At 33.5% G+C, this 112003-nt stretch carries 140 protein-coding genes and 2 rRNA genes (1 of these 142 cut by a window edge); 73 read left to right on the forward strand and 69 right to left on the reverse strand.

Annotated elements, in window-relative coordinates; genetic code table 11:
- Positions 1–93: the beginning of a hypothetical protein gene (locus tag K5790_RS03605; protein ID WP_297592462.1), read on the reverse strand. It extends 468 nt beyond the left edge of the window; only the first 93 of its 561 coding nucleotides appear in the window; it begins with the start codon at positions 91–93; its stop codon lies off the left edge, out of view.
- A gap of 301 nt (positions 94–394) precedes the next feature.
- On the opposite strand from K5790_RS03605, the gene K5790_RS03610 reads away from it, so the two are divergent.
- Both K5790_RS03610 and K5790_RS03615 read left to right on the forward strand, forming a co-directional pair.
- The gene (locus K5790_RS03610) at positions 395–997 is read left to right on the forward strand and encodes a transcriptional regulator (RefSeq protein ID WP_297592464.1); all 603 of its coding nucleotides are present in this window, start codon (positions 395–397) and stop codon (positions 995–997) included.
- A gap of 126 nt (positions 998–1123) precedes the next feature.
- A complete protein-coding gene (locus tag K5790_RS03615) occupies positions 1124–1972 on the forward strand; it encodes a TrmB family transcriptional regulator (RefSeq protein WP_297592466.1) in 849 nt (282 codons plus the stop codon).
- A 97-nt stretch (positions 1973–2069) separates the two neighbouring features.
- On the opposite strand, the gene K5790_RS03620 is transcribed toward K5790_RS03615, so the two are convergent.
- Positions 2070–2471 carry a DUF2203 domain-containing protein gene (locus K5790_RS03620; protein ID WP_297592468.1) on the reverse strand — a complete coding sequence of 134 codons (402 nt, stop codon included), beginning with the start codon at positions 2469–2471 and terminating at the stop codon, positions 2070–2072.
- 71 nt (positions 2472–2542) lie between these two features.
- Here K5790_RS03620 and K5790_RS03625 point away from each other — a divergent pair, with 71 nt between their 5' ends.
- Complete coding sequence (locus tag K5790_RS03625; RefSeq protein ID WP_297592470.1) at positions 2543–2821, forward strand: hypothetical protein; 279 nt, start codon at positions 2543–2545, stop codon at positions 2819–2821.
- Positions 2818–3216 (forward strand): pyridoxamine 5'-phosphate oxidase family protein, encoded by a 399-nt coding sequence (locus K5790_RS03630; RefSeq protein ID WP_297592472.1) that lies wholly within the window; start codon positions 2818–2820, stop codon positions 3214–3216. The genes K5790_RS03625 and K5790_RS03630 overlap by 4 nt, the downstream gene beginning before the upstream one ends.
- On the opposite strand, the gene K5790_RS03635 is transcribed toward K5790_RS03630, so the two are convergent.
- Entirely contained in the window at positions 3213–3578 is a 366-nt protein-coding gene (locus tag K5790_RS03635) for a response regulator (protein ID WP_297592474.1), read from the reverse strand. The two genes, K5790_RS03630 and K5790_RS03635, sit on opposite strands and share 4 nt — an antisense overlap.
- A 377-nt stretch (positions 3579–3955) precedes the next feature.
- Here K5790_RS03635 and K5790_RS03640 point away from each other — a divergent pair, with 377 nt between their 5' ends.
- Positions 3956–4255 (forward strand): peptidylprolyl isomerase, encoded by a 300-nt coding sequence (locus K5790_RS03640; protein WP_367182834.1) that lies wholly within the window; start codon positions 3956–3958, stop codon positions 4253–4255.
- A gap of 2 nt (positions 4256–4257) precedes the next feature.
- Here the strand turns inward: K5790_RS03640 and K5790_RS03645 are convergent, their stop codons facing one another.
- A complete protein-coding gene (locus K5790_RS03645; RefSeq protein WP_297592478.1) occupies positions 4258–4410 on the reverse strand; it encodes a hypothetical protein in 153 nt (50 codons plus the stop codon).
- A 109-nt stretch (positions 4411–4519) separates the two neighbouring features.
- Between K5790_RS03645 and K5790_RS03650 the strand changes: the two genes are divergently transcribed.
- Positions 4520–4789: a hypothetical protein gene (locus K5790_RS03650; RefSeq protein WP_297592480.1), complete on the forward strand. Its 270-nt coding sequence runs from the start codon at positions 4520–4522 to the stop codon at positions 4787–4789.
- Here K5790_RS03650 and K5790_RS03655 read toward each other — a convergent pair.
- A complete protein-coding gene (locus K5790_RS03655; protein WP_297592482.1) occupies positions 4782–6290 on the reverse strand; it encodes a DEAD/DEAH box helicase in 1509 nt (502 codons plus the stop codon). The two genes, K5790_RS03650 and K5790_RS03655, sit on opposite strands and share 8 nt — an antisense overlap.
- A 170-nt stretch (positions 6291–6460) precedes the next feature.
- Between K5790_RS03655 and K5790_RS03660 the strand changes: the two genes are divergently transcribed.
- The gene (locus K5790_RS03660) at positions 6461–6691 is read left to right on the forward strand and encodes a hypothetical protein (protein ID WP_297592484.1); all 231 of its coding nucleotides are present in this window, start codon (positions 6461–6463) and stop codon (positions 6689–6691) included.
- Positions 6692–6716: 25 nt separating this feature from the next.
- Here K5790_RS03660 and K5790_RS03665 read toward each other — a convergent pair whose 3' ends face one another.
- Entirely contained in the window at positions 6717–6905 is a 189-nt protein-coding gene (locus K5790_RS03665) for a hypothetical protein (protein WP_297592486.1), read from the reverse strand.
- A 172-nt stretch (positions 6906–7077) separates the two neighbouring features.
- Here K5790_RS03665 and K5790_RS03670 point away from each other — a divergent pair, with 172 nt between their 5' ends.
- The 6 genes from K5790_RS03670 to K5790_RS03695 all read left to right on the forward strand — a co-directional run bounded on the left by K5790_RS03670 (position 7078) and on the right by K5790_RS03695 (position 14348).
- Positions 7078–7563 carry a cytidine/deoxycytidylate deaminase family protein gene (locus K5790_RS03670; RefSeq protein ID WP_367182855.1) on the forward strand — a complete coding sequence of 162 codons (486 nt, stop codon included), beginning with the start codon at positions 7078–7080 and terminating at the stop codon, positions 7561–7563.
- A 4-nt stretch (positions 7564–7567) separates the two neighbouring features.
- Positions 7568–10123, forward strand: a complete 2556-nt coding sequence (locus K5790_RS03675) for a DNA-directed DNA polymerase I (RefSeq protein ID WP_297592490.1) — start codon at positions 7568–7570, stop codon at positions 10121–10123.
- A 9-nt stretch (positions 10124–10132) separates the two neighbouring features.
- The gene (locus tag K5790_RS03680) at positions 10133–10414 is read left to right on the forward strand and encodes a SemiSWEET family transporter (RefSeq protein WP_297592491.1); all 282 of its coding nucleotides are present in this window, start codon (positions 10133–10135) and stop codon (positions 10412–10414) included.
- 38 nt (positions 10415–10452) lie between these two features.
- Entirely contained in the window at positions 10453–11106 is a 654-nt protein-coding gene (gene tpiA / locus K5790_RS03685; protein ID WP_297592493.1) for a triose-phosphate isomerase, read from the forward strand.
- A 33-nt stretch (positions 11107–11139) separates the two neighbouring features.
- Entirely contained in the window at positions 11140–13899 is a 2760-nt protein-coding gene (ppdK, locus tag K5790_RS03690) for a pyruvate, phosphate dikinase (protein ID WP_297592495.1), read from the forward strand.
- 230 nt (positions 13900–14129) lie between these two features.
- A complete protein-coding gene (locus K5790_RS03695; protein WP_297592497.1) occupies positions 14130–14348 on the forward strand; it encodes a hypothetical protein in 219 nt (72 codons plus the stop codon).
- A gap of 8 nt (positions 14349–14356) precedes the next feature.
- Here K5790_RS03695 and K5790_RS03700 read toward each other — a convergent pair whose 3' ends face one another.
- A complete protein-coding gene (locus K5790_RS03700) occupies positions 14357–14755 on the reverse strand; it encodes a hypothetical protein (protein ID WP_297592499.1) in 399 nt (132 codons plus the stop codon).
- A gap of 127 nt (positions 14756–14882) precedes the next feature.
- Here K5790_RS03700 and K5790_RS03705 point away from each other — a divergent pair, with 127 nt between their 5' ends.
- Positions 14883–15875 (forward strand): aldo/keto reductase, encoded by a 993-nt coding sequence (locus K5790_RS03705; RefSeq protein WP_297592501.1) that lies wholly within the window; start codon positions 14883–14885, stop codon positions 15873–15875.
- A 123-nt stretch (positions 15876–15998) separates the two neighbouring features.
- Here K5790_RS03705 and K5790_RS03710 read toward each other — a convergent pair whose 3' ends face one another.
- Entirely contained in the window at positions 15999–16247 is a 249-nt protein-coding gene (locus K5790_RS03710) for an Lrp/AsnC ligand binding domain-containing protein (RefSeq protein ID WP_297592503.1), read from the reverse strand.
- Positions 16248–16521: 274 nt separating this feature from the next.
- On the opposite strand from K5790_RS03710, the gene K5790_RS03715 reads away from it, so the two are divergent.
- On the forward strand, positions 16522–16644 hold the full coding sequence (locus K5790_RS03715; protein ID WP_297592505.1) for a hypothetical protein: 123 nt from the start codon (positions 16522–16524) through the stop codon (positions 16642–16644).
- 145 nt (positions 16645–16789) lie between these two features.
- Complete coding sequence (locus K5790_RS03720) at positions 16790–17347, forward strand: CBS domain-containing protein (RefSeq protein WP_297592507.1); 558 nt, start codon at positions 16790–16792, stop codon at positions 17345–17347.
- Positions 17348–17351: 4 nt separating this feature from the next.
- Here the strand turns inward: K5790_RS03720 and mce are convergent, their stop codons facing one another.
- The 3 genes from mce to K5790_RS03735 all read right to left on the reverse strand — a co-directional run bounded on the left by mce (position 17352) and on the right by K5790_RS03735 (position 18924).
- Entirely contained in the window at positions 17352–17747 is a 396-nt protein-coding gene (gene mce, locus K5790_RS03725; protein ID WP_297592509.1) for a methylmalonyl-CoA epimerase, read from the reverse strand.
- A 399-nt stretch (positions 17748–18146) separates the two neighbouring features.
- A complete protein-coding gene (locus tag K5790_RS03730; RefSeq protein WP_297592511.1) occupies positions 18147–18677 on the reverse strand; it encodes an Lrp/AsnC ligand binding domain-containing protein in 531 nt (176 codons plus the stop codon).
- A gap of 7 nt (positions 18678–18684) precedes the next feature.
- Positions 18685–18924 (reverse strand): Lrp/AsnC ligand binding domain-containing protein, encoded by a 240-nt coding sequence (locus K5790_RS03735; RefSeq protein ID WP_297592513.1) that lies wholly within the window; start codon positions 18922–18924, stop codon positions 18685–18687.
- Positions 18925–19085: 161 nt separating this feature from the next.
- On the opposite strand from K5790_RS03735, the gene K5790_RS03740 reads away from it, so the two are divergent.
- A complete protein-coding gene (locus K5790_RS03740) occupies positions 19086–19736 on the forward strand; it encodes a hypothetical protein (RefSeq protein WP_297592515.1) in 651 nt (216 codons plus the stop codon).
- Here the strand turns inward: K5790_RS03740 and K5790_RS03745 are convergent, their stop codons facing one another.
- From K5790_RS03745 to K5790_RS03765, 5 genes are read right to left on the reverse strand one after another with little or no spacing between them, the layout of a single operon-like run.
- On the reverse strand, positions 19737–21338 hold the full coding sequence (locus tag K5790_RS03745) for a methylmalonyl-CoA mutase (protein ID WP_297592517.1): 1602 nt from the start codon (positions 21336–21338) through the stop codon (positions 19737–19739).
- Between the two features lie 4 nt (positions 21339–21342).
- Entirely contained in the window at positions 21343–22263 is a 921-nt protein-coding gene (meaB, locus tag K5790_RS03750) for a methylmalonyl Co-A mutase-associated GTPase MeaB (protein WP_297592519.1), read from the reverse strand.
- A gap of 41 nt (positions 22264–22304) precedes the next feature.
- Positions 22305–22712, reverse strand: a complete 408-nt coding sequence (locus tag K5790_RS03755; RefSeq protein ID WP_297592521.1) for a hypothetical protein — start codon at positions 22710–22712, stop codon at positions 22305–22307.
- A complete protein-coding gene (locus tag K5790_RS03760; protein ID WP_297592523.1) occupies positions 22705–25206 on the reverse strand; it encodes a M1 family metallopeptidase in 2502 nt (833 codons plus the stop codon). The genes K5790_RS03755 and K5790_RS03760 overlap by 8 nt, the downstream gene beginning before the upstream one ends.
- Before the next feature lie 48 nt (positions 25207–25254).
- The gene (locus tag K5790_RS03765) at positions 25255–25383 is read right to left on the reverse strand and encodes a hypothetical protein (RefSeq protein WP_297592525.1); all 129 of its coding nucleotides are present in this window, start codon (positions 25381–25383) and stop codon (positions 25255–25257) included.
- A 182-nt stretch (positions 25384–25565) separates the two neighbouring features.
- Between K5790_RS03765 and K5790_RS03770 the strand changes: the two genes are divergently transcribed.
- Together K5790_RS03770 and K5790_RS03775 are read left to right on the forward strand one after the other, a co-directional pair.
- Positions 25566–26153, forward strand: coding sequence for a hypothetical protein (locus K5790_RS03770; protein ID WP_297592527.1), 588 nt, complete (start codon positions 25566–25568; stop codon positions 26151–26153).
- Between the two features lie 70 nt (positions 26154–26223).
- The gene (locus K5790_RS03775) at positions 26224–26646 is read left to right on the forward strand and encodes a cobalamin B12-binding domain-containing protein (protein WP_297592529.1); all 423 of its coding nucleotides are present in this window, start codon (positions 26224–26226) and stop codon (positions 26644–26646) included.
- 9 nt (positions 26647–26655) lie between these two features.
- On the opposite strand, the gene ilvC is transcribed toward K5790_RS03775, so the two are convergent.
- From ilvC to K5790_RS03805, 6 genes are all read right to left on the reverse strand, one after another.
- Entirely contained in the window at positions 26656–27669 is a 1014-nt protein-coding gene (gene ilvC, locus K5790_RS03780; RefSeq protein WP_297592982.1) for a ketol-acid reductoisomerase, read from the reverse strand.
- Between the two features lie 374 nt (positions 27670–28043).
- Positions 28044–28574: a nicotinamide-nucleotide adenylyltransferase gene (locus K5790_RS03785; RefSeq protein WP_297592531.1), complete on the reverse strand. Its 531-nt coding sequence runs from the start codon at positions 28572–28574 to the stop codon at positions 28044–28046.
- Between the two features lie 34 nt (positions 28575–28608).
- On the reverse strand, positions 28609–29529 hold the full coding sequence (locus tag K5790_RS03790) for an EF-Tu/IF-2/RF-3 family GTPase (RefSeq protein ID WP_297592533.1): 921 nt from the start codon (positions 29527–29529) through the stop codon (positions 28609–28611).
- A 221-nt stretch (positions 29530–29750) separates the two neighbouring features.
- Positions 29751–30503: a DUF726 domain-containing protein gene (locus tag K5790_RS03795; RefSeq protein ID WP_297592535.1), complete on the reverse strand. Its 753-nt coding sequence runs from the start codon at positions 30501–30503 to the stop codon at positions 29751–29753.
- Positions 30504–30506: 3 nt separating this feature from the next.
- Positions 30507–32162, reverse strand: a complete 1656-nt coding sequence (gene metG / locus K5790_RS03800; RefSeq protein WP_297592537.1) for a methionine--tRNA ligase — start codon at positions 32160–32162, stop codon at positions 30507–30509.
- Positions 32163–32199: 37 nt separating this feature from the next.
- A complete protein-coding gene (locus K5790_RS03805; protein ID WP_297592539.1) occupies positions 32200–33441 on the reverse strand; it encodes an adenosylhomocysteinase in 1242 nt (413 codons plus the stop codon).
- Between the two features lie 74 nt (positions 33442–33515).
- On the opposite strand from K5790_RS03805, the gene K5790_RS03810 reads away from it, so the two are divergent.
- The 5 genes from K5790_RS03810 to K5790_RS03830 all read left to right on the forward strand — a co-directional run bounded on the left by K5790_RS03810 (position 33516) and on the right by K5790_RS03830 (position 37133).
- Positions 33516–33818, forward strand: coding sequence for a Rieske 2Fe-2S domain-containing protein (locus K5790_RS03810; RefSeq protein ID WP_297592541.1), 303 nt, complete (start codon positions 33516–33518; stop codon positions 33816–33818).
- Positions 33819–33960: 142 nt separating this feature from the next.
- Positions 33961–34347 carry a hypothetical protein gene (locus K5790_RS03815; RefSeq protein WP_297592543.1) on the forward strand — a complete coding sequence of 129 codons (387 nt, stop codon included), beginning with the start codon at positions 33961–33963 and terminating at the stop codon, positions 34345–34347.
- 199 nt (positions 34348–34546) lie between these two features.
- Entirely contained in the window at positions 34547–35341 is a 795-nt protein-coding gene (locus K5790_RS03820) for an NAD+ synthase (RefSeq protein ID WP_297592545.1), read from the forward strand.
- A complete protein-coding gene (gene cysS / locus K5790_RS03825) occupies positions 35341–36729 on the forward strand; it encodes a cysteine--tRNA ligase (RefSeq protein WP_297592547.1) in 1389 nt (462 codons plus the stop codon). The genes K5790_RS03820 and cysS overlap by 1 nt, the downstream gene beginning before the upstream one ends.
- 116 nt (positions 36730–36845) lie before the next feature.
- Positions 36846–37133: a hypothetical protein gene (locus K5790_RS03830; RefSeq protein ID WP_297592549.1), complete on the forward strand. Its 288-nt coding sequence runs from the start codon at positions 36846–36848 to the stop codon at positions 37131–37133.
- A 6-nt stretch (positions 37134–37139) separates the two neighbouring features.
- Here K5790_RS03830 and K5790_RS03835 read toward each other — a convergent pair whose 3' ends face one another.
- The 3 genes from K5790_RS03835 to K5790_RS03845 form a co-directional block, all read right to left on the reverse strand.
- Entirely contained in the window at positions 37140–37964 is an 825-nt protein-coding gene (locus K5790_RS03835; RefSeq protein WP_297592551.1) for a mechanosensitive ion channel family protein, read from the reverse strand.
- On the reverse strand, positions 37964–38719 hold the full coding sequence (locus K5790_RS03840) for a DUF432 domain-containing protein (RefSeq protein ID WP_297592553.1): 756 nt from the start codon (positions 38717–38719) through the stop codon (positions 37964–37966). Before K5790_RS03840 ends, K5790_RS03835 begins: the two co-directional genes overlap by 1 nt.
- A gap of 88 nt (positions 38720–38807) precedes the next feature.
- Positions 38808–39710: a peptidase gene (locus tag K5790_RS03845; RefSeq protein WP_297592554.1), complete on the reverse strand. Its 903-nt coding sequence runs from the start codon at positions 39708–39710 to the stop codon at positions 38808–38810.
- Between the two features lie 140 nt (positions 39711–39850).
- Between K5790_RS03845 and K5790_RS03850 the strand changes: the two genes are divergently transcribed.
- Positions 39851–40363 carry a YbgA family protein gene (locus K5790_RS03850; protein WP_297592556.1) on the forward strand — a complete coding sequence of 171 codons (513 nt, stop codon included), beginning with the start codon at positions 39851–39853 and terminating at the stop codon, positions 40361–40363.
- Between the two features lie 27 nt (positions 40364–40390).
- Here the strand turns inward: K5790_RS03850 and K5790_RS03855 are convergent, their stop codons facing one another.
- On the reverse strand, positions 40391–41548 hold the full coding sequence (locus tag K5790_RS03855) for an Nre family DNA repair protein (protein ID WP_297592558.1): 1158 nt from the start codon (positions 41546–41548) through the stop codon (positions 40391–40393).
- 101 nt (positions 41549–41649) lie between these two features.
- Between K5790_RS03855 and K5790_RS03860 the strand changes: the two genes are divergently transcribed.
- Positions 41650–42576 (forward strand): cobalamin-binding protein, encoded by a 927-nt coding sequence (locus K5790_RS03860; RefSeq protein WP_297592560.1) that lies wholly within the window; start codon positions 41650–41652, stop codon positions 42574–42576.
- Positions 42577–42749: 173 nt separating this feature from the next.
- Here K5790_RS03860 and K5790_RS03865 read toward each other — a convergent pair whose 3' ends face one another.
- Positions 42750–44129, reverse strand: a complete 1380-nt coding sequence (locus tag K5790_RS03865; protein WP_297592562.1) for an NAD(P)H-binding protein — start codon at positions 44127–44129, stop codon at positions 42750–42752.
- 167 nt (positions 44130–44296) lie between these two features.
- On the opposite strand from K5790_RS03865, the gene K5790_RS03870 reads away from it, so the two are divergent.
- From K5790_RS03870 to K5790_RS03880, 3 genes are all read left to right on the forward strand, one after another.
- Positions 44297–45139: a cobalamin B12-binding domain-containing protein gene (locus K5790_RS03870; protein WP_297592564.1), complete on the forward strand. Its 843-nt coding sequence runs from the start codon at positions 44297–44299 to the stop codon at positions 45137–45139.
- Between the two features lie 217 nt (positions 45140–45356).
- Positions 45357–46274 carry a transcription factor TFIIB gene (locus K5790_RS03875; protein WP_297592566.1) on the forward strand — a complete coding sequence of 306 codons (918 nt, stop codon included), beginning with the start codon at positions 45357–45359 and terminating at the stop codon, positions 46272–46274.
- The gene (locus K5790_RS03880; protein ID WP_297592568.1) at positions 46258–46443 is read left to right on the forward strand and encodes a hypothetical protein; all 186 of its coding nucleotides are present in this window, start codon (positions 46258–46260) and stop codon (positions 46441–46443) included. Before K5790_RS03875 ends, K5790_RS03880 begins: the two co-directional genes overlap by 17 nt.
- Here the strand turns inward: K5790_RS03880 and K5790_RS03885 are convergent, their stop codons facing one another.
- Genes K5790_RS03885 through K5790_RS03895 form a run of 3 tightly spaced genes read right to left on the reverse strand, consistent with a single transcriptional unit; the run spans position 46444 to position 48467 of the window.
- Entirely contained in the window at positions 46444–47655 is a 1212-nt protein-coding gene (locus K5790_RS03885) for a redox-regulated ATPase YchF (RefSeq protein ID WP_297592570.1), read from the reverse strand. It abuts the gene before it with no gap.
- Between the two features lie 34 nt (positions 47656–47689).
- The gene (locus K5790_RS03890) at positions 47690–48055 is read right to left on the reverse strand and encodes a hypothetical protein (protein ID WP_297592572.1); all 366 of its coding nucleotides are present in this window, start codon (positions 48053–48055) and stop codon (positions 47690–47692) included.
- Between the two features lies 1 nt (position 48056).
- Complete coding sequence (locus K5790_RS03895) at positions 48057–48467, reverse strand: CoA-binding protein (RefSeq protein WP_297592574.1); 411 nt, start codon at positions 48465–48467, stop codon at positions 48057–48059.
- Positions 48468–48548: 81 nt separating this feature from the next.
- Here K5790_RS03895 and K5790_RS03900 point away from each other — a divergent pair, with 81 nt between their 5' ends.
- Entirely contained in the window at positions 48549–49067 is a 519-nt protein-coding gene (locus K5790_RS03900; RefSeq protein ID WP_297592575.1) for a hypothetical protein, read from the forward strand.
- 36 nt (positions 49068–49103) lie between these two features.
- Entirely contained in the window at positions 49104–50111 is a 1008-nt protein-coding gene (locus K5790_RS03905) for a biotin--[acetyl-CoA-carboxylase] ligase (RefSeq protein ID WP_297592576.1), read from the forward strand.
- On the opposite strand, the gene K5790_RS03910 is transcribed toward K5790_RS03905, so the two are convergent.
- Entirely contained in the window at positions 50112–50471 is a 360-nt protein-coding gene (locus K5790_RS03910; RefSeq protein ID WP_297592577.1) for a hypothetical protein, read from the reverse strand.
- Positions 50472–50610: 139 nt separating this feature from the next.
- Between K5790_RS03910 and K5790_RS03915 the strand changes: the two genes are divergently transcribed.
- From K5790_RS03915 to K5790_RS03925, 3 genes are all read left to right on the forward strand, one after another.
- Complete coding sequence (locus K5790_RS03915; protein ID WP_297592578.1) at positions 50611–52029, forward strand: M57 family metalloprotease; 1419 nt, start codon at positions 50611–50613, stop codon at positions 52027–52029.
- 115 nt (positions 52030–52144) lie between these two features.
- Positions 52145–53056: a TFIIB-type zinc ribbon-containing protein gene (locus K5790_RS03920; RefSeq protein ID WP_297592984.1), complete on the forward strand. Its 912-nt coding sequence runs from the start codon at positions 52145–52147 to the stop codon at positions 53054–53056.
- A gap of 2 nt (positions 53057–53058) precedes the next feature.
- Entirely contained in the window at positions 53059–53346 is a 288-nt protein-coding gene (locus tag K5790_RS03925; protein WP_297592580.1) for a hypothetical protein, read from the forward strand.
- Positions 53347–53350: 4 nt separating this feature from the next.
- On the opposite strand, the gene K5790_RS03930 is transcribed toward K5790_RS03925, so the two are convergent.
- Together K5790_RS03930 and K5790_RS03935 are read right to left on the reverse strand one after the other, a co-directional pair.
- Entirely contained in the window at positions 53351–53761 is a 411-nt protein-coding gene (locus K5790_RS03930; RefSeq protein WP_297592582.1) for a phosphoribosyltransferase, read from the reverse strand.
- Between the two features lie 38 nt (positions 53762–53799).
- Positions 53800–54192 (reverse strand): DUF6659 family protein, encoded by a 393-nt coding sequence (locus K5790_RS03935; protein WP_297592584.1) that lies wholly within the window; start codon positions 54190–54192, stop codon positions 53800–53802.
- A gap of 173 nt (positions 54193–54365) precedes the next feature.
- Between K5790_RS03935 and K5790_RS03940 the strand changes: the two genes are divergently transcribed.
- Both K5790_RS03940 and phaC read left to right on the forward strand, forming a co-directional pair.
- A complete protein-coding gene (locus tag K5790_RS03940) occupies positions 54366–54866 on the forward strand; it encodes a poly(R)-hydroxyalkanoic acid synthase subunit PhaE (RefSeq protein ID WP_367182856.1) in 501 nt (166 codons plus the stop codon).
- Entirely contained in the window at positions 54856–55920 is a 1065-nt protein-coding gene (gene phaC / locus K5790_RS03945; protein WP_297592586.1) for a class III poly(R)-hydroxyalkanoic acid synthase subunit PhaC, read from the forward strand. The genes K5790_RS03940 and phaC overlap by 11 nt, the downstream gene beginning before the upstream one ends.
- A 25-nt stretch (positions 55921–55945) precedes the next feature.
- Here the strand turns inward: phaC and K5790_RS03950 are convergent, their stop codons facing one another.
- Genes K5790_RS03950 through K5790_RS03960 form a run of 3 tightly spaced genes read right to left on the reverse strand, consistent with a single transcriptional unit; the run spans position 55946 to position 57624 of the window.
- A complete protein-coding gene (locus tag K5790_RS03950) occupies positions 55946–56374 on the reverse strand; it encodes a hypothetical protein (protein ID WP_297592587.1) in 429 nt (142 codons plus the stop codon).
- Positions 56371–56796: an AbrB/MazE/SpoVT family DNA-binding domain-containing protein gene (locus tag K5790_RS03955; protein ID WP_297592589.1), complete on the reverse strand. Its 426-nt coding sequence runs from the start codon at positions 56794–56796 to the stop codon at positions 56371–56373. Before K5790_RS03955 ends, K5790_RS03950 begins: the two co-directional genes overlap by 4 nt.
- Before the next feature lie 36 nt (positions 56797–56832).
- Positions 56833–57624 (reverse strand): alpha/beta hydrolase, encoded by a 792-nt coding sequence (locus K5790_RS03960; RefSeq protein WP_297592591.1) that lies wholly within the window; start codon positions 57622–57624, stop codon positions 56833–56835.
- Between the two features lie 128 nt (positions 57625–57752).
- Between K5790_RS03960 and K5790_RS03965 the strand changes: the two genes are divergently transcribed.
- The gene (locus tag K5790_RS03965) at positions 57753–58184 is read left to right on the forward strand and encodes a universal stress protein (RefSeq protein ID WP_297592593.1); all 432 of its coding nucleotides are present in this window, start codon (positions 57753–57755) and stop codon (positions 58182–58184) included.
- 2 nt (positions 58185–58186) lie between these two features.
- Here K5790_RS03965 and msrA read toward each other — a convergent pair whose 3' ends face one another.
- The 5 genes from msrA to K5790_RS03990 all read right to left on the reverse strand — a co-directional run bounded on the left by msrA (position 58187) and on the right by K5790_RS03990 (position 61263).
- Complete coding sequence (gene msrA, locus K5790_RS03970) at positions 58187–58642, reverse strand: peptide-methionine (S)-S-oxide reductase MsrA (RefSeq protein ID WP_297592594.1); 456 nt, start codon at positions 58640–58642, stop codon at positions 58187–58189.
- Between the two features lie 40 nt (positions 58643–58682).
- Positions 58683–59711 (reverse strand): hypothetical protein, encoded by a 1029-nt coding sequence (locus K5790_RS03975; protein ID WP_297592596.1) that lies wholly within the window; start codon positions 59709–59711, stop codon positions 58683–58685.
- Positions 59712–59759: 48 nt separating this feature from the next.
- A complete protein-coding gene (locus K5790_RS03980) occupies positions 59760–60143 on the reverse strand; it encodes a DUF6659 family protein (RefSeq protein ID WP_297592598.1) in 384 nt (127 codons plus the stop codon).
- Positions 60144–60242: 99 nt separating this feature from the next.
- The gene (locus K5790_RS03985; RefSeq protein WP_297592600.1) at positions 60243–61091 is read right to left on the reverse strand and encodes a class I SAM-dependent methyltransferase; all 849 of its coding nucleotides are present in this window, start codon (positions 61089–61091) and stop codon (positions 60243–60245) included.
- A gap of 40 nt (positions 61092–61131) precedes the next feature.
- Entirely contained in the window at positions 61132–61263 is a 132-nt protein-coding gene (locus K5790_RS03990) for a hypothetical protein (protein WP_297592602.1), read from the reverse strand.
- Positions 61264–61359: 96 nt separating this feature from the next.
- Here K5790_RS03990 and K5790_RS03995 point away from each other — a divergent pair, with 96 nt between their 5' ends.
- Together K5790_RS03995 and K5790_RS04000 are read left to right on the forward strand one after the other, a co-directional pair.
- Positions 61360–61845 (forward strand): RDD family protein, encoded by a 486-nt coding sequence (locus K5790_RS03995; RefSeq protein ID WP_297592603.1) that lies wholly within the window; start codon positions 61360–61362, stop codon positions 61843–61845.
- Between the two features lie 265 nt (positions 61846–62110).
- Positions 62111–63238: a hypothetical protein gene (locus K5790_RS04000; protein ID WP_297592605.1), complete on the forward strand. Its 1128-nt coding sequence runs from the start codon at positions 62111–62113 to the stop codon at positions 63236–63238.
- 12 nt (positions 63239–63250) lie between these two features.
- Here K5790_RS04000 and K5790_RS04005 read toward each other — a convergent pair whose 3' ends face one another.
- Positions 63251–64375 (reverse strand): ATP-binding protein, encoded by a 1125-nt coding sequence (locus K5790_RS04005; protein ID WP_297592607.1) that lies wholly within the window; start codon positions 64373–64375, stop codon positions 63251–63253.
- A gap of 171 nt (positions 64376–64546) precedes the next feature.
- Between K5790_RS04005 and K5790_RS04010 the strand changes: the two genes are divergently transcribed.
- Positions 64547–65224 carry a hypothetical protein gene (locus K5790_RS04010; RefSeq protein WP_297592609.1) on the forward strand — a complete coding sequence of 226 codons (678 nt, stop codon included), beginning with the start codon at positions 64547–64549 and terminating at the stop codon, positions 65222–65224.
- A gap of 187 nt (positions 65225–65411) precedes the next feature.
- Here K5790_RS04010 and K5790_RS04015 read toward each other — a convergent pair.
- Together K5790_RS04015 and K5790_RS04020 are read right to left on the reverse strand one after the other, a co-directional pair.
- A 23S ribosomal RNA gene (locus tag K5790_RS04015) occupies positions 65412–68401 on the reverse strand.
- 147 nt (positions 68402–68548) lie between these two features.
- Positions 68549–70019, reverse strand: a 16S ribosomal RNA gene (locus tag K5790_RS04020).
- Together the 16S and 23S rRNA genes form the textbook arrangement of a ribosomal RNA operon.
- 375 nt (positions 70020–70394) lie before the next feature.
- Here K5790_RS04020 and K5790_RS04025 point away from each other — a divergent pair.
- Positions 70395–71690 (forward strand): aminotransferase class III-fold pyridoxal phosphate-dependent enzyme, encoded by a 1296-nt coding sequence (locus tag K5790_RS04025; protein WP_297592611.1) that lies wholly within the window; start codon positions 70395–70397, stop codon positions 71688–71690.
- On the opposite strand, the gene K5790_RS04030 is transcribed toward K5790_RS04025, so the two are convergent.
- On the reverse strand, positions 71687–72040 hold the full coding sequence (locus tag K5790_RS04030; protein ID WP_297592613.1) for a hypothetical protein: 354 nt from the start codon (positions 72038–72040) through the stop codon (positions 71687–71689). The genes K5790_RS04025 and K5790_RS04030 overlap by 4 nt on opposite strands.
- A gap of 182 nt (positions 72041–72222) precedes the next feature.
- On the opposite strand from K5790_RS04030, the gene K5790_RS04035 reads away from it, so the two are divergent.
- Positions 72223–73080, forward strand: a complete 858-nt coding sequence (locus K5790_RS04035; protein ID WP_297592614.1) for a hypothetical protein — start codon at positions 72223–72225, stop codon at positions 73078–73080.
- Between the two features lie 153 nt (positions 73081–73233).
- Positions 73234–74139, forward strand: a complete 906-nt coding sequence (locus tag K5790_RS04040) for a TFIIB-type zinc ribbon-containing protein (protein ID WP_297592616.1) — start codon at positions 73234–73236, stop codon at positions 74137–74139.
- 122 nt (positions 74140–74261) lie between these two features.
- Here K5790_RS04040 and K5790_RS04045 read toward each other — a convergent pair whose 3' ends face one another.
- Positions 74262–74387, reverse strand: a complete 126-nt coding sequence (locus K5790_RS04045) for a hypothetical protein (RefSeq protein ID WP_297592619.1) — start codon at positions 74385–74387, stop codon at positions 74262–74264.
- Between the two features lie 106 nt (positions 74388–74493).
- Here K5790_RS04045 and K5790_RS04050 point away from each other — a divergent pair, with 106 nt between their 5' ends.
- Positions 74494–75000, forward strand: a complete 507-nt coding sequence (locus K5790_RS04050; protein WP_297592621.1) for a hypothetical protein — start codon at positions 74494–74496, stop codon at positions 74998–75000.
- A gap of 251 nt (positions 75001–75251) precedes the next feature.
- On the opposite strand, the gene K5790_RS04055 is transcribed toward K5790_RS04050, so the two are convergent.
- Positions 75252–75581: a helix-turn-helix domain-containing protein gene (locus K5790_RS04055; RefSeq protein WP_297592623.1), complete on the reverse strand. Its 330-nt coding sequence runs from the start codon at positions 75579–75581 to the stop codon at positions 75252–75254.
- Positions 75582–75715: 134 nt separating this feature from the next.
- On the opposite strand from K5790_RS04055, the gene K5790_RS10770 reads away from it, so the two are divergent.
- Together K5790_RS10770 and K5790_RS04060 are read left to right on the forward strand one after the other, a co-directional pair.
- Positions 75716–75769: a hypothetical protein gene (locus K5790_RS10770; RefSeq protein WP_367182857.1), complete on the forward strand. Its 54-nt coding sequence runs from the start codon at positions 75716–75718 to the stop codon at positions 75767–75769.
- A gap of 93 nt (positions 75770–75862) precedes the next feature.
- Positions 75863–76714 carry a proline dehydrogenase family protein gene (locus K5790_RS04060; protein WP_297592625.1) on the forward strand — a complete coding sequence of 284 codons (852 nt, stop codon included), beginning with the start codon at positions 75863–75865 and terminating at the stop codon, positions 76712–76714.
- Here K5790_RS04060 and K5790_RS04065 read toward each other — a convergent pair.
- Entirely contained in the window at positions 76696–78267 is a 1572-nt protein-coding gene (locus K5790_RS04065) for an aldehyde dehydrogenase family protein (RefSeq protein ID WP_297592627.1), read from the reverse strand. The two genes, K5790_RS04060 and K5790_RS04065, sit on opposite strands and share 19 nt — an antisense overlap.
- A complete protein-coding gene (locus tag K5790_RS04070; protein WP_297592629.1) occupies positions 78260–79111 on the reverse strand; it encodes an arginase family protein in 852 nt (283 codons plus the stop codon). Before K5790_RS04070 ends, K5790_RS04065 begins: the two co-directional genes overlap by 8 nt.
- Positions 79112–79533: 422 nt before the next feature.
- Here K5790_RS04070 and K5790_RS04075 point away from each other — a divergent pair, with 422 nt between their 5' ends.
- Complete coding sequence (locus K5790_RS04075) at positions 79534–80355, forward strand: tetratricopeptide repeat protein (protein ID WP_297592631.1); 822 nt, start codon at positions 79534–79536, stop codon at positions 80353–80355.
- On the opposite strand, the gene K5790_RS04080 is transcribed toward K5790_RS04075, so the two are convergent.
- On the reverse strand, positions 80350–81057 hold the full coding sequence (locus K5790_RS04080; RefSeq protein WP_297592633.1) for a hypothetical protein: 708 nt from the start codon (positions 81055–81057) through the stop codon (positions 80350–80352). The two genes, K5790_RS04075 and K5790_RS04080, sit on opposite strands and share 6 nt — an antisense overlap.
- A gap of 81 nt (positions 81058–81138) precedes the next feature.
- On the opposite strand from K5790_RS04080, the gene K5790_RS04085 reads away from it, so the two are divergent.
- The 4 genes from K5790_RS04085 to K5790_RS04100 are packed head-to-tail and all read left to right on the forward strand — an operon-like array spanning position 81139 to position 83058.
- Complete coding sequence (locus tag K5790_RS04085) at positions 81139–81504, forward strand: SHOCT domain-containing protein (RefSeq protein WP_297592635.1); 366 nt, start codon at positions 81139–81141, stop codon at positions 81502–81504.
- Position 81505: 1 nt separating this feature from the next.
- A complete protein-coding gene (locus K5790_RS04090; protein ID WP_297592637.1) occupies positions 81506–81961 on the forward strand; it encodes a cupin domain-containing protein in 456 nt (151 codons plus the stop codon).
- Positions 81962–81966: 5 nt separating this feature from the next.
- Positions 81967–82329: a cupin domain-containing protein gene (locus K5790_RS04095; protein ID WP_297592639.1), complete on the forward strand. Its 363-nt coding sequence runs from the start codon at positions 81967–81969 to the stop codon at positions 82327–82329.
- Positions 82330–82389: 60 nt separating this feature from the next.
- A complete protein-coding gene (locus tag K5790_RS04100; RefSeq protein ID WP_297592641.1) occupies positions 82390–83058 on the forward strand; it encodes a DnaJ domain-containing protein in 669 nt (222 codons plus the stop codon).
- 2 nt (positions 83059–83060) lie between these two features.
- Here K5790_RS04100 and K5790_RS04105 read toward each other — a convergent pair whose 3' ends face one another.
- From K5790_RS04105 to K5790_RS04115, 3 genes are read right to left on the reverse strand one after another with little or no spacing between them, the layout of a single operon-like run.
- Complete coding sequence (locus K5790_RS04105; RefSeq protein ID WP_297592643.1) at positions 83061–83468, reverse strand: HIT family protein; 408 nt, start codon at positions 83466–83468, stop codon at positions 83061–83063.
- 38 nt (positions 83469–83506) lie between these two features.
- The gene (locus tag K5790_RS04110) at positions 83507–83785 is read right to left on the reverse strand and encodes a hypothetical protein (protein WP_297592645.1); all 279 of its coding nucleotides are present in this window, start codon (positions 83783–83785) and stop codon (positions 83507–83509) included.
- 1 nt (position 83786) lies between these two features.
- Positions 83787–83954 (reverse strand): hypothetical protein, encoded by a 168-nt coding sequence (locus K5790_RS04115; protein WP_297592647.1) that lies wholly within the window; start codon positions 83952–83954, stop codon positions 83787–83789.
- Between the two features lie 53 nt (positions 83955–84007).
- On the opposite strand from K5790_RS04115, the gene K5790_RS04120 reads away from it, so the two are divergent.
- Entirely contained in the window at positions 84008–85150 is a 1143-nt protein-coding gene (locus K5790_RS04120) for a 3-hydroxyacyl-CoA dehydrogenase (protein ID WP_297592649.1), read from the forward strand.
- Here the strand turns inward: K5790_RS04120 and K5790_RS04125 are convergent.
- Positions 85130–85645, reverse strand: a complete 516-nt coding sequence (locus K5790_RS04125) for a TIGR00725 family protein (protein WP_297592651.1) — start codon at positions 85643–85645, stop codon at positions 85130–85132. The two genes, K5790_RS04120 and K5790_RS04125, sit on opposite strands and share 21 nt — an antisense overlap.
- Positions 85646–85757: 112 nt before the next feature.
- On the opposite strand from K5790_RS04125, the gene K5790_RS04130 reads away from it, so the two are divergent.
- From K5790_RS04130 to K5790_RS04145, 4 genes are all read left to right on the forward strand, one after another.
- Entirely contained in the window at positions 85758–85880 is a 123-nt protein-coding gene (locus tag K5790_RS04130) for a hypothetical protein (protein WP_297592653.1), read from the forward strand.
- A 129-nt stretch (positions 85881–86009) separates the two neighbouring features.
- On the forward strand, positions 86010–86282 hold the full coding sequence (locus K5790_RS04135) for a hypothetical protein (protein WP_297592655.1): 273 nt from the start codon (positions 86010–86012) through the stop codon (positions 86280–86282).
- A 52-nt stretch (positions 86283–86334) separates the two neighbouring features.
- The gene (locus K5790_RS04140) at positions 86335–86745 is read left to right on the forward strand and encodes a hypothetical protein (RefSeq protein WP_297592657.1); all 411 of its coding nucleotides are present in this window, start codon (positions 86335–86337) and stop codon (positions 86743–86745) included.
- 2 nt (positions 86746–86747) lie between these two features.
- Complete coding sequence (locus K5790_RS04145; RefSeq protein WP_297592659.1) at positions 86748–86945, forward strand: C2H2-type zinc finger protein; 198 nt, start codon at positions 86748–86750, stop codon at positions 86943–86945.
- Here the strand turns inward: K5790_RS04145 and K5790_RS04150 are convergent, their stop codons facing one another.
- From K5790_RS04150 to tuf, 3 genes are read right to left on the reverse strand one after another with little or no spacing between them, the layout of a single operon-like run.
- Positions 86946–87149 carry an RNA polymerase Rbp10 gene (locus K5790_RS04150; protein ID WP_367182839.1) on the reverse strand — a complete coding sequence of 68 codons (204 nt, stop codon included), beginning with the start codon at positions 87147–87149 and terminating at the stop codon, positions 86946–86948.
- A gap of 29 nt (positions 87150–87178) precedes the next feature.
- Positions 87179–87487, reverse strand: a complete 309-nt coding sequence (gene rpsJ / locus K5790_RS04155) for a 30S ribosomal protein S10 (protein WP_012215416.1) — start codon at positions 87485–87487, stop codon at positions 87179–87181.
- Between the two features lie 10 nt (positions 87488–87497).
- Positions 87498–88796: a translation elongation factor EF-1 subunit alpha gene (gene tuf, locus K5790_RS04160; protein WP_297592666.1), complete on the reverse strand. Its 1299-nt coding sequence runs from the start codon at positions 88794–88796 to the stop codon at positions 87498–87500.
- A gap of 130 nt (positions 88797–88926) precedes the next feature.
- Between tuf and fbp the strand changes: the two genes are divergently transcribed.
- The 5 genes from fbp to endA all read left to right on the forward strand — a co-directional run bounded on the left by fbp (position 88927) and on the right by endA (position 93673).
- Positions 88927–90060: a fructose-1,6-bisphosphate aldolase/phosphatase gene (fbp, locus tag K5790_RS04165; RefSeq protein WP_367182858.1), complete on the forward strand. Its 1134-nt coding sequence runs from the start codon at positions 88927–88929 to the stop codon at positions 90058–90060.
- A 64-nt stretch (positions 90061–90124) separates the two neighbouring features.
- The gene (locus tag K5790_RS04170; protein ID WP_297592670.1) at positions 90125–90535 is read left to right on the forward strand and encodes a hypothetical protein; all 411 of its coding nucleotides are present in this window, start codon (positions 90125–90127) and stop codon (positions 90533–90535) included.
- Positions 90536–90573: 38 nt separating this feature from the next.
- On the forward strand, positions 90574–92340 hold the full coding sequence (locus tag K5790_RS04175; protein ID WP_297592672.1) for an ATP-dependent DNA ligase: 1767 nt from the start codon (positions 90574–90576) through the stop codon (positions 92338–92340).
- Between the two features lie 66 nt (positions 92341–92406).
- The gene (locus K5790_RS04180; protein WP_297592674.1) at positions 92407–93060 is read left to right on the forward strand and encodes a DUF47 domain-containing protein; all 654 of its coding nucleotides are present in this window, start codon (positions 92407–92409) and stop codon (positions 93058–93060) included.
- A 76-nt stretch (positions 93061–93136) separates the two neighbouring features.
- Entirely contained in the window at positions 93137–93673 is a 537-nt protein-coding gene (endA, locus tag K5790_RS04185; protein ID WP_297592676.1) for a tRNA-intron lyase, read from the forward strand.
- Here endA and K5790_RS04190 read toward each other — a convergent pair.
- On the reverse strand, positions 93670–94047 hold the full coding sequence (locus K5790_RS04190) for a hypothetical protein (protein WP_297592678.1): 378 nt from the start codon (positions 94045–94047) through the stop codon (positions 93670–93672). The two genes, endA and K5790_RS04190, sit on opposite strands and share 4 nt — an antisense overlap.
- Before the next feature lie 2 nt (positions 94048–94049).
- Positions 94050–94286: a hypothetical protein gene (locus K5790_RS04195; protein ID WP_297592680.1), complete on the reverse strand. Its 237-nt coding sequence runs from the start codon at positions 94284–94286 to the stop codon at positions 94050–94052.
- A 99-nt stretch (positions 94287–94385) separates the two neighbouring features.
- Here K5790_RS04195 and K5790_RS04200 point away from each other — a divergent pair, with 99 nt between their 5' ends.
- Both K5790_RS04200 and K5790_RS04205 read left to right on the forward strand, forming a co-directional pair.
- Positions 94386–96155 (forward strand): SDR family NAD(P)-dependent oxidoreductase, encoded by a 1770-nt coding sequence (locus K5790_RS04200; protein ID WP_297592682.1) that lies wholly within the window; start codon positions 94386–94388, stop codon positions 96153–96155.
- 3 nt (positions 96156–96158) lie between these two features.
- On the forward strand, positions 96159–96611 hold the full coding sequence (locus K5790_RS04205) for a hypothetical protein (RefSeq protein WP_297592684.1): 453 nt from the start codon (positions 96159–96161) through the stop codon (positions 96609–96611).
- Positions 96612–96716: 105 nt separating this feature from the next.
- Here the strand turns inward: K5790_RS04205 and K5790_RS04210 are convergent, their stop codons facing one another.
- The 4 genes from K5790_RS04210 to K5790_RS04225 are packed head-to-tail and all read right to left on the reverse strand — an operon-like array spanning position 96717 to position 99089.
- Positions 96717–97490 (reverse strand): sulfite exporter TauE/SafE family protein, encoded by a 774-nt coding sequence (locus K5790_RS04210; RefSeq protein WP_297592686.1) that lies wholly within the window; start codon positions 97488–97490, stop codon positions 96717–96719.
- Positions 97491–97531: 41 nt separating this feature from the next.
- The gene (locus tag K5790_RS04215; protein ID WP_297592687.1) at positions 97532–98167 is read right to left on the reverse strand and encodes a hypothetical protein; all 636 of its coding nucleotides are present in this window, start codon (positions 98165–98167) and stop codon (positions 97532–97534) included.
- A 41-nt stretch (positions 98168–98208) separates the two neighbouring features.
- Positions 98209–98700 (reverse strand): DUF192 domain-containing protein, encoded by a 492-nt coding sequence (locus K5790_RS04220; RefSeq protein ID WP_297592688.1) that lies wholly within the window; start codon positions 98698–98700, stop codon positions 98209–98211.
- 38 nt (positions 98701–98738) lie between these two features.
- Positions 98739–99089 carry a hypothetical protein gene (locus tag K5790_RS04225; RefSeq protein WP_297592689.1) on the reverse strand — a complete coding sequence of 117 codons (351 nt, stop codon included), beginning with the start codon at positions 99087–99089 and terminating at the stop codon, positions 98739–98741.
- A 135-nt stretch (positions 99090–99224) separates the two neighbouring features.
- On the opposite strand from K5790_RS04225, the gene K5790_RS04230 reads away from it, so the two are divergent.
- Positions 99225–99689, forward strand: a complete 465-nt coding sequence (locus K5790_RS04230; RefSeq protein WP_297592690.1) for an iron dependent repressor, metal binding and dimerization domain protein — start codon at positions 99225–99227, stop codon at positions 99687–99689.
- On the opposite strand, the gene K5790_RS04235 is transcribed toward K5790_RS04230, so the two are convergent.
- From K5790_RS04235 to K5790_RS04245, 3 genes are all read right to left on the reverse strand, one after another.
- Complete coding sequence (locus K5790_RS04235) at positions 99676–101496, reverse strand: PINc/VapC family ATPase (protein ID WP_297592691.1); 1821 nt, start codon at positions 101494–101496, stop codon at positions 99676–99678. The genes K5790_RS04230 and K5790_RS04235 overlap by 14 nt on opposite strands.
- A gap of 104 nt (positions 101497–101600) precedes the next feature.
- Positions 101601–101960, reverse strand: coding sequence for a response regulator (locus K5790_RS04240; protein ID WP_297592692.1), 360 nt, complete (start codon positions 101958–101960; stop codon positions 101601–101603).
- A gap of 33 nt (positions 101961–101993) precedes the next feature.
- On the reverse strand, positions 101994–102356 hold the full coding sequence (locus tag K5790_RS04245; RefSeq protein ID WP_297592693.1) for a hypothetical protein: 363 nt from the start codon (positions 102354–102356) through the stop codon (positions 101994–101996).
- Between the two features lie 60 nt (positions 102357–102416).
- On the opposite strand from K5790_RS04245, the gene K5790_RS04250 reads away from it, so the two are divergent.
- The 4 genes from K5790_RS04250 (at position 102417) to K5790_RS04265 (ending at position 107097) form a co-directional block, all read left to right on the forward strand.
- Positions 102417–104300, forward strand: a complete 1884-nt coding sequence (locus tag K5790_RS04250) for a HAMP domain-containing sensor histidine kinase (RefSeq protein ID WP_297592694.1) — start codon at positions 102417–102419, stop codon at positions 104298–104300.
- Positions 104301–104546: 246 nt separating this feature from the next.
- Positions 104547–105962 (forward strand): TldD/PmbA family protein, encoded by a 1416-nt coding sequence (locus K5790_RS04255; protein WP_297592695.1) that lies wholly within the window; start codon positions 104547–104549, stop codon positions 105960–105962.
- Between the two features lie 3 nt (positions 105963–105965).
- On the forward strand, positions 105966–106559 hold the full coding sequence (locus tag K5790_RS04260) for a uracil-DNA glycosylase (protein ID WP_297592696.1): 594 nt from the start codon (positions 105966–105968) through the stop codon (positions 106557–106559).
- Positions 106543–107097, forward strand: a complete 555-nt coding sequence (locus K5790_RS04265) for a DNA-3-methyladenine glycosylase (RefSeq protein WP_297592697.1) — start codon at positions 106543–106545, stop codon at positions 107095–107097. The genes K5790_RS04260 and K5790_RS04265 overlap by 17 nt, the downstream gene beginning before the upstream one ends.
- Here the strand turns inward: K5790_RS04265 and K5790_RS04270 are convergent.
- Positions 107094–107726 (reverse strand): VTT domain-containing protein, encoded by a 633-nt coding sequence (locus K5790_RS04270; RefSeq protein ID WP_297592698.1) that lies wholly within the window; start codon positions 107724–107726, stop codon positions 107094–107096. The genes K5790_RS04265 and K5790_RS04270 overlap by 4 nt on opposite strands.
- A 91-nt stretch (positions 107727–107817) precedes the next feature.
- Between K5790_RS04270 and K5790_RS04275 the strand changes: the two genes are divergently transcribed.
- Together K5790_RS04275 and K5790_RS04280 are read left to right on the forward strand one after the other, a co-directional pair.
- Entirely contained in the window at positions 107818–108192 is a 375-nt protein-coding gene (locus K5790_RS04275) for a DUF6659 family protein (protein WP_297592699.1), read from the forward strand.
- Positions 108193–108328: 136 nt separating this feature from the next.
- Entirely contained in the window at positions 108329–108622 is a 294-nt protein-coding gene (locus K5790_RS04280; RefSeq protein WP_297592700.1) for a hypothetical protein, read from the forward strand.
- A 2-nt stretch (positions 108623–108624) separates the two neighbouring features.
- Here the strand turns inward: K5790_RS04280 and K5790_RS04285 are convergent, their stop codons facing one another.
- On the reverse strand, positions 108625–109551 hold the full coding sequence (locus tag K5790_RS04285; protein ID WP_297592701.1) for an ABC transporter ATP-binding protein: 927 nt from the start codon (positions 109549–109551) through the stop codon (positions 108625–108627).
- A gap of 82 nt (positions 109552–109633) precedes the next feature.
- Between K5790_RS04285 and K5790_RS04290 the strand changes: the two genes are divergently transcribed.
- From K5790_RS04290 to K5790_RS04300, 3 genes are read left to right on the forward strand one after another with little or no spacing between them, the layout of a single operon-like run.
- Positions 109634–110146 (forward strand): transcription elongation factor NusA, encoded by a 513-nt coding sequence (locus K5790_RS04290; protein WP_297592702.1) that lies wholly within the window; start codon positions 109634–109636, stop codon positions 110144–110146.
- A gap of 10 nt (positions 110147–110156) precedes the next feature.
- A complete protein-coding gene (gene aspS, locus K5790_RS04295) occupies positions 110157–111443 on the forward strand; it encodes an aspartate--tRNA(Asn) ligase (RefSeq protein ID WP_297592703.1) in 1287 nt (428 codons plus the stop codon).
- A gap of 38 nt (positions 111444–111481) precedes the next feature.
- Entirely contained in the window at positions 111482–111727 is a 246-nt protein-coding gene (locus tag K5790_RS04300; protein ID WP_297592705.1) for a hypothetical protein, read from the forward strand.
- On the opposite strand, the gene K5790_RS04305 is transcribed toward K5790_RS04300, so the two are convergent.
- Complete coding sequence (locus K5790_RS04305) at positions 111728–111859, reverse strand: hypothetical protein (protein ID WP_297592707.1); 132 nt, start codon at positions 111857–111859, stop codon at positions 111728–111730.
- Between the last annotated feature and the right edge of the window lie 144 nt (positions 111860–112003).

A 112003-nucleotide genomic window follows, 5' to 3' on the forward strand; every position in this document is an offset into this window, starting at 1 on the left:
ACATTTTTCATGCAATTTATTGCTTAACTCAGAATCAATTCTAATTGACACATTATCTGTTTTTTTTAGGATTCTATTTTCCTGTAATGTCAATTTGCAAGACCCCAATATTCATTGATTTGATTCATGTTACTGTACAAAATAGCGGATTTTTGTATAAAATAGAGTAGTATGTTAGATTACAACACGTACAACTTTGTACAGTTAAACACTTTGTAGTAATATAGATAGTAATAGAAATTTATGCCTAAAAATTAAAAAATATGCCCAAAAATACAGCATTATCTAAATTTGGATTTTTAATGTTTAAGAAAAAATCTTATTATAAAAAGAAATGTCAATATGAAAAATTAATCCATCCTTCTTATTTATCAATAATTTATCATACTTTCTATTGGAAAACAGTATAGATAATTTACTAGTATCTTCTCTTCGAAAACAAATTGAACAAAATCTAGGAACTGAAAAATTAGAAAAAATTCAGAAAAGATTGATTGAAAGACATGGAATGAACATGGTTCAGGCGGTAAAAGATTTTTACAAGATGGATAGTGTACTCAGAGAATTTTTTGGTGCAAATGCTGATGAGATTGAATTAAAATCACTAAAAAAAGTAATTAAATTAAAGAATACTAAAGATTGGATTTCAATTCAAGATAAAGAACTATCAAAAATATTTCTCAATACATTAGGAGATGAAGATAAAAAGAAGATAATAGGCACAGTATTAAAAAAACCACTAACGATAGCAAGTATTTTAAATGAATCAAATATTCCTCAAACTTCAGGATATAGAAAAATTAATTCAATGATAAAAGAAGGGATTTTAGTCAATAACGGTTATGATTTATCAAATGATGGCAAAAAAATTAAAAAATACGAAACAGTTTTTGAAAATATCAAGATGGACATAAATGATTCAGGCATGGTTGTAAAAATTCAATTTAAAAATTATTTATTATCAAATAGTACAATTTTTCAAATCATACAAATCTAAAGTATGATGATACTATCATGATAGTATCATATAGGCACAATACAAACATGATTTGTATTCATTTGTAATGATCTGTGTACAATTACACGATCAGTCTTTTAAAGAAAAAAACTACTATTTCCATTAATGGAAACAGCATCAAACACACTACAATTAGGCATGTATCCAGTTGATAGAAGCGATTATGAGGAAATTAAAGAATATCTCACAACTTTTGGACTCACTCCAAATCAGATCAAGGTATTTTTCTATTTAGGTAAGATCGGAGCAAAAACAGCCTCAGACATTGCAAAAGCAGTTTCCGTTCCAAGAAGTGAAACATATCATCTTCTAACTGCACTTCAAAACAAAGGAATAGTAGAAGCATCATTTGAGCATCCAATCAAATTCTCAGCATTGCCAATCAAAAAAGCGGTGAATGTTCTAATCACTACAGAAACTGAGCGTCTAAATAAACTAAAAAAATCGGGCCCACAATTAGAAAAAATTTGGCAAAAAATTCCAGGTGCAGAAACACCTATTGAAGATGATGAGGAAGAAAAATTCAAAGTACTTCAAGGAGGAAACCAAGTAAATAGTAAAATTTTTGACATGATACTAAATACAAAAACAGAATGCAGAATTTTAGGATCTGAAAAAGATTTCTTAAAATTCTATCATGCAAACTTTCTTGATGCATTAGATGAACGCCAAATTGATTTTAAATTATTAACACCAATTACCAAAAAATCAAAATATATTTTTGATGGTATTGATAAAACTAAAATTAAGAAATTATGCTCATCAGTAAAAGAAAATCTATGCTTTTTGATAAAAGACGATGACGAGGTATTATTTTTTATCAAAAATGAAGGAAATAACAAAGAGATGAGAGCAATATGGACAAACTCTGAAACAATAATTTACTCCAAATCATTATTGTTTAACAACATATGGAGTAAAACAGATTCTAGCGAGGTTGACTTTGATGAGTAGATGCAGTTGTGGTTATGCTACAAAATGTCAAGATGAATTTGCACATCACTTAGCAAATAGCTGGAAAGATTATAGAACAGATCATAGTGTGAATCAATTAAACTAAAGACTCATCACTAACTTCAATAGGTTTTCGGCCCATAAAACCTGAATCCTTTTCATGCCAAAATTTAATTTCAGTCTCACCATATTTCCAGCAGAGCCATACTTCCTCATCAAATCTCTTGGAAGGAAAATCCAGAAGGCCTTGGTCAATACTTTTTACAACAACTCCAGTATTTTCTAAAATTTCAACGGATTCATAAAATTTTGTTATTGCAGAATTTAGTTTCTGTTTTAAATTAACATATTCTTCAAATGAATTTGTAGAAGAAACAGTGATCTGTAATTGTTGTTCAATTTTTGCTATTTCGTTTTTTTTCCCTAATGCAGATTCAAATTTTTTAATAACATCTGGAAGAGCAGCATTTGCTTCATTGGTTGTAAAATAAGAGAACATGGGTTATATCAAAGGGTCTTGATTAAAAATCTTAGGCACAGATTTATTAAGAAATTCAAATTCAAAATATCATGAGTGATGATCAATTAGAGATGCTAATCGTTCAAACTATTAATGCTGCAGTATCAACCATTCCATCATATCTTGAAGAAATTAAAGAGAATAAAGAGACACTTAAAGTTGAAAATCCAAAAGAGTTTGTTTATGGAATTGTTATGGGGATGGCACTTGGGATGAGTGGAGCTATTATTAGTGCACAAAAAGAGATGCCAACTGCCGAGGATCAAATGAGAGTCAGAGATATTGTTTACAAGCACATTCCAGAAATACGAGAACGAATATTCAATTGAAAGAATTCACTAAAAAAGAAATCAGTTTTCTAGAATCTTTAGAAGAGGCAAGAATTGCGACAGCGCATGACAATATCCCACATGTAAAACCTGTCTCATATTTACAACATGAAAATTCAATCATTGTTGCAACAGATTACAACACTAGAACATTTGAGAACATAAAATTAAACCCTAGAACCGCCATCGTGGTGGATATTTACAAATCAGGAGAACATAAAGCAGTAAGTGTTCAAGGAATTACAGAAATTGTAGAAAATGGAACAGAGTTTAAAAAATTCTACACTATGTTTTATGAGAAATTTGAATGGGTCAGAAAAGAACCGTGGGGTGAAAATGAGGCACCATTTTTAAAGATAATTCCAAAGAATATCAAAAGTTGGGGATTAATTTAGAAAATAATCTCTTTTTCTACTTGAGCTAAAAGTGCTTGTACGGATATGGGTTTTTTGAGAATGGATCGAATTCCTAATTTTAATATCTCTTGTTCTTGAGTAGTAGTCATTTCTAAAGCACTAACAATTACAACTTTTGATAGTTCTGAAGGTCGTCTGTGTTTCAGATCTAAAAGAAAATCAACGCCACTGTATTTTGGCATGCACATATCTAACAAGATTAAATCATAATCTTTGTTAACAACTAATTCTAATCCTGCTCGTCCATCAGAGATGCTTTGGAATTCGTGATTTTTATTGGATAAAATATCTGCAAACACCATACTTATTTCTTGTATATCTTCTACGTGAAGAATTCGCATACAATTAAAAAAGACAAAGAATTGATAAAATCAAGTTTGCCCATTTGAACAAACTAGAATATTTATCATTTTGATAAAACCGACTTATTTGATTCATTATAATGAATTCTGCATTAAAAAATCAGTATATTTCCATATGAAAATGAAAATTTCTCGCAAAAACTAAAAATATTCCTTTAGTAAATATTGGCAAAATGGCCGAGGGGCAAGGTTGTAAAACATGTAATGGGGAACATGACGGAAATTTTTACAGATTTTGTAAATGTTCATGTCATGATAAAATTGCAAGGCAAATTGTAGGTTAATTTTTTTAACATTTTTTATTTTTTCAAAAGTCAAATGTTTCTTTGTACGAGTACAAAAAAACTAATAAAGATATGAAGAATTCAAAGATACAAATGAGCAATAAGATAAAATGTTCTCATATTCTTGTGGAAAAACAAAGTGAAGCACTTGCAATTTTGGAGAGAATTAAAAATGGAGAGAAATTTGGCAACCTTGCAAAGGAGTTATCAACAGACACAGGTAGTGGTAAAAAAGATGGAAATTTAGGGTATTTTACAAAAGGGATGATGGTAAAACCATTTGAAGAAGCTGCTTTCAAACTCCAGATAGGACAAATATCAGAGCCTGTCAAAAGTGAATTTGGATATCACATAATCAAAAGATTCGCCTAAAATCATTTTATCGATTTAGATTTTTTGACAAATTCAATATCTTCAGTAATTTTACTACTGATTTTTTTAAAATCAGTACTAATTTCTTTGTGAAGTTTTTTTTCTTTTTCCATCAAGTCTTTCATTTCCTTGGATTTGCTAATTTCAGTAGACATTCAAACATACTTTTCTCATAATATTTTAGAGGTTGCTTATCAATTTCCACATCTAAAAAAACCAAATAAAATACACAACATTTTATTCAGATTGACATAGGATGCATTTATGGTGCTCTCAGATGAGATAATAAATGAGATCCTGATTTATTTAGAAAAATCAATCAAGAATTTAGCTAAAGAGTCACTTGAGAATTTAGAAATTCAAGGAGGAAATGAGGAACTAGAGGAGTTTCTTCAAAGTCAATTTGATATAAGACTGGAGAATTTGCTTGTTTCAAAAAATAGCAGCATCCATCATTTAGAATCAGGAATGAAAAACAAAGTAATTCAGCAAAAAAAGAAAATCATCGATAGAATTTTAAAAAACACTAGATAAAAGCATCAAGCCCTCTTTTCTGTGAATAAGGTTCTTGATTTTTCTCCAAAAATTTTGACATTTTATCACCCATGGATTTTGCACTAGTCATCTTTCTTTTGCCAATCCAATAATATGTCTCATCTATGGTATTTTTTGCAATTAAAACCACAAGTTTTCCAGTATCTTTTCTTCCGGTTCTTCCGCGTCTTTGAATAAAACGAATCGAGCTTGGGACATTGTCATAAAAAATAACTTGATTAACTTCGGCAATATCCAACCCTTCTTCACCTACACGAGTTGCAATCAATACTTGAAATTGATTATCACGGAATTTTTGGACAGTTTCTATTTGCTTTTTTTGTTTTAGTCCTGCTTCTCCTGCTTTACCAATAAGTATCCCAGCAGAAATTCCAAGTTCAGTTAATTTATTGAATATCATATCAACAGAATCCCTATAACTTGTAAAGATCAATGCTTTTCCAGGAACAGATGCCAAGATTTCTTTTAGTTTGAGAATTTTTGAGTGTTCAATTCCTCTAGATTGTGCTTCTTTGGCAAGATGAATTGCGCGAGTAAAATTTGAATCAACCTCAAATAATTCTTTTACACCAGCCCCTTTTTTTTCACGTGCCCTCTCACAAAATTTTAGAAAGGGTGTAATTCCATGTGCTTCTAATATGTTCAAAGCATAATGAATTCGAATTGCAGTAAATAGAGGTTTTGCAGAACGTCTATTTTGATTTAAAACAAATTGTCTAATTCGCAGTAATGCCGATAGCGATTGCTGCTCAGCAAGACGGATTCCATTTTTTCGAAGTGTGTCATATCTATCATCTAATGCTAATTTTAATAATTTTTGAATTGCCTTAAGTTCAGATGGTAATTCTACCTTAATCCACTCAGTATTAGTTTCCTGTGTATATGGTTTTACATCAGGACTATCTTCTGTTCTTTCGGCAACACTTGATATTCTAAGTCTAGTTAAAATTTCAGTGGCTTTATCTTTTTCACTAGGCAAAGTAGCAGTCATTCCAATGAGTCTAGCTGAAGAATTTTCAAATCTCTCAGCAATTCCAGAATATGCATAATCACCTATAGTTCTGTGCACTTCATCAAAAATTACTAGACTAAATTGATCAGCAGAAACAATTTTTCTGTCCAAATCATTTTTTGTTATTTCAGGGGTTGCACAAATCACACTATTACCCCATAACTTTGATCGTTTTTGAATTGCATCTTCACCAGTAATTAATGCAATGTCATCAATTGTCAGATTATTTTTTAAAAATTCATAATGCTGATTAACTAGAACGCGTGTTGGTGCAACAAATAAAATCCCCCCAGTTCCTTTTGAGAGATATTCAGCAATTACCTGTAAAGCTATAGCAGTTTTTCCAAGACCAGTAGGCAATACAACAATACAGTTTTCTTGAATGGCTTGATTTGCAAGATTTACCTGATAATCTCGTTTTTCTATCGAGTTTTTTTGGATGTATTTTTTTTCAATGAATGGGATCAATTATGATTAAAAAGAAGAAATTATTGATTTTATGCTTTCGTATAGCAAAATACTATCCATTACTCAACTACACATGTCAAAAGTAGAAATTTATGCATATTTTTTCCAGATTTGGGAAATTCTAGTCATGGTTATATGTCAAAAATCCAATTTTATATTAAAATATGATAGTGGAACAAAAAAAGCCACTGCAAAAACGTGAAATTCAAGAGGTAGGAAAAGAAGAAAGAATGGCAGTGGAACTTGAATTACTAGTAAAAAAAGAGCAATTCAAAAAAAGCATTCATGCCAAAAAGGATTTGTTAAAGGAAGAAAAACAAATAGTGAATTTAGAACTAGCAATAAAAAAAGAAGAATTCAAAATTAAAAGCAAAAATAGAAAAATAAGAGTAGAATTATAAAAAAAGGAATTTTAGAGAATTAGGTTTAACCCAATTTCTTCTTAGCTTTGTTTATCATAGCAGTCTCTTCACGAAGATGACTTTTCAAAAGGCGTTCATGATCTTTTTTGTGAACGCTGTATGCCTTGTTTAGGGCTTGTTTTGATTTAGCCTTTTTTACAGCATTTTGAAATTTTTTGTGAATGACGTTAACTTGAGCTGAATAACTTGCCATCAGATCTATAATATTTGTTAAGTAAAAGAACATTATGTAGTATAATCTACAAAATGATTTTATCCTGAATTGATCGCAAAAAATGATCTTTTAACGTGATCCATATATTGAACAGACAAACAAGATTCGTGTGAGCAGTTCTTTTGAGAGACCCAATTGGGATGAATATTTTATGCTTCAGGCAGAATTGGCTAAACTTCGGTCAAATTGTCTTACAAGACAGGTAGGTGCTGTTATTGTTAGAAAAAACAGGCAATTAGCAACAGGCTATAACGGAACTCCGCCTGGAATAAAAAATTGTTTTGAAGGCGGGTGTAAACGATGTCAGTTACGAATGGAGGGGAAAATTGAATCCGGAGCATCACTGGACAGATGTCTTTGCAATCATGCAGAAGCTAATGCAATAATGCATTGTGCAATATTAGGAATTGAGGCTGGAATTGAAGGTGCAATGTTATACACAACTTTTGTTCCGTGTCTTGAATGTACAAAAATGGCAATTACAATAGGAATTAAAAAATTCATTTGTCTTGATTCGTATCCTGAAACTGATTTTGATTTACTCAAAGAGGCAGGAGTTGAAGTAGTTCAATTAGATAAAGAAAGAATTGCAAGATGGGCAAAAGAGCTAATAGGGAAATACGAAAAACCCGTGTAAGAAAATGCAAATTAACATAAAAACAGATAATATTGATTCGATGCCACCATCAATGTTAGTATCTGCAGCATATGATAATAATTCAAAATCAGCAGTTTTAAAATTCTATGAACCAAAATCAGAGAAATTAATTATTTGGAAAGATGAAACAGGACACAAACCTTATTGTTATTCAAGATTAGCACCAGATGAATTAGAATTTCTCCAGGAAAGAGACGATGTTCTTGAAATTAAAACGGTTCAGAGATATGATCTCATGAAGGATAAAGAGATCGATATGTCAAAGATCACAGTAGCTGATCCTTTAGCTATTGGTGGAACTACAGGAGACAAAAGTATCAGAAATGTAATTGAGACATGGGAATCAGATATCAAATATTATGAAAATTATCTATATGATAGACTACTAATCGTTGGAAAGTATTACGAGGTAATTGATGGGAAAATAAAACCACACGATATGGACATATCTGATGAGGTCAAACTTGCTCTGAAGAGTCTACTGTGGGATAAAGTAGATAGCGAAAACATGGTAGACGCTGAAGGATTCAAAAAATTCATTTCTGAATGGGCAGATTTACTCAATCAACCCATTCCAAAAATTAGAAGGTTAAGTGTAGACATTGAAGTAGAAGCAGAGATTGGAAGAATACCGGATCCAAAAATTGCAGAAAAAAAAGTTACTGCAATTGGATTAAAGGGCTCAAATGGATTTGATCAAATTTTTGTTCTAAAAATAGAAGACACAGATCTAGGAGTAAATGAATTAGAGAAAAACATCCAAGTTACATTTTATGATAAAGATAAAGAAAAAGAGATGATCCAGGATGCATTTGATATCATCAAAGATTTTCCATTTGTCTTAACATATAACGGAGATGAATTTGATTTGCCATATCTATACAATAGAGCAGAGAGATTAGGAATTCCCAATTCAAACAACCCACTTTACATGATGCGAGATTCTGCAACACTTAAACAAGGCGTACATTTAGATTTGTATAGGACATTATCTAACAGATCATTTCAAATCTATGCTTTTAGTCAAAAGTATACTGATTTTTCACTAAATAGTGTCTCAAAGGCATTACTTGGAAAAGAAAAGATAGATTACGGATTAGAATTTGATCAATTTTCACTTTATCAAACTGCAAATTATTGTTACAATGATGCACTTCTAACATATGAGCTTACAAGTTTTAACAATGATTTGTTGATGGATCTTCTGGTAATCATTGCACGGATAGGAAGAATGCCAATTGACGATATTGCAAGGATGGGGGTGTCTCAATGGATTAGAAGTTTGTTATATTATGAACATAGACACAGAAATTGTTTAATTCCAAAAAGAGAAGAGCTCGAAAGAAGATCAGAGGGTGTTATGTCTGATGCAGTCATCAAAGATAAAAAATACAGAGGCGGTTTAGTTGTAGAACCGAAAGTAGGGATTCATTTTGATGTAGTAGTTATGGATTTTGCAAGTCTATACCCAAGCATTATCAAAGTTAGAAATTTGTCATATGAGACTGTTAGATGTCCACATGAAGAATGCAAGAAGAACACGATTCCTCAAACAAATCATTGGGCATGCTCTAAGAGAAACGGATTAACATCAATGATAATTGGATCACTAAGAGATTTGAGAGTGAATTACTACAAGAGTCTTTCAAAAAAAGAGACTTTAACTGATGAACAAAGGCAACAATATACAGTAGTCAGTCAAGCCCTCAAAGTAATTCTTAATGCAAGTTACGGTGTAATGGGGGCAGAAATATTTCCACTTTATTTTCTGCCAGTAGCTGAAGCAACTACAGCTATTGGAAGATACACAATTCTAGAGACTATAAAAAAATGTGAAGCAACAGGTATTGAAGTTTTGTATGGAGATACAGATTCACTGTTTATCAAAAATCCAACAAAGGAACAAATTCAAAAAGTAATAGAGCAGGCAAAAAAAGACCATGGAGTTGATTTGGAAATTGATAAAACATATAGATATTGTGTGTTAAGCAATAGAAAGAAAAACTATCTAGGTGTTACAAATGATGGTAAAGTTGATGTTAAGGGGCTAACAGGAAAAAAATCACACACACCACCATTTATCAAAAAATTATTTTATGAATTGTTAGACATATTATCAAATGTTCAAACAGTAGAAGATTTTGTTAAAGCAAAACAACAAATTTCAGAAAAAATTTCAACATGTGGGAAAAAAGTAATAGCAAAAGAAATACCGCTAGAGGATTTAACATTCAATGTTATGCTAAGTAAGGCTCCATCAGAATATACCAAAACTATCCCTCAACACATACGTGCTGCAAAGCAATTAGAAGCAATTAGAGAAGTAAAGAAAGGAGATAAAATTTCATTTATTAAAATTCTAAATAAACCAGGTGTGAAACCAGTCGAGTTAGCTAAAAAAGAAGAGATTGATTCAAACAAATACATGGAGTTTATGGAATCAACATTGGAACAAATCACATCATCAATGGGTTTAGATTTTGATACAATGTTGGGAAAGCCAAAACAAACAGGACTAGATGAGTTTTTCTGGAATTAGTGAATTCTAATGGAAGTTGATGGAACACTACTAACTATTCTAGGAATTGCTGCAGGCATTTTGATTTTATCAGGATGGGTTGAGCAGATATACAAAGGATATAAAACCAAAAGTCTAAAAGATGTTTCAAAATTTCTCATGATCTTTATTTCTGCAGGTGCAATATTGTGGTTGATTTACGGGATCATAGTCTCAGATGTATATATCATAGGCACAAATAATGCTGCAATCGTTTTAATGATAATTGTTCTTTTAATGAAACGAAGATATGACAGACAATTGCTGAGCTAATCAAGAATTAAATACAATGCAGAAATTTTCAAAGAAAGATGTTTGTAATTAATTGTAAAAATTATGAAGAGATTGCAGGAGATAACATCATAAAATTTATCAAAATTGCAGAAAAAGTTTCTAAAAAATTTAATGTAAAAATTGCAATTGCACCACCCCAACATCTCATTGGATTAGTATCAAATAGTTCAATTCCAATTTTAGCTCAACATATTGATGTTTCAAAAGTTGGGAGTACTACAGGGTTTATTATTCCTGAACTATTAAAAAAATCCAAAGTCAAAGGGTCTTTAATAAATCACAGCGAACATAGGATTAGTTCAGATGAAATTAAAAAACTAGTAATAAAACTAAAAGAATTGAAAATGCTATCAATTGTTTGTGTAAAAGATGTTGCAGAGGCAAAAAAATATGCTAAACTAAATCCAGATTACATTGCAATAGAGCCTCCAGAATTAATTGGTTCAGGAAAAGCAGTATCAAAAGAAAGACCAGAATTAATCAAAAAAGCTGCAGATGCAATTAAGAATGCTACAAAAACAAAACTTCTTTGTGGTGCTGGAATAGTATCAGGTCAAGATGTGGCAAAAGCAAAAGAGTTAGGATCAAAAGGTATTCTGGTTGCCAGTGGGATTGTTAAGGCAAAAGATTGGAATGCTATAATGTCCGAATTTGCCAAGTCAATGGTTTAATACCCCCTTTTTGGGATTGGTTAATCGTAAAAAATGAAACAAGTTTACTTTTATGATGAAGAAGACGGAAAAAACAAGAAACTCCTAGGAGGAAAAGGAGCTGGTCTGTGTGAGATGACCCGACTAAAGTTACCGGTCCCACCTGGATTTACCATTACTACTGAGGTTTGTAAAAAATACTATGAAAACAACAAAAAACTTCCAAAAACACTCATGGCTGAAGTTAAAAAAAATATTGCCAAAATTGAAAAGAAAACAGGTAAAAAATGGAATAATAAATCCAATCCACTTCTAGTATCAGTTAGATCAGGTGCAGCAATATCCATGCCTGGTATGATGGATACAATTCTAAATTTAGGATTAAATGATCAAACAGTATTAGGATTAGCTGAGAAGAGTCAAAACCCAAGATTTGCATGGGATTCCTATAGAAGATTTGTTCAATTGTTTGGCAAAGTTGTTTTTGGTGTTGAAGATAAAAAATTTGATGAGGTTTTAGATGCTGCAAAGAAAAAACAAAATGTAGAGATAGATAGTGATCTAAACGAAACATCCCTTAAAGAAATTGTAACACAATACAAACAAATTTGTGATAATCACACAGGAAGAAAATTCCCATCAGATCCCACTGAGCAATTAGAATTAGCAATAAAGGCAGTGTTTGGAAGCTGGATGGGGGAGAGGGCAATTGTATATAGAGAGAAAAACAACATTACAAAAGATATTGCGGATGGTACTGCGGTAAACGTAGTTTCCATGGCTTTTGGAAATATGGGAAACGATAGTGCAACCGGAGTTGTATTTACAAGAAATCCTGGAGATGGAACACGTACAATTTATGGAGAGTATCTAATTAATGCACAGGGAGAAGATGTTGTTGCAGGAGTAAGAACAGGCAAACAAGTAGATGAAATGAAAAAGGATCTTCCTAAATCATATGAACAACTTGCAAAAACATGTGAGAAATTAGAAAAGCACTACAAAGAACCACAAGATATTGAATTTACAATTGAACAGGGACGTTTCTATTTGTTGCAAACAAGAAATGCAAAAATGAATGCAGTTGGAATGATAAAGACTTCAGTAGACATGGTAAAAGAAAAGCTAATTGATAAAAATAGAGCACTTACAAGACTTCAAGCAGAGCAATTAGAGCAACTACTACACAGAACCATTGACACTAATGAAATTAAAAACTATACAAAACTAGCAAAAGGAATCGCAGCTTCGCCAGGAGCTGCTAGTGGAATTGCAGTGTTTGATGTCAAACGTGCTACTATTATGGGTGAAAACGGGGCAAAAGTAATTTTAATCAGAGAAGAAACAAAGCCTGAAGACGTACCAGCATTTTTTGAATCAACTGGAATTCTTACAAGTAGAGGAGGAAAAACATCTCATGCAGCAGTAGTAGCAAGAGGAATGGGTAAACCATGCATCGTAGGATGTTCTGATTTGAAAATAGATTATAATAATAAACAATGTGCAGTTGATGGTAAAGTAGTACATGAAGGAGATGCAATTACAATTGACGGTAGTTCTGGTCTTGTATACATTGGAGACATTCCAACTATAGAACCAAAAATAACATCAGATTTTAAGACAATCCTAGAGTGGGCCAAGCAAGCAAAGAAAATAGGAATCAGGGCAAATGCAGATACACCAGAAGGGGCAAAACTTGCAAGAGAGTTTGGAGGGCAAGGAATTGGATTGTGTAGAACTGAAAGAATGTTCAATGGGAGGGACAGAATTGGAATGTTTGTTGATATGATAATGGCTGAAAACATCGATGAGAGAACCAGAGTTCTAAAGAAATTAGGCGAACTTCAGAAGAGTGATTTTATCGAGATACTACAAGCAATGGAAGGGTATGAAGTAACAATCAGATTACTAGATCCACCACTACATGAATTCTTACCAAATCCTGAAGAATTAGCAGAGAAGATTCACAAATTAGAATCACAAAACGCAATTGAGGAAGTCAAAAAGGCGAAAATAATTCTAAAACGTGCAAGAGAGCTTGCTGAAATTAATCCAATGATGGGGCATAGAGGAGTCAGGGTTGGAGTCACATATCCTGAAATTTATGAAATGCAAATTCGCGCCGTCTTTGAAGCACTAGTTGAATTAACAAAGAGAAAAGTAAATGCACATCCACAAATCATGATCCCTCAAATTAGTAGCATTGCAGAATTAAACCATATTAAGCGAATCTACGATTCAATCAAAAAAGAAATGGAAACAACACACAATATGAAACTAAAGATTAACTTTGGAACCATGATTGAGGTAGTAAGGGCAGCACTGACTGCAAATGAACTTGCCACTACTGCTGAATTTTTCAGTTTTGGAACAAATGATTTGACACAGGGAACATTTAGTTTCAGTAGAGAAGATGTGGAAGGTAAATTCCTTCCAGAATATATGGAAAAAGAACTTCTTGAGAGAAATCCATTCCAATCAATTGATGTAAACGGTGTAGGGAGTTTAATGAAAATAGGCATATCATTAGGGCGTGGAATTAGACCAAACATGGAGATAGGAATTTGTGGAGAACATGGTGGAGATCCAAGTTCGATAAAATTCTGTCATAAACAAAATCTTAGTTATGTTAGTGCATCACCTCATAGAATTCCAATAGCGATTGTTGCAGCAGCACAAGCAGCAATAGAGCAACCAAAGATAAAATCTAAATCAAAAACCAAGGCAAAACCAAAACCTAAAGCAAAATCCAAACCAAAGGCTAAAACAAAATCTAAAAAATCAAAGTCAAACCTCAAAAAGAAAAAGAAATAATTGATTCCACAATACCCTAGACCTTTAAACTAAATCAATACAATTCTTCATTCTATGAATTATCGTTGTTTGATATGTAATGTAATTGTGGACACTCCCAAAAAATTAGAAATGCATTTGCAAACAGATCATAAATGGGGAGTAAAAAAATCAAAATAACAATATTTCCAACCTTAAATCTTAGAAATGAATAGTGATGCTTATAGATCATTGTTGAATAAATGGATCAAATGGGAGATTGTGTCCAAACTTGGAGAAAAAAGATAAAACTTCAAGAACTCACAGAAATAGCAAAACAGGAACTAAAAACAGAGAACGACATCAATCAAGTGTACAAAAAACTTGATTTGGAAATGCAGATACGTTGGAGGTTTGTAAGCAGTACCAGAAAACAATACATTGAAGATATTAAGAAGATTTTAGCAAATCAATATGTTCTAGTTATTTAATTTCTGATTCACTTTGGAGAAAATACAGATAGCCAATAATGCATAATTTTTCGATTCAATTCAATAAACATATCAGCATTATCATTAATTACTTTGGCATTATTTTTGCTGGCCTCAATTGTAGTAATAGTAATTTTGTTTACAGTGGTCCTATATTTTAAAGCCTCTTCACTTAGATTCTCAAGTATAGATTTTGCAGTATCAGGAATCTTAAAATCATATCCAGAATTTTCTTGAAATTCTTTTTGCATAGATAAACTTGCATTAATTGTATTTTTCCATGCCTTGTACCATTCATTTTGCAGATCAAATAATGTTTGTTGAATATGGGGCACAGATGTTTCAAGTTCTAAAAAATATTTTTGATTGATTTTATCTAATACATCAATATTCTTGGTTTGAGTCATAATTTAGATGTAAAATATACAGACTTAAGCTTTTGGAAATATCATTTTTGTTCTAAATGGCTTCAATTAAAAATCAAATTAATGCTCAAATGACTTTGTTTTTTAAAGAGAATTTTGTGATAACATCATGACATTAGAGAGAGCAAATCTTGCCAAAGATTTAGAGATTTGTAGAATTCTAAATGGGATGTGGCAAGTTGCAGGAGGACACGGTCAGATTAATTTTGAGTTGGCAATATCAGAAATGTTGCAATACCATAAAGATGGATTTACTACTTGGGATTTGGCAGATATTTATGGACCAGCAGAGTCATTGATTGGAAATTTTAGAGAAACCCTAGGTAATGAGAAAGAAAAGTCTCAAGCATTTACAAAATTTGTTCCAAATCCAGGTCCAATGAGTAAGAGTATTGTAACTCACTATATAGAACAGTCATTAAAGAAAATGAAAACAAATTGTATTGATTTACTGCAATTTCATTGGTGGGATTATAATAATTCAAGTTATATTGATGCTTTGCACCATTTATCAAACTTACAAAGAGAACAAAAAATAAAGCATTTGGGACTGACTAATTTTGATACTGAACGAGTCAAAATCTTGATAGAAAATAATTTTGAGATCATTTCAAATCAAGTTCAGTATTCAATTTTAGATCAGAGACCTGAAAAAATTATGACATCATATTTTGCAAAGCATGGAATAAAAATTTTAACATATGGAACTTTGTTAGGAGGGTTTTTTTCAGAAAAATATCTAGATCAAGATGAACCACATAGAGGAAATTTGATTACAGCAAGTTTACAGAAATACAAAAACATGATAGATGTGTGGGGTGGGTGGTCATTATTCCAAGAATTACTACACATATTAGATAACATTGCAAAAAAACATAACTGCAGCATTGCCAATATTGCTACAAGATACATTTTAGATAAACCTCAAGTAGCAGGAGTAATAATTGGTGCAAGATTAGGAATAAGCAATCACAGAGAAGATAACTCTAATGTGTTCAATTTCAAATTAGAACAAGAAGACATATCTTCTATTAAATCAATTACTGAAAAATCAAATGATTTGTTTGAAGTTATTGGAGATTGTGGTGATGAATACAGATAATTTATCACAAATTTTGATATTAAGGTTCAGGGGCATATTGGCATGAAATTAGGAATAAAACTTTTGATTATTGGAGTAATTGCCATTATTGCTCAAATCTTTGGAAGTCTTTTATTCTAATATTCAATCATCTATAGTTCCACCTTGACCAAACAGGATGGGCATAGTGTAAGAACTTGTGACGTTTTCAATTTGTCTTAAAGTTTCGATAATTCTATCTAAACCAGATTCTATATCATGTTTAACTTTAAGAAAAATATCGTACTTTCCCCAAATACCATTTACCTCTAATACAAAATCCATACTTTTTAGAAGAGTGATTATTTCTTTTTCATGTCCAGGATTGCATGTAAGTAGAATGTATGTTTGCATAGTTAGAATATGCAGTTTCTCAAATATAACCAGATTGGGATCTTAGATCCCTAAGAACAGAATAGTGGTGCTTTTAGGTCATTATTGTAAATTTTAGGCATGTCGGAGTTAATTATAGAATATTTACATGTAAAAAATATCAAGAGAACTACCCAATTTCTTATTGAGTTGTATGACAAATCAATTACATGTAATTTATGTAGATTGAAAATGCACGTCAAGACATGAAAGTTGAATTTCAACACCCTTAAGTTCTCACAATATCTGAAAAGTCATGCCAGAACCTAAAGAGTCATGTCTTGATTGTGAGACACCATTAGAATTAACTATTCAAGGTCAGAAAAAAAAGCCATGTCCTAAATGTGGTGCCTATAGAAGAAAACGAGAATTTGTTTAAATGTAGAATTAGACAGTTTTCTCAATTATACATAAAAGAAAAATTCCAATAACATGGATGAAATTAATACAAGCAATGAAATGTTAAGAGATCTCATAGGATAGATACATAGTTTTTAAAACTAATTAGATTAATTCTAATCAAATTGCTACCTAGAATTGATTCAATAAAGCAGATAAGGCAAAAAATAGGAATTACCCAAAAAAAACTGGCTGCCATGACAGGAGTCAGTACATCAATGATCAATCAGATAGAATCAGGAAGAAGTCAGCCTAGTTATGAGACTGCAAAAAAAATTTTTGAGAGTTTGGCAAAACTAGAAGGAGAATCATCATCCCATACTGCTGGAGATTTTTGCAGCAAGGACATTGTAAAGTTAAAACCAACTAACACACTTCATGATGCAATTAAAAAAATGCATCAATTGTCAATTAGTCAGATTCCAGTTTTTAGTAATTCTGAAATTGTAGGAGTTGTGTCTGAAGATGGAATTGTAAAACATTTAGCAGATCTTGGAGAAGCTGAATTAAAAAATGCAAAACTTGCAGATACAATGGATCCAGTTCCACCTATTGTAGATTATGACACACCAGCAAATGTTCTAGTTCCATTAATTAGATATTCAAAATGCATTTTAGTATCAAAGAAATCAAAGATTGTTGGAATCATTACAGCTTCGGATACTTTGAAAATGATGGAGTAAATTATTACTTAGGATGTGAACATAATTCTGCTAAAACACCATGAAGTGATTTTGGATGAATGAAAGTTACTTTGGTTCCTGCAGAGCCAGGTCTAATTTTTCCCAAAAACTGAATACCACATCCTTCCATTCGCTGAACTTCACCTTCAATATCATCAGTTTCTAAGGCCATGTGATGCAATCCTTGTCCTTTTTTATCAAGAAATTTTTTAATTGGACTTTCATCATTTGTTGGCTGCATTAGTTCCACTCGACCATTTTCTAAATGAATGATTGCAACTTTAACACCTTCAGTCGCCACTGTTTCAAATTCAACATTTTCAACACCCAGAGCTTGTTGGTATACTTTAGCTGATTCCTCCACATCATTTACTGCAATAGCAATGTGATCAATTTTCATCTAAATTAGTCCTGAAATGACAGTATTAATGAGTTTTTTAAAAATTTATCATAAAAAGGAAAGGGTTCAATATGGCTGAACCCAACCACCACAAGATACGCAGATAGTCATGCCATCATCATTCTCATAGGTTTCTGAGCCTGGAGGGCATTACATTGACGTATTTCATCCATGAAATTACTAAGAAATCAAGGTATTAGAATCCAAAATTAAAAAAATGAATAAATGTTTGTTTTTTGAATTTTTTTCATACAAATTTTTGGAAATGATACAATCAGGAATAAATCACAGAATAGATTACATAGTACATGTCAAAAAAGTTAGAAACAAAAGAAGACAAAGAAAAATTTAGAGAAAAAATCGCCAAGGGCGAAGTTTTAGAATTTACCTAGACTGAAATCACCTACTAAATCCCTGTTTATTTATTAAATTGATTGTGTTAGTAGATTTTATTCCAGGTATCTTTCTTATTTTTTTGCTAATTATTTCAGAGATTTCATTGTATGTAGGAGCTACAATTTTACAAATAATTTCATAGTTACCAATTAGTAAATCAGCTTCTACTACTGTAGGAATATTTTTTAGTTCATTCATAATGCTATCCTCATCAGACTTTGAGCAATGAATCGCAATGTAAGCTTGTGCCATATGCTCATCTAAAACTTGCTGTTCAGATTCAGTTGTTTTTTGTAGTCCTGGTTTTTTATCCACAAGTAATGTAAGTGTTGATCTAATCTTTGAGATTTTTCTAATTCCTTGTGAGATATCATGTAGAATTGAATCTTCGCTTGGAGATTCAAGTTTTGCCAACACATCAAAGCTTCCAAATGTACCATGTGCACTCTTTATACTTCCAATATTTCTCAAATTAGATATTACAGAATCCTCAGAGCCAGAATCGTTAACAATTAAAACAAAAGCTTTTGCCATTTTTCTCCTAACATTGTCCTGGGATTCCCATTAATGTAAGTGTAGAGCGAACATGAGGTATTTTTCTAATATTCCAAGTAATAGTTTCTCTGACCTTTTCTCTATCAGAGTTTTCAATCTTTGCGATGATATCATAAGCCCCAAAAGTACCATGAACCTCATGTACAGATTCGATATGTTTTAGCTCATCAATTACCGATTCTTCAGAACCAAGATCACAATTTACCAAGACAAAAGCAGTTTCCATACGATGGGTACATACATACAATATTTAAGTAAAAACATCAGAATTACTCATAATTATAAAGAAGAATCTTCAAATATCAAACATATTTTTAATAAATTTTTGTTCTTTGATCATTCAGAATTACTTCTAAGATTAATCAGACAGACAGACAACTCAAAAATATGGTAATTCAATATTTTGTAGAGATTGCAAGTTTTCTTGATTTTGCTAGATATACATGTGCGTTAAGAGAGAATCCATTAAGAGTATACAAATTCTCTTACAAAAACAAGAATATTTTCTCAACTAGAAAACTGCTAGCAAATTCAATTTTACATTTTTTCGTAGTATCTGAAAAAGATGGAAGATACATCTCTTATGACCCATTAGGGGGGAAAGAGACAGCATCAATAGTAAATCAAATAACAAAGACAGGAAATTATGCACCCATAGTAGAACTAGATTCTTTACCATTTCCAATAAAGCTTACAAAAAATGTCAAAGATAAATTCAAAACAATAAAAATTCATGATTTAGGTGATCTTGCAAGACTTACTTATGATCCAGAGTGGCCTGAGAATTATGAATTTACATTGCTTGCAATGCCATACAAGAAGAAATGGTTGATAGGATACATTACAAGAATAGATTTAGAAAATACATTTTTTTGTTTTAACTATGTAACATTAGATGATGAACCTACATTACCATTTCTAAAGTATACCGAACATGTAGGAGGGCAAGCTGAATTTACAAATAAATTTCAACATGGATTTCCTTATTTACCTGTAGTGAAGTTAAAATCAGCACACCCAATTTTTGGATTAAAATAACTAAAAAACTTCTTTTGGGCGATACTCGCCAAAAACTTCTCTGAAAGTATTACTTATCTCACCAGTTGTAGCAAATGCTTTAGCAGCAGTTATTATGTAAGGCATAAGATTCTCTTCAGTATCAGCTGCACTCTTCATTGCAGACAAGGAATTTTCCCATTTCTTTTTGTCACGAGATGAACGTAGTGCTTTTAGAGCCTTCTTTTGTTGGATTTCAATTTTTCCTCCAATTCTTAGCAAATCAGGTTGAACTTCTTCTTCAACATACTTGTTTACTCCAACTAGAATTCTCTCTCCATCATCAGCTTCTTTCTTTAAACGATACGCATTTTGTCTAATTTCAGATTGGAAAAACCCCTTCTCAATTGCTTTTACAGAACCGCCCATTTTCTGAATTTTCTTCAAATATTTCCATACACCCTCTTCAATTTGATCAGATAGTTCTTCCAAATAGTATGATCCCCCTAGTGGGTCAGCAGTCTTTGTAATACCGCTCTCATGAGCTACAATTTGCTGGGTTCTCAGAGCAATTTTAGCAGATTCTTGTGTTGGTAATGCAAGTGCCTCATCTCGAGAGTTTGTATGAAGTGACTGTGTTCCTCCAGCAACAGCAGCCATCGTCTGAATTGCAACACGAACAATGTTATTATCAGGTTGCTGAGCAGTTAATGATTCACCGCTTGTTTGAGTATGGAATTTTAATTGTAATGAACGAGGATTTTTTGCATGAAACATTTCTTTTAGAATTTTTGCATAGACTTTTCTTGCAACTCTAAACTTTGCAACTTCTTCAAAGAATTCAATTGTACAACAAAAGAAGAAAGATAATCTCGGAGCAAACTCATCAATTTTTAATCCTTTATCTAAACAAGTTTGAATGTATGCAATTGCATTTGCCAATGTAAATGCAACCTCCTGTGTTGCAGTACAACCAGCCTCTCTCATATGATAACCAGAAATTGAAACAGGATACCATGAAGGAACTTTTTGTGCACAATACTCAATCATATCACCAATTAATCTCATTGAGGGTTGTGGGGGATAGATGTAGGTATTTCTTGCAATGTATTCTTTTAAGATATCATTTTGAGTTGTTCCACGAAGTTCATGGCTTTTGAATCCCTGAGACTCACCAACTGCAATGTAGTAAGCAAGAAGCGTGGATGCAGTAGAATTGATGGTCATCGATGAACTAACCTTACCTAATGGAATTCCTTCAAAAGCAGTCATCATATCTTTAATGGATGTAATTGAGACTCCAACTTTGCCAACTTCTCCTTCAGCTTGCGGAGCATCAGAATCATATCCTATCTGAGTAGGCAAATCAAATGCCATACTAAGACCAGTTTGTCCTTTTTCAAGCATAAACTTGAATCTCTCATTCGTGAGCTTTGCATCACCAAAACCAGAGTATTGCCTCATTGTCCAAAATCTATCACGGAACATTCCAGGATGAATCCCACGTGTGTATGGATAAACTCCTGCATCTTCTACAGGTCTTTTCTTTGAAGATTTTTGGTAAATTCTCTTTACTTCAAAATTAGAATCTGTAAAAATTTTCTTTTCAGGTTCTTTTGATTTTGATGATTTTTTTGCAGCCATAATATCACTTTATTAGAGATTTTGTAATTTTGTCTCCTGCATCAAATGGATTCATAGTTTTTGATTGTAATTTTTTAATATATGTTGAAAATGTTTTATTAGAATCTAACATCTCTTCAATCTTTTCATCAATGTTATTTAAAACAATATCTTTGAGCTCTGCAACTAATCGTTCATGGTCTTTTTCTTTCTTTATTTTCTTTTTTGAAGCCATCATATCTTTGAGAGTTTTTGCAAACTCTGTAATTCCAGTATTTTTCTTTACAGATGTTTTTAGAATTATTGGATTTCGTTCAGTAGCTCCAATAAAATCTCTCACCGCATCAAAGAGTTGATTTGTACCACTAAGATCACTCTTGTTTACAAGATAGATATCGCCAATTTCAGTTAATCCAGCTTTGATTGTTTGAATACTATCCCCAGTATTTGGATTAAAAACTACTACAGTAATGTCTGCAATTGTGGATATTTCTACTTCAGTCTGACCAGCTCCAACACTTTCAATAATTATTGGATTAAACCCAGCATATTCTAAAACACGAATACTGTTTCGTAATGAATGAGAAATAGCACCAGTAGAACCACGAGATGCAATACTTCGAATGTATGTTCCTGAATCAGTAGATTCAGTCATCCTAACCCTATCCCCTAAAATTGCACCACCTGTAACGTGACTGGTAGGATCAATTGCAAGTACTGCTGGTTTTGTTCCCAATTTTTTTAATGCAACACTCGTGGTGTTTATCAAAGAACTTTTTCCAGCACCTGCAGGACCTGTAATGCCTATAATAATTGAATTTCCAGTATCTTTGAAAATTTTCTTTATGAGAATTTTTGCTTCTTTTGGATCATTTTCCACTAAGGAAATAGCTTTTGCAATTGCTCCACGTTTTCCTTTCTTTAGATCAGCTAACAAATCCAACACAATGTAAAGTTTGATGGGTGCAATAAAATCTTGTGCTAGATCTACTGTCTTGAGAAAATTATAGGAGGGGCAGGTTTATCTTGAGAATGCACTTCAGTTTTTAATTGAATGTGTCCTAATTCTTTGTGATCAATCTCTAGAACAATTGGATGAATTGCCCAACCATATTTTGGAGGATTTTGAAATGGCACTATTTCAATAAACTCTGAACCAGAAAATGATTTTTGAAATGTTTCATCCATGCCAAGAATTTCCATTACAACAGAATTAGTCTGAGAGGATTTATCTAAAAAAGAGACTTCAACATGTCCGGATTCATAGTATACTGCATCAACTTGAAATGTTTGGCGAAGTACATCCTTATCATCAGTACCTCCCCCAGTAAGAAAGAGTATTGCAAGTATAGTAATAATTCCAAGGACAATTGGAGGACCGAGTTTTTTAGCCATCTTTGAATTCTTTTCTCATCCTTCGTAACATTTTTGAATTTATTCTAATTCGTTCCAAAGTTTGAGCTTGGGTTCTCTCGGTTCCAGGAGTTGGATTCTTTTTGAAAAATGATTTTATTTCATTTTCCATAGAATCATCAGCTACAGAAGATATACTTGCAACAATTCTATTGAAAAGTGGATTTCCATGTCCTACCTTTTTGTTTAATTTGGTCCAATTTTTCTTGAGCCATGGCCATAAAACCTGTTTCCCATAAGGATTTGCAGCAACTTGTATAATTGGTAATTGCATGTTTTGAGAGCGCACCTCAGGAGTTTGAGAAAAGTTTAGAGTCTTTATTAGTAATTTTTGATCTTTGAACGCACACATTGCACCCAAGAATCTAAGTTTCTCCTCCATGGTCTTTGAGGTCTTGTATAGTTTGGTTAGTTGAGCATGAGTTTTTGCATTTCCATTCCATGCTGCTATTGAGCAAATTGGAGAAATCAAATCAGGAGATAGAGATGACGGATATTTTAAAAATTTATCATATCGTCTAAGTGCTTCATCAGTGACTTCATCATCATCCATCTTTCCAAGAGTGAAAATCACAAATGAACGTAATAGTGCATCAGTATGTTTGTCGGATTTTCTTGGTTCCCATCCCAAATTATGTAATAATTTTTTAATATAATTTAATGTATAACTTCGAATGTCTTCAACAAATTTTTCATCAAATGCTCTAAAATACAACGATGCTAAATTGTGAGCAACATTAACTGATGCTAAATAGCTATCCTCATCAAGGTACGCATCTGAAAAATCAAGATAGTTTCTTATCTGTTCATCTCCTGAAACACATAGTGAGAACAAATCATTTTGAATTGCCCATCTATCAATGGCAGGGATTCTTTTTTCATCAACTAACATCTTTAGATCAAGTAAAATTCCTTCATCATATTTGACACGATAAAATCCTTTTCGGCCATAATTTGCAACAAAACCCAGAGTATTTTTTGGCAGTTTGAGAGATAATGATTTTGTGGAAAATAGTTTTTTAGAAATTTCTTTTTCCAATCCAATTGACAAAGGTATTGACCAAATTCCTTTTCGGAATTTTTTATCATCTTCAAGCAGATATCGTTTCTGTTTAAGATGGAGATTATTTCCATCCTGATTAATCTCAACTAGAGGAAACCCAGGCTGTTTTAGCCATGTGTTGACCATAGAGCTTACAGGCATTTTTGAAGCTGCACCAATTGCATCCCATAAATCCTGACCTTTGGCATTTTTGTATTTAAAATCAGATAGATACTTTTTGAGACCTTTCTGGAAATTTGGCTCACCAACATAATGTTCTAGCATTCTTAAAACACACCCACCTTTGTCATAAGATATCGCATCAAAGATTTCTCGAATTTCAGCTGGAGAATTTACTTTAACATCAATAGGGTGTGTTGTCTTTAGTGAATCAAGCTCCATTGCAACATTCATTGCATCCTCAACAAATTGATTCCACAAATCCCAATCTGGATAATACTTGTCAACAAATTTTGTTGCCATAAAGGTTGCAAAACTCTCATTTAGCCACAAATCATTCCACCACTTCATAGTTACAAGATTTCCAAACCATTGATGAGCAATCTCGTGAGATATTACCTCAGCAATGAATTGTTTTGTTTTAGTTGAAGATGTTTTTGGATCATATAGCAATATGGTCTCTCTGAATGTTATTGCACCCCAATTTTCCATGGCTCCTGCTGCAAAATCAGGAACTGCAATTAGATCAAGTTTAGGTAATGGATACTTTATTCCAAAATATTTTTCATATGAGGTTAGTAATTTTTTCCCCAAATCTAATGAGAACTTTCCTTTTGATTTGTTCCCCTTTGTAGTGATTACACGAATCTGAATTTTTCCAACTTTTCCTGTCAAGTATTCAAATTCTCCAACTCCAAGATAAATCAAATAGGTGGAGACAATAGGAGTCTTAAAGAAGGTGTAAAGAGTTTTGTTTTGAATTTTTTTCTTTGATTTGACAGGCATATTTGATATGGCAGTAAATTTGTTATCGGCAATAATCGATATTTCAAATGTAGCTTTTGCTTCAGGTTTATCCCAACAAGGAAATGCTCTTCTAGCATCAGCTGCCTCAAACTGAGTGGTAGCAAGATATTTTGTCTTGCCATTTTGTGTGTATTTGCTGCGATAAAATCCTAATAATCGATCATTTAGAATTCCTTGAAATTCTAGATTAATCGTTGCCTTGCCTTTAATTTTTTCAGACAAGATAATTTGTAACTCTTCTTTTTCATCACTTGTTTTAGTAGTTGATTTTATTTTTTTATCACCATATATTATATGGCAGGATTTTATCTTTAGTTCTGCACAATCCAGGATAATTTTGTTTGTAGAATTTTTGCAAATTACAGAGACAGATTCTATTCCTTTAAATGTGAATTTTTTAAGATTTGGTTCAAAGGTAAGATTGTAATTTATCGGAGTAATATCCACGTCGGATTTACTTTTGATGCGCTTTAAGAATATTTTCTATTTTTAAAATCAAAGCCAAGGATCTGTTTTATCATCCCAAGACAAGGCATCATTTTGATCATCTTTAATTGAAGTGGAATTTGCAATGCTAGCAAGTAAACATTCATCTGAACAGTGAGATACCTCAGAGTTTTTCATTAATTTACCACAGTTTTCACAGTTTTGGCCCATTTCCAAATGAATTATGCATGTTTAGCAAGTATTCCCTCAAGGTCTGAAAGGGGTTTCTTTTTAATAGAAATATTCTAAATTATCAAAAATGATAATGGCATTCAAAGATTAAAGAACTTATAAGCAGATAAATAACTCCAAGAATACAATTGGATTCATCTTCAGTTAAACATCAAAATCACCCATCAAAAAAAGAAAAAACACGTAGCGTCACTTATCGTCTACCTGTAAAATTAGTAGAAGCAATAGAAACAGAAGCCATGAATCATAATATTTCACACAATGTAATGGCAAGACAAATTTTAGAAAAATATGTTCAGTGGGATAGGTTTGCAAATAAAATTGGGATCATTCCAGTTCCAAAAAAGATTCTAGATACATTAGGACTTGAAATGAGTCCAAAAGATATTGATGAGATAATAAGCTTGATAAAACCAGTCATCAAAGATTCTGTTTTATTTATCAAAGGCAAATATGATCTGAAGAGATGTATTGAAACTCTAGAAGACTATATGCGAGCATCTGGAATGAAGTCAGATCATAGAGTTGATGGTGCACTTCATCATTTTATAATTCAGCATGAATTGGGTGCTAATTGGTCCATGTTCACAGAACAATTACTAAAAGAAATATTTCATGAGTTCATGCCAGAATCAACAATGAAATGTCAAACAACAGAATCAACGGTAATTGCAACAATAGCACTTGGTGCAGATTTTAGTGAACATGATTACTAGTTCTTGAAATAAAATCGCCAGATTGAAAAGCTATGGAAAGCCTTTAAAATAATATAATTTACAAACAGTCATGAAGCAAAAAGCTGCATCGCGTAGTATCAAAATTTTAGTTGCTAAACTGGGACTTGATGGTCACGATAGAGGAGCTCTAGTTCTTTGTAGGGCTTTTAGAGATGCAGGAATGGAGGTTATTTACTCAGGACTTTTTGCAACACCAGAAAGAGTTGCACAGATTGCAGAAGATGAAGATGTTGATGCAATTGCAATGAGTTTACTAAATGGTGCACATGGTACACTTTTTCCCAGAGTAGTAAAGGCTGTAAAAAAGAAAGGCATTAACGATGTACTGATTGTAGGAGGAGGGGTAATTCCAGATATTGATCATAAAGATTTGATGAAAGCAGGTGTTGATCATGTCTTTGGGCCAGGAACCCCACTATCAACAATTATTGATCACATCACCAATGGTGTATCTAAATTAAGAAAAATATAAGAAAAAAGATTATTCTGTGGAATCAGGCCACATCATTTTTCGCATTTGTTTACCAACTTTTTCAATTTGGTGTGCGTCATATTCTTTCATGTATTTATCAAATGCTTCTTTACCATTTTTCTGATACTCAGAAATCCACTCACGGTTGAATGTTCCATCTTGAATCATGGTTAGAACTTTTTTCATGTTCTCTTTATTTGCGGAATCCATAACCATTGGTCCACGTGTAAGACCACCATATCGTGCAGTCTCACTAACACGTCTCCACATTCCATTAATACCATATCTCTGAATCATATCTACAATGAGTTTTAGTTCATGTAAAACTTCAAAGTATGCAATTTCTGGTTGATATCCAGCTTCAACGAGAGTTTCAAATGCATTTGTTATCATAGAAGCAGCACCACCACAAAGGTCAGCTTGCTCACCAAACCAATCAGTTTCTACTTCCTCTTTAAAAGTAGTTTGAATTAGTCCAGCTCTTGCACTTCCAATTGCTTTTGCAATTCCCAATGTTCTATCCCAAGCTTTTCCTGTAAAATCTTGTTCAACTGCAACAATAGAAGGAGTACCAAAATTATCAAGATATGTTTCTCGAACTTTGGAACCGGGTCCTTTTGGAGCAATCATTATGAGATCAACATTGTTTGGAGCTTCAATCCATTTCCAATAGATTGCAGCTGCATGAGAAAACGACAATGCTTTTCCTTCAGAAAGATTTGGTCCGATTTCATCTTTGTAAATTTGACCTTGAATCATGTCTGGGATTAGTATGTGAATAATGTCTGCTTGTTTTGTTGCATCTACAACGGACATTACTTTGTGACCGTCAGCTTGTGCCTTTTTCCAGCTATTACCACCTTCCTTAAGACCAATTATTACATTAAGACCAGAATCTTTCATGTTATTTGCTTGTGCATCACCTTGGATTCCATAGCCAATCACAGCAATAGTTTGATCCTTTATTGGGTCAAGACTAATATCGTTATCTTTCCATGTTTTTGCCATAATTCTATCTGAAATATTGCAAATATTAACTATGAAAATTGTTTAATAAAGATACTAAAATTGGACTAAATTTATTGAGTTCTAGAATTTGTAAATTTTCTGAAGGATAAATGCATCAGAAATTTCTGTCATTATTATATTGTCATAGTCAGGATCACCTATACATCCATAGCAAAATTACGTTGAAAAAATAACTAATGTTGTGTTTGACGGAGGATGTATTATTCTCACATTCAAAATTGAACCAAAATTAGGCATAAAGCATTAAAATCAGATTTTGATAATTTTGTTACAAGAACGACATTTGACAGTTACCTGTTCTCCTGGGAGTCTAATGAATCTCTTTGATCCACAGTCAGGACAGATAGGGCAAGCGCGAATCGGTTCCATTAGTGTTCAGTGGGTTTGGTATCAGATTTAGAAATTACTTCTAGTCTATTTTTAGCATTAATTTTTACAAGTATTTCAGATACAGCATTTGGGACTAGTTCTTTCCAAGAATCATCAGAGATAATCATTGAACGAATTTTTGTGGCATTGTATATACCCCTATTTAATAAGGATGGATTTACAACAGAAATTCCAGAATCAGCCAGTAGCATTGAGACATAATCATTTCCACTATACACCTTATCAAAATCAGGCAAGGCAGATTTTAGATATGAAGCCCATGTTGCTATATTGAATTGGTTTTCAAGGGAAACAAGAAAACACTTTGATAAATCTATTTTTTCATCAAGCAATGAATTATGAATCATTTCAATTCTTTCACCAGCAGTAAAAGGATCTTTTTCCAGATAATTAAATTGGGAACTAGTAATTGCAATTATAACTTCATCACATTCTTTAAGAATTTGTTTTACTAACTCTAAATGACCTAAATGAAAAGGCTGAAACCTTCCCATCATTAATCCGCGCATACAAAAATTATAATTTTGATTTTATTAAATTAGTCTATTGTATAGAACCACTGCCAAGAATTCTAATGGTGGGAGATTCAGGTTTTAAAATCACTGCAATTTGTCCTTTCTTGAACACTATTGGCTTTTCAAATGTTAGTGTCAACGGACTAATTGAAGAGAATTTTGCAGCTTTAATTTGTAATCCAATATTTACAAGACAGCCTTGATTTTCTGCAATTTCACTCTTGTAGAAGGGACTCTTTTGAAAATCAATAATAATTTCGGTTTTAACATCAACTGCTCCATCCTCAGAAATAATATCACCCCTTCCCACCTCATCAGGTTTTGCACCCTTTACTGCCAATCCCACTCTAGCAGGACATGTAGATTCACTTACAGGATCATCATGCATTTGAATTGATTTTATTAAAACATCAATTCCGGCAGGATATAATTTCAAATTATCATATTGTTTAATTTTTCCACTAGTTACTTTTCCAAGAATCACAGTTCCAACTCCCTTTACATCAAAGCAGTGATCAATTACCATCTCAGATTTACCATCAACAATTAATGGCTCCATCTTATCCATTTCTTCTTTAATTTTGTCTTGTTCAACTTTGATATAATTTTCAATGACGGTTCCTTTAATCATAGATTCAAGTTTTGATTCATCCACATCAAAGGTATGAGATAAAATTCCTTTTTCTTTTTTTAATGAGTCAAGTGCAATAATTTGCTCACCTGTAAATTTGTCTAATTTATCTACACAAAATATCACATATTCTGCTAAATTGATTGCCTGAAATAGAGGTTGAATTTTTTCTGGAAAACCTGATGGAGTAACCCATGTTTTGATAATATCAGATTCTTTTCTATCATAAAGAGAGAGATCAGTAGCTGTTCCTTTCTTTCCAAACTCAGAAGCAATATCTTGTTTTCCCAAGATTACAAAGTTTACCGATTTAACCAATGGACAAAGTTGTAGATTAGGTTCTAAAAACCATACTAGTAAACACTAACAAGGATACTCTGAAAGTTCTGTTAAATTATCAGGAGTCTCATCAAGTACTCCAAGATGATAGAGTATTGACTTTTGATATGATGGGATTGAAGTCATTATAATGAGGGCTTTCCGAATTTGTATTAAAGGATAATGTATGAATGATACTAGCTATTGATTATCAAAAAATACTATGGAAATGAGGCTAAAACTTGAGCATAGCTAGCAAATCGATGGTTTTTTGGTTTGACTAGTTTTTGATGGTATTTTTTAATTGGTCTACCAGAAGCCCCATTTAGACCAAGAGGTCCTCGAACATACCTTTTCCCGTCAGCCCATTTTAGAACTTCATCGGTGGGAGCAAAGTGATTTATTATTTTTTTATCAACTACGATATCCAAGAGTTTTCCATATTTTTTTGAAGATGGAACATCCTCGGTAATAGACGCACCAAAAAAGTAAACGCTGTCAATAATGGATTTGTTTTTTTTCTTTTTTGATAAATATTCAACAGTACTCAAAATTACCTGTGATCCTAATGAATGACCCATTAGTCGAATCTTGGTCTTAGGACTAAGCATTTTGAATTCTTCAATGAATTTACCAAGATGTTTTCCATTCTTTTTTGCAATAATTAATCCAACACCCAGAGAGCGCTTTGCATATTTTTTCAAATGGGCACCAGTAGTGTTAGAGTCATAACTAAAACCAATTACAGGATAAGGGTATCCCAATTTTTTTAATCTGTTTCTTGCCAATACGACTTTAGCAATTGCTCCAGCATTATCATTTCTCAAACCATGAATCATGATTGTAATTTCCTTAGAGTTTACAAATTTTTTGAAATCTTTTTTTGGATAAAGATAGTATTTGTTAGTCTTTAGGGTTTTTCCAGTTCCTAGATCATAGTAACCTCTAGTAGAAATTCGGGGAACAATTTTCATGATTTATTCTGAATGTCCAAGTTGTTTTTTGTATTTTTCAATATCAGATGTTTCAACTCTAGCAAATAGTGGAGAGGAATCTCCCAAAATATGGCCTAGAGAAATTCTCAATTCAGAGATTTCATTCCATTGTGTATCACTTACTTTGCCATCCAATCCTAATTGCATCCAAATTTTTTGGGCAGACTTTGGCATGAATGGGAATATTGCTATTGCAATTGATCTTACTGCATTGACAGAAAGATAAACACAGTTTGTAGTACCAGGACCATTTTTCCATGGTTCCTTATGCTGGAAATATTGATTAAAATAAGATGAAAACTCCATAATTTTTTTCAATGCTCTATCAAGATGATTTTCTTCCATTAGGGAGCCTACGTCGATAGCAAGATTCTTTATTTTAGCCTCCACTTCAGAATCTTTTTCATCAAAGGATTCACTTTCAGGGATTTTTCCATCAAATGCTTTTTTTGTAAATCCAAGTGCACGGTTTACAAAATTTCCAAGATTCCCAATTAATTCAGAATTAATTCTAGTTGTAAAGTCATCCCAATCAAAATTCAAATCGTCTTGAGAGTACGGATTAATTGAGATTAAATAGTATCTCAAGTAATCAGATGGATAGTATTCTAAAAATTGTTTAAGGCCAATATACCAATTTCTACTTTTGGAAATCTTTTTTGATTGTAGAGTAAGATGACCGCGAGTTGGAATGTAATCAGGTAATTTGTATTCACTATTAATCCCCAATCTCATAGCAGGTAAGAAAAGATAATGATGATATACGATATCCTTTCCAATAAAGTGGTAAATATCAGCAGAATTCCAAAAATCTTTACCGTCTATTCCTTTGTCACTGAAAAATTTCAATGCTGTTGAAATGTATGCCAAATGATTATCAAACCAACCATAGAAGACTTTATCATCAGCGTCTGCAAGAGGTACTTTTACACCCCAAGTAATATCTCGTGTGATATCCCAATCTATCAGACCAGATTTAATCCAATTTTGAACATATTTTTTAACATCCTTTTGAAGATGATCATTTTCATCAAGCCATTTAGTTAATGAATCCCCGAAATTTTTTAATTTAAAAAAATAGTGTGTCGTCTTTTCTTTGGTTGGGGGCTGTCCACAAATAGAACAAGTAGGGTTTTTGATCTCCTCTGGTACCCGACCACAACTCTCACAAAGATCAGAATACTGATCTTCAGCACCACAGTAAGGACATTGACCTTTAACATATCTGTCAGGTAAGAATTTTTTATCATTATTACAATAGAATTGAATTATTTCCTTCTCATAGATATGTCCTGCATCATTTAGTTTGTTAAAGACATCTTGAACAAATGCTATGTTTTCAGGAGAGCTAGTTTTGTAAAAATAATCAAAATCAATATCAAATGAAGAGAAATCCTCATAATCACGCTTATTCCAGTGGGCAACATATTCTGCCGGAGTCTTACCTTCCTTTTCAGATTGAATTAGAATGGGAGTTCCAAAATCATCAGATGCACAAAAATAGTATGCCTCCACACCGTTTTGTTTTAAGAATCTAGTTGTAACATCGGCTGGAAGATAAGTAGATGCAACATGACCCAAATGGATTTCTCCATTTGCATATGGTAAGGCACTTGTAATGATAGCTTTTTTGTTCATCAGTTACTGTGAAGAGCTGGATTGAGGTTAAGAAGTTTTACCAGCTATTAGCATATTTGACTTGCTCAGGAGTAAGTTTGTCAATTTTAACATCCATTGCTTTTAGTGCATCAACTGCAACTTGTTTATCAATTTCTTCTGGAACATTGATAATTTTGTTTTCCATTTTTTTGTGGTTTTTAAGAATATAGAGAACAGACAGTATTTGGTTTGAGAAGGATTGGGCCATTACTTCTGGCGGATGACCTTCTGCAGCTACTAAATTTGCAAGACGTCCTTGTCCAATCAAATAAACATGTTTTCCATTTTTTAAAGTACACTCATCAAGATTTGCTCTGACTTCCTTTACGGATTTTGATTTCTTTAACAAGAATTCACTGTCAATTTCAACATCAAAATGACCTACATTTCCCATTATGGCCCCATCTTTCATTTGTAAAATGTGTTCTTTTCTAATTACACTGGTCATACCAGTACAAGTGATGAACATATCACCAATTTTTGCAGCTTGAGACATAGGCATCACTTCAAAGCCATCCATGTGAGCTTCTAATGCTTTGATAGGATCGACTTCAGTAACAATTACTTTGCATCCCATACCATGACATCGGGCTGCAACTCCACGTCCAACCCAACCGTATCCAACAACTACTACACGTTTTGAAGCCATAAGTAAATTCATTGCACGAAGATAGCCATCAATGGTACTTTGCCCAGTTCCATATCTATTGTCAAACATGTGTTTAGTGTATGCCTCATTAACCAAAATTACAGGATATCTTAATTTTCCTTGATTCTCTACTGCTCTAATTCTAGTAACACCAGCAGTAGTTTCCTCAGTAGCACCAAGAATTTCCATTTTATTAAAACGCTTATCAAAGTGAGCTTTGATGTTCATATCAGCACCATCATCAGTTAGAATAGTTGGTTTATGTTTCAAAACTTGATCAATACACCAATCATAATCTTTGACTGATTGTCCATGCCATGCATATACATGAATTCCTTGAGATGCCAAAAATGCAGCAATGTCATCTTGAGTAGTAAGAGGATTACCACCGCAACAAGCAACAGTTGCACCTAACTCCTTAGCACCCATTAAGAGAACAGAGGTCTCTTTTGTAATATGTAAACAAAATCCTAATGTAATTCCTTTAAGTGGTTTTGATTTTTTAAATCGATTAATAGTATTGTCTAGAATCTGCATATGTGATCTAGCCCATTCATAAGATAATTTACCATCTTTGATCAGTTTAGAGCTAGACTTTACTTTACTCATAAAACAGCCCACTGCTCACACTATAAAATTCTATCATGCGAATGTAAATAAATGACAAAAATATGACAATTTTAATGGCATGGAAAAAGATTGCAGACAAAGGAGCAGTTGCTGCTGGAAAAGGCAAAGCCTTCAAAATTGAAGATAAACAAATTGCAATTTTTAATCAGGATGGATATCATGCCATAGATGATCTATGTGTACATCAAGATGGGTCTATTGCACCAGGAAAACTTGACGGTGATATTGTGGAGTGTCCATTACATTTTTGGCATTACAACATCAAAACTGGTGAGCTTACAGATTATCTCAAAGATGTAAAATTAGCAACATATCCTGTAGAAGCAAGAGATGACGGCATATACATCGATATTTAATGATAAAAATTCTGTAAATTTAAAAAAATACAACACATTTATGGTTACAATTTATGTAATGTGAAAATATGACAAAAGAGACTATTTTCCAATTTCGGGATGTTCCCATGTTTCTTTTATACCGAGAATAGATTATCAAAGTATGAAAAGTAAAATTATTTTCTCAGCATTATTAGGAATTGCATTAGTAGGAATTTCACAATTTGGGTTTGCAGAAGATATTGAAAATACATCACATGTTGCAGTAGATGAAGAAAAATTTGAACAGCCAGATTCAAAATATAACTATCAGGAAATTGTTATTTTGGGATATGTTGAAAATTATGAACGAGGTCAGCAAATTACAATTTCCATAGTCTCACCAGATGCATCAGAGAAAGAAATTAACACATATGCATCTAAAAAAGGAGAAATCTACACGTTACTTCACATCACACAAGAGTCCCAAATAGGGATTCATCAAGTGATTCTAACATATCATGGTGTAGATATTGCATCAACAACATTTGAGATTTTAGAAAATCAATAACAGTCACCCATATCCAATAATTACATAATAGAGAAGGGAAAACCCTTCCCTTGTACTAGGTATGGGTTATGTTGGGCACAGATTATTCTGTAATTTCTGATAAACAAATTACTATATTGAATAATGTGTGTTCAAAATGAGCTATCTAAATTCATTATAAAGCACAATTTTTATTCCAACTTGTTTTCAAAATTAATTATTGAATCAAGAGGTAATTGACGAAATTAAAGATCAAGACTACGAATCAATTATTAAAAAAATTGAAGAGTTTTTCTCTGAGCAATTACAAAAAAGTCATGCAAAGGGGTTAATCTTAGGTCTTAGTGGGGGGATAGATTCTGCTGTCTTGACATATTTGGCAAAAAGAAATCTTAAAGAGAAAACCCTCGCCATGGTTATGCCAGATACAGCAATCACTCCAAAATCAGAAACAGAAGATGCTCTGAAAATAATAGCATTAACAGGAATTGAATACAAACTTGTCGATATCAACCCAATTGTAAATCAATACAGTATGTATTTAGAACCTAATGAATTTGCAAAAGGAAATCTTCGTGCAAGAATTAGGACAAATATCATCTATTATTATGCAAATCTCAAAAATTATTTGGTTTTAGGTTCAAGTGATAAAAGTGAATATCTCCTAGGATATTTTACAAAACATGGAGATGGTGCATCAGACATCACACCTATAATTTCATTATACAAGCTTCAGGTAAGAGAGATTGCAAAACATCTTGGAGTTCCAGAATATGTCATTGCAAAAAAAAGTAGTCCACATCTTTGGAAAGAGCACGATGCTGAAAAAGAATTAGGAGTCTCATATGAAGAGATAGATTCTGTTTTGTATTGCCTAAACGAGAAAAAATTAACACCTGATGAAACTGCAAAAACAACACAAATTGACCACACAGTTGTAGATAAAATTATTCAGCTAAACAAAAACAGTGAACATAAAAGATCATTACCAGATAACCCATTTAAAGATCAATAATGAAACTACAAGATACACTATCCAATTTAAGACAAGATCTAGACATTTCTAAAAAAGTGAAAATTTATCTTTGTGGCGTTACTGTATATGATGAATCCCATATAGGACATGCAAGAACAATCATTGTTTTTGATGTTCTCAGAAAGTATCTAGAGCAAAAAGGAATAGAGATAGAATTTATTCAAAATTTCACAGATGTAGATGATAAAATAATCAATCGAGCTGCTGAGGAAAATACCACTGCAGAAAATATTAGCACAAAGTATATTGAAAATTATTTTAAAGATTTTGATGGATTAAATGTTAAGAGAGCCACAAATTATCCAAAGGCAACAGAGCACATTGAAGACATTATCAAATTCATCGAAGTTCTTATTTCAAAACAAATTGCATATACTTCTAAAAATGGAGTATACTTTGCAGTTTCAAAATTCCCAGAGTACGGCAAACTCTCAAAAAAGAAAATAGACGAATTACAATCAGGAGTTAGAATCGAAATAGATGAAGCAAAAAAAAATCCATTAGATTTTGCCGTATGGAAATTTTCTGATACAAATCCAGTTTGGGATAGTCCTTGGGGAAAAGGAAGACCAGGATGGCATATCGAATGCTCTGCTATGAGTATAAAGTATCTTGGAGAGAATTTTGACATTCATGGTGGAGGAAGAGATCTCATTTTTCCTCATCATGAAAATGAAATTGCACAATCTGAATCATGTACAGGTAAAGCATTTGCAAAAATTTGGATGCATGTTGGAATGGTAACAATAGATGGCGAGAAAATGTCAAAATCAGTAGGTAATGTAAAATCAATAAAGCACGTATTAGGCAATTGGGGAGCAAATGTCATTAGATTATTTTGTTTATCGGGTCATTATTCCAAGCCAATTGATTATTCTGAAGAATTACTAAAAGAAAACCTTACAAAATGGAGACAAGTTGAAACTTGCTATTATGAATTAATTCATGCAAATAATGAAAACAACAACAATCTAGAATCAAGTATTAAAAAAATTAGAACCGATTTTGATTCTGCACTTGAAGATGATTTTAACACACATTTGGCATTGTCTGCATTTTTTCAATTAGTAAAAGAAACAAACAGATTAGCTGCTGAAGAAAAATTAGGAAAAAATGATGCAGCGATAATAAAAAACGAATTAGTTCAAATGACGGATATTTTAGGACTACAAATTCCTGTTATTACAGATGTAGAAAAATTAGAGATAGACAATATGATTATGAATAGAGAAAATCTCAGAAAAGAAAAAAAATTCCAAGAAGCAGATAAAATTAGAGATAAACTCAATGAAATGAATATAGAATTAATTGATCATAAAGATAGAACGATATGGATGAAAAAAGAGTTCATCAAAGCAGAAAAATAAAATCAAAAAAAAATTAGTTTAAACTAACAATACATATGCCTAAAAAAATTAGGAGAGTCTAATTAGTGTAATCTAATTTTAACATACTTTATTAGAATTAGAAGATAAAATACTGTATGAATGCATGGAATAAGTTTTGGAATTGGTATGAAAATAAAATTTTAGGCAGTGTAATCCTTATTGCAATAATTCAGTTCATTCAAGTTCCACATATGGTTTGGAATGCAGATATAATGTTAGAGGCAGGAATTGTTTCAAGAGTTCATCCAGTTATTGATTGGTTTCTGTACGGAGTTGATTTGATTGAAATTGTTTCAATAGTTAATGTTGGAATGATAATGTACAGTCTAATCAAGAAAAGACAAGCAAAGAAAAATCAAATAACATCTAAAATTTCACAATAAATTTTTTTATTCTTTTGATTTCCATATTACACGTTGAGGGAATGGAATTTCTATTCCAGCATCATCAAGTGCTTTTTTAACAACCTTGAGTAGTTTTGGACCAACTTCATCCCAGTCTTCACGGGTATGCCATACCAAAATTTCAATATTTACGCCTGAATCGGCCAGTTCCTTAATTCGAAAATCAGGTTCAGGCAAAATTAAAACAAATGGCATGCTTTTTCGAATTTCTTTTCGGATAACAGATATAGCGCCGTCAATATTTTCTTTGTAGGCAATAGAAACCACTGCTTCTGATCTTCGAACTAATGTAGACGTTAGTGATCTAATGTTAGAAGTAAAAAAGGATTCATTAGGAACTCGGATTATAGTACCGTCGAATCTTCTAATTCGCGTAGAAAACGTGCTTATATCTAATAGAGTGCCAGATATGTCGGATCCAGGAATTTCAATTTTATCACCTTGTTTTACTGGTTTCTCTATCATTAAAAATACACCAGAAATAAGATTAGAAACTACAGACTGTGTTGCAAATCCAATAATTATTCCAAATATACCACCAGCAACAAGCAAACCAGAAAAATCAACACCAGTAGTAGATGTAAAAATTAGAAATGATATTATTATTATTCCAAAATACAGTAGTTTGCTGAAATTCTTTGCAACATCCTGTGAAAGTTTTGGTGCATAATATTTTGTAAAAAGTAATCGAACAGTTCTTGCAACTATAATTCCCACACCAATTATTATTCCACCTATGAGTAAGCTTAGAAGAGTAAGTCCTTCAGTAATATGAATTTCATCTAAACCATGTAAAAATTCAAAAACCATTATTCAAGACCCATATCCATTCTCTTTATTGATGTTATATGTTCAAATGTAGGTGCAATTTTCCAATCAGTAATAATTGGTTTTGATGCCACGTCAATTATTTCCAAAATAACTTTTTTTCTTAACACCACATCTAATGAATCAATTATTGCTTTAGAATGATCATAATAAACTGAATTATCAGAAATAGGAAATATGATTTTTGAAACAAGATAACCTTTATCTAAATTATTTTTCAGATTAACTTCCATTACAGCATTAAAAAAAGGAATAGAATCATCATAAGATTCGACAATATCAGATTTGGCATATTTACATAAAGTTCCAGATTCAGGATTTCCATATAGCCCAAATCTGGAATTAAAAGGATCACATGTGAACCAATCTAGTGAATCTTTTCGTTCATCATGTATTAGAAACACGCCTATTTCAATTGGACAACGGACGAAAATTTTGGCAGCGGAACCTTCAGATAAAAAGACAGGAGTTTCAAAATCCAAGTAAACATAATTGGTTCTACGAGCTGGATAATTAACAGGACGAATGGGGGTAAATTCAAGAATTAGTTGTTCTTCCTTTGTTGGGATCATTTTTTCAACAAGATTGTTTTCAGAATCTTTTCGATTATAAGAGAATACATTTGGACTAATTTTTTCAATTTTAATCTCTACGTTTGGAAACAAGAATTCTTTATTTTGATCAATAACATAAATGCCATAATCATCAAATTTTGATTCTGAATAGTTTTCAGCCATCTGTTCACTATAGAATTAGTAACGGGGGATTTATGCCCTTTCATTGAATAAGGATATTTGAATTAAATAAAAATAGAAGAATTGGAAGTCACTCCAAGTCTAATTGAATACTGAGTTTTCCAAAATCCTCATTGATTCTAAACTCGTAACTTTTTGATGGGTCATACTTGAATTCTGTTCCACCATATCCAATGTTTGGTCCAAACAAAATATTGAAGACTCTGGCATCACCAGGATTCAAAACAATTTGGCCACTCGTGAAATCCATTCCAGAGTATTTGAATGACTTTGAACCATCCCAAACATCATAAGCACATATGGATGGACTGGTACAATTAAGAGATCTTATTTGGGAGTCATTATTTTCTGCCAACATACGTATTGTCAAGATTGCTTGTCCTGAAGGACTAATTTCAAAGTCATTACCTTGAGAACCCATTCCGACCCAATAGTAGGTGATTGGTCCAACCACAAATGCTTGGGCATCTCTTTTGTATTCGTATAATTCAATGGCTTTTTTGATTGGTTTTTCACAATCAAGTCTTTTGTATGCTTTAACAATTTCAGAGCATTTTTCAAGTTCTGCTTTAAGTGAAGCTAATTCAGAATCAACTGCATTAGATGTTGTTTCCATAGTTTTTTCTGATTCAACACTTGATGAGACCGTAATTAATCCAGTTTTAATCAAATGTGTAATTGCATTTACAAATTCTCCATCAGAAGTAATCCCATCTGCCCACCAGCCTGCGTTATTTTTAACCCAATCTGGTACTCCCTCAGATGACTGAATGGGTATTGCTGTTGGAGGAACAGTGATAATGCCATCCTTTATTAGAAATTCAATTCCAGTGAGGAATTCAGATTCAGAAATTGTTCCATCTGCCCACCAGCCTGCGTTATTTTTAACCCAACCAGGTACTTCGGCATATGCAAAAGACACAGATGAGGCAATCAGGATAGCTGCGATGATAGAGGTTATTGCTGCTTTCATTAGTGTATTTTTTCTCTAATCATATTTAAACTAGTGCTAATTTTAAATCTAGTGGTAATACAAAAATCAAAAACAATTTAGAATGGCACTAGGAAATACAGCAGTCTTTCCTTATATGCAAATTGAAAAGACATAGTCAAGTGAGCAAAAATCTAGAAGCCAATAATAAAATCAAAGTATCAGAGGAAGAGATTAGAGAATTTGTATTGGAGAGATTTGAAAATATCAAGATCTCAGAAAAAATGAAAGATCTTGTAGAATTTCATACAGCAAACAAGTTCATGTTAATGGCTCATGATCAAACCAAATTAAAAATATTAGGAAATATTGTTTCAAACAGCAATAAATCAGAATTAAAAGAAATCATTGATGAGTATGAAAAACATCTCAAAGAGGCATTTATCAGTAAACCCACAACAAAATCACATAGTAATGTAATAATGCATATTTTTGGATTTTTTTCTGCAAACCTCAATAAATTTGAAAAAAGAGAGTTTCTAAATTTATTACAGCAATTCAGAGAGGAGAAAATTACTATTGGCAATATTTTAGCTGAAATTAATCCAATTATTTATCAATTCAATAAAACATACCTTGCAGGGCAAACATATTTTTTACTATACACAGATAAAGATTCAGGAAACTTGTTTTAGAATGAATCCATAAAGAAGAAAAAAGGATTAAAAATAATCAACAATAGATTTTTGTCGAATCACATCTAAAATTTTACCATGGGAAATCCATTCTGATTTCCCAATACTCATTTTTTGAGATGCAATCAGTAAAGCATTATCAAAGTTATCAGCAGTCAAGGGTTTTTGTTTCATTGCTTCCCGTATTCCTTCTCTAACTTGCCAAACTCCAACAGGAATTGCATACTCGGGTCTTATTTCTCTTAAAATCACAACACCGGCCTGAATGTTATTTTTGGACAGATATTCCAAAACTCCAAGTTTTGCAGCAAAATAGGCACCAGCTATTACAGGAGGATGATCAATACCTCTGGCATCCTCAGAGTCAGAACCAAATCCCAATATTCCATTAGAGTACCATGCCTCAATCATTTCAAAAACCCACCTATGAGGAAATAGCACCACAGAAAATTGATTTCCAAGATGCCCATAAGTAAAAACCTTACAGATATCTATCAAACTATAGTCAAGAATATTTTCCACGAGGGAATTTGAAATAATATCATCAGTGGCAGTAATACTCCACTTTGTTGGAACAATTTTTCTTTTTTGACCAAGCATTCCAATACTAAAGCACTTTTGAATTTTAGAAATTTCAATACCAGAATTATATAGATTCAACACAGCATCTTGCGCTTTCAAGTCATGATCGTAGAAAACTTTTTCAACAGATTTTACTGAAGATGTTCCAGAAAATTTAGCCGATTTTATTTCACCCATAGGACCAAATGGTGCACTTTCACCATCAAGGGAAATATTGGAGGAAGGAGATTTTGTAAATACTAAATCTGAATCGATTGGTTTTGAGGACATTGTAACCTCTTGGAGATTTTCAATGTAACGTCCTTCAGTTGCATCTATGGATATTTTTCGGGTTCCACGAATTAAATTTAATCTAAAATTTACAATTTCTTCAAGGGATTTTCCAATCCATTTCTCTGGACTGTCAAGAAGGGTTGTATCTCCATGGATGGGCGGAACCATTGGGCCTACAAAGACTTTGGGATAATTATAAGAACCCACAAAGACAGAAGGAGGAGTAGTTCCACTAATAGAATCTGAGGAAAAAAGATTTCCATATTTTGAAAGAGTTTCATGCCACTTCATTAAAATTGAATGTCTAATCTCTTGTGAATCAGAAGGCACAGTGATTTATGACTGATTTGAGCCTATTAATTATGTCTGATCAATTTATTTGATAATTGGTAAGCGTATGATGTTTAAGTGACTCATCACTACAAAAGATCATGACAATAAAGAGAATTGTCTCTTTTTTGCCCAGCGCTACTGAATTACTATATGAATTCGGAGTTGAGGAGAATCTTTTTGGAGTAACACATGAATGCAAATATCCTCATGGTGCAAAATCAAAGCCAATTGTAATTAACTCTGTAATAAATTCTGAAAAATTATCAAGTAATGAGATCGATAAAATAACTTGTGAACTACTAAATTCAGGGAAGAATATTTTTGTGTTAAATAGAGAGAATCTAAAAAAAGCTGATCCAGATCTGATAATAACACAAGAAACTTGTGAAGCCTGTGCAGCTTATACCAATCAAGTTCAAGAATCAATATCTATTCTTAATCGAAAACCAAAATTGCACTCAATGGATCCCCACAATATTCAAGAAATACTAAATTCTGTGATGGAGCTGGGAGAAATTCTCAAGAAACAAACACGGGCAAAAGAAATAGTAAATTCTCTTGAGAAAAGAATACAAAATGTAAAAAAAGAAAACATCACAACACGTCCAAAAGTTTTAGCAATAGAATGGATTGATCCATTTTTTACTGCAGGTCATTGGATTTCAGAAATGATCCATATTGCCGGAGGACTAAATCTAATTAGTAAAACAGGAGAACATTCAAGACGATTAAATTTTCAAGTGATTAAAGATTCAGATCCAGACATCATAGTTTTGATGCCATGTGGTTTTGATGTTAAGCGGACAGTTTTAGAATATAAAAATTCTTTAAAAAATGACAAGGAATGGAATTCACTAAAAGCAGTAAAGAAAAACCAAGTTTATGCAGTAGATGCAAATTCATTTTTTAGCAAGCCCAGTATCAGAACAATTGAAGGGCTAGAAATATTGGCAAAAATCATTCACCCTTCAAAATTTGAAAATCTCAGTATTTCTAAAGACTCATTTTCACAGATTTCTAGGTAGCATAGGCTCAAAAAATAATATTGTAATACAAAATCACATACAACTGGTTATGTTAAAAAATTCTCATTATAACTTATGACAAGAGAATTTACAGAAGATCCTAGCATTGATGGTTTGTTAAAAATAACTAACAATGTTTTGCTTAAATTAAAAAGAGAAGTTCAATAATAAAATTAGATAGGTTTTCCTTTAGACTGATAATCAAAAACCTTGTGAAATAGATTATGAGATGAAATAACAGTAATTGCTACCACAAATAACCCTATAAAATTTCTAAGAATCATCAAATCATTGGGTTTGGAAGCAATTAACGAAGTCTGAAAAACAACAAAAAAGTTATCCATCAACCAAAATGCCAAAGTTATCCAAGACAATACACCTGCAATTAGATATCCCAATCTAGTTTTATTACGAACAAAAATAATTGCTGCAATTATTGCGCTGTACCAAAAAAATGAACCAATTAACCACAAAGGATGAAAAACTTCGGGTCTATCATCTAACCAATAGTAAGATGTTCCAATTACTCCCATCGCAATAAGAAAAATCTGAATTATCTTTTGATTAATTTTAAAGCCGGTCTTTTCTTCTTTAAGTTCTGATTTTGGAGGAGACGATTTCATCTCGTTTGTTGCAATATCAATTGCTTCACGTACAGATTTTAATTGCATCGGAATTATCTTTGTTATCGAGTCATTAGTTACAACAGTATCATGAACTAAACTATCAATTAGAGGTCTTGCTAAAGATGCTTTTACAGGAGTAATAAGATCAACCCAATATGATGACAGACGAGTTGTTAAGAAAGGAATCTGTATTACAAATAAATTCTTGTTCAGATACGCAGAGTATGTTCTCATTAATTCCTCATATGTCATTTTATCAGGTCCGCCTATTTCAAAAATTTTTCCTATAGTTTCTGGTTTATCAAGACACTGAGCCAAATAATTTATCACGTCATCAACAGCTATTGGTTGAGCCAAGGATTTCACCCAAGAGGGGCAAACCATTATTCTTAATCTTTCAACAAGATACCTTAGCATTGCATAAGAGCCACCTTGTGCTCCAATAATTAATGATGCACGAAATTCAGTTACTGGGATATTTCCGGATGCAAGAATTTCACCGACTTCTTTTCTACTTTTCATGTGAGGAGATAGTGCGAGGCTATCATTGACAAGCCCCCCAAGGTAAATAATTCTTTTAACACCGGCATCAGTTGATGCCTTTAGAAAATTTTGAGCTTGAATTTTTTCTCGTGATGCAAACTCTTTCCATTCTGATTTATGGCCCTCCATAGAATGCAGTAAATAATATGCAACCTCTACGCCCTTTAAAGCAATTGTGAGTTGCTCAAGATTAAAAACATCTGCCTGAACATATTTTACATTTTTAGCATCAGAGATTTTTTTCCTACTTAATCCCTTTACAGTATATCCTAATGAAGATAATCTAGATATCAATCTTGAACCAATAAAGCCAGTAGCACCACTCACAAGAATAGAGTAAGGAGAAGATTGAGATTTCAATTGGCTTTCTAAGGACTGTTCCACTTTTATCTCAAGCTCCACATAAAACTATGCATAGAATGATTTTTATTAAAAATTATTTAAGCTAGGGCCAAATAGGTTTTCTAGTGCCAAATTTTTAAAACATTCTCAAATTAGCACTATAAAGCATAGTTAGCATTAGTTATATATCAACAATATGGAGAGAAAACATGGTCTATATCAGAGCCAAAAAAGTCAAGTCTGATCAATATCTATACTTAGTCAAAAGCGTATGGGATTCAAAAAAAAGCACATCAAAACAAGAGATTTTAAAATATCTAGGAAAGGCTTCCGAAGTTGTAAAAGATGACATTCCTGAAGATTATCGTGATGATCCAAGAATATTATCGATTTTAGCTTCATACAATCCAAAAGATATTAAAAAAAGAGAAGATGCTACAAAAAAATCAAAACAACAACTGTACAAAAGATTAACTGAAGGAAATATTGAAGAGACAGTAAAAATTTATGATGAATACACTAAACTATTCAGTCCTTCAGATTTTTTTGACAGAATTTTAAAACCAGTAATGTACAAGGTTGGAGAAGATTGGGCTTCTAAAAAAATAAGCATAGCAACTGAGCATGTTGCAAGCAATATGGCACAAACCTTAGTAAAAATAATCATGGATCAAGTAACAAGTAAGAATACAAAAAAGAAAGTGTTAATTTGTGTCCCATTAGGGGAAGAACATCATTTAGGATGTGATGTCCTAGAGACATATCTTTCCATCAAAGGTTGTAAAGTGTTCAACATTGGAACTTCAATTCCATCTGAATCAATTCTTAGTTTTATAGAATATAAAAAACCTGATGTGATTTTGATTTCAATTACACTAGAAGACAATATTGGAGCAGGACAAAGACTTGTAAAAAAGATAAAAGAGCAATTCAATATTCCGATATTAGTTGGAGGGTATGTTTTTCATGGAGAAGTAACTCCAAAGTTTGATGTAAAAATAGTTCCGGATTCAGGGCTTGAAGAGATTTACAAAATCATAAGAAAAACCTGAGCACGTGATAGAAATTTCAAATTTCAGGATTGCACTAAATCGAGCTGTGATCTGCTGAATCAGTACCTACACCATAACTAATTATTGAATCACCTATACTGTGAAGAGAAATTTGTTCTAGTGCCAATCATATTTTCTAGAAATATGATTTAGGTATGAATTAGCACTAGTTTAGAAATTTTTTCCGCCTTAAATAACATAATTACATAAACTTGGTATGATGACTGAATTATTGCATCAGAAAAACTGCAAAAAAAATACTTTGATTACAGACTATCATACGGGAGAAATTGCATGTAGTAATTGTGGTGCAGTATCTTTTGAAAAAATTGTTGATGCAGGACAAGAATCATCAGGACTAACTGGAGAAGAATATAACAAAACAAGCAAAGCGGGTGGAAAAATATCATTGAAAATGATCGATATGGGATTATCCACAATTATTGAAGCCCATGATAAAGACTCAAAAGGAAATAGTTTGTCCATAGAAAATCGTAGGATATTTTATCGCCTACGAATGTGGGATAGAAATAGTCGCTCTGCAGTTTCTCTAAAATCATTTCAGAAGGCATTTACTCTACTTGATGGAATTTCATCAAAACTTGGATTGCCTGATGTTGTTATAGAACAAACAGCTCATTTATTTAGAAAGATTGCTGCAAAAAAAATCCTTGCAGGAAGGTCTACTGCAGGGATGTTATGTGCAGCAGTTTACATTACATGTAGAACTACAGATACACCAAGAACACTTCAAGATATTGCAGATGCAGGAAATGTAAGAAAAAAAACATTGCAAAGAGTTTATAGATATTTGGTAAGAGATCTTGACATCTATCCTGAAATCTTTAATCCATCTGAATTTGTTTCAAGAATTTCCAAAGCAGTTGGGATTTCAGAAAAATCAGAGAGATCTGCATATAGAATATTAGAAATTGCTGCAAAAAACAATATTTCAACAAGTAAGAATCCCATGGCAATGGCTGCAACTGCAATTCATTTAGCAGCTACAATTAACAATGAAAAAATATCTCAAACTAAGATCTCGAAAGTTTCAGGAATTAGTGCTGTAACTATTAGAGAAAGAGTAAAAGAAATAAAAAAAATAGGAGGTGAAATCTATGGGCAGAACATGTAGAGGAATTTGTGTCATGCACAAGGCTGAACCAGTACCAAATAATATAAGATATGAAATTGGACAGAAAAGATGTACATTTTGTGGAATATTTTTGTCATCTGAGGAATCAAGATGCATTTGTTGTAAGGCAGTATTGAGGACAAAACCACGTAGTAAGAAAAAAGACTAGTTATTTTTTTGAGGCACTAACTAGAGACACTACATCCCTATCTCTTAGCTGATAATCAACTGGGAGTCTTAGATTGTATCTTAAATCCTTTCCATAAAGTAGTCCTTTTGTCAGATCTGTGTGAATCTCTTTAGCAAGATCATTTATTGTTGCTCCATCTTTTAACAAAATTAAATCAGGCAGAACTCTTCCTTTTTTGTCTGCAAGATTTTTCTCATCTGCAACAGGGTATATTGAATTCATTTTAAGAAGTTTGAAAACTGCAACATTAATTGCAAATTGAACACCGGTTCTCATGTATTCACCCATTATTCCTTTTTTAATAAAATTCAAAGCATTGATTTGTTTTTCATTTAGTTCATCAGATTTTATTATTTCAAATTGCTCAGAACCAGGAGAATATTTTATCAATCCCTTTTGTTCAGCTCTTCTTAGGCTAAATTCACTATCTCCACTGACAGGAATTACAATAGAATCATTATATCTCTCCCTTAGTCTGGCAAAATTTTTGTCAGCACCTTCCACATCAATTTTATTTGCTACAATCAAGGTGGGTTTTGATATTTTTCGAATAAATGATGCAAGTTTTTTTGTATCAGCAACATCAAAGTCATCAAATTCTTTTTCAGATAGATTTGTAGCTATTAGTGATTCTTTAACATGAGTCGTATTGACTCCAATTCCCCTATAAAGATCCGTTAGCGCATTTACAATATCTGAACCTGTTCTAATGGATTTGGATATTTTATCTCTGTTTCCCTCTAAGATTTTATGATACCACATAATCAATTCTTCTTCAATATCGGCAAAATCAGAAAGAGGATCACCGGTTCCAACCTCAGATATTTTCCCAGAAGAATCAATTCCACCAGATGCGTCAACAACATGAAGAAGTGCATCTGATTGGGCAGCAATGGATAGAAATTGATTGCCTAAACCTTTTCCTTTCCATGCATCCTTGATTAAACCGGGTAAATCAATTAGTTCAATTGGAATGTATCTCCAACCTTCTAAACATTTTGAGTTATTTGGACTATCTTGAATTTTAAATTCTGGATGAACACACAAAGTAATCGCATGAGATATACCTGAAATTGGGGATTTTGTAGTAAAAGGATATGAAGATATTTCTTCAGAAGATAATGTTGCAGAATTAAAAAAAGTGGTTTTACCAGTATTGGTTTTACCAATTAATCCAAGCTTGATTGGCATGATATGATTTTGGTTTCAGAATATTTATCTCTGCCTAGTATTCACGAGGTTTACTATTTTTGATTTTTTCAAGGGATTGATATAGTTCTTTAAGTGACCAATCAATGTCAGAAAAATCTTCTGTAGACAAAGAATCCTTCCATTTATCCAAAATACAATTTGTGATTTCAGAACAATGGTATAACAAATTCCAGTACGGATGATGCTCAGCTGTAGCATATGCCAACTCAGAGATATCACGTAACCCATTCTGTGCTCTAGACAGAGAAGTTATTTTTTCACCAAAGATTTTGATTATATCATTTTCAAGATCTTTTTCAAGTTTTAATGGAATGTTTTTGGATTCATATTTTTTAACAAGATTTTCTAAATCAAAGTAAAAACTTTCAAAATCAGTCATTTTAACATAATCTCTGATGCTCTGCCAGCATACATCTGTTAAAAACTACTTGGATACCTTCTTTTCTTGCCAACTCTTCAGCTTTAGTATTATGGATTCCTTCTTGCAACCAAATCACTTTTGGTTTTTTTGCAATTGCATCCTCAATTACAGACATTACCTCATCAGAAGGTCTAAAGATATCAATTATTTCAACATCATCTTCTACATTCCGAACTGAGTCATAGCATTTTTTTCCTAGAATTTCATCAGTGGTGGGATTTATTGGAATTACATCATATCCGTTATCAGATAGATATTTTGGGACGTAATGAGCAGCCTTTGATGAATTCTTAGACATTCCAATTACTGCTACTTTTTTTAGCGACAAGATATTGCGAATTTCATCATCAGTGTGGTCATCCCTTTCCATGTATAGGGTCTTTTAATATGAAGAATATAATTTTTGTATAACAAACAAAGTATTTTTTAGACCATAAAACATACCAGATTCATGGAGGAGGAACCTAAAGACATCATTGTTTTAGGAGCAATAAAAAACGGCATCAAAAAGTTTGATAAAATTCAAAAAATTACAAACATCAAACCTGAAGAGCTTAATTTGATTCTCGAAAAACTTGAAAAAAGAGAACTAATCAAAGTTGAAGAAAAAAAGGGATGGTTAGGGAAAAAAATTGAGTTAAATGTAACTGAAAAGGGCTCACGAGAAGTAGATGAGCGTATCCACGAAATGCAGTCAAAATGGAACCAAATGTCACAGATATATCAAACAGAAGATAAAGAGAAATTAAAACAATACATGGATGAGAACAAATCATTTCTTCCAATGATGATGTTTTTTGGAGTAATGGATATCATGATGTTTTCAATGATGTTTAGTATGATTGGAATGGCAATGACAGATTATGTTCCTGCAGAGAGCATTCCAGAAGGAATTGGAGAAGGTATGGATGGTGGCGACACAGATGTGGGAATGGATGATGGTGGATTTGATATTGATATTGGTTTCTAGTGGGAATTTTATAGTCAAGTAAAAAATGAATTATGATTGATGTATAATTCATTTGATAATTCAGGATTGGTAAAAGTCTTAACATTCTTACAAACACACAATACAGAGTATCTTTCAGGTCAGGATCTTAGCGATGTATTAAGAATTAGCAGGGTTGCAATTTGGAAGCATATTAAAAAAATTCAAGAGTTAGGATACACAGTAGAATCAAAACAAAAACTAGGTTACAAATTAACTACAAACTCTAATGCTTTACTCCCATGGGAAATTACACGTGGATTAAAAACTAAAGTGATTGGTCAGCAGGCATATTATTTTGATTCAATAAATTCAACGCAAATTCAGGCTCTGAAAATGGCAGTAGATTCAAAAACCAATGGGGCAGTGATCGTATCTGAAAAACAGACTGGAGGAAAAGGAAGAGCAGGAAGAAAATGGATTTCTCCAAAAGGAGGTATTTGGTTTTCAGTAATTTTGCATCCTAAATTTGACATCACCATGACAACATTATTTCCAATTGGAGCGGCACTAGCATTATCAATTGCGTTGGAAAAGACTTTTAGGATTTCACCTGAATTAAAATGGCCAAACGATGTAACAATTAATGGAAAAAAACTTGCAGGGTTGCTAGTTGATGCATCTTTTGAATCAAATAGAATCGAAAATCTCGTTTTAGGGATTGGAATTAATTTTGATATAGATGCAAAATTAATTGAAAAAAAATTAAAAGGTACACCAAATTTTTACGGAGTTGCATCACTAAGTGAGCAAAAAAACAAAGCTAGACCTGTGGATTTAGTACAAGCATTCTTAGTAGAATTAGAAAAGATTTTTCAAATGCTAAACCAAAGACAAACTAAAAAAATTATTTCAGAGTGGACAAAGAGATCTTCAACTATAGGAAGGAATGTAGAGATCAATACGTCTGATGGAAAAATTAATGGGAAAGCAACAAAAATTGATGATGATGGTGCCTTAGTTATTTCAAAAAATGGCAACACTGTTAAAATAATTGCTGGCGATGTGAATCATTTGTCAAAATAGTTATCTTTTAGTTTTTTTAGGTGTAGATTTAGTAACTTTTTTGGGTTTTTTGACAGGCTTCTTTTTTGTAGAAAGTAGTTTGGATTGCTCTTTTAGAATTTCTTTTAATTCGTGCTGAATCTCAAAAATAGAAGATAGTAATTCCTCAAGAGCCGTAGTGTATTGAGAGTATGCAGATATCAAATTGGTTTTGGTTTTGTTAGCCTTTATCAGGTATTCGTTTGAACGCAATAGATTAGTTGAGGAGACTAATTCAGGGATATCTGATGTTTGTTCTCCCAACTGAGACAGTTCAGATTGTGCCTCTTGAATTTTTTTTCGTAAATCATAAATAATTTCCCCAGCACCGATCTCCGTCAATACAAAAACTCCAGTTATGAATAAATTAAAGATTTTCTTATAGCCTCAACTAATTATTGGATACAAAGAGATAATCGTGACCAGAGTAATATAAAATAGAAATACAGATATCTAAAATTACAATAATAAAAAAAATACTATGAGAATAAAATATCTAATTGCCATAGTGATGTTAAGTTCTATAATCATTGAGGCAAATGCTCAAAGTGAAGAAAACCCAGAACAAATGTTCAATCAAGCAAATAATCTATTTGTTAAAGGTGAATACAAAACAGCTATTTCAATTTATGATCAAATTTTAAAAATTGCACCTAATAATATTTCTACGTTAAAAATGAAGGGAATTGCTCTAAGCAATCTTGAAGAGCATGATAGATCCTTAAAACAATTTTTCAAAGTTCTCCAATACAAACCAAAAGATATTACTGCATTAACTGGAATGGGTGTAGGATTTGGTAATTTAGGCGAATATCAAGAATCAATAAAATATTTTGAAATTGCATCAAAAGAAAAACCAGACAGCATAGTAATTAACAACTATAAAGAAATTGTTCAAAAAGTAATTAACAAGTTTCCATATACGCCTACCAAGAAACCAATTGGGTTAGAGAGTACAAAAGTTATTTCAATTCCTGATTGGGTAAAAACAATTTCAAAATGGTGGTCTGATGATTCAATAAAGGATGATGAATTTATCTCAGCGCTACTATACCTCATTGAAAATAATATAGTTCAAGTTCCCACCACAGAAAATACAAGTAACAATGATGAAAAGATTCCGGATTGGGTAAAAAATAATGCTGGCTGGTGGGCAGATGGGACTATAGAGGATGCAGAATTTGTTTCAGGCATACAATACATGATAAAAAATGGATTCATTACAATTAGTTTTAAAGAATCTAAACAAAAATCACAAGAACAATTAGATAATGAGTTTTACTTGTTTGAAAGATATCTTAGAGATATTGTAAATAATATTTCTAAAGAGAAGAGATACATAGAATATCCCAATCCAAGCAAAGACGTAATTAAAAAATTTCTAAGAGATTATGTTAAATGGAATTTTGAAGAAGAGGTAAAGAAAGCATCAGAGAACTTTCCAAATCCAACATACGAAATTGTTGATGATATCTACATAATTTACTATAAAGTATACATCAATGAACAACCAACGGGACTTCCATTGGATCATGTAAGTACATTAGAGAATTCATTTGTATTTTGGGAGAAACAGGAATTAAATTCAAACAACCAAAAAGCAAAGATAGTTTTCGAGATGACTGAGAAAAAACACGAAGCCAATGTGTGGGTTACATGGGTAGTTCGCAATATTGGAGAGGGTGTTTTAGGTCATGCTCATCTTGGAAAAGGAGTTGTAGAAGTTACACTTGGCGATTATAATTGTGATGGCAGTTTTCAATTATACGATGTCAAGAGTGTTGAGACAATTATGACTCATGAGTTAGGACATTCAATTGGTTTAACACATACAGATGAAAAAAACAACATCATGTATCCATCATACACACCATCTTATGCATTTTGTTTACTAAGCTAGAAAATCAGATCTTATTCTAAAAATTGAGAATAAGTATTAGCTCAACCTACACACCAATAACCCGTTGAAATTAGGTAAAACGGATAAAAAGGAATTACAGGTATTTAGTATTATTATGCTCAAAAATGCCATGGTTTCCGGACCAAAGTGTCCCGCATGTGGAGATAAAAAAATGGTCACAGATCAAAACACAGGAGAATTGTTCTGTGGGAAATGTGGTTTTGTTGTTACAGATAAAATTACAGATACAGGTGCTGAATGGAGATCTTTTGCAAACGACGATACCAACAGAACAAGGGTTGGTGCAGGAACATCGCTTACAATGCACGATATGGGATTATCAACAGTGATTGGAGCAGTCAACAAGGACTCTACTGGAAAACCATTATCGGCAAGTATGAAAAGTTCTATTGAAAGACTTAGAACGTGGGATAGTAGAACACAAGCACATTCATCTGCAGATAGAAATCTAAGACAGGCACTAAATGAGATGGACAAGCTAAAAGATAAACTTGCTTTAACAGATGCAGTTGTAGAAAAAGCAGCTTACATTTACAGAAAAGCAATGGAGAAAAAACTGGTAAGAGGTAGATCCATTCAAGGATTAGTGGCAGCATGTCTTTATGCGTCATGTCGAAATACAGAAACACCAAGAACATTAGATGATGTTGCAAAAGGAATTAACATCAGAAGAAAAGACGTAGCAAGATGTTATAGATTAATTTTTAGAGAATTAGAATTAAAAATGCCAGTAGTAGATCCGGTTAGAGGTGTATCCAGAATTGCAAGTATTGCAGAATTAAGTGAGAAGAGTAAGCGAAAAGCAATTGAAATTTTAGATCAGGCTAAGAAAATAGGCATGGTGGCAGGAAAAGATCCGATGGGAATTGCAGCTGCTGCATTATATCTAGCATGTATTAGTACAGGAGAAGTAAAATCCCAAAAAGAAATCTCAATTGCATCGGGAGTGACTGAAGTCACTATTAGAAACAGATGTGCGGGACTAAGAAAAATGCTAAATGAATAAAGATGCCAGAAGATAACTGGTCAAATTGGCTAGATTTTAATCAAGAATATTTCAAAGACATTCCTGAATCTGCAGGTGTGTTTATGATGCATCAGGCAATGAAAATCTTATTTATAGGGGGTTCAGAAAATATCAAAAAAACAATAATTGAATTATCAACAAATGATTGTATTAGAAAAGCAACAAGATTCAAGTATAGAAATGAAGAAAATTTTGAAAAGACCAGACTTGAATTAATTGGAGATTTTAAAAAAAGACACGAAGGAAACCTTCCTGACTGTATGCAATAAAAGATTATTTTTTAGATGTTTGAAATTCTAATTTATCCCAAGGAAAAACAACATAATCATCATTTATGGTTTTTTTAGCATAAACTAGTTGTTTTGGATATTTTTTACCACGTCTAGCAAATAAAGTAACAAAAACTAATTTTGACGGATCATCAACATTTGAAATAATTTTTTTGAAGGTATCTCCTGAATCATAAATATCATCTACAAAAAGAGAGGAAGCGGAAATCTTCTTTTTATCGACAAAAATTTTTTTTATTCCTAAGTGATCTGCCATTAATCGAGATGGAACCAATCCTCCTCTACTTACGGTAGTAATACTAGAAAAAGATCTTGGCAGTTTTGAAATTTTCTTGGATAAATTCTCAATCAAATATTCTATGTCATTCCAAGTGATAAATTGTTCAGTAGGCATATTACAAAAATACTAACTCTAGAATTAAGTTGTTATGATTAGAAAGTCTTCATAGTAGATTTTTTCAATGAAGCAATCAATTTTAGGATTTTAAAAGGAATCTTTCCAAAATCAACATCTTTCTCACAGGAAACTAACAAGACATTATCATCAACCAATGGGAAACTCATGATGATTACTTTGTCCCTATAGGACATTGAAAAATGTACTTCTCCAAATTCATTATCAAACTCATGTCGCATTCTAACGCGTAAAGCAAGTTCCATGAACATCATCTCATCTTGTTTTTTAGCTTCGAGGGAAAGTAATCCTTCTTTCATGCCTCCCGCCATCAGATGGCCTCTGTTATTGATAAAACGTGCAGAGCGTATCTTAGGATCTAAGTTATCAATTTTTTGGCAAATTTTTTCAAGTTTCTCAACATCATCCATTTGTTTAATTAAACTAGCGATCTATTTATTGCGAGCTGTGATAATTGAAATCTGTGCAACCAGAATCACCTAGCAAAGAAAATGAACCAGTGAAAAACGAGACGGATTCAGCAAAAAATGTTACCGATTACTATAAACATTTGTCACTTTTTTGGACTGATCTTATTCATTTAATGTCTAGTAAACCACAAGCTTTAGCTTCAATTGGGCCAATGAGAGCATTTGCAGCAAATTCAAAAAAAGTATCTACAGAATTAATCGAGATTAATGAAAGCCTATTAGAATTTAACAAATATCTTACAGAGTATTACAAACAGCTTGCAGAAACATGGGGGGTTGCTCAAAAAAAAGTGAATCTGAAATCACCCGAAGTTCCTCAAGATGTAGAACAAATAGAAGCTTTCAAGAGGATATGGATAGATATTTTCGATAATGACTTTACAGAATTATTTGACTCCGAAAAGTTTGGAGAAAATTATGGCAAATTAGTATCAAAAGAGTTAGAACTTACAAAGCATTGGAACAACATCACAAATGTAATTTTGCAATCAGTTAATCTCCCTAGCAAAGAAGAAATAGATGAAGTTTACAAAGAAATGCATTCTCTTAAAAAACGAGTAGCAAAACTTGAATTAGAATTAAAGAAAAAGGAATCAAAGAACAATGCAAAGTGAATCAAAAATCGACCCTAAGATAATCGAAGAGATTTTAAAATTTAGTAAAAATGTTATCAATGCTCCAAAATTAGTTGCAGCCCCTGACGAAATTACTTTAGAAGTTACACCACATGACGTTGTACAAAAAATGGATAAAACAAGATTGTTACATTATAGACCTCTAACTGAAACACAACACAAAACTCCCCTACTGATTTCATATGCGTTAATTAATAGATATCATATTCTTGATATCCAACCAGAAAAAAGTTGGGTTAGAAATCTTCTTCAACAAGGATTTGATGTATACATGTTAGATTGGGGAACGCCAACAAGTATGGACAAATACCTTGATTTTGATGATTATGTAAATGGATACTTGGATACTTATGTTGAACACATCAAAAACGAATCATCTGTAGAAAAAATTTCATTGCAAGGTTACTGTACTGGTGCAACTATTGCAACTGCTTATGCATCATTGCATCCAGAGAGCGTAAAAAACTATATTGCAACAGCCCCTGTAATTGATGGTTGGCGAGATACCACAGTAATCAGTAATCTTGCAAAACATATGGATGTAGATAAAATGGTGGAAATCATTGGAAATATGCCTCCCGAATTCATGTATTATTGTTTTTCAGTGCTAAAACCATTTGAACAGGGAATTGAAAAATATGTGAATTTTTTCAAAAACATAGATAATAAAAAATTCGTAGATAATTTTTTGAGAGTTGAAAAATGGTTAGGAGATACACCTCCAATTCCAGGAGAGCTTTTTAGACAATGGATCAAGGACATCTATCAAGATAATTTACTAATTCAAAATAAGATGCATATTGAAGGAAAACTTGTGAATCTTAAAAATATCAACATGCCAATGTTTACTCAAGTTGCAGTTGGAGATCACCTAGTTTCCCCTGAATGCAGTATGCCTCTACATTATGCAATTGGGAGTGAAGATAAAACATTGAGAATGTATCCTACGGGTCATGTAGGAATGATTGCCAGTTCATTATCACAAAAGAAGGTACTGCCTGAGCTTGGACAATGGTTATCGGAAAGATCATAAAAAGAAAAAAGGTAAAAAAATACCACTAGTTGTTCTTTGTTGTAAATGCTGTAATCCAGGATTGTAGAATGTTTCTGTTTAGGTCAGCAAATGATTTTGCATTATCGTTGAATGTTTTGATGTTTTGTTGTGTTGCATCGATAGTTGCAAGTGCTACTTGATTTTGTATTGAAGCTGCCTTTACAAATTCTTCTGTAGTATCTCTAATTACTTTAAGAGTTGCCTCTGGTATGTTAGTTGCAACACCTGCTTTCTTTGCATATTCTTTTTGTAGTGTGATTGTTGAATCTACAATATTTTCATATGCTTGTAGGTATTCTTGCTGTACGTTAGTAATTGATTGATGATACTGTGGTACGGATTGTTTAATACCAGTAAAGAGTTTGTCTACGTTTTCCTGATATACTGAAAATACATCTTTTGTATTTCCTGTAGTTGTTTCGTTTTTACTCATTGTTTCACCTCCTTAGTTTTTGATTTTTTTGCAATTGGAAGGACTATAACTTGAACCAAGTCGCCTTCACTTAATCCGAGTGCATTACGTTCTGCCTCTGGAATTGAAATTCTGCCATTACTGCTGACAGTTGTTTTGTATGCCCCCCAATTCATAAAAGAGGGAAGCATTTGACCAATACTGAACATTGTTTCCATGCTTTTGTTTTGCATAGATGTCATGTTTTGCATGACAGCATTTTGAGCATTCTTTGTTTTTTCAGAAACTTCACGAAGAGTATCTAAAGGGTTGAAATTTTGAGAATTTTGATTTGTCATCAGTGAACCAAAATTTTTCATAAATTCGGCTTGTGCTCTTCCACTTTTTTGAATCCATGATTTGAACATTTCAGTAGGATCATACAGGTTTTGATTACCACTCATAGGTAATAGTAGGCAATATTAGGTATTTAAACTCATCTATGGAGAATCCAAAAATTCTAGAACCTTAGATGCAAATGTGTTAGGATCTTGAACATAAGGTGTGTGACCACACCCATCCATTCTAAAAAATCTGCAATCCTTTATAGCAGAAATAAAATCATCAGAATAATTTATCGGGATTACAGGATCATCAGAACCCCATATTATCAAAGTAGGAACAGAAATTGATGAAAGTTTGGATGTTAGTGATTCAGAGTTTTTTAATCCAAGTAATGTAGACATAAAAGCTAGTTTTGCATTTGGTAATCTCATTCTTTCAACAAATGCATTAACTAGAGCATCATCAGGGCTTTCTCCAGAAGCTTCCATCATCTCAAAAGCATTTTTAGCACTTTGTTCATTTGGATACAATGCAGCCATAATGTATGCATCAAGTGCAGGAGTAGATTGTTTCATAATACCAGCTGGAGAAACCAAAATTAGTTTTTCAATATTATCAGAATGAGAAGAGGTATACTCTGCAGCAATTTGTCCTCCTAAAGAAGATCCAATAAGATTTGGACGCTTTATTCCAGATTCAATAAAAAATTTTTCCAAAAATTCTGCAAAAAAATCAGGAGTATAATCAACTAATGGTTTATCACTATATCCAAATCCAATAATATCTGGAACAATTACACGATATTTTTTTGAAAAAAGAGGAATAACTTTTTCCCATCTTTCAGCAGAAGCGCCTAACCCATGAATTAACACTAAGGTGTTCCCAGAGTCACCTGATTCAAGATATCGTATCTTATTTTCTTCGATCTGAAGAAATTTTTCCTCCACAGATTTAGCTTCAATGAAGATGACTAGATAAATATTAGTAATTTAGCGATCTTCAGAAGATAAATTACACATATGATAGATAGAGATTCAGTAACTATCTTTTTTAAGATCATCAAAAAGTTAGATTTGTGATCAAAAAGAAAATTTCAAAAATTTTGGTTCCTTTAGATGGATCTAAGAATTCCCTTAGAGGTTTAGAGATGGCAATTTCATTAGCTAGGAATTGTGGAGCAACACTTACTGGAGTTTACTCACTTTACGCACCACCACATTCAGAGTTTAAAGGAGTAGGCTCTGTAGAAAAGGCACTCAACACAGAGGTAAAAAAATTCATGGATGAAGCAAAAACTTTGTCTGCACAAAATGGGATAGTTTTTAATCAAAAAATCATGAGTGGGGAAATTGGATATAACATTATTAAACTTGCACATGGAAAAGATAATTTTGATATGATAGTTATAGGCTCAAGAGGAAGAAGTGCCACCAAAGAGATGTTCTTTGGAAGTGTATCAAATTATGTCATACACACATCAAAAATCCCAGTAGTTATTGTAAAATAATTTTATGAGAATCCGTGTTTTTTGAAATATTTCTGGTGATATTCTTCAGCTTTATAGAATGTGGGTGCAGGAACAATTTGTGTCACTATAGGCTTATCAAATTGGCCTGATTTTTCAATTTTTTCTTTAGATTTTTCAGCAATTTCTTTTTGCTCATCATTATGATAAAAAATTGCTGAGCGATATTGAATTCCTACATCTGGGCCTTGTCGATTTAATGTTGTAGGATTGTGATTATTCCAAAAAACATCCAATAATTCTTCAAAAGATATTTCATCAGGGTCATATTCTACTTCTACAGCTTCTGCATGTCCAGTCTGATCAGTACAAACTTCTTCGTATGTAGGATTAGGTAATTGACCACCAGTGTATCCAACAGTTGTTGATTTCACACCTTTTGTTTTACTAAGTAAATCTTCAACATGCCAAAAACACCCAGCACCAAAAGTTGCTTTCATAAAATAGAAACACAAAGCATAGAATTAAAACTATTCTAAATCATTCAACTAAAATAATATTTTCTTGAATAAGATATTTTATTGAGTTTATGAATTCTTGTTGTGAAATTAATTCTTTTGACCACCAGTGAGCAGTATTTCTAAACCAAGAAGGGATTTCGTCTACTGAAGTTTTTCCATAGTCTAGTCCCGGAATTGTAATAATGTTGTTATCCAACATAAAATCTAATCCAATCATAAACTCATCATCTGAAATTTGACCGGTTGCCCAATTTTGAGCATATGATTTAATCCATACAGGAATGTATGTATGAAATCCCAATACGTCATAAATGGTTCTTCCTTCAAATTGTGAGTCAAACCAAGAACGGTATTGGGATTCAGAATTGTATCTATTAATATAGTACTGAGGAGATTTATCAAATGAAGGAAAATTCTCTATATGTGTTGTTTCATATCCAACAACATCATCGATTGAAAAGTTTGGAAACTGTGAATCAAACCATATTTTATAATCAGATTCAGAATTGTATCTATCAATATAGTATTGAGGAGATTTATCAAATGAAGGAAATCCCAACAGTTTCATTTTTGGATTAATCTTATAGAAAATTTCAGTTTCCAATTCATCATCAATTAATGAGTCATTGGTGGGAATAGTCGGGGATTGATTTGGGGGAGAATTATCAGAAGGTTTAGTTTCGGATTCTGATTCTTTTAAATTTGTATATTGAATTGTTTTTTCAAAATTTTCACCATAACTAAGTTTTAGAGTATATTGACCATCTTCAGACCACGTAGGTCCACCAACATTAATGGACTTTGAAAAACTTCCAGAAGTTTTGGGAATTATACTATCAATATGGGCCAATCCATTTCCACTAGGGGTAATGATTTGAAGGATTATTGAAGGAATGGAAGAATCATAAGACACACTTCCAGAAATTACAAGTGAATCTCCAAAGTAGTATTGGGATTTGTTGGTAGAAACATTTTGAATCTCAGCATTAGAAGAGATAAATGAAACTGCAATTAAGATTGCAAAAAATAAAACAAGTAATTGATGCATAGCGGAACTCTGTGATTTTGAATTTAAGGTTTTGGTATATTTTGTATATTAGTTAACATCAGTAAAAATTTCTACAACTTTTTTTGCAAGACTTTCAATATTTACAGTAGGTTCAGCTGATATTAGTAATAGAATTTTTGTGATAGGAAATGGGAAACTCACTAAAACAGCCTTGTCACGTCTTGCAGCTAAATAATTTATAGGACCCAGACTTTCATCAAACTCCTTTCTTATGGATGCCTTTGAAACAAATTCCAGAAAAGACTGTAGTTTAGTCTCATCATGCTCATATGGAACAAGACCTTCCTTGAAGCCACCTGCTATTAACTGACCAGCATTATCAACAATCCCAGCAAATCGGATCTCAGATTCTTTAAGAAGTTCATTGCACTTTTCTCCATATAATTGAAGAAATGCATCAGAGTTTGACATGATAATCTAATCAAAGTATCAAAAATAAAAACCTAGCCAATAAAGATCCAAGCCAGTTAATAGTAGATTGAAAATGATAGTAAAAAAATAGATTTTAAATTAATCAGAATTTGAGGGCAATTGACATTTTAACAACGCATAATCAATGATCTTTTTTTGAGAAGCAGTCTTCATTTTTTTAAGGGATTTGAACAGAATTGTTTCAACATACGAAGAATATTTTTTTAAAATTAATTTTTTTAATTCTTTTCTATGCTCCACATAGTAATCTGTTAAAGGCTCATAAACTGATGAGCCGATTAGTTTTTCTTCTAAAATGGAAAACCCTCCAAGATGAATCATTTGTCTAATTTCATCTAAACCATAATGCTCTGAAGACCACGTAAATTTTAAAATACCCAATTTTGATGATGACGGTTTGTTAATGGTGATAGGAATTGCTAAAACAAGTAAGCCGTCGTCAACCAATACTCTTTTTGATTCAGAAATAAATTTAGAAAAGGGTTTAAAGTGCTGTGCAGACTCCAATGCCAAAACCCTATCAACAGATTTGGTAGAAAAAGGCAATTTAGTTGATGATGAATTTACAAATTCAATATCTTGTTTTTTTTCTGATAAATAAAGTTGAGAGTAATTGGTATTTACACAAAAAATAAAGAGATTATCAAATATATTTTTCCAATAAATTGCAGGTGCAGAAAGTCCACTTCCAACATCTAGAACTTTATTAGCTGAATCTAGATCAGCCATTTTTGCAAAAGTATAGGATAGATTTTTTTGGGCAGATTGAGGTTCTCTGTGTTCAGAATCCCACAACCCAAAGTTTAGCATATTACCCCCAGTTGCCAGCTGCATTATTGGAGATAATGTACTGTAAAGTTGTACAACATCTCTTTCGTTTCTTCTAAGAGTCCAAAGTAAGACATCGAGGGGATTAATAGAAATCAAAAATATATTCAAATTTAATTAAAAAACAGACTATTAATTTCTAGGGCAAACCTTCTGAATCATCAGCACAGTGTTTGTGAACCCATTTTTCATCATTGTTTTTTACGATTTCCTTTCCTGGTTGAATTTTATCCCCACAGGAATTACACGATGTAGCAAATTTTGCTTTCATAATTATCAATAATTTGTGAAGATATATCCACTATGTTGGACTTTTTGTTAACTAATGATTAACATGTTTTATAAATTTGAAATAACTAGTTATCATGTGAGCAATCCAGATTCTAATTTATCATCAAAAATAATTATTGCAAAATGGACAGATAGGATTTTGGCTTGGTTGATTGATTTTATCATAATCTCAATATTTTCAACAACACTGGTTTTAGTTGCCTTTGGAACAATAGACTATGAAACATCAGAAGAAATGTTTTGGGCGGAGAGTGTACAATACATTCCATCCAGTATCATTTTCTTTTCATATTGGACTATTTTAGAATATAAAACAGGTCAAACAATAGGTAAAAAAATTCTAAATCTAAAAATCACAAACATTAACGGAGATGCTCCAAGTCTAAAAGGGGTTTTGATTAGTAGTTTCGGAAAATCATTTTTGCTTCCAATAGATGTGATATTAGGCTGGGTTTTAACCAATGAAAAACGTCAAAGAGTGTTCAACAAATTAGGAGATACGTTAGTAGTTAAAATAAAAAGTTCTGAGGAAAAGTCAGGTATTGAATATTCAAAAGACTAGATTTTGTCATTTTTTGTTAAACAAATACTTTGAAGTTTTTACCAACAGATCTATTAGTGACAGTCGATCATTTTTCTTGAATGTCTGATAGCCAAAAGGAATGGTGGATTGGATTACCAGAAGAACTTCAAAAAGATATAGAGTTTGAAGAATAATAAATTCATCTAAATCCAAATTCCCAAAAATGGGAAATTATCATCAATAGTGTAATATTGATTATGGACGATGATTAAAGAACAAATATTGTAAAAACAAAGTGAATCAAATGAAAAAGATTACTGCAATTTTCTTATCAACATTATTACTTTCATTAGTACATTCAATGAATGCTGATGCTTCATTATTAACTCCAATGAAAGAAAAAGAAAAGATCTTAGGAGAGTTAGAAGAAATTAAGAATAATTCTGAAATTTCTGAAAAAACACAGAAGAGTATAGAAGATGCCATTACAGAAATCAAGAAGAGTTTAGAACCTCAATTGTGGATAGACGAATCAACATTAAACCACAAAGAGGGGAAAAAAGTTTTTGATAATGAGGAAAAAGCTATCAAAAAATTGGATACAATTCTAAAAGATAAAAAAGAATCAGATGAAATTAAAAGAAAACTCATTGAAATTATTAAGAAGTTATTATCATCTTCGAAAATATTAATCAATACTGCAATTGATGAATACGGTGCAGAAGTTGCAGATGAAAAAACAATTAAGAAATTTGAAAAGACAATAAAAGAATTAGAAAAAGCAGATATCTCACTACTTGAAGAAGATTATGTAAAAACTGCCAATCATTATGGCAAAGTATGGAAACAGATTCAACATATTTTGAATGAACCACATGCTAAAAAGATGAAAACAGTAAACGAAGGTTCAGTAGATTTGAATTATGACAAAATAGATGATGTGTATATCAAAATTGTTGATTCAGGGAAAAAAGACAAACCAATTAAAATGGATATAAAAATCAGAGATGCTTGTGTAAATGGCGATATTCCAGAGGATGCTGCAATGAAAATGGCATTTATGGGACCAGGAATGTATGTAGTAAATGAAAGATTAACAGATGAAGGTTTTCATGTTACCAATGAATGGTTTAAAGAAAATGATGATGATAAGCAAATTGATCGTTTTACAGAAATAGTGACATTCTTTTCATTGCCACCTACAGGAGACGATATGATTCAGGGAACCATATCGGATGGTTCATTTGATCATAATGATAGTGGAATTAAAGAGATTGAAGGCCAAACAGGTTGGGAGGGTTCAATAGAGATCAAAGGATATCCAGGACAATACGAAATGGTCCTATTTTTTCCATTAACATCCCCTACAAATGAAGGAGATGATTGTAACATCATTTCAGCAATTTCAATACCCTTTGAAATAAATCCTTAGAGGATAAATTATTCAGAGAGGTAGTTTAATACTAAATGTAGTTGGTTTGTTGGATACTGAAATGGTACCACCATGTTGTTCTATAATGCTTTTGCAAATTAATAATCCTAGACCAGTTCCTGTATTTTTTGTGGTAAACATAGGTTCAAAAATTTTTGCCATGTCTTTTTCAGGTATTCCAGGACCAGAATCTTTGACTTGAATTAGCACATGTTCGGAATCAGAAGAAATAGAAATATCAATTTCACCATTACCATTAACAGCTTCAACAGCATTACTAAGTAAATTAGAAAAGACACCTTCCATTTTTCTAGAATCGCATTTAATTGAAACATCATTTTCAGGAAAATTAATTTTAACACCATAACTAGTATCAACATGATTTAATGCCAATTTCATTATTCTAATCAACGAATTGGGGGATTTTTTAATTTCAGTACTTTTTGCAAAGTCCAGCACATCTTCTATAATTCGATTCATATCCAAAATTGATGACTGCATTCGAATCCATTTTTCTTTTCCCTTAGAATCTAATTTAGAAAGAATCTCAGGTGTAAGCATTTCAGAATAGGTATGAATTATTGTTAATGGATTTTTTAGATCATGTGCAATTCTGCTTGCCATAGTACCAATTGTGGCCAGTCGTTCAGATTTTACTAAATCTTCAGTTTTGTTTTTGATTTCAGATAATAATTGTTCATTTTGGGTAATTAGTTGTTGTTCCATTTTTAATAGTTTTTCTTGAATTTCTTTCTCTTTTGTGATATCAGTTCTAAGTGCAACATAGTTTGTGATTTTATCATTGGAATCAATAATGGGCATAATTGTTGTTTTTACCCAATAAAATGAACCATCTTTTGCACGGTTTTTAATTTCGCCATTCCAAACTTCACCATTAGAAATTGAGTTCCATAATTTTGTATAAAATTCTGGTGGATGTTCATCTGATTTTAAAATCCTGTGATTCTGTCCAATTAATTCTTCTTCAGAATATTTTGAAATTTCACAAAACTTTTGATTTGCATATACAATATTTCCCTCTGCATCAGTTACGGCAGCAATTAGATGATCAGACACAACATCCTCCAAATCTGAAATATTCAAATCAAGTTTTTTCAATGATGAAATTATTCCCATATTCTACAGTTTTTTCCTATTTGATATAATACAAGCGATAGTATGTTATTTTCAATAACAGAGTAAATAGTGATTGCATTTAGAGGTAAAATCAAGATAATAGGCACAAATATATCAAAATGGCGTAATTTTTGGCAGTATGCTTAAGTTCATTATTTATGGGTAAAATTTGTGAGTCAAGATCCTAACTATAAAGCAACTACTGTAATTTTAGACGATATTGAAAAACATGGATTGATCCAGTTTAACAAGCAATATTGTGATGAGGAATTTTTTAAAAATTTCATAAAGTTTCAAACTTCTTTTTCAAATTCCATTAACAAAATTGTTATCAAACTAGATCCTTTTGAAAAGGATTATGAGGATATGATCATCTTTACAGTTTATTCTCAATTATCATTTATCAATTCACATTTTATCATAATTAATTTATTTTTAAAAATAATCACCAACCCAGATAAACTAAAAGGGGGTTTTGATGAAAACACAACTTTGAGTAACATGGTCAAAAAAATTTGTAATAAAATGCAATATCCTGAAAAATTAAAAAGATCAATAAGAGGTTTATTTTTACAAGATTTTAGAGATGCAATATCAAATCAACAGTACATAATGGATAAAAAAGGATTTTTAGTGATTTATCCAAAAGATCCAGATTTGAAAAAAAAACTAACAGTGAAAAATTTAGCAGATTACTCTATACAAATAATGTCAATATTTGAGGCCATGATGGATTGGGCAGATGGCAATAATTCTAAGAATACAAAACCAGAAAAAATGGAGAACATAGTTTATGATTTATTAAATCAGATTGAGTTGTTGGATAAAAAATTAAAAAATCTTTCATGAAAAAATTATGAAAGATTTTATTTTTAAAATTTAGTCGTGTATAGTTTTCACTAGGTGGCATTCAAAAATAAATAATTCATAGCATTCGCTATGAATGATTAAAAATGAATCATCGTACAAGTCGTGTATATTTTTCCACTTGATGAATTAAAAATGAATCATCGCGCATAGTCTCTATGTAAGTGGCTGAACCGATGTGTTGGTCTATTAGTAAAGGCTGGCTCACCACTCGCCGAAGCTTGTGATCTACACCACCTTCCTATCAACGCAGTCTTCTGCTGCCGACCTTCATCTTACGAAAGAATAACTTGTCTCGGGATAGGATTCGTGCTTAGATGCTTTCAGCACTTAGCCTAAATGGCTTAGCTGCCCGGCCTGCCTTATCAGACAACCGGTAAACCAGTGGCCACGCTGCTCTGTTCCTCTCGTACTGGGAGCAACTTCCCCTCAGTTATTCGCGCTTCCATCAGGCAGAGACCGACCTGTCTCACGACGGTCTAAACCCAGCTCATGTTCCCTTTTAATAGGCGAGCAGCCTCACCCTTGGCCCCTGCTGCAGGACCAGGATAGGAAAAGCCGACATCGAGGTACCAAACCGCGGGGTCGATAGGAGCTCTCGCCCGCGACGAGCCTGTTATCCCTGGGGTAATTTTTCTGTCACCTCCGGGCCCCAATAGTGGGCACACGAAGGATCGCTAAGCCAGACTTTCGTCTATGAATTCCGTGCGTTTGGAAATCCATTCAGTCGAGTTTTTGGCTTTGCCCTCTTCAACGGATTTCTGCCCCGTTTGAACTCAACTTTGGGCCCCTTTGATATCTTTTCAAAGGGGTGCCGCCCCAGCCGAACTGCCCACCTGCACGTGTCTCCGGTCTTCACTGGATAAGTGGTACTGCAAAAAGAGTCTGGTGTTACATCGTTGCTTCTTAACACCCCGGAGAGTGTTAAGCATGGCTCCCAGATACCCTGTGCAATTCTTACTATACCACAAGCACAAGCTGCAGTAAAACTCCACGGGGTCTTCTCTCCCCGATGGAAGTTGATGGACTGTTCGTCCACCTTATGTGGCTTCACCGGGTTGTAGGCGGGGACAGTGGGGCTCTCGTTGTTCCATTCATGCGCGTCGGAACTTACCCGACAAGGCATTTGGCTACCTTAAGAGAGTCAGAGTTACTCCCGGCGTTAACCGGCCCTTAGCTCGGTTGAACCCAAGTTTTAGGTACCGGCACCGGCCAGGATTCAGCGACTATACAAATCCTTTCGGACTAGCAGTCGCCTGTGTTTTTATTAAACAGTCGAAACCCCCTTGTCATTGCAACCTGCGATCCCCATTCCTCATGAAGATTGCAGGCATCCCTTATACCTAAGCTACAGGACTAATTTGCCGAATTCCCTCGCCATACGGTATACCCGTAGCACCTTAGCTTACTAAGCCAGCGCACCTGTGTCGGTTCTGGGTACGAGCTTGTATTTCGCTAACTACACAGTCTTTCATGGTCTCTTGGAATCAAGAAAACTCCGCTAACGCGGAGCCATTCCTACCTCGGACTAGTTCTCGTCATTACGACACTCCCCAATCCTCGAATAGTTAGATACAACGATGGTTGTACAATCTTTATCCGAAAGCGAACCATATAGCTCAAACGCTCCATACAAGGTACTAGAATATTAACTAGTTTCCCATTCGATATACTCTTTTGAGGCATACCTTAGGATCGACTACCTCCAGGCTGATAACGCATTGCCTGGAAACCCTTGCGCTTACGGTGGTATAGATTCTCACTATACTATGCTGTTACTGCCGCCAGGATCTGCAATAGAAACCGGTCCACAGGACGTTACCGCCCTGCTTCGACCCAATCACTACGCCAACCTACCACGAATCATCCTTTGATGATTATCTAAAGTATCGGTATTTTGCTTTAGCCCCGTCCGTTTTTGAGGCATCCCCCCTCGGCAGGTAAGTTGTTACACACTTTTTAAAGGATAGCTGCTTCTGAGCTTACCTCCCTGCTGTCTTGGCGAGAACACGCTCTTTAGCTTGACACTTAGCAAAAATTTAGGGACCTTAACTTCAGTCTGGGTTAAACCCCTTTCGGTCATGAGCCTTACGCCACATGAACCCGTGTCCTTGCTTCTACGATGTATATCCGTTCGGAGTTTGAATGAAAGGTGAGGGATTTCTCCCCCGCGCCTCTCTATCAGTGCTCTACCGGAAACACTATCTCCACAAAGCACGCCCTGCGAGACGCTTCGGTTGGAACTAGCGAGCGCCAGTCTAGATTGGTTTTTGACCCCTATTCCCAAGTCACAACAACGATTTGCACGTCAGAACGTCTTAAGACCTCCAGCGGGCTTTCGCCCGCCTTCATCTAGCTCAGGAATAGATCGACTGGCTTCTAGCCTAGCCGCCATGACTCAACGCACTTTCACACGCTTCTCCTCACAATGCTGCGAGAACTCGGTTTCCCTTCGCCTCCACCTTTACAGGTTTAAGCTTGCCATGACAGTTAGCTCCCTGGCCCGTGTTTCGAGACGGAACGCGTGACACTGACGATTTGAACATCAAATCTTCAACTCTATTGCTAGAATCTCTAATCTGAAAAAATCACCTTCCATGCCACGCACGTCTGTAAGTAATAGGTTTCATGCACTTTTCGCCCCCCTTCCGGGGTACTTTTCAGCTTTCCCTCACGGTACTAGTCCACTATCGGTCTTGAGAGATATTTAGCCTCGGATGCTACTTTCACCCATATTCATTGCCCACTACCAAGGACAACTACTCGGGTATGAATAGGACTATTCACACTTCGCTTACGGGGGTATCACCCGCTATGCCAGAACTTTTCAGATCATTTCAGCTGTGTTCCAAGATTCCATATTATCATACCAAAACACCACATCTCCCGAAGGATTCAGTTTGGGCTCTTTCCTTTTCGATCGCCTCTACTTGGGAAATCTCAATTGATTTCTTTTCCACGTGGTACTAAGATGCTTCAATTCCCACGGTTCGACTTCCAATACTAGTGTACTGGAATACACAAAAGTGTAAGATTCTCATTCGGACATCTCGGGATCATAGGATGCGTGCGCCTACCCCGAGCTTATCGCAGCTTGCCACGTCCTTCTTCTCTCCTCAAGCCTAGCAATCCACCTATTACCGTCTTTACACCGGCAAATTCAGCCACATATTACACGACTATGCACGACGATCATCGCAAGTCTCCTGGCAGAGACCCGCTACATCCTTCATACATCACTTTCGTGATGCATTGCATCGATGATTCAATGTGAAGATTAGTGCATCCGTACACTTTCCATGTCTAAGGAGGTGATCCGACCGCAGGTTCCCCTACGGTCACCTTGTTACGACTTTTCCCTTGTCACGAACCTCAAGTTCGATAACGCCAATCAGACGTCACCTCGCTAAAAGCTCACTTCAATGAAACGACGGGCGGTGTGTGCAAGGAGCAGGGACGTATTCACCGCGCGATAATGACACGCAGTTACTAGGGATTCCATATTCGTGAGGGCGAGTTGCAGCCCTCAGTCATAACTGTGGTAATGTTTGAGGATTAACTCTTCCTTTCGGATTTGTGACCCATTGTCATTACCATTGCAGCCCGCGTGTGGCCCCAGAGTTTCGGGGCATACTGACCTGCCGTGGCCCCTTCCTTCCTCCGCATTAACTGCGGCGGTCCCGCTAATTCGCCCCACTACTCCTGAGAGTAATGGTGGCAACTAGAGGCAGGGATCTCGCTCGTTACCTGACTTAACAGGACATCTCACGGCACGAGCTGGCGACGGCCATGCACCACCTCTCAGCTTGTCTGGTAAAGTCTTCAGCTTGACCTTCATTCTGCTGTCTCTCCGGGTAAGATTTCTGGCGTTGACTCCAATTGAACCGCAGGCTTCACCCCTTGTGGTGCTCCCCCGCCAATTCCTTTAAGTTTCATACTTGCGTACGTACTTCCCAGGCGGCAAACTTAACGGCTTCCCTGCAGCACTGCATTGGCCACAAGCCAATGCATCACTGAGTTTGCATAGTTTACAGCTGGGACTACCCGGGTATCTAATCCGGTTTGCTCCCCCAGCTTTCATCCCTCACCGTCGGACGTGTTCTGGTAGACCGCCTTCGCCACAGGTGGTCATCAATAGATCAAAGGATTTTACCCCTTCCTACCGAGTACCGTCTACCTCTCCCACTCCCTAGCTCTGCAGTATTCCCGGCAGCCTGTACGTTGAGCGTACAGATTTAACCGAAAACTTACAGAGCCGGCTACGGATGCTTTAGGCCCAATAATCATCCTGACCACTTGAGGTGCTGGTTTTACCGCGGCGGCTGACACCAGAACTTGCCCACCCCTTATTCACCAGTGTTTCTAGGACTGGCAAAAGGTTCCTTTAGCAGAAACCACTCGGATTAACCTTGTCGTGCTTTCGCACATTGCAAAGTTTTCTCGCCTGCTGCGCCCCATAGGGCCTGGGTCCGTGTCTCAGTACCCATCTCCGGGCCACTCCTCTCAGAGCCCGTACCTGTAATAGTCTTGGTGGGCCATTACCTCACCAACAAACTGATAGGCCGCAGTCCCATCCTACGGCGATAAATCATTTGGAACATAAACCATTCCAGGCATAATGTTCTATCGGGCATTATACTCAGTTTCCCGAGTTTATTCCCGTCCATAGGGTAGGTTGACTACGCGTTACTGAGCCGTCTGCCTTGTATTGCTACAATGACTCGCATGGCTTAGTATCAATCCGATAGCAGTCAGGTCCGGCAGGATCAACCGGATTCTGATCATTAATTTTGATTATTGAAGTACATGTTGTACTAAATTGGAATTGACGGATGCACATAATCTTCACATTTCAGAAATGATCATTTGATCAGATCCTCATTTTGTATGCGTAACTGGAGGCCCATGAATCACAAAATGGCATAATACCATACTTCATCACAAGCGCCGCCTATTGCGTTACGTATGCAGAAGGTGAAGAATGTAGAAACCATATAAACCATGCGTGATTTTATGCCTGATCGGTATGATTTATTGAAAAAATTACAAGAAAATTTTTACCCCCCCCCCCCCTTAGGCACAGGTTACGCACAAAAGAAGGTCAATTTAGAGCACTTTTGATACTTAAAATGGATGAGTTAATCTTGTTCAATTGCTTTTGGACTATACTAAAGAATACAAGAAAAAGACAAAAAAATCTGCAAAGTTATTTTCAAAATCTGCAAAGTTACATGTTAATGGTGTTTCTCATAACATAAGATTTTATGAACCATATCCATTTGTTGTAAAATCATCTGCTGGAAAAAATTTAGTTGATGTTGATAATAACAAATACACAGATTACTGGATGGGCCACTGGAGTTTGATTTTAGGTCATGGTCCAAAAAAAGTCAAAGAATCACTCAAAAAACAAATTGAGAAGAGTTGGATGTATGGAACTGTAAATGAGCAGACCATATCATTATCTGAATTAATTTCCAAAAACGTTCCAGTAGCTGAAAAGATTCGCTATGTTACATCAGGTACTGAAGCTACAATGTATGCAGTAAGACTAGCACGTTCAGTAACTGGTAAAAAAATTATTGCAAAGATTGATGGTGGATGGCATGGATATACATCGGATTTGCTAAAATCAGTAAACTGGCCATTTTCTGAATCTGAAAGTAGTGGCGTAATTAATGAGGAGCAGATTGTATCAATTCCATACAATGACTTGGAGAAATCATTAGAGATACTATCAAGGCATTCAAAGGACTTGGCCGGTGTAATCGTAGAACCAGTTTTAGGCGGCGGAGGATGTATTCCTGCAACTGCAGATTATCTAAAGGGAATACAAGAGTTTTGCAAGAAAAATAATTCATTGTTTATTTTAGATGAGATAGTTACAGGATTTCGATTTAGATTTGGATGTTTGTATCCTACCATGAATCTTGATCCTGACATTGTCACACTTGGAAAAATTGTTGGTGGCGGAATGGCAATTGGTGTAATGTGTGGCAAAAAAGAGATCATGGAATATGCTGACACTAGAGGCAAGAAGAAATCAGAGAGAAGTTATGTTGGTGGCGGAACGTTTTCTGCAAATCCAACCTCTATGACATCAGGGTTTGCAACACTTAGTCATTTAAAATCAAAAAAATCAATCTATTCTAAAATTAATGAGTTGGGGAAATATACTAGAAAGGAATTAACAAAGACATTTGATGGCAAAGTAATTGTTACTGGTAAGGGCTCATTGTTTATGACTCATTTTGTTTCAGATGAGATAACAGAGATTACAAACTCTGTGCAGGCTGCAAAATGCGACAGTTCCATGCTGCAGAAATATCATTTCAAATTAATTGCACATGATGGAATATTCTTTTTGCCTGGAAAACTTGGTGCAATATCTGATGCCCATACTAAAGATGACATCAAGAAAATGCTAAAGGCATCTGAAGAATTCTAAGATTCTGGAAAATTTGTTTTTCTCCAAGCAATTAATTTATTGAATATTTCCAAGTAATCATCCTCATTCATTGTAATGTGAACATGTGCAAAGAATTGCCCAAACTGGGATTCAAAGATCATTCTAAACTCATCATTGAAGAACGGGACTGATATTCCAATCTTTTTTAGAGTGTGAAATTCTGTGTCTTGAATTTGTACTGTATTTTCTTTGATGATTACTCTCTTTTTTTGAGGATTTTTGTTAATGGATTTATCAATGTCATCTTTTGTGTCATTTCCCCACAATGGCGGATCATGGGGCCATCTATGAACAAACACTTTTTGCGCTAGAAATGAAATTTCAGACACAACAAAAATAATTTCTAATCAGAATTAAGCCTATCTTAGGGCATACAAACAATAATTCATACAGAGGTGTTATCCATTTGGAAAAATCCTATGGGTTTTGTCAAATTGAACCCACCATTATTTGATAATCCTAAATTTCACAGGTGGTTTTATAACTGGTCCTATGATAATATTTTGTCAATATGGAAGAGTTGGAAGTAAAAAAAGATTTTACAAATATTTACACAAAAAAATTTCCTGATGCATATCTTAAAGAAATGAAAAAATTAGATTACCGAATTCCTGATAAAACCAAACCTCTCTACATGTCTCTTGCAAAACAACTTTACAAAAAATTTTCAAGAGTAATTAAAATTTTAGATATTGGTAGTTCATATGGAATTAATGCAGCATTAATGAAATATGATTTGAAGATGTCTGATCTGGATGAGTTTTTTTTAAAAACATCACCATCTAAAGAACAAACCAAGCAATTCTTTGAAGAACTTCCTACCGATAACACATTAAGTTTTAATCAAATTGACATATCTGAGCCTGCTTTAACATTCTCCGAAGATGTCAAATTATGCAAAAAAGGAATATGTGTTAATTTAGAGACTGGAAATCTGCCAATAAAAGAAATACCTCGCTCAGATATGATTATTGCAACTGGTTGTATAGGATACATTGGATACAAGGCATTCTCAAATCTCTTTGAGCTGATCAAAAAACAGCAATCTAACTTTTCCTCAAACCCAAATCAATGGCCAATATTTGCATTTTCAGTTTTAAGAATTTTTGATATGGAAAAAATTAAAAAAACTTTTGATGAATATGGCTATTCTATTATAAAAAGTGACATAAAACCAATTCGTCAAAGGAGATTCTCAGACTTGGACGAGCAATACAAGACATTATCTCTTTTGCATGATAATAACTTGGATACTGATGAATTTGAGGATGATGGTCATTTTTATGCTGATTTTTATATTGCAAGTCCCAAAAAACTGGAATCACAATTAATTACAATGTCTAAAAACATGAAAATGTGTACTAATTAATTTTGAATTTTAATGATTGACAAGTTTTTTACTCATTTGCAACTGTGATCTTGTTTGTCTATTCTTATCGATGGTTTTATAACAGGTGCTGGGATAACAATACCCCAACATGGAAAGTTATACTGTGAATAAAATAAAATCCGGAGCATTATCATGTCTATGCTAAAAGAAAAATGTCTTAGATGTGGCAAAGATTCTTTGATGACTGATATTGATTCCCACGAAGTATTCTGCTCAAAATGCGGTATGGTAATTAATGAAAGTGTTTTTGATAGCAGACCCGAAAGAACATTTACAAATTCTTCTACAAACAAATCTCATACAGGGAACAAGACATCACTAACTAGTCATGATCGTGGTCTTAGCACGATGATTAATTCTTCTAACAAAGACTCTTCAGGACATGTTTTATCATCTTCTATGAAATCCTCACTCAAACAGCTTCGAAAACTAGATTCTCAGAGCAAAACTAAAACCAGCAAAGACAGGAATCTCCAAAATGCACTAGCAGAATTACTAAAAATGAAAGACAAACTATCTTTGTCTGAGGCAATCATAGAAAAGGCAGCATATATCTACAGAAAAGCATTAGATAAGAAATTGATTAGAGGACGTTCCATTGCGTCCGTTATTGCAGCATCGCTTTATGCAGCATGTCGCGAATCTGAAACTCCTAGAACGATAAAAGAGGTTGCAACATCTATTGGCATAAAAAGAAAAGATCTTACCGTCTGTTATAGAGTGATATTTAGAGAATTGGAATTAAAGATGCCTGTAGTTGATTCTGTTTCGTGTATTTCAAAAATTGCAAGCGGTGCGGATTTATCAGAAAAAGTAAAACGAAATGCAATTAAAATTCTTAACAAAGCAAAAAAAGAAAACGCTCTTGCAGGAAAACACCCAATGGGGGTTGCAGCATCTGCGTTGTATCTTGCAAGTATTGATCAAGGGGATCGCACCACTCAAAAAGAAATTGCAGACGCTGCAGGAATCACTGAGGTAACAGTAAGAAACAGATGCAGTGGTCTCAAAAAAGCACTTTTGATTAAAATTAGATGATTATTACAAACAAATGACATTTCATCATAGGAATTTTATCCTAAATAGATTTTTCTCTGATTAATCAAAATCCCGACACTCTTGTTGAATTTTTTGATACAAGTTTGTAATCATAAATATTTTTATGAATTTACAAAATCATTCATCAATCGTTTTATTTTTTTTCTTGAAACATTTTTTCCATCATCTAGTTTTGCTTTCATTATTTTTTGAAGTTCTTCTACAGATGACGTTTTTTTAACATTCATAATTACCAATATTCGTATTATCTAATAATATTCACTAAGCTAATTACAATAATTTCAGCTATTTTGCTAATTCATCATGATATAGTATACATTTGTAAATAGTTGTATGACAACGCAAAAACAAATCCAAGCATCACGACAAAATATTAGGAAGGCTCAAAAAGCTTGGCAAGATATGACTTCTCATCAAAGATCTCTTCGTCAACCCGAAGGAAGATCAAGAAAGAAGCCAGGAACAGGTAAAAATGCAAAGTATTATAGAATTATTGTTAGACCAAAATCTGAATTCACAGCATTTCGTATACATGATGTAGGAAGAACAGGACATACTCTAAGAATTGCAGGAAAACGCTCTAGTGGGAGTTGGGCAACTCATTCATGGTTAATCAGCAAAAAAGATGCATATGTAGAAAATGGGTACTTGAAAACAAATATTTCAAAAATAAAGAAAGTCTTACAAAATTTAAGAGGTTCAATTAAAAAATCTAAAGGCAGTATTTTTATTGCAAAACCAAGAAAAAATATTCCTGAAAAGGACAAACCAACAAAAAAGCAACAAAGAGCCAGACAAAAAAATATCAAAAAAGCACAAAAGAGTAGAAAGAAGAAATAATTTTTAAAAATATTCCGAAGAGATTATCATGAATATTGACTCTACGAATTTAATTAAATAACTCATCCAGTTTGGAAAGGAGTGACTTATCGAAGAAATTCCAGGAAAAATAGACTGAAGAGTTTACAAAAATTGAATCAGGCATAGCCATCCTCATGCATTTTAGTTGTATAAGTAAAAATATTAATTCAACTAACTGTAGTGACATGAAATCATAGTCAAATAGGATATAATTTCCAAAGAATTTTAGATTATTTGCGAGTAACCTTTAGTTCCAATTTACCGTCAAATGTTGCATGTATTGCCTGTACCCTACTTTTGTATAGAAAGTATTTCTTCCCATCTTCAGTAATACTTCCGCTTGTATGTACTAGTTTTTGGTCTTGTAATTCCTGCATTCGTCTGTAAACTGTACTTATGGGGATTTTTGTCTCTATGCTAATCTCTACGCATGACATTGGTTTTTCCTTTATGGTTTCAAGTATTTTACGACAATATGAATCCGCAAGAATCCATAATACTGATGACATATGTTCAACATCTAGTTGACATTCTTTTTGTTGTGTTTGTTCTACAAACATTGAAACATAATATAGTCAAAATCATAAATAAATCTATTCAAAAAACACACATAATTCTAAAACGTATAGATATTCAATAACTGTTCAAACTCACTTCTAGTAGGCATATAGTTGAAATAACAGATACATCAGCAATCCCTGAATTTCAAACAATTGCAATGATGATTTTAATATCTGTTGATTGTTAAGATCTCAATCACATTTCAAACTTTTAAGAAATAGATAATACTAATTCTGTACTACATGGGTTAAGATCAAATTTGGTTTCTGGAACTCAACTAATGGAAAAAGTGTTATTCCGATTTGCTAAACAATGGATTGCTGGAAGTACACTCGAAGATGCTTTAAAATCGGCCAAGATTGCTTATGATAATGGACGACACGCAATAGTCAACAAACTAGGAGAATATCATACAGAACAAAAACCAATTGATGAAGCAATTACAGAGTATAATGAAATCATCAATTCATTTAGAAGATGGAAGATCCGAGGAGCCATTTCCATAAAACCGACACAGCTTGGACAGTCTATTTCTCACAAAGAATGTTTGAAAAACTTTGAAGACATAATCAAGACTGCAACAAAATCGCATGTTTTTGTATGGATTGATATGGAGTCCTCAGAACATACGGATGAAACGCTTGTTATGTATTATGATTTGTTCTCAAGATATGAGAGAATTGGGATTGCTATGCAAGCCAACCTTAAACGAACATTAAATGACGTTAAAGATTTGATTAAGCACTGTGCAAAAATCCGTCTAGTAAAGGGGGCATACAAAGAAGATGAGGAGATTGCGTTTACAACAAAGCAAGATGTAGATTCTAACTATGAAAAAATTATGAGACTGTTGTTTGAAACAGGAAATGAGTTTGGAATTGCCACACATGACGCTACTCTAATCAATCTAGCAGTAAAACTAGCACAAGAAAATGATGTCAAGTTTGAATTTCAGTTTCTAAAAGGAGTACGAGATGAATTAAAACTAAAACTAGTAAAACAAGGATTTGTAGTATCTGACTACATCCCTTATGGTACAAATTGGCTTCCTTACTCCATTAGGAGGCTAAAGGAGAGAAAGCGGAATATTTTGCTTCTTGGAAACTCCTTTATTCAGTCACACAAGGTTTGAGTTTGCGCCCTCAAAAACTGCTGCAAATAATTTTCCCCTCCGGCTCCTTTTCCAGTTGTTCCTGATGCCTTCCATCCAACAAAGGGCTGAGCTTGAACTAGAGCTGCAGTAGTTGCACTGGATGCACGATTAGCATATACTGTTCCTGCCTGAATCTTTTTGAAAAATTCATCAATTTGTTGTTTGTCTTCAGAAAATATTCCTGCTGTTAATCCATACTCTGTATTATTTGCAAGATCTATCGCATCATCAAAGTCATCATATGTGTCTATGCACAGAAATGGCAAAAACAATTCCTCGGTAATTAATTTGTGGTTTTTTGGAAGATTAGTTACAATAGTTGGTTCAACAAAAAATCCCGAGTCATAATCAGAATTTTTTAGAATATTTCCGCCAAAAATTATCTTGCCATCTTTTTTTGCCATCTCGACAGATCTTTCAAATTTGTCTACTGCTTCTTTGTTTATTACAGGACCCAAAAATGAATCTTGCAACCAAGGCTTTCCAATTTTTAGTGATTTTGTTTTTTCTAAAATCTTTTCAGTAAATTCATTTAGAATTTCTTTTTGAACATATACTCTAGAACAGGCACTACATTTTTGGCCTCCATATCCAAACGCTGCCCTCATTACCCCTTCTGCTGCTTTTTCTAGATCTGCATTTTTAGTTACAATTACTGGGTTTTTACCTCCCATTTCTGCAATGAATGGTTTTGGATTTTTTTCTGTAAATTTTTTTGCTCCTGCTACTCCAACATCACGTGATCCTGTAAAAGCAATTCCTTCGATGTTGGGATTTTCAACAAGTGATTTTCCAACAACTGAACCGCTTCCGGTTACAAAATTTATTGTGCCTGCAGGAACATGCTCAAACAAATTCTCTACAAAAAAGTAAGATGAAAGGGGTGTTGCACTAGCAGGCTTTAGCACTGCAGTATTACCAGTAATTAATGCACCAGTGGTCATCCCTATTGCTATTGCAGATGGAAAATTAAAGGGAGCAATTATTCCCCATACCCCATATGGTTTTAGCACTGTCATAGTTTTTTCTCTAGGATTAGGATGAGGTGTTTTTTTACAGAATCCTTCGTTTTTTTCTAGTTGGTATGAATAAAAGCGCAAAAAGTCTATTGCTTCATCAACATCATTCATTGCCTCTATCCTATTTTTTCCGTTCTCAAAAGTCATGGATGCTGCAAGATAGAATTTTTGTTTAGACATGGCATCTGCACAATTACAAAATATCTTTACTCTGTCCTGGTATGGAATGACACTCCACTTGTAAAATGCTGCTTTTGCACTATTTGCAGCATCAAGTACATTTTCTTCAGTACAGTTTGGGAATTCTGCAAGAACTAGATTTGTGTCTGCAGGAGATCTTACTTTAAAACAATCATCTGAAAATATCTTTTTTCCATTAATTATCATTGGGTATTTTTTTCCAAAGTTGGACTTTACCTGTTTTATTGCTTTTTCAAACAAGTCATGGAATTTATCAACTGTATTTTGTGATACTGCATTTCCCCAAGTGAATTCATTTTCAAATTCAACCATTTTGAGTCTCCGAGGAATACAGAACCTCTCCAATTAACCTTGATGCTAAGTGCGATGTTCTATCCTTTACATCAAAGCTGGGACAAACTTCCATGATATCCATACCTACAATACCTCTTTGTGCAATTTTTTGTAATAAATATACGGCATCATTGCTGTCAATACCCAGAGGTACAGGAACAGATACACCTGGTGCAAATGATGGATCTATACAATCCATGTCAAATGAAATGTAGACTCTGTCTCCAAGTTTGTCTAAAATATTCCTTGCAATACTTTTGATTCCTTTTTCTTTAATGTCTATGGGAGTGATGATTTCTAAATTGTATTTTTTTATGTTGTCTAACTCTTCTTGTTCTGGAGTACGAATACCTATCTCCAAGCTTGAATCTATGTGGATGTTAGATAAAACATCATTTACCACAGAACCATAGTAATTTGTAGAGGAACTAACAAAATCTGGGTGTGCATCAAAATAAACAAGTGAAATTTTTCCTCTATGTTTTGCTATTGTGTTAATTATTTTACTTGTCAAGGAGTGATCTCCTCCAATAGTTATTGGTATCTTTGATTGAGAAATCTTCTCATAGACTGATTCTATTTGGTCTCTTGTGATATCACCGTAATCGTATACATTTTTTTCAGTACCATGTGTTGGTCTTCCGAGTATGATTTTATCTTCTCTTGAATAGGTGTCTCTCTGATTAGATATTTGTCGAATTCTAGATGGCGCCTCTTCTGTTCCCCTTCTTAGTGCATGAGATTGAGATTCATCAGGTATGCCTATGACAACAAACTCTGCATCTTCAAAATTCTCTTTATTTGCCCAAGAAATTTTTTCCATAGTATAACTTGTCTTATTGCTCTTCTAAGTTTTCTCATTGTTTGGATATTTTATTTTCCAAATTATTCAATAATTCTTTCAAGATGATAATTTCTTGTTTAAGATGAGCATTTTTTCTTTTAAATCATTATTTTTGCCAGCCTAAATATTGTAACAAAAATGGAAAGCATTTAACATATCTGACAAAGCCGTTGGAGATTAGAATTCTAACCAACTATTTTGTGTTGCTTCAAAGGGATTTTATATTTTAGTTCAAGAATGAAATAGTATGAAGAAAAAAGAAGAAAAAGAAGCATATGCCACGGATGATCCAACAAATACCTCTGCCAAAGAACAAGAAGAAATGGCAAAAGAGGCAATAAAGAAATTCAAATCTTTAGGCTAAGCCAAACTTTCAATAGCAGTACATTATTTTCAAAATTATGGGACTGTTTGGCTCAAAAGAAAACATTGAAGATTTGCTCTATAATGCAATGTCACTAATGGAGAAGAGCCAACCAAAGGGGGCAATCTCACTATTTAACAAAGTTCTAAAACAAGATTCCAAAAACGCATCAGCATTATACAATAAGGGATTGGCACTAAATCAAATCAAAAAGTATAGTGATGCAGTCACATGTTTTGATAAATTACTTGAAATCAATCCAAAAGATGCACAAGCATACAACAATAAAGGAATTGCAATGGCTGAGATGGGAAATATTCAAGATGCTGCAGAATGTTATGACAAGGCAATTGAGGCAGACCCAAAACATGCTCCGTCATATTTTAACAAAGGAGTCTTACTTGATAAACTCCAAGAACACGAAGAAGCAATTACAACATTAGAAAAGGCAATAACAATTGAACCAAGAAAACCAAATGCATTATTTTACAAGGGAATAATCTTAGGCAAACTCAAAAGACATGAGGAGGCACTGAATTGTTTTGATAGTGTTTACAAAAATAATCCAAGTCACATGGATGCATTATTTCACAGAGGAATTGAGCTTGCAGAGTTAGGCAAACATGAAAAGGCAATTGAGATTTTTGACAAGATTCTATCAAAGCACAAGGACAATGTAAATATCATTTATGCAAAATCAAGAAGTAAAGCAGAGTTGGGAAGTCTTTCAGAGTCATTAAATCTGCTAAGACAAGCAATTTCTAAAAATCCTAAAATCATTCGCAAGTGGGCAAAAGAAGAAAAGATATTTGAAAAACTTCACAGTAATGACGAGTTTAGAAAACTAGTAAAATTATAGAATCTTTTTTCTTACTGCATCTATTCTAATAATTTCAACTTTCTTTTTTGGATCAGATAATCGTGCTTCAAAAATTGGAACATAAACTTCTGTTAAATCATGTAATACAAAGTCCTCTTTAAGATCTCTTACTTCAGGATCTAGTGGTTTTTTTAGATGAATTTTGAGTTTCTCAATTCCAGACTCGTATGGAAATTCAAGCTTTTTTACAGTATGCTGATTCTCTTCTAGTATTCTTTGGGGATAGTTCTCAATGCTCTTTGAGTCAATTTTGAATGGAAGTTCTGTTTCCATCCCATGATTGTCAAATGTCAATTCGTCTTCTTCTTCAACAAATACATGCTCCTCTAGATTGATATCGACTTTGTTTTTTCCTCGTTTTCCAACAAAGGTTTTCTCCAATCCAGATTTTGAGCGAACCGGGAAAATGCCATCACCGATTACAATCTCATGAACATTAGAATCAACATCAATTGTATGTACGGCTTTTCTGAAATAATCTGCACTGTATTTTGCTGAGATAACTAATGAGCACTCATAGTATAACTTCATAGAATCAAGATGAATGTCTTCTTTTTTTGGTCTTGATAGTAGTGATTTGAAAGGATCAGTCTTTTTTTGCTCAATTACTTTTAGAGCTTCATCTTCCTCCATATTTTTTCTAATTACGATTGTTTTTACATCAAAATTCTTCTCTGTCAAAACTAACTAAATTATGTATTTCCTTGTATTAAACCAATTCAGAAAAGAAAGAGATAATAGAATTAAGATTAAACAAGAATCATGGCAACAGCAAAAAAAGGCGGATATATTGGACGGTTTTTAAAAAAAGCAGACAAGGCAATTCAAGAAGGAATTAAAAAAGCAGATGAAGCATTAGATGAAGCAGTTGAACTTGGAGAACTAACTGCAAAGGAAGCATCAAAAGTTAGCAAAGAATTGTCAGCAAAAGCAAAGAAAGAGAGTATGGAATTAAAAAAGAAAGGAGTCAATAAAATCAGTGAAGGTATGGCATCTGCAAAAAAGATGACAACTAGTACACAAGAAGAATTAGAATTACTTGAAAAACTTGGTCAATTAAAAAAATCAGGAGTTATCACTCAAAAGGAATTTCTAGAAAAGAAAAAGAAGATACTGAGTAAGATTTAGTATGAAAAAATCAAACATTTTTGGTTCTGGAGATAAAAGAAAAGTAAATCCAAATTGGTTTACAGGTAAAACATGGATGAAGGTCTTATCAGAGAAAATAAAATCAAAAGATCAAGACATCTATCATGTACACTTTGAGAATGGCTCTAGAACAAAGCTTCATGAGCACGATGGAAATCAGGTATTAATGGTAACAAAAGGAAAAGGGAGTCTTGAGATTTTTAGAAAATACGGTACAAGAAAATCAGACTTTAAAATAAAAAGAACAGAGAGAATTTCACTTAATGAAGGAGACATTGTACATATTCCTGCCCATGTTTTGCACACTCATGGTTCAATTGACAAGAAAAAGACATTCTCACATATTGCAATAAATATTCTACCTAAAAAAAATGCATCATACAAAACTACTTGGTATGAATCAGATTTTAAAACTAATGTTTCCAACATCATTTAGAAACAATGTCATTGAGAAAAAATTCTGAAATAGAATCGATTCAAGGCGATGAAGGAACAAACATCAAGCAATATTTTCATCCTCACAATACCCTAAATGGAATCAATTACAGTTTAGCTCAATTCACACTAGAGCCGGGGAAAAAATCTAAACTTCACAAAATCAAATCATCAGAAATTTATTATATTTTAGAAGGTAGTGGGAGACTCAAAGTAGATGATGAATTTTTCAATCTTCAAAAAGATGACTCTATTTTTGTCCCTCCAAATTCAGAGCAATTTATTGAAAACACAGGAACAGTAGATTTGAGATTTTTATGCATAGTTGAACCTGCCTGGAAGGCAACCGATGAAACAATCCTAGAATAATTTCAAACCAGGTTTGATTTAGGCAAATTATTTTTAAGATACAACCAGGTTGTAGTTTTAGTGAATACATACCAAGCTGTTAAGATATTAAAAGTAAATCATGATTCATCACAAGAAGAGATCAAGGCAGCCTACAGAAAACTGGCATTAGAATATCATCCTGACAAAAATAAGGGCCTAAAAGAAGATTCGGAATTTAAGAAAATTACAGAAGCATATCACATGCTAAAAAATAATCAAACTACAAATTCTGAAAACAAAAAAGATGGAGAATACAAATCAAGTGCAAAAACAGACTATAGAAGAAAACCACAGTGGGGAGCACCAGAAGACATCCCTCAGCAAGACTGGGGAAAATACACTAGAGAGTTTGAGGAGGGGGATCCTGATTTTTGGAAAGAGTATGAACGAAAATTCTGGGAGGACTATAACGCGCGAGTACGTGCAGATGGCAAGAATGGGGAATTTGATAAAGCCAAAGAACCAAAACAGCAACCAAATCTTTTTGTCGATGTCGATAAAAGCAGATGCATAGGATGCTGTAGTTGTGAAATTATTGCACCAGATGTTTTTCTAATCAATAAAGAATCAAAATCAAATCCAAAATCATCAGTAATTAATCAAAGAGGAGCAGGAGTAAATAAAATCATGAATGCAGCAGAGACTTGCCCAACAAAAGCAATCATTGTAGAAAATAGCGATACAAAAGAAAGACTGTATCCTTATTGAAGTTAGTTTTTTAGTTTATTGTACAATTCATCAATTTCATTTTCAGAGAGTTTCAATGTAGAGTTAAACATGCTGTGAATGGCACCAGCTGAGTCAGAACTACTTCGTGGAACTAGATGCACATGAACATGTGGTACTTCCTGTCCTGCATCTTTGCCATTGTGAATTGCAACCAATGTCGCACCAGTTATTGAATCTACTTTAGATATCATAGAATGCACTAGTGAAAACAAATCAGCATTCTCCCCAACACTCATGTCCTGAATTTTTTGATGATGATTTTTTGGAATTACAAGCACATGTCCCTTTGCTAGCGGAAACGCATCAAGAAAAGATATTGAGTGCTCAGTTTGGCTTAGAATTTTAGCTGGAATATCCCCTGAAATAATTTTACAAAATATACAATCCACATTTGAAATTTGAATAATCAGAATATTAAATCATCTATTTATGGGCTGACAATGCTTGCCCATGCTAAACCTTGACCAAATTTGATTGTGGCAGTATCACCAGGATTTAGATTGCAATTCTCAATTATTTTCGGAATACTATCACTAGTCTCAATATAGCAAACTCCATTATCGTTACTCAAAATAACCACTTCTTCAAAGACATCTTCTCTAATTAGATTCCAAAATGGGAATACAAGTGTGGACAGTACTATTCCTGCTACAACAAATGCACCCCCAAAAACTAATCCTGCCTTTTGGCTAGAACTTAGTTCCATGTTACCATGTACCGCCATCTCCTGCATTTGGATCTAATTTCTTTGCAGGTACATTTCCATGTGCTTTTTTCATATGTCGTTTCAAGCGTTCAGGATCATGTAATTCTGTACCACATGTTTCACATTTGGTTTGATTCTCATCATCTTTCTTACGTTTGAACAAGCCCATGGTTTTCTAAAATTTGGAAATACATTATAAAGGATACTCGATTTTTTAGAGCAGTGTCAATTAAAAACATCACAGTTTTAGGGTCTGGAGTAATGGGGCATGGAATTGCTCAAGTTTCAGCAACTGCAGGATATAATGTAGTTCTAAGAGATATCGAGCAGTCATTTTTAGACAAAGCAATGGAGAAAATAAAATGGAGTTTAGACAAACTAGTTTCTAAAGAAAAAATTTCTAAAGAAGAAAGAGATGCAATTTTTTCAAGAATTAAACCAGTAGTTGATTTAACTGAAGCAGTAAAAGATGCAGAACTCGTAATTGAAGTAGTTCCAGAAATTATGGATTTAAAGAAAAAAGTATATGCTGAATTAGACAAAGTAGCAGCACCTGGAGTGATTTTTGCATCAAATACAAGCACACTTCCAATAACAGAGATTGCAAACACAACTTCTCGTCCTGAAAAATTTATTGGGATTCATTTTTTCAACCCACCACAACTGATGAAGTTAGTTGAGATAATTCCTGGAGAAAAAACAAGTAAAGAAGTTACAGAACTTACACAAGATTATGTAAAATCAGTGAACAAACAAGCAGTTATTTGCAGAAAAGATGTTCCAGGTTTTATCATTAATCGATTATTCATTCCAATGGTTCATGAGGCATGTTATCTAAAAGACAGAACTGGTGCCACTCTTGAAGAAATAGATTCAGCAGTAAAATTCAAGCTAGGATTCCCAATGGGAATATTTGAGTTGGCAGATTTTACTGGAATGGATGTTATTCACAAAGCTACAGTAGAGATGCATTTAAGAGATAAAAAAGTAATCAACCCACACCCACTTGTTGAGAAAATGTTTGATGAGAAAAAACTTGGACAAAAATCGGGCGAGGGATTTTACAAATATTCTGATGACAAATATGAGAGAGTTACACTTTCTGAAGAATTGGCAACAAAGTGTGATCCTATTCAGTTAGTTGCAAACATTCTAAACAATGCAGCATGGCTTGTCACAAATGGTGCAAGCGACATTGAAGAAATCGAAAAGGCTGCACAATTAGGATTAGGATTGAAAAAACCATTATTTGAAACAGCAAAACAAATAGGAATTAAAAATATTGTCAATGAATTAAACAAACTAGCTGAGAAGAATGGAGAATTTTACAAACCAGATCCATTACTAGTGTCTATGAGTAGTTAATTCCAGAATTTTTTCCACCGCTTCTTTGGAAGAATCAACGCCAATTATCTTGATATTTTCTCTATGATCAAGAAAGCCATCAATGTATGGTTCAACTGTACCTCCCATTTTTCTGATTGCAACCATGGGTTTTTTGTGCATGTAAGCTGCACATACTTCAGATAGAGTTCCAGAACCTCCACCAATAATTATCACACCATCTGCACTTAGAGCATTGAGAAAATCTCGTGTTAGACCCATTCCAGTAGGAATTACAATATCACAGTATTCATTTGCCATTTTTGGATCATCCTGAGGAATAATTCCAACTGCAATTCCATTAGAGTCATGTACACCATGAGCAACTGCATTCATCACTCCACCCAATCCACCACAAATCAAAACAGATTTGGATTTGGCAATTTCAACGCCCACCTCATAAGCAATTTTTTCATGCTCAGGTCTGCAACCATTAGTATTATGTCCAATTACTAGTATCTGACATTTCTTTGTCATATCCAAGATTGAGAAATTGGGTTGAAAAATCTTCGTATTTTTACAAGTAATTTTACAATTTTTCTTGAAAAATCAGAGAAAAGGATATTAGTTAAAAATACAAGGATCATTCATGGAAAGACGTTCAATGCCAGTATGTTTTACAGAAAAACAATACAAAATGATCGAAGAATTTGCCAAGAGAAATGGCATGCTTAATGCAAGTCAGGCCCTTGAGAAAATCTTAAAACAATAATACAATTTTGTTTTTATTATTTTTATTTTCTAAATGAGGGTATTTTATGCATATAATTTTACAATTAGCTAATTGATTTGTAAGATATCTAACTAGTTGTTATGAGTTATTTTTGCACAATAAGAGATAATGTCAGGAATTAATTTCATAGACACCATTGTCGTGAGAAGTACCGGAAAAGGGACTCATACAATAAAAGAATCTCTGAAATCAATGAATTGGGCTGGCGAAAGTTTCAAGAAATCACAAGAGGGAAAACTTGGAAAAATTAGTGGTCTGAAGATCCAAAGCGCAAAGGGAACATCTAAGATAGAACTTGGAAAAATGTACAAAACAAGTATTCCAAAAGTAGATGGGATGTACATTTCAGTCAACAGAGGAACAGGGTTACTAAAACTCTAATTCTCTATTTTTTATTACATTTAATAATTAATTTATTGAAATTAACATAGACATGGGACTATTTTCCAAAAAGCCATCATATTGTAGCATTTGTAATAAGGAACTAACTCACAAACACAAACCAAAACGAGAATGGAATGTTAAGGGTCCGCTTTGTGGAGATTGTCACTTTGACAAATCAAAAGAATACTATGAAGGTAAAGTTCGACAGCCATGTGTAGAGTGTGGTAATACTCAAAAGATTACAGATTTGTGGGAACCGCGTTGGCAATGGGATATGGAAGGATTGTTATGCAAAACATGTTTTGATAAAAAAGAAGAATCACACGGAAAAGCAAAAAACTTTTGTGCAATATGTGGAGGAAAAATGGGATTAATCAGATACAACCCAAAAGGCAAATGGAAAATAGAAGGGCAGTTATGTAGAACTTGTTGGGATGAAAAGAAAGCAGAGTTTGGATAATCTTGGGATTTTTTAGAAAAAGTAAATGCGACATCTGTGAGAAAAAATTCTCAAAAGAAGAAGAGTTGATGAATCATAAACAAATTGTTCATGGAAAAGATTTAGAATATGATTGTAAAGAATGTAACAAATATTTTTCAAATATGGAAGATATGAGAACGCATTTGCAAAGAGAACACAGTTACAAAAAAGACAGATAATTAAATTGCTTTTATTGTCTTTACTACTGGTGGTCGTACTTTAGTAAAGACTCTAAATCCACAGATGCATTTGATTTCAGGCAATCGAGATAGTTCAGTATTTGAAACAGTTGTCCCACATCTAAGACAGGAATAATTTACGTCAAATGTCTCAACAGGAGTTTCTTCTACTTCATCAAAGTTATCTTCAACCATGTTTATCATCAAAATTTCTATAATTTAAGGCTACCAGATTATGTAAGAGAGAGTTCAATGTATACATCATCAGGAATTTTCAGTCGCATCAGTTGTCTAATTGCTTTATCATCAGCGTTGATATTGATTATTCTTCTATGCATTTTCATCTCCCATTTTTCATAGGTTTCAGTTCCGTTTCCACATGGAGATTTTCTTGTAGCAACATGCAATCGTTTCACAGGGAGTGGAGTTGGACCTTTAACTTTGACACCAGTTTTTTTACCAATACCCATTATTTCACCGCATACACCATCTAATTTTGGAAGACTGGTGGAAGTGAGTTTAACACGGGCGGTTTGTGTCATAAATATACGCCTATGGTTTGTACTCTTCAGTAATCTCTTTAACGATTCCTGCTGCGATAGTTGCGCCCATATCTCTGAGAGCAAATCTACCCATTTCAGGGAAATCTTTGAAAGTTTCTATGCAAGTTGGTCTTACTGGTCTGATTTTTACAATTGCAGAATCTCCAACTTTAAGGAACTTTGGATTTTCTTCCTCAACAGCTCCAGTTGCTGGGTTGATCTTTTGGAGGAACTCAGTAACAGTTGCTGCAACTTGTGCAGTGTGTGCGTGCATTACTGGTGTATAACCAGGTGCAATTGCTGTTGGGTGATGAATTACAATAATTTGTGCTTTGAATTCTTTTGCAACCATTGGAGGTGCATCAGGAGTACCAAGAACATCTCCTCTCTTGATATCTTTCTTTTCAATACCTCTCAAGTTGAAACCAATGTTATCACCTGCTTCTGCAGATGGCATTTCAGTGTGGTGAGTTTCAATTGATTTGATTTCACCTTGTGCGCCAGATGGCATCACGACGATTTTTTGATTGGCTTTCATTACACCGGTTTCTACTCTACCTACAGGCACAGTTCCTACACCAGTGATTGTATAAACATCTTGAATTGGAACACGTAGTGGTTTACCAATTGGTTTTTCAGCTACTGTAAAGTCATCAAATGCTTCAAGTAATGTCTTTCCTTTGTACCAAGCCATATTCTCAGATTTTTTAACCAAGTTATCGCCTTTCCATCCAGAAACTGGAATGAATGGTACGTTTTCTAGTTTGTAACCTACAGATTTTACTAATTTTTCACCTTTTTCTTTTGCTGCATTGTATGCATCTTCTTTGTAGTCTACTGCATCCATCTTGTTGATTGCAACAATTAGTTGGCCTACACCGAGTGTCTTTAGCAAGAATGCGTGTTCTCTTGCTTGACCACCTGCAGCAATTGCTGTATCGGTTTCACCCTCTTTTGCTGATAGTACTAAAACAGCTGCATCTGCTTCAGAAGCGCCAGTAATCATGTTTTTAATAAAGTCCCTGTGACCAGGAGCGTCAATCAAAGTAAAGAAGTACTTTGGAGACTCAAACTTTTGGAAAGCTAGATCGATTGTAATACCTCTCTCTCTTTCATCTTTAATGTTATCCATAACCCATGCATACTTGAAAGTATCACCTTTTCCGGTCTTCTCGGATTCGGCTCCGTGTGCTGCAATTGTTCTTTCATCTACAACACCAAGATCCATCAAGAAATGACCCATAGTTGTTGATTTTCCATTATCAATATGACCTGTAACAATCAGGTTCAAGTGTGGTTTATCTGCCATATGAAGAGCGTATTTGAGGGCATTTATTACTGTTATGAATTTTTGAAGAAAAATTAAAAAAAAATCAATTAATTTCAGATCACAAGACTTTGCTAAAAGCACATAAATCAAAGGGGCAAAAATGGTAGATATGAAAATTACAGTTTCCGTTATCAAAGCAGACGTTGGAGGAGTTGGAGGCCACACAAAACCAAGCGACAGACTACTTGATGCAATTAAAAATACAGTAAAAAATTCTTCAGACTTGCTCATAGATCACTATATCGGTTATTGTGGAGACGATACCCACATTGTAATGACACATACACATGGGGTGGACAATCAACAGATCCACAAGTTAGCATGGGATGCTTTCATGGCAGGAACCAAAGTTGCAAAAGAAGAAGGACTCTATGGAGCAGGACAAGATTTGCTTAAAGATTCATTTTCAGGAAATGTAAAAGGAATGGGCCCAGGAGTTGCAGAATTAGAATTTGAGGAAAGGCCAAATGAAGCATTTACAGTATTTGCAGCAGATAAAACAGAACCAGGGGCATTTAATTATCCAATTTACAGAATGTTTGTAGATGCACTTAGCAATACAGGATTAATTGTAAACAAAAGTCTTGCCAAAGGTGTCAAATTCCACATTATGGATGTAGAAAAAGCTCAGATTGCAGAATTAGAATTATGGGAAGACAAACCAACATTGGAAGCTGCATTAATGTATCCTGGCAGATATGTAGTAGATTCTGTTTATACAAAAGATGGAGAACCAATTCTTGATGCATCTACAGACAGACTACACAATATTGCAGGCACATATGTTGGAAAGGATGATCCAATTTGCATCGTTAGAACTCAAAAGAATTTTCCAGCTACTGAAGAAGTAGGAAGTGTATTTAACAATCCACATTTTGTTGCAGGAAATACCAGAGGCAGTCACAACATGCCATTGATGCCTGTAAAACTAAACTCAGCTGCTACAATCAACTTTTGTATTCCAATAGTAGAGGCATTAGTGTTTAGCATGCATAATGGAAAGCTAACTGGTCCATTTGATGGATTCTCAACACCTGATTGGGACTACATTAGAGAGATTGCAACAAAGAAAGCAATGGCAATTAGAAGTCAAGGATTCATTCATCCGGCAACACTTGTTCCATCAGAATTAGAATATGCTGAAGGATACAGAGCTAGAATGGATGTTCTAGAAAGTAAGATGAAACCTATGGAAGAAACTTCCAGTGGTGAAAAGAAAGAAAATTACGAAGATCCAGATTAGCCATATTACTAGATTCAATCATAGGGAATAGTTAATAGCCAAAACAACGTACCAAAATTACACAATGATTGGTTTTCAAAAAATCTTTGATTGGAAAACTTACATATTCACAGCACTAGCGGTAATTTCGTTTTCAAATTTCATGGCAGTTTTGTTTGGTCAAACTATCCCAGGAATAATTTTAGCATTTTTCAAAATAGCTGGAGAGTATGTGATTTTAGGAGCAGTGTTTATTTTTGCACTAGCATGGCTTCTCAAAGCTAAACCTCATAATCGCCCCAAGCAATATTCAGTGGTGGTTTTTGATGTGTTTGGAAAAAAATCAAAGATAGATGGAATAAGAACTGAATTCAAAACTCATGACGTGGCATGGAGTTTTATGAAACAATACAAAAAAGATTACCCGTTATGCAATTTTGCCCTTGTATCAGATCTTCCAAAATCAGACAAACCAACAATTTTCAGATACATTTAAGATTCATACTTTTATTCGGGAATAGATTATGATTTAGAATGGAGTTCTCCATCTTAGCTGATTCTTTTTTCAAAATGGAATCAACTGCAAAGAGGTTAGAGTTGACAAAAATTCTAGTCGAATTGTTTGAAAAAACACCTCACAATGTTATTTCAAAAATCGTATATCTATTGCAAGGAAAGTTAAGACCAGATTTTGAAGGAATTGAGTTAGGCGTTGCAGAAAAACTTGCAATAAGGGCCATTGCAAAATCTTCAGGAATTCAGATTAAAAAAATAGAAGACGAATATAGAAAAGGCGGAGATATTGGGCATGCAGCAGCAATTATTTTAGAACAGAAAACACAAACAACATTTCTTGTAGAAGACATTACAGTAGAGAGAGTGTACGAGACACTGTTTAAAATTTCAAAATCAGAAGGATCACGCTCTCAAGACATGAAGATGAAATACATCTCCAGTTTACTAAATGATGCAACACCATTAGAGGCCAGTTATATTTTGAAGATTTTATTGGGAACTTTGCGTTTAGGAATTGCTGAGAATACAGTAATGGATGCATTAGCAATAGCTTTTTCTGGAAACAAAGAGAATAGAAAAATTTTAGAACATGCATACAATGTTTCAAGTGATTTAGGAAAAGTTGCAGAAACAATTGCAACAAAAGGGATTTTAGGTATAGAGAAATTTGAAATTATTTTATTTAATCCAATCAGACCAATGCTTGCAGATAGGGTGAAGAGTGAACAAGAAGCAATTGAAAAACTAGGAAATGAATTTGCAGCTGAATACAAATTAGATGGAGAGAGAGTGCAAATTCACGTAGAAGGAAATAAAGTAATATTATTCTCAAGAAGCTTAGAAAATATTTCAAGTTACTATCCAGACATCATTGAAAAAATTCCGCAATGCATTCAGGCAGATAACGCAATTCTAGAGGCCGAAGCTGTTGCAATCAATGAGAACACGGGAGAATTTTTACCGTTTCAAGAATTAATGCATAGAAGACGAAAATACAAAATCGAAAAAGCAGTTACACAGTATCCAATTACAGTTAATTTTTTTGATATACTGTATTGCAATGATAAAAGTTGTTTGAAGTTAAGTTATGAAGAAAGGAGGGATAAATTAGAAAAAATTGTCAAAGAAGATGATTTTGCAAAATACATACCAATGAAAGTAGTTAGAAACGAAAATGACATTGAGGACTTTTTAGAGAACAGTATCAATTCTGGAAGCGAGGGTCTGATGTTAAAACAGTTAGACAAACCATATCAAGCAGGTTCAAGAGGAAGTTATTGGTTAAAGCTAAAAAGAGAGTATCAAAACGAATTAGGAGATAGTTTAGATCTGGTTGTAGTAGGCGGGTTTTTTGGAAAAGGAAGAAGAACTGGAAATTATGGAACACTATTGCTTGCAACATATGATGATGATGAAGATGTTTTCACAAGTATTTGCAAAGTCGGGACAGGGTTTTCAGATGATAGTTTAGATCAATTATATCAAATCCTAAATCCCAAAGTCACAATCAAAAAAAACCCTCGAATTCAGAGCGAGATGGAAGCTGATGTTTGGTTTGAGCCAGAATTAGTTATCGAAGTTGTAGCTTCAGAAATTACACTCAGCCCAATTCACAAAGCTGCAAGAGATGTAATTAGAAAAGGAGTAGGACTAGCTTTGAGATTTCCAAAGTTTACTGGGAAGATTAGATTAGAAAAAGCAGCTGAAGATGCATCAACTAATGAAGAGGTAATTACACTTTACAAAGGGCAAAAAAAAGTGGCACATGATAAAAATTTGATATAATCGTGCTCAAAAAATATCAAAAATCATAGAGGATTTAAATTACCTGTGGATTTTTTACATTCTGTTATGTATAGCGGAGAGCTTGAAGTTCAAGCAAAAAGAAAGGCTATAGCAGTTTTACAAGACGAAATAAACAGAATCCTAAATGCTGCCAGAGAACTAGCAACACTTCCAGATCTAATGATGAAGAAAGACAAAACTGGAATCAAAAACACTCTTGAACAAATTTCTACAATAGAAGAAGAGGTAGAAAATCTAAGAAGAAAGATCACAAGAGAAGTTGCAGATGTTGGAGGATTAATCATGAATCGAGAAAATCTTCTAAATACAGCATATACAATGGATGAAATAGCAGGTTACATCACAGGAATTTCATTCAAGCTTTCAAATGTAAAACCAACTACATTAAAGAGTGCAAAACTTGACAAAGATCTTACCAAGTTAATCGAACTTGTTGTAGATGAAGTATACAAATTGAATGAAATCATTCGAAGTCTTAATACAAACACTGCTAATGCAATTGAATTGGCTCAAGAAACTCAAACCATCGAAAGAGAAATTGACATAAAATACAGACAAGCAACAATAAAACTTCTAAACGAAGTATCAAATACAAAAGAGCTTATGTTAATGAAAGATGTAATTGAAGGAATTGAAGAGATGGCAGATAAATGCCAACGAGTATCAGATTCCTTTATTTTACTTGCGTTGAGTCTTTAAAAACACCATTTCACATTTTACTTTATTTTTATGTTGTACATTAGAATTCATATACACTAAACATTACAAATTAACTATGAAAAGCGAATTAATTGAAAACAGAATAATTGTTTGGAACATCGAGGATTCTAGAAAACTTTTCAGCCAAGGGTATTATGGAAAACCGATTGGAATACCAAAACCAATACCAGAAGAAATTGATGCTCCTCTAATTTTAGATCTAATTGAAGGGTTGTATCTTCTTGAAAATAAAAAAATTACAATAGATACAAAAAAACAAAAGTTAACAGCAGAACAACTAATTGAAATTTGTAAAAAAGAGTATCATGATTTTGATAAAAAATATTTAGTGTATAAAAATTTCAGAGACAAAGGATACATCATAAACCCAGGAATAAAGTTTGGATGTGACTTTGCAGTGTATGAAAAAGGGCCAGGAATTGATCATGCCCCATATCTGATTCAAGTATACAACAGAACAGAATCTATTTCATCTACAGGAATAGTTCTTGCAGGAAGACTTGCAACTACAGTTAGAAAACAATTCATCTTAGCAATTCCAAAAGGAAAAGACAAGGTCGATTTTCTTGCTTTAGATTGGTGGAAGGCTTAGATAGATTTTATGTGGCCAGCTATTTTATCATAAATTTCAAAAAGTTCTTTTGATATTCCAAAAGAAATATGATTATCCCATTTACTCCTAATTCTCACTGCACCATCTGTAGGTTCAACATAGATTGTTGCATCTTTTAGGGATTGCTTTGCAATTAATTCATTTAATTCAAGATCACCATTTAGTTTTGTTGCAAGACTTCCGGGTCCATCCCACTCTACTTTGACTATTCTTTTAGAACCAAAATGTCCCTTTGTTGTCAATTTTGTCTTTGCAACATAATTACCAACAGAATTTCCAACATCCTTTCTTACAATAAAATGTGCTTGAAATCTATCTAGTGCACCCCAAGGCATTGGATTTGGATCTTGCATTTTTATCCCTTCTGAATAATTTGAATTACGTCGATATTAGAGTTCTTAACATCAAGACATCCTCTATTTGTTATCATTCTAGGGGTTTGAGCAAAATATCTACTATAGTAATCACCTTTTTCAACTTCATCAGTTCCAATATCTTTTGATACAGAATCTATGCCGATCTCCTTTAGCATACTTGAAAACTTCTCAGGCCATGTTTGATATACAAAAGTGTCAGGTTCTGAATCATGCATATAAAATCTTGAAGGGTACCCACAAATAAAGATATCAAGAAAAAATGAGTCACTAAGATCAATCGAATTAAATATCACAAAAGTTTTGACAGTTTATCTATGCTAAAATTTCAAAATAAAATTGCTCTTGTAACAGGTAGTGGTACAGGTATAGGTAAAGCCATTGCTACAAAATTTATTGAAAACGGAGCAAGTGTAATCATTCTTGGAAGAAGAAAAGAACCACTCCAAGAAGCAGCAAAAGAGTTAGAATCAAAAATCCCTCAAGGTAGCGTGGCATCTGTTAAAATTTTTGCCGGAGTTGACGTAGCCGATGAAACAGCAATGAATGAGATGTTTAACACTTTAAAAAATGAAAATACTACCGTTGATTATATTATTAATAACGCAGGAGTATCAGGTCCTGTAACTTGTTTTGCAAATGCTCCATTAGAGGATTTTAAAAGCACTGTAGCAATACACCTTACTGGGACATTTTGGGGTTCTGTTCAAGCACTAAAAGTAATGAAAGAAGGAGGAAAAATAATTACAATTTCAACTTTCTTTACTGAAGAAAGACCCCTAGAGCAAAGACCTTACAGATTTAGAAGTCCATATACTGCATCTCAAGGTGCAAAAAACAGATTAGCTGAAGCAATGTCATGGGAGCTAACCGATAAAGGCATCATATCAATTGCAACAAATCCAGGCCCGGTTCATTCAGATAGAATTTACAAAACAGTTTATCCAAAAGCAGCAGCAGAGTTTATGAGAGTTAGTGGTTTTGAAGATCTTTCACCAGTAGAAGTAGATAAAGCCAATAGAGAATTACTAGAATTATTAGGCGAAGATGATAATACAATCAAAGAAGGGATTGCAAAAGCAGCAGCAAAACTTGCAAATGGTAAAGACGTATCCAAATTAACTGAGACATTTACAAATCTACTAAACAAAATCCAAACAATTGCAGAAAAAGTGCAAAACAACACATCACATATGATTGCAAACAGAGAATTTCTTTCACAAGGTCAAGTTGCAGAATCAGTTTTGAATTTGTGTGATGATGAGATTGCAAAGATACTAAACGGCAAAGTGATTCCTGGAGACAGGGTCTTCTATCCAGTAAAACCACACATTGGAACCACAACTCCGGGTGTTCATCAACCAGACTTTGCGGGAAAAGCAATCGTGTTAACAATAGATGCAACAGATAAGGCAGATGCAGACAGAGTAGAATTTTTGGCCCAACATATTGTGGAGAATGGTGGAAAAGTAGCTTGTTTTATTTCAGAGTCAACCCCAAAAGAACTCCAAGAGCAGATTAGCAGTAAATTTCATTCACATGTAGTAGATATTAGAAATCCAGGAGATGTAGAAAGATGGCTAAATACTGCCAAAACCAACATTGGAGAAATATTAGCAGTAATTCATGTCACTGGAAAACTACCAGAAATATCAAAATTAACTGAACAAACAAGGGCAAAATGGGAAGAACTAACAGCAAAATTCATTTTGACTCCTGCAACAGTCGCACAAAGAGCACTTGAACACTTTGTTCCAGGAGGAGCAAAAGATCCAAGATTATACAAAGATGCCAAAGGTGCAATCATGATAATTGGTCCGGATTTACCAGTAGACCGTAAAGTTACAGGTACACAAAGAGCTCAAGTTGAAGTTTTCAGAGGAGCGCTAAGACCATTTACAACAACTGTAAATCAAGAATTAAGTGATGTTCTAAATTCTAAAATTAGATTATTTACAATATTCCCAGGAACTGTTACAGGAACAGAACCTAGCAATCAACGAATTGCAGATGCACTAAATTTCCTCGTATCAGATAGTGCTGCTTCATCAGCAGAAGTAACTTTCTGTGTTGATGAATCAAGATAGATAATGAAAAAAATTTCTGAATTAAAAGTTGGAGATAGTTTTTTTTCAACATGTAGTATTTCAGACAAAGAGTTAGAAGAGTATCTCAACTTTTCAAGAGTGAAAAATGCATTTTTGGAACAAAAACAAAAAGGAGAACAACAGATAGTTTCAGGTAGAGCAATTTTATCAAGAATGGAAGGAGAATTTACAAGACTAAGTCAAATTTATGGAAATCATATTATTTTTCTAGGAACCGATGGAGATCCTGAATGGAAGAATAGAAACACTAGATTTCTAAAACCATTTTATACTGATCAAGTCTTGAAATTAAAATTTACAATTTCTCAAAAAGAAGACATAGATGATGAGTTTGGAAAAATAGCAGTAGATTTTGAGGGAACAACTCAAGAGAACGAAACAGTAGTACTTTCAAAGAGAAACATTTACAGAATCAAAAAAGAACCACCAAGATAATACAAAACCGAGGAGCCGACTAGTCTCCTCAGCCGTCAAATCCTAAGACTCAACGAACAACATGTATTACAAAATAAGTATAAAAATACAAATCAAAAACAGAGGCTAAAATCCAAAGAGTGGGAAATTTTCACTTAGGGAATCAAGAAATAGTTTTCCTGCTGCAATCAAGATTACAACTGATACTAGTATCTGCAGATATCTCTCCTTTACATCAAGGGATAATCTTGCACCAACTAATCCACCAATAAAAGAACCAATTGCTAAAAATCCTGCTTGAAGAAAATCAGGATGTCCTAACAAACTATGCACGACTACTCCTGATGATGATGCAAATAACAATATTAGTTGTGATGTAGGTGCCGCTTTTTTCATAGCCATACCCATTCCAACTACCATTAATGGCACAAAGATTATACCGCCACCAATACCAAAGAATGAAGAAATTATTCCAGCAAAGAAACTAGCACCAACTGCAAATAACATCATTTGTTTTGATAAAATTTTATCTTTGGTTTGGATTTTCTTTCTCAAAAAAATGTACACAGCAGATGCAATCAATACAAACCCAAATAATATTTTAAAAACAATTGGAGTGACATCAGTGGAAATCAGTGCACCCAAAACAGTTCCAGGAATAGATAACAATCCAAGTTTTAATCCCAAAGAAAATTCAATTCTCTTTTGCTTTGTGTAAGAGATAGTAGACGCAATTGAATTGCTAAGAGCAGCAAAGAGGCTATTACTTGCTGCAGCAGTAGGTGGAAATCCTAGAAAAGTCAATACAGGAACAACTATTATTCCACCCCCAAGGCCAATCATAGAACCTAAAATTCCCGCAGCAAATCCCAATAGAATTAGCCATAATTGATCAATCATTGTAATTCGTCAATCAACTAATTTTGTAGTATATAATTAGACTACTTTAGAACAATTAATGTCCAAAGATATGCATCTCCAGTTGCAGAAACTTCTAAAATAATCTTTTTTTGAGCCAAACCAGAAATTTCTGATTTAAGAGAAGAACTCTGATCAGATTCTGCAAAGTGTCTTTCTGCAGCATTAATCCATTCTTGTACTGTTTCAAAATTTCCAGGTTGTTTTTCTGCCCAACAATCACAAACTAGAGTTTCAATCATAGCCTCAAAAATAGCATCAACCTCATCTTTACTTGAATCTAAAAATGGAGATGATTCTATCAGAGCAACTGCCATAATGGGCCCTCCATTAATGGTTCCTCCCATATTGATATTGCCAATAGAGTCACCGTCAGAGTTGACAATAGCAGTAGTGGTACAATATTCTACAAATTTCTGCACGTCATTTGAATCAAAATAAGTGCAGTATTGGTCTTTAGTGTGATCAGTGATTGCAGTAGGAGAAGACATTGTAATGTTTTGCATTCCAAGTTTTGTCTTTATCTTCTCAGCATCATAAAAAGTAAAACCTTCATCAGTTAGTGGTGTAGGGTTTGTATCTTCAGAGATCAACATTAATGACAAAGAAAGTACTGCTGCAATGCCAAGGATTACAGGAATTAAAATTAGTTTATTCACTAATAGTAATTTTTAGCATCTTAAAATAAGGCTTTGGAATTTTAGATCGAAATAATAGTCAAAACAGAATCTTTTGTAATGTTATTTTGCTCAACAAATCCTGCCGTGACCTCTAAAACATAAGTTGCTTCATTGTCAGGAACAATACTTTGACAAGTTGTGATTTCTAATGCAGTTCTACACGGAGTGATATTAGTTTCAATATGAACAACTTTACCATCATCATCAAACCAAATCATATCTAGTGGGAATTGCATGTTTAACATCCAAAGAGAGTAAAGCCCAGGTTGATCAAATACAAAGATCATTCCTTGATCATATGGTAATTGATCTTGAAACATCAATCCCCTCACACGTCGAGGTTCAGTATCAGCAATTTGCACTTCAAGTGGAATGTCATCAATTTTGATAGTACCTCTTGGAAATTCAACTGACTCTAATTTACTCTCACTTGGTAGCGACAGTATTCCTACCACACCAATTATCACAGCAGCAATAGTAATTGGAATTAATGCTTGAGCCCTTGTAGTCATAATCTAAATTCTCCTAGTCCTATTAAAAACCAAGAGTGTTAAAAAACAGAATTCTTAAAATCGTTAATTGATGAAATTGTATTCTTTGTTTGATGACCAATATCATGTATGGTAGTACCGTTGTATTTTTTGTCAAGATATCTTCCGGCTACTATCATGGGGGCACCAATTGCACATGTAACACCAGTAGGTTCAGGAATCCATAGCATCAAAAATCCTATTTTTTGGAGTTTTTTACCAGGTGCTGGTGCTTTTTGAAGTGCACCTAAAGAAGAACCAGTATGTTTATCATCAATTTTGGCAATATCAGAATACAAATTTGCTCGACGATGGGCAGAGCCAGATAATTTTTTAATTTTATCTAGTCGTTCCTTTAGGGGATCAACCATTCCAGTTACTGCTTTAAAGAAAATTAGTTAAGAATCGAAGATCAATATCTGTCACATCCAAGTCAACAAAGAGTAACCATGGCTAGCAGAAGAGACACTCAATTATACTAGCTTTGATTTAGTTACAAGAAATAGATGAAATCCAAAAATACAAAGAGACTAGATTCAATTAAAGCAGCTCATCAATCAGAAAGAACTCGTTCTAGTACAAGAATGGAAGATTATTTGGAAATTATTTCAGAACTAGTAGAATTAAAAGGATATGCAACTACACTAGACATTTCCAGATACATGCATGTTAGTGCACCAAGTGTTACAAAAATGCTTCAAAGATTAGACGAGAATGGGTTCTTAGAATATGAAAAGTATCATGGAATAAATCTTACAAGTAAAGGTTCTGAGATTGCTAAAGGCATAAGACAAAAGCATGGTATTTTATTAGAATTTTTTGAGATATTAGGCATCGGGTATGATACTGCAAACCAAGATACAGAAGGAATAGAACATCATCTAAACCCAAAAACAATAAAGCAGTTAAGAAAATTTATTACTTTTCTAAAAGCAAATCCAAAAATTATTGAAAATTTTAAAAATCTCTAAGAACTAATTTAATTTCGTTTTTAGTTGATGCGTTATTCATTATACTTCGTGCAATATCAGAACGTTTGGGAATTTTTATCTGTCCCTTCTTTCCAATTCGCAATGAACCTAGATTTCTCCCATTAACATAAACATCAACATACATAGAGGTATACTCTCGATTAACTGTCAGAAGGAATGAAGTTTTTGATTCTGAAAAAGTGAATTGTAAATCATTATCAGATTCTATAGAGTCATCAGAATTTTTTTCTACAACATCAATGTGTACTTTGAGAAATTTTTCTATCTCATTGATATTTGAGCCTCCCTTCCCAATTATGGATGCAATGTTGTGCTCATTTACAAGGACCTTAACTCTATTATCAGATAAAATTTCAACTTCTACATGAGGATCATATTTTCTAAACACCTCCTTTATCTTATCTTCGGCAAGTTTTTCAATCCCAATTTTTTGGGTTTTTTTACTTACTGGAACAATTACATTTTCTTCTCCAAAAGTGTAAATTTCATGCTCTAATTCCTTATCTTCAAAATTTCTAATCTCAATTACAGGCCTTGCAAGATCTGATTCAGTCATACCTGTAGGAACCTTGACTTTTAGTTCTAATTCATAGACTTTTGCAATCTTTCCATCTTTGATAAAGACTACAGTATCCAAAATATTTGGAATTATTCCAAGTTCAATTTTTCCAATAAATCTCTGAATGGCATCTAATGGAGAATTTGCATGGACAACACCAACCATCCCAACGCCAGTTAATCGTAAATCTGCAAATGTTCTAAAATCCTCTCTTCGTCTTACTTCATCAAAAATAGTATAATCTGGACGAACAAGCAGCAAAATATCGGCAGTATTATCAAAGCTTCCTTCCAATTTACTATATTGTGTAATTCCTGAATTTACTTGCAAATCTCGAGGAGATTCAAATGTTTTAACAATTTTTCCCAGACTATGGTAATAATTTGCAAGACCAGAGGCAAGTGTGCTTTTACCAGATCCTGGGGCACCAGAAATTACAATTCCTTCAGCACTATTAGAGAATCTATCCATTAATTGTTCAGATAAATCATAATCATCCAAAGATAATTTCACTATCGGATGAACAATGGTTATTTCAAAAGATTCTGAGAAAGGAGGATGGGTAATTGCAATGCGATAATCTTCATGTTGAATTACAGAAGCTCCAGTCTTTGAGATTTCAATGGTGCTTGAATCAGAGATATTTGCAACATCTAGTATTTGAGAAGAGATCATTTCCAAATAACTCCTAGTCAGTAATGTATCATCAATCTGAGTTAAGATAAAATTTCCAGGTTTTCCTTTTTTTGCAAGTGGGAATTGATTTTCTTTAAGATGAACACTCATGGTTTCAGAATCAAAGAATTTTATAAATTCCATTTTTGTATCTTTGATAAGGGATTTTAGGAATATTGTTTCCACACCCTCAGCTTGAGCAACTAAATGCTGAACATTATCAGATGTGTAAAGTATCGATTCAGTCTGTTTAGCTAAATCGATAATCAAAGCATCAATTCTTCCACTACCTGCAAGTTTAATGTCATCATTAGATGGGTGCACTCCCTTTATGGTTATGGTAATACCAAAACTCCCTGATAGTTCTTTTAGTTTTCTAATTTTTTCTAATCCAACAAATCCCTGCTCTTTTTTACCTGAAGCCTGAGATTGTAATTCATCAAAGACGGCCTGAGGAATTATTATTTCGGCATTTCGGATTGAACCGGACTCAATTTGTGCAATCAATTGCCCATTAATGATTACGCTTGTATCAGATACTATTTTAGACAAGTTTACTCTTCATATTACCTTAAAGACAAGACCCTAAATTACTTTGTTAAAACATTCAATAATTAATTCAGGGATTGTTACTTTAATTATACAAATTAGGAGGATTATTGTGCAATTTCTGTAATGGTTTTTAACACTCCGTTAAAATCAAAAGGTTTTGAGATATAAGATGATGCACCACACTCTAAGCATTGATTAATTACTTTTTGATCATCGCTTGCAGTAATTAGAATAATTTTTGCGTTAGGATCATATGCAATCACTTCCTTAACAACAGTCAGACCATCTTTACGAGGCATTGCCAAATCCAATAATAAAATTTGAGGATTATGTTTTTGATAAAGTTCAACAGCTTCTGCTCCATCAATTGCTTCTGCAATAACATTATGTTCACCAATAGACAAAATATCTTTTAAGACCAGTCGGATTGCATCAGAATCATCAGCAATCAGGATATCGGCCATAGGTGTTCTACTATAATTCAATATAAAAAATATTTAGAGGCGTTCATTTGACAAAACCTGTTCAATTCTCTGAATTATTTGACTTAATTCATAATTAGGCTCATTAAGAGAATGTCGCATGTCATCTACAACAGGACTTAGGATGATGAAAATATTTTCATACTGAGTACCAGAGATCATGTTTTTAAAAAGTGAATCAAGAGATGCAGATAGCATCCCTAACTTCTCTTTGCCCATCATTGGTGCTAGACCCTTGATTTTGTGTGTGTGTATTTGAAATTTTGAAGCATTTCCAAAAACATCATCATCGGTTTTGCATGAATTCATGATTTTTTCAATTTGCGCAATATCAGAGGCAATCTCATTTGTGGCAACCTCAATAAATTCATCATTCATTATTAATTACTAAACAAAATTTACCATTATTTTTATACTCTATGCAAAGTCTTAGGGTTTATGAAGATAGTCACCAAGGCATATCTTTTAATTGCAATTTTAATTGCTGTTGCAGCATTTAACTTATTATTACTATACCAAGATGACAAATCCGATGTATCTCAATCATATTCAATAATTAGAGCAGGAGATGTTAAAGTGAAAGCAGAGTTAATTTCATCATTAGCAACTTCAATTGCAAGTGGAAATGTAGAAGACAAGGATGACTTTGTGAATCAAGTTGAAGAAATTGAATCAACTCTTTCAAAAATAAAAAATGGAGGGATAATTAAAAATCAGTTACTTGAAAGGATACCTCCAACACTAATCAATGATTACAATAGAGTAGAAACCTCTTGGCAGAAATACAAAGATAGTGTTTTAGAAGTCGAAAAGTCTTCTATATTTGATCCAGAGGCCACTGCTGCCATGAATTACATTCTACAAAAAAATCAAGATTTAGTATTACTTACAAACAATATGGTAAATGAATTTGAAGGACTAGATAGAAACTTCAATGAACACAAACAAATTGCTAAGGATTTAGCAGAGTGTGCTAAAATAATTGGTCAACAGACATTATTGTTATCAATTGGAGAAGAAGAAGATGCTCAAAGTGAGCTTGTAGAAAAAAATCTAAAGTTTGAGATAGGAATCAGAAAACTCTTACAGGTATCAACTTTAGATCTAGATGTCGAAAGTGTGGGTGCAACTCATGAGGAATTAGAACCAATTCCAAGGGAGAATTCAGAGGCATTAAGAAAGTTAGATCCATTATGGGAAGCAATCAAATTAAGAGTTCAAACCCTAGAGGAGAAATCACTCTTATCCCCAGAATTTAATTCAGCAAAAATTGAAATGAATTTGCAAAAAAATATACTATTTGAAGAAATTGATAGTCTGCTTAACGCATGGAATAATGAAATCACAAGCAAAGGTTCTGAGAAATTTATCATAATACAGATTCTACTAATAGTAGATATTGCAGTATTCTTCTTGGTTCTCTTTATCATCAGACAGTCATTATCTCCATTAGAAATAATTACCAAAGCACTCTCAAAAGTAAAGGAAGGAATCTATGGTGAAAAAATACAATATTCCGGTACTGATGAGATTGGTCAATTAATTGATAACTTCAACATAATGTCAGATACAATCAAAATCAAAGAAGAAGAAGCTAAAAAGACAGATATTGCAAAAGATGAATTCCTCGCAATGATTACTCACGAACTAAAAACACCATTAGTTCCTATCCAAGGATATGCAGATATTTTACTTGGAGAACATTTAGGAAAGTTAACAGAGAAACAAAGAGAAAGAATAGGAATTATCAAGTCAAGTTCAGAAACTTTGCTATCGATTATATCAGATTTGCTTGATGCACAAAAGTTAGATTTAGGTCAATTAAAAATGAAAAAACAACTGGCCAACATAAAAGAAACAATCGATAAAGCAATCACATCATTTAAACCAGAATTTGAAAAAAATAATGTAGAGGTCACAACCAATTTGGTGGATGTGAAAATCAATCATGATCCAGAAAGAATAGAACAAGTGATGACAAATCTAATCAAAAATAGTTTGAATGTGATCAAACCGGGTTCAGGAAAAATCGACATACAATTAGAAGACAGCCCAAGTGAGATCAAAGTAAGTGTAAAAGATAACGGGGTAGGAATTCCCAAGGAAAAGCAAAACGATCTGTTTAAAAAATTCTATCAGGTTGATGCAACACTTACTAGAGAAAAAGGAGGTAGTGGTCTTGGACTAGCAATTTGTAAGGGAATTATAGATAATCACCAGGGAGTAATTTCAGTATCAAGTGCTCCAAATCAAGGAGCAACCTTCTCATTTACCATTCCTAAAGAAGAGTCAAAATCTACAAAATCACCAGTTTCAACTTAAAGAAAACAAACTTTGAGAACTAAAAACACTCACTCTCTTTAAAAAATGCAGATTTTGAGACGAAAAACATGCCAAATGAATTCGAAAAAAACAAGGAATTTTACAAAAATTGTACGTCATATTTTGAATATTTGCGCAAAAAAGGCACTTCAGATTACGATTTTGAAGACGAGTACTATTTTACCATGCCTGCAATTTCCAATAGTCAATCATAGAAGATTTACGAGCCCAGAAACACAATAGATCATGGATTCATCCATCGAAGATTTAGCAGATAAAGCCATCAATTATGCAGTTGGTTTAGGAGTTCAGTATTGTGATGCACGCGCAGAGTATCAAGAAAGAAAATCAGTACTAATTGAGAATGGAGAAATTGAGCACTCTAAGATTGTTCACGATAAAGGAATAGGTATTAGATTAATTAAAAATGGAATGTGGAGTTTTTGCTCCATTACAAATCCAGAGTCTTTTGATAAGATAAAACAAGTATTAGATAACACAATTAAAAATACTTCAACTCATAATGAGAATAATAAAATCAATCTCTCGCAAATAACTTGTGAAAACAAAAAGATAGATTATCCCATAATTAAAAAACCAGAAATTGAAGAGTTAACAACTCTTGGATTAGAATGCAATAAAATAATTTTAGACACGCCAAAAATAATAAAATCAATTGTTAATCCATGGTATACTATAAATTCAAAATATTTTGTAAGTAGTGAAGGCTCACACATTAAGCAAAACTATACTGACGTTGTTGTAGATATGATAGCAACAGCTCATGAAGGAGGACTTACACAATCAGTAAACATTACAGAAGGAGGAAGAGGCGGAGTAGAGCAATTAACAAACAATGATAAAATTCAAAGAAGCGCTAATAAAATTTCTACAAAGGCATCTAGTTTGATTAACGCAAAGCCAGCAAAAGAAGAAAAGGCAACAGTAGTAATGAATCCAGATTTTGTGTCATTGCTAACACATGAGATTTTAGGTCATCCATCTGAAGCTGACAGAGTTATGGGAAAGGAGATGGCGTGGGCAGGTGGTGCTTGGTGGAAAGGGAAGATAGGAGAAAGAATTGGTTCAGAGCATCTCAATGTTTTTGATGATCCTACAATCAAAGAGAGTTTAGGATGGTATGAGTTTGATGATGAGGGAGTTAAAAGTAAAAAAACACATCTTGTTGAGAAAGGAATTCTAAAAAACCATATGCAAAACAGAGAAACTGCAGAATTTTTTAACACACTTCCAACTGGAAACATGAGGGCCACAAACTATCGATTCATGCCACTAATTCGAATGGCATGTACGTGTATTGGGAATGGAGATAGAAATGTAGAAGAAATTATCAAAGATGTAAAAAATGGATATTTGATTTCAAATATGAAAATCCCATCAATTGATATGAACCGATATAATTGGAGTATTTCTTGTCAATATGCACAAAAAATTGAGAATGGAGAGACCACAGATTTGCTCAGAGATGTAATTGTAGTTGGAACTGCACCGGAATTTTTTGAATCAATTGATGCCTGTGGTAATGACTTTACTGTAAGACCCATAACTAATTGTGGCAAAGGAGATCCTATGCAATCAATGATAATGGGCAATGGCGGTCCAACAATTAGAGGGATTGCAACAGTAAAGAGTGTGAATTAAAAAATGAGTCAAAAATTAGAAGTAATCAAACAAAATGTTATAGAATGTACAAAATGTGATCTCTGCCAAACTAGAACAAATGCAGTACCAGGCAAGGGCAATTTTCACTCAGATGTGATCTTTGTAGGAGAAGCGCCTGGAAGAAATGAAGATGTCAGAGGAGAGCCATTTGTAGGAGTGGCAGGAAAAAAATTATCATTTGCACTTGAAGAAGCAGGGATTTCTAGAGATGATGTGTATATCACAAATATTGTAAAATGCAGACCACCAAAAAACAGAGTACCAACAGTTATGGAAAGAGATACATGCAAAAATTATCTCAATGAAGAAATTGCCATAATCAAACCAAAATTAATCTGCATATTAGGAAATACTGCCTTTAATTCATTGTTAGGAGGTTCTGAGATAACTAAATTCAGAGGAAAACTAGTTAGAAAAGACAATCAGTTTTATTTCCTAACGGTGCATCCAGCAGCTACAATATACAATCAAGAGTTAATTGAGGTTTTAAAGGGAGATATCAAAAAACTCTTTGAATTAATAACAGAGTTAAAAAATGGCAACGAGATCAAAGTAGATATTGAATATTCTTCCTAGAGATTTTTATTTACAAGACACAGTTACCGTTGCAAAAAATTTACTTGGAAAAAGACTAGTGAGAAAAATTGGAAGAGTTGAAGTTTCAGGAATTATTATTGAAACTGAAGCATACAAACACAAAGAAGATCCTGCAAGTCACGCATTTAGAAATATCACAGAAAGAAACAAGGCAATGTTTGGAGAAGTAGGGCATTCGTATGTGTATTTTACATATGGAATGCATTATTGTTTTAATGTAGTAGCAAGAAATTCAAAAACTGCTGCAGGAGCTGTATTGATTCGAGCAATTATGCCTGAGAAAGGAATAGAAAAGATGATTGCAAATAGAAAAATCTCAGATTTTAAAAATCTAACAAATGGACCTGCAAAATTAACACAGGCCTTGGAAATTACAAAAGAGCATTATGGGGTGGATTTAACTAAAAATTCTAAATTATTCATTACAGAAGGAGCTAAACCTAATAAAATTATAAAATCATCACGAATTGGAATAAGAGAAGCAACTGAAAAGTTATGGAATTTTAAAAGTATCTAGTCCTTATTGTTTTCATCTAGTGTCCAAGGAGCAAACTTGCCAAGTACTCTTTGCCAATCCAATCTTAAAAGCAAAACAACAACAGCAGTCATCATTGCGCCAAAAATAATTATTCCAACATAAACAGGAGTTGCATCATCAATGTTTTCAAGAAATGGTTCTACTAAAGACAATCCAAGGTAATGAGACACAAAAACAATAACATAACTTAGTACTATTTTTCCAGTAAGAGTAGCAATGAAAAATCTTTTTGGATTATATTTTGCAAGTCCTAAAGGAACATAAACCAAATCATCTGGAATGGGAGTTGCAGCAGCAAAAAATGCAGCCCCTGCGCCATATCGTTTTACTAGTCTTTCAAACGGACGCATTCTCTTTCGAGTTTTTTCATTGATAATCTTTCTTCCCCCATAACTCACATAGAAGATTATTTGTTTTGCAACAGTTGCAGTGATTGCAGAGAGTAAAGCCAAAACATGAAGATCAAACTGATTTCCAACTGCCATGGTAGCCAATAGTAAGAATCCAGGTAATGGAACAAAAGGCACAAGAGAGCCAAAGAAGTTTACAAGCGATAAACTAAGATAACCTACTTCTGGTGCAAATGGAAATAGGTCAACAAAATCCACTAAAGAATCTCAAATCATGCTTTATTTAATTAAATCTAGATGGAATTTTAGTTGTAATCATTAAAATATCATCTATTTTCAATCCCAGTAATTGACAAAAAAAGACTATCAACAAATTTGTGATGCAATTTCAACAATTAGTCCATTTATCAGATTTGTAGGCGTGATTGGTGAGAGTGGGGAATTATTATCATACACTAGAAGAGAAAATCTACTGCCATTACTAAATGCAAAAAATACTCAGTATCAATTTTCACATATTGCAATCAAGACAGATTTAGAGAGCTTTTTTGATAAGAATCTAGGAGAAATTGAATTTGTCTGGGAGGAAAGAAAAAAGGTTCAGATTATTTCATTTGCCATCAAAAAACTAAGAGTTTGGATATCAATTGATAAAAAAGTAATCAGATCTGAAGTTCTAAGAATTATTGATTCTTGTCTTCCATTGGTTAAAAAATACTCTTAGTTACAGAATTACATTGAAGTGTCCATATTGCGATATTAATTTGGATGCACTAAGTATGACAGATGGTCTCAAACATATTTTAGAGCATAAAAAACAAAATCAAAATTAACTTATTTTAGTTATTTTTATTAAAAATATGAAAGAACCTGATGAACTTGAAAAACTAATTGACGATATCAGTTTTAGAAAAGCCGAATCAAAAAATTACAAAGATATGAAAATAGAACAGATCAGTCAAGAGCTACAAAACGTCATGAAATTTGAACAAGAATCACTAAGAAAAATCGAAAAGTTTGGGAAAATCAAACAAGACGAAGAACTAATTACTTATTTGAAAATGATTTGCAGAAATACAATAGAAAGAGAGATTACTCAAATCCAAGAGATTTATTTACAAAAAATTGATAAAGAGTATCTAAATTCAAAATAAAATTATTCATACAGCCAACATCTCACATATCCAGTTTTAGTTTTTAATTTTGTTGGAAGTGTTTTACATTTTTCAATTGCCAATGGACATCTATCAATGAAACGGCATTGTGTAGGTGGTTCTAGCAAACTTGGGGGATTACCCTTTATGTATTTTGGAGTATTTCCATTCAGAGTCGGAATTGATTCTAACAGTGCTTTAGTGTATGGATGTTTAGGATTTTTGTAAATCTCTTCAGAAGAACCAAATTCTACAATTTGCCCACCATACATTATTCCAATTTTATCGGCAATCTCAGATAAAACAGCCAAATCGTGCGTAATTAGCATAAAAGACATGCCAAGTTTTTTGAGATTTTTTAATAGATTAATTATTTGAGCTTGGATTAGGACATCAAGTGCTGTGGTTGGCTCATCAGCAATAACAAATTTTGGTTTTAAAATTAAAGCCATCGCAATTACAACACGCTGTTTCATTCCACCGCTAAGCTCATGTGGATATTTTTTCAATATAGATTCATCCAGACTTACTGAACGTATTGAATCAAATATCATCTTATCAGAGTCACCTTCAAATTTATGTTGTTTTATTATTTCCAAAAATTGCTCCTTTATTGTAAACACAGGATCTAAAGAATTCATTGCACCCTGAAAAATCATTGAAATCTTTTTCCAACGATATTTGGAATTAAAATCAGATTCACTTTCCTCCAATATTGATTCACCATCAAAGAGAATCTTGCCTGTTGTTTTTCCACCAGACATCATTCTGATAATTGAAAGTCCCAAAGTACTTTTTCCACATGCACTCTCACCTGCAATTCCAATAGATTCACCATCATTGAGATCAAATGAGACATCATCAACTGCATAAACAGGTCCCTGTGATGAGGAATATCTAGATGACAATGAATCAACTGATAATTTCATATTCTCTTAGATCCCAACTAGAATTTCTGTTTTTCACTAAGGGATATAAACAAGATTATTTCAAATAAAAAAGTCGATTCAAATGAAACTTCCAATTTGTGGTTTTGATGCAAAAAATGCCGTACTATGTCCTCAATGTGAGGGAAAGGTAGAAGCAGGCATACTCTCAAAGGCAGATGTTGATGCATCAATTATCCTTGCAAAGATTGCCAAATCAAATAGCGAGATAGAAAGTTTTAGTCTTTATTCATGCAAAGAGTTTGATGGAAATTTTGTTTTATCATTAGCAAAAAACGACATTATGATAATTAGACAAAGCCGCACACTCTATCGAACTTTGCAAGAGAAATTCAAAGGTAAAATTTGGCTAGTTGAGGCTGATGAGACAGATAAGAAATTCATAGAAGATTTGTTTTTTCCCACAAAAATCCTATCAATTAATTCAGTTTGGGCCCCAGGGGGTGTTCAAAAGACTAAAGCAGTAGTTTCAGGCAAATGGACCCCAAGATTTCCAATAGATACAGAAAAAGTAGTTCAAATTGTAAAAAATGCCCGAAACCTTGACATTGAGATAGAATTTGAGGATAAAAGATAGGAATAAGATTATGGTTTTTGTAAAAACTCACGACATCAATGAACTAACAACAGAATTAATTGGCAAGCAAGTTGTCTTAGGTGGATGGATTGAAGATCTTAGAAAACTAGGCAAGATGACATTTATCACATTGCGTGATGTCTCAGGAATTTCTCAAGTAATTGTAAAAGGAGAACTAAATGACAATTTAGGAGAGATAAATCGCCAAAGTGTCGTGAGTGTAAAGGGAATTGTTCAAGAAACCAAAGCTAGAGACTTTGCATTTGAAATCAAAGCTGAGGAAATTGAAGTTTTAGGAAAAGCAGTTCACCCATTACCAGTTGATCCAATTGGAAGATTAGAGAGTAATATCGACACAAGATTAAATCATAGAGCACTAGATATGAGAAACCAAAAGACAGCGTCAATTTTCAAATTAAGACATCATGTATTGCAAATTTTACGAAAGACACTTGCTGATAAAAAATTCATAGAAATAACAACCCCAAAAATTATTGGAAGTGCTAGTGAAGGCGGTGCAAATCTATTCTCCTTGGATTACTTTGGGAAAAAGGCATACCTAGCACAAAGCCCACAACTCTACAAAGAACAAATGACAATAGGACTAGAAAGAGTATTTGAGATTTCAAATTTTTACAGAGCAGAAAATTCCCACACTGGAAGACATCTTAGTGAATTTACAAGTATTGACATTGAAGCAGCATTTATGGATTACAATGATGTCATGGATGTTTTAGAATCATTAGTAATGGAGGTTTACAAATTCACATCAGAGAACTGTAAAGCAGAACAAGAAGTGATTGAGCATAAAATAGTGATTCCAAAATCACCATTTGAAAGAATTACTTACAATCAATGTGTTGAGGAATTAAAAAAAGAAGGAGAAAAGATAGAATTTGGCGATGATTTGCTTGATTCACATTTGAGAATTATTGGAAAAAATCATCCAGGATTTTTCTTTTTAACTGATTGGCCAATGAAACTAAAGCCATTTTACATTCGAGAAAAAGATGAAGATAAAACATTATCTCGTTCATTTGATTTGCAGTATGGATATCTAGAATTATCATCAGGAGGGACTCGACTTCACAATCCTGAAATGCTAAAAGAGAGGCTAAAAGAACAGGGATTAGACCCCAATCAGTTTACTGATCATCTCAAAGCCTTTGATTGGGGAATGCCACCACATTCAGGATGGGGTATGGGATTAGATAGATTGATGACCACACTTATTGGAATTGATAATGTACGAGAGGTGGTCTTGTATCCAAGAGACCCAGACAGATTAAGTCCATAGCAGTTCAGATTTTTATTGTAATAAGATTATCAAAAGTCATGATAGAAAAAGAGGATGCAAAAAAAGTAGTTGAAGTTATTGGAAATAATCTAATTGGCGTATCTCATGATTCAAATAGTTTTCAAAAACTTCCAGATTCTTTTTGGGGATATTTTGCAAGAGGCCATGACAAAAAGGGAACATTTGGAGTTATTTTGACCTATTCAGAAGACGGCAAAGACGTTGATGAATTAATCAAGATGTATGAAAAGTGGGCAGAGAAGAATAAAACAAAATCAGAATGACTATTTTGTTTCCTTCAAAAGCTTGCGATATCCTTGGCATTCTTTACAAATAGGCTTTCCTTTGTACTTTGGATTGCCATCAGTGATTTTTAGTGTCCCTTCAGCAATCTTGCAGATACAACAAACTACCATGCAGGGTATCAATAAAATGCAATTTATAAAAATTGATAATTATCAAAAATAGATAAATTCAAAGAAGATCTACTAATCTAGTGTACAAATGTGATTTTTGTGGATCAGCATTTGGAGAAAGAATTTGTTACTTTTGTGAAAAAA

This window comes from Nitrosopumilus sp., assembly GCF_025698945.1.
In the GTDB taxonomy this organism is placed as follows: Archaea; Thermoproteota; Nitrososphaeria; order Nitrososphaerales; family Nitrosopumilaceae; genus Nitrosopumilus.

Coding starts and splice junctions, on each gene's coding strand:
- K5790_RS03710 (WP_297592503.1), bottom strand. CDS start 16,247: ATGCAAACATACATTCTACTTACATGCAATCCTGGACATGAAAAAGAA.
- K5790_RS03735 (WP_297592513.1), bottom strand. CDS start 18,924: ATGGAAACTGCTTTTGTCTTGGTAAATTGTGATCTTGGTTCTGAAGAA.
- K5790_RS03920 (WP_297592984.1), top strand. CDS start 52,145: ATGCTCAAAAATGCCATGGTTTCCGGACCAAAGTGTCCCGCATGTGGA.
- K5790_RS04095 (WP_297592639.1), top strand. CDS start 81,967: ATGTCATTGAGAAAAAATTCTGAAATAGAATCGATTCAAGGCGATGAA.
- K5790_RS04045 (WP_297592619.1), bottom strand. CDS start 74,387: ATGAATGTTAAAAAAACGTCATCTGTAGAAGAACTTCAAAAAATAATG.
- K5790_RS04035 (WP_297592614.1), top strand. CDS start 72,223: ATGGAAGAGTTGGAAGTAAAAAAAGATTTTACAAATATTTACACAAAA.
- K5790_RS04240 (WP_297592692.1), bottom strand. CDS start 101,960: ATGGCCGATATCCTGATTGCTGATGATTCTGATGCAATCCGACTGGTC.
- fbp (WP_367182858.1), top strand. CDS start 88,927: ATGAAAATTACAGTTTCCGTTATCAAAGCAGACGTTGGAGGAGTTGGA.
- K5790_RS03650 (WP_297592480.1), top strand. CDS start 4,520: ATGGTGCTCTCAGATGAGATAATAAATGAGATCCTGATTTATTTAGAA.
- K5790_RS04220 (WP_297592688.1), bottom strand. CDS start 98,700: ATGACTACAAGGGCTCAAGCATTAATTCCAATTACTATTGCTGCTGTG.
- K5790_RS03930 (WP_297592582.1), bottom strand. CDS start 53,761: ATGCCTACTGAACAATTTATCACTTGGAATGACATAGAATATTTGATT.
- K5790_RS04285 (WP_297592701.1), bottom strand. CDS start 109,551: ATGAAATTATCAGTTGATTCATTGTCATCTAGATATTCCTCATCACAG.
- K5790_RS04070 (WP_297592629.1), bottom strand. CDS start 79,111: ATGGAAAAAATTTCTTGGGCAAATAAAGAGAATTTTGAAGATGCAGAG.
- K5790_RS04290 (WP_297592702.1), top strand. CDS start 109,634: ATGAAACTTCCAATTTGTGGTTTTGATGCAAAAAATGCCGTACTATGT.
- K5790_RS04260 (WP_297592696.1), top strand. CDS start 105,966: ATGAGTCAAAAATTAGAAGTAATCAAACAAAATGTTATAGAATGTACA.
- K5790_RS03845 (WP_297592554.1), bottom strand. CDS start 39,710: ATGAAAGCAGCAATAACCTCTATCATCGCAGCTATCCTGATTGCCTCA.
- K5790_RS03815 (WP_297592543.1), top strand. CDS start 33,961: ATGAAAAGTAAAATTATTTTCTCAGCATTATTAGGAATTGCATTAGTA.
- K5790_RS03795 (WP_297592535.1), bottom strand. CDS start 30,503: ATGAAAATTGTTCCCCGAATTTCTACTAGAGGTTACTATGATCTAGGA.
- K5790_RS04170 (WP_297592670.1), top strand. CDS start 90,125: ATGATTGGTTTTCAAAAAATCTTTGATTGGAAAACTTACATATTCACA.
- K5790_RS03805 (WP_297592539.1), bottom strand. CDS start 33,441: ATGAGTAAAGTAAAGTCTAGCTCTAAACTGATCAAAGATGGTAAATTA.
- K5790_RS03730 (WP_297592511.1), bottom strand. CDS start 18,677: ATGGCAAAAGCTTTTGTTTTAATTGTTAACGATTCTGGCTCTGAGGAT.
- metG (WP_297592537.1), bottom strand. CDS start 32,162: ATGAACAAAAAAGCTATCATTACAAGTGCCTTACCATATGCAAATGGA.
- K5790_RS03875 (WP_297592566.1), top strand. CDS start 45,357: ATGATGACTGAATTATTGCATCAGAAAAACTGCAAAAAAAATACTTTG.
- K5790_RS03955 (WP_297592589.1), bottom strand. CDS start 56,796: ATGAGTGGTAATCAAAACCTGTATGATCCTACTGAAATGTTCAAATCA.
- K5790_RS03885 (WP_297592570.1), bottom strand. CDS start 47,655: ATGCCAATCAAGCTTGGATTAATTGGTAAAACCAATACTGGTAAAACC.
- K5790_RS03625 (WP_297592470.1), top strand. CDS start 2,543: ATGAGTGATGATCAATTAGAGATGCTAATCGTTCAAACTATTAATGCT.
- K5790_RS03775 (WP_297592529.1), top strand. CDS start 26,224: ATGAAGCAAAAAGCTGCATCGCGTAGTATCAAAATTTTAGTTGCTAAA.
- K5790_RS04040 (WP_297592616.1), top strand. CDS start 73,234: ATGTCTATGCTAAAAGAAAAATGTCTTAGATGTGGCAAAGATTCTTTG.
- K5790_RS03715 (WP_297592505.1), top strand. CDS start 16,522: ATGCCAGAACCTAAAGAGTCATGTCTTGATTGTGAGACACCATTAGAA.
- K5790_RS04125 (WP_297592651.1), bottom strand. CDS start 85,645: ATGACAAAGAAATGTCAGATACTAGTAATTGGACATAATACTAATGGT.
- K5790_RS04190 (WP_297592678.1), bottom strand. CDS start 94,047: ATGCAAGATCCAAATCCAATGCCTTGGGGTGCACTAGATAGATTTCAA.
- K5790_RS04075 (WP_297592631.1), top strand. CDS start 79,534: ATGGGACTGTTTGGCTCAAAAGAAAACATTGAAGATTTGCTCTATAAT.
- K5790_RS04050 (WP_297592621.1), top strand. CDS start 74,494: ATGACAACGCAAAAACAAATCCAAGCATCACGACAAAATATTAGGAAG.
- K5790_RS03700 (WP_297592499.1), bottom strand. CDS start 14,755: ATGACTCAAACCAAGAATATTGATGTATTAGATAAAATCAATCAAAAA.
- K5790_RS04205 (WP_297592684.1), top strand. CDS start 96,159: ATGAAAAAAATTTCTGAATTAAAAGTTGGAGATAGTTTTTTTTCAACA.
- K5790_RS04090 (WP_297592637.1), top strand. CDS start 81,506: ATGAAAAAATCAAACATTTTTGGTTCTGGAGATAAAAGAAAAGTAAAT.
- aspS (WP_297592703.1), top strand. CDS start 110,157: ATGGTTTTTGTAAAAACTCACGACATCAATGAACTAACAACAGAATTA.
- K5790_RS03615 (WP_297592466.1), top strand. CDS start 1,124: ATGGAAACAGCATCAAACACACTACAATTAGGCATGTATCCAGTTGAT.
- K5790_RS03840 (WP_297592553.1), bottom strand. CDS start 38,719: ATGGCTGAAAACTATTCAGAATCAAAATTTGATGATTATGGCATTTAT.
- K5790_RS04085 (WP_297592635.1), top strand. CDS start 81,139: ATGGCAACAGCAAAAAAAGGCGGATATATTGGACGGTTTTTAAAAAAA.
- K5790_RS04065 (WP_297592627.1), bottom strand. CDS start 78,267: ATGGTTGAATTTGAAAATGAATTCACTTGGGGAAATGCAGTATCACAA.
- K5790_RS03640 (WP_367182834.1), top strand. CDS start 3,956: ATGAAGAATTCAAAGATACAAATGAGCAATAAGATAAAATGTTCTCAT.
- tuf (WP_297592666.1), bottom strand. CDS start 88,796: ATGGCAGATAAACCACACTTGAACCTGATTGTTACAGGTCATATTGAT.
- msrA (WP_297592594.1), bottom strand. CDS start 58,642: ATGAAAGCAACTTTTGGTGCTGGGTGTTTTTGGCATGTTGAAGATTTA.
- K5790_RS03975 (WP_297592596.1), bottom strand. CDS start 59,711: ATGCATCAATTACTTGTTTTATTTTTTGCAATCTTAATTGCAGTTTCA.
- phaC (WP_297592586.1), top strand. CDS start 54,856: ATGCAAAGTGAATCAAAAATCGACCCTAAGATAATCGAAGAGATTTTA.
- K5790_RS03620 (WP_297592468.1), bottom strand. CDS start 2,471: ATGTTCTCTTATTTTACAACCAATGAAGCAAATGCTGCTCTTCCAGAT.
- K5790_RS04245 (WP_297592693.1), bottom strand. CDS start 102,356: ATGAATGATGAATTTATTGAGGTTGCCACAAATGAGATTGCCTCTGAT.
- K5790_RS03915 (WP_297592578.1), top strand. CDS start 50,611: ATGAGAATAAAATATCTAATTGCCATAGTGATGTTAAGTTCTATAATC.
- K5790_RS03680 (WP_297592491.1), top strand. CDS start 10,133: ATGGAAGTTGATGGAACACTACTAACTATTCTAGGAATTGCTGCAGGC.
- endA (WP_297592676.1), top strand. CDS start 93,137: ATGAAAAGCGAATTAATTGAAAACAGAATAATTGTTTGGAACATCGAG.
- K5790_RS04000 (WP_297592605.1), top strand. CDS start 62,111: ATGAAAAAGATTACTGCAATTTTCTTATCAACATTATTACTTTCATTA.
- K5790_RS03835 (WP_297592551.1), bottom strand. CDS start 37,964: ATGGTTTTTGAATTTTTACATGGTTTAGATGAAATTCATATTACTGAA.
- K5790_RS03950 (WP_297592587.1), bottom strand. CDS start 56,374: ATGAGTAAAAACGAAACAACTACAGGAAATACAAAAGATGTATTTTCA.
- K5790_RS03695 (WP_297592497.1), top strand. CDS start 14,130: ATGGGAGATTGTGTCCAAACTTGGAGAAAAAAGATAAAACTTCAAGAA.
- K5790_RS04110 (WP_297592645.1), bottom strand. CDS start 83,785: ATGGAACTAAGTTCTAGCCAAAAGGCAGGATTAGTTTTTGGGGGTGCA.
- K5790_RS04060 (WP_297592625.1), top strand. CDS start 75,863: ATGGAAAAAGTGTTATTCCGATTTGCTAAACAATGGATTGCTGGAAGT.
- K5790_RS04280 (WP_297592700.1), top strand. CDS start 108,329: ATGAAAGAACCTGATGAACTTGAAAAACTAATTGACGATATCAGTTTT.
- K5790_RS04200 (WP_297592682.1), top strand. CDS start 94,386: ATGCTAAAATTTCAAAATAAAATTGCTCTTGTAACAGGTAGTGGTACA.
- K5790_RS04055 (WP_297592623.1), bottom strand. CDS start 75,581: ATGTTTGTAGAACAAACACAACAAAAAGAATGTCAACTAGATGTTGAA.
- mce (WP_297592509.1), bottom strand. CDS start 17,747: ATGAAAATTGATCACATTGCTATTGCAGTAAATGATGTGGAGGAATCA.
- rpsJ (WP_012215416.1), bottom strand. CDS start 87,487: ATGACACAAACCGCCCGTGTTAAACTCACTTCCACCAGTCTTCCAAAA.
- K5790_RS03860 (WP_297592560.1), top strand. CDS start 41,650: ATGACAATAAAGAGAATTGTCTCTTTTTTGCCCAGCGCTACTGAATTA.
- K5790_RS04140 (WP_297592657.1), top strand. CDS start 86,335: ATGGGACTATTTTCCAAAAAGCCATCATATTGTAGCATTTGTAATAAG.
- K5790_RS03940 (WP_367182856.1), top strand. CDS start 54,366: ATGTCTAGTAAACCACAAGCTTTAGCTTCAATTGGGCCAATGAGAGCA.
- K5790_RS03880 (WP_297592568.1), top strand. CDS start 46,258: ATGGGCAGAACATGTAGAGGAATTTGTGTCATGCACAAGGCTGAACCA.
- K5790_RS03870 (WP_297592564.1), top strand. CDS start 44,297: ATGGTCTATATCAGAGCCAAAAAAGTCAAGTCTGATCAATATCTATAC.
- K5790_RS04305 (WP_297592707.1), bottom strand. CDS start 111,859: ATGGTAGTTTGTTGTATCTGCAAGATTGCTGAAGGGACACTAAAAATC.
- K5790_RS03810 (WP_297592541.1), top strand. CDS start 33,516: ATGGCATGGAAAAAGATTGCAGACAAAGGAGCAGTTGCTGCTGGAAAA.
- K5790_RS03895 (WP_297592574.1), bottom strand. CDS start 48,467: ATGGAAAGGGATGACCACACTGATGATGAAATTCGCAATATCTTGTCG.
- K5790_RS03645 (WP_297592478.1), bottom strand. CDS start 4,410: ATGTCTACTGAAATTAGCAAATCCAAGGAAATGAAAGACTTGATGGAA.
- K5790_RS04195 (WP_297592680.1), bottom strand. CDS start 94,286: ATGCATGATTCAGAACCTGACACTTTTGTATATCAAACATGGCCTGAG.
- K5790_RS04225 (WP_297592689.1), bottom strand. CDS start 99,089: ATGGTTGATCCCCTAAAGGAACGACTAGATAAAATTAAAAAATTATCT.
- K5790_RS03675 (WP_297592490.1), top strand. CDS start 7,568: ATGCAAATTAACATAAAAACAGATAATATTGATTCGATGCCACCATCA.
- K5790_RS03635 (WP_297592474.1), bottom strand. CDS start 3,578: ATGCGAATTCTTCACGTAGAAGATATACAAGAAATAAGTATGGTGTTT.
- K5790_RS03990 (WP_297592602.1), bottom strand. CDS start 61,263: ATGAAAGCAAAATTTGCTACATCGTGTAATTCCTGTGGGGATAAAATT.
- K5790_RS03785 (WP_297592531.1), bottom strand. CDS start 28,574: ATGCGCGGATTAATGATGGGAAGGTTTCAGCCTTTTCATTTAGGTCAT.
- K5790_RS04210 (WP_297592686.1), bottom strand. CDS start 97,490: ATGATTGATCAATTATGGCTAATTCTATTGGGATTTGCTGCGGGAATT.
- K5790_RS03755 (WP_297592521.1), bottom strand. CDS start 22,712: ATGGCTAAAAAACTCGGTCCTCCAATTGTCCTTGGAATTATTACTATA.
- cysS (WP_297592547.1), top strand. CDS start 35,341: ATGAAACTACAAGATACACTATCCAATTTAAGACAAGATCTAGACATT.
- K5790_RS03740 (WP_297592515.1), top strand. CDS start 19,086: ATGGTAATTCAATATTTTGTAGAGATTGCAAGTTTTCTTGATTTTGCT.
- K5790_RS03900 (WP_297592575.1), top strand. CDS start 48,549: ATGGAGGAGGAACCTAAAGACATCATTGTTTTAGGAGCAATAAAAAAC.
- K5790_RS04300 (WP_297592705.1), top strand. CDS start 111,482: ATGATAGAAAAAGAGGATGCAAAAAAAGTAGTTGAAGTTATTGGAAAT.
- K5790_RS04230 (WP_297592690.1), top strand. CDS start 99,225: ATGAAATCCAAAAATACAAAGAGACTAGATTCAATTAAAGCAGCTCAT.
- K5790_RS03665 (WP_297592486.1), bottom strand. CDS start 6,905: ATGGCAAGTTATTCAGCTCAAGTTAACGTCATTCACAAAAAATTTCAA.
- K5790_RS04115 (WP_297592647.1), bottom strand. CDS start 83,954: ATGGGCTTGTTCAAACGTAAGAAAGATGATGAGAATCAAACCAAATGT.
- K5790_RS03890 (WP_297592572.1), bottom strand. CDS start 48,055: ATGACTGATTTTGAAAGTTTTTACTTTGATTTAGAAAATCTTGTTAAA.
- tpiA (WP_297592493.1), top strand. CDS start 10,453: ATGTTTGTAATTAATTGTAAAAATTATGAAGAGATTGCAGGAGATAAC.
- K5790_RS04135 (WP_297592655.1), top strand. CDS start 86,010: ATGTCAGGAATTAATTTCATAGACACCATTGTCGTGAGAAGTACCGGA.
- K5790_RS03745 (WP_297592517.1), bottom strand. CDS start 21,338: ATGGCTGCAAAAAAATCATCAAAATCAAAAGAACCTGAAAAGAAAATT.
- K5790_RS03670 (WP_367182855.1), top strand. CDS start 7,078: ATGCTTCAGGCAGAATTGGCTAAACTTCGGTCAAATTGTCTTACAAGA.
- K5790_RS03980 (WP_297592598.1), bottom strand. CDS start 60,143: ATGTCAAACTCTGATGCATTTCTTCAATTATATGGAGAAAAGTGCAAT.
- K5790_RS04150 (WP_367182839.1), bottom strand. CDS start 87,149: ATGATAAACATGGTTGAAGATAACTTTGATGAAGTAGAAGAAACTCCT.
- K5790_RS03830 (WP_297592549.1), top strand. CDS start 36,846: ATGAATGCATGGAATAAGTTTTGGAATTGGTATGAAAATAAAATTTTA.
- K5790_RS04250 (WP_297592694.1), top strand. CDS start 102,417: ATGAAGATAGTCACCAAGGCATATCTTTTAATTGCAATTTTAATTGCT.
- K5790_RS04175 (WP_297592672.1), top strand. CDS start 90,574: ATGGAGTTCTCCATCTTAGCTGATTCTTTTTTCAAAATGGAATCAACT.
- K5790_RS04130 (WP_297592653.1), top strand. CDS start 85,758: ATGGAAAGACGTTCAATGCCAGTATGTTTTACAGAAAAACAATACAAA.
- K5790_RS03925 (WP_297592580.1), top strand. CDS start 53,059: ATGCCAGAAGATAACTGGTCAAATTGGCTAGATTTTAATCAAGAATAT.
- K5790_RS04255 (WP_297592695.1), top strand. CDS start 104,547: ATGGATTCATCCATCGAAGATTTAGCAGATAAAGCCATCAATTATGCA.
- K5790_RS03765 (WP_297592525.1), bottom strand. CDS start 25,383: ATGAAAAACTCTGAGGTATCTCACTGTTCAGATGAATGTTTACTTGCT.
- K5790_RS04005 (WP_297592607.1), bottom strand. CDS start 64,375: ATGGGAATAATTTCATCATTGAAAAAACTTGATTTGAATATTTCAGAT.
- K5790_RS03705 (WP_297592501.1), top strand. CDS start 14,883: ATGACATTAGAGAGAGCAAATCTTGCCAAAGATTTAGAGATTTGTAGA.
- ppdK (WP_297592495.1), top strand. CDS start 11,140: ATGAAACAAGTTTACTTTTATGATGAAGAAGACGGAAAAAACAAGAAA.
- K5790_RS04180 (WP_297592674.1), top strand. CDS start 92,407: ATGTATAGCGGAGAGCTTGAAGTTCAAGCAAAAAGAAAGGCTATAGCA.
- K5790_RS03935 (WP_297592584.1), bottom strand. CDS start 54,192: ATGGATGATGTTGAGAAACTTGAAAAAATTTGCCAAAAAATTGATAAC.